At 35.2% G+C, this 115,343-nt stretch carries 108 protein-coding genes and 1 riboswitch (1 of these 109 running past the window's edge); of the genes, 17 read left to right on the forward strand and 91 right to left on the reverse strand.

The annotated features are described in order from the left end of the window. The coding region (locus F8162_RS08620; protein WP_151869329.1) for a Gly-Xaa-Xaa repeat protein at positions 1-813 on the forward strand (813 nt) is incomplete at its 5' end. A 79-nt stretch (positions 814-892) separates the two neighbouring features. Here the strand turns inward: F8162_RS08620 and hfq are convergent. Together hfq and miaA are read right to left on the reverse strand one after the other, a co-directional pair. Continuing rightward, positions 893-1,117: an RNA chaperone Hfq gene (hfq, locus tag F8162_RS08625; RefSeq protein WP_000813896.1), complete on the reverse strand. Its 225-nt coding sequence runs from the start codon at positions 1,115-1,117 to the stop codon at positions 893-895. A gap of 21 nt (positions 1,118-1,138) precedes the next feature. Next, positions 1,139-2,092 (reverse strand): tRNA (adenosine(37)-N6)-dimethylallyltransferase MiaA, encoded by a 954-nt coding sequence (gene miaA / locus F8162_RS08630; protein ID WP_151869330.1) that lies wholly within the window; start codon positions 2,090-2,092, stop codon positions 1,139-1,141. Positions 2,093-2,274: 182 nt separating this feature from the next. On the opposite strand from miaA, the gene F8162_RS08635 reads away from it, so the two are divergent. Then, positions 2,275-2,520: a hypothetical protein gene (locus F8162_RS08635; RefSeq protein ID WP_151632453.1), complete on the forward strand. Its 246-nt coding sequence runs from the start codon at positions 2,275-2,277 to the stop codon at positions 2,518-2,520. 62 nt (positions 2,521-2,582) lie between these two features. On the opposite strand, the gene entD is transcribed toward F8162_RS08635, so the two are convergent. The 8 genes from entD to gabP all read right to left on the reverse strand — a co-directional run bounded on the left by entD (position 2,583) and on the right by gabP (position 11,550). Next, complete coding sequence (entD, locus tag F8162_RS08640; protein ID WP_151632455.1) at positions 2,583-3,515, reverse strand: cell wall-binding protein EntD; 933 nt, start codon at positions 3,513-3,515, stop codon at positions 2,583-2,585. 347 nt (positions 3,516-3,862) lie between these two features. Then, the gene (locus F8162_RS08645) at positions 3,863-5,722 is read right to left on the reverse strand and encodes a PTS fructose transporter subunit IIABC (protein WP_151632457.1); all 1,860 of its coding nucleotides are present in this window, start codon (positions 5,720-5,722) and stop codon (positions 3,863-3,865) included. Positions 5,723-5,735: 13 nt separating this feature from the next. Further along, complete coding sequence (gene pfkB, locus F8162_RS08650; RefSeq protein ID WP_151632459.1) at positions 5,736-6,647, reverse strand: 1-phosphofructokinase; 912 nt, start codon at positions 6,645-6,647, stop codon at positions 5,736-5,738. Further along, positions 6,647-7,396 carry a DeoR/GlpR family DNA-binding transcription regulator gene (locus F8162_RS08655; RefSeq protein WP_151632461.1) on the reverse strand — a complete coding sequence of 250 codons (750 nt, stop codon included), beginning with the start codon at positions 7,394-7,396 and terminating at the stop codon, positions 6,647-6,649. Before F8162_RS08655 ends, pfkB begins: the two co-directional genes overlap by 1 nt. Before the next feature lie 158 nt (positions 7,397-7,554). Further along, positions 7,555-8,718 (reverse strand): iron-containing alcohol dehydrogenase, encoded by a 1,164-nt coding sequence (locus tag F8162_RS08660; protein WP_151632463.1) that lies wholly within the window; start codon positions 8,716-8,718, stop codon positions 7,555-7,557. 116 nt (positions 8,719-8,834) lie between these two features. Further along, positions 8,835-9,377 carry a DUF420 domain-containing protein gene (locus F8162_RS08665; RefSeq protein WP_000228316.1) on the reverse strand — a complete coding sequence of 181 codons (543 nt, stop codon included), beginning with the start codon at positions 9,375-9,377 and terminating at the stop codon, positions 8,835-8,837. A gap of 305 nt (positions 9,378-9,682) precedes the next feature. Then, on the reverse strand, positions 9,683-10,000 hold the full coding sequence (locus F8162_RS08670; RefSeq protein WP_142314335.1) for a hypothetical protein: 318 nt from the start codon (positions 9,998-10,000) through the stop codon (positions 9,683-9,685). A 155-nt stretch (positions 10,001-10,155) separates the two neighbouring features. After that, complete coding sequence (gene gabP, locus F8162_RS08675; RefSeq protein ID WP_151632465.1) at positions 10,156-11,550, reverse strand: GABA permease; 1,395 nt, start codon at positions 11,548-11,550, stop codon at positions 10,156-10,158. A gap of 270 nt (positions 11,551-11,820) precedes the next feature. Between gabP and F8162_RS08685 the strand changes: the two genes are divergently transcribed. After that, on the forward strand, positions 11,821-12,903 hold the full coding sequence (locus tag F8162_RS08685; protein ID WP_151632467.1) for a chitinase: 1,083 nt from the start codon (positions 11,821-11,823) through the stop codon (positions 12,901-12,903). Positions 12,904-12,957: 54 nt separating this feature from the next. On the opposite strand, the gene F8162_RS08690 is transcribed toward F8162_RS08685, so the two are convergent. Next, complete coding sequence (locus F8162_RS08690) at positions 12,958-14,169, reverse strand: amidohydrolase (RefSeq protein ID WP_151632469.1); 1,212 nt, start codon at positions 14,167-14,169, stop codon at positions 12,958-12,960. 110 nt (positions 14,170-14,279) lie between these two features. Next, positions 14,280-15,173, reverse strand: coding sequence for a metallophosphoesterase (locus F8162_RS08695; protein ID WP_151632471.1), 894 nt, complete (start codon positions 15,171-15,173; stop codon positions 14,280-14,282). Between the two features lie 195 nt (positions 15,174-15,368). Between F8162_RS08695 and F8162_RS08700 the strand changes: the two genes are divergently transcribed. Both F8162_RS08700 and F8162_RS08705 read left to right on the forward strand, forming a co-directional pair. Next, a complete protein-coding gene (locus F8162_RS08700) occupies positions 15,369-16,184 on the forward strand; it encodes a formate/nitrite transporter family protein (protein WP_151632473.1) in 816 nt (271 codons plus the stop codon). 142 nt (positions 16,185-16,326) lie between these two features. Further along, entirely contained in the window at positions 16,327-16,599 is a 273-nt protein-coding gene (locus F8162_RS08705) for an HU family DNA-binding protein (protein ID WP_001043902.1), read from the forward strand. 19 nt (positions 16,600-16,618) lie between these two features. On the opposite strand, the gene F8162_RS08710 is transcribed toward F8162_RS08705, so the two are convergent. From F8162_RS08710 to F8162_RS08755, 10 genes are all read right to left on the reverse strand, one after another. Then, positions 16,619-17,098 (reverse strand): GNAT family N-acetyltransferase, encoded by a 480-nt coding sequence (locus tag F8162_RS08710; protein ID WP_151632475.1) that lies wholly within the window; start codon positions 17,096-17,098, stop codon positions 16,619-16,621. 161 nt (positions 17,099-17,259) lie between these two features. Continuing rightward, entirely contained in the window at positions 17,260-19,680 is a 2,421-nt protein-coding gene (locus tag F8162_RS08715; protein WP_151632477.1) for a heavy metal translocating P-type ATPase, read from the reverse strand. Positions 19,681-19,775: 95 nt separating this feature from the next. Further along, a complete protein-coding gene (gene copZ, locus F8162_RS08720) occupies positions 19,776-19,982 on the reverse strand; it encodes a copper chaperone CopZ (RefSeq protein WP_151632479.1) in 207 nt (68 codons plus the stop codon). 203 nt (positions 19,983-20,185) lie between these two features. Continuing rightward, a complete protein-coding gene (locus tag F8162_RS08725; RefSeq protein ID WP_151632481.1) occupies positions 20,186-20,488 on the reverse strand; it encodes a metal-sensing transcriptional repressor in 303 nt (100 codons plus the stop codon). 289 nt (positions 20,489-20,777) lie between these two features. Continuing rightward, complete coding sequence (locus F8162_RS08730; RefSeq protein WP_151632483.1) at positions 20,778-21,005, reverse strand: hypothetical protein; 228 nt, start codon at positions 21,003-21,005, stop codon at positions 20,778-20,780. Between the two features lie 259 nt (positions 21,006-21,264). Then, positions 21,265-22,212 carry a cation diffusion facilitator family transporter gene (locus F8162_RS08735; protein WP_151632485.1) on the reverse strand — a complete coding sequence of 316 codons (948 nt, stop codon included), beginning with the start codon at positions 22,210-22,212 and terminating at the stop codon, positions 21,265-21,267. A 43-nt stretch (positions 22,213-22,255) separates the two neighbouring features. Further along, a complete protein-coding gene (locus F8162_RS08740) occupies positions 22,256-22,501 on the reverse strand; it encodes a ferredoxin (RefSeq protein ID WP_151632487.1) in 246 nt (81 codons plus the stop codon). A gap of 55 nt (positions 22,502-22,556) precedes the next feature. Then, positions 22,557-23,264, reverse strand: a complete 708-nt coding sequence (gene gpmA, locus F8162_RS08745) for a 2,3-diphosphoglycerate-dependent phosphoglycerate mutase (RefSeq protein WP_151632489.1) — start codon at positions 23,262-23,264, stop codon at positions 22,557-22,559. A gap of 66 nt (positions 23,265-23,330) precedes the next feature. Beyond that, entirely contained in the window at positions 23,331-23,705 is a 375-nt protein-coding gene (locus tag F8162_RS08750) for an ArsR/SmtB family transcription factor (RefSeq protein ID WP_151632491.1), read from the reverse strand. 187 nt (positions 23,706-23,892) lie between these two features. Then, the gene (locus tag F8162_RS08755) at positions 23,893-24,957 is read right to left on the reverse strand and encodes a helix-turn-helix transcriptional regulator (protein WP_151632493.1); all 1,065 of its coding nucleotides are present in this window, start codon (positions 24,955-24,957) and stop codon (positions 23,893-23,895) included. 92 nt (positions 24,958-25,049) lie between these two features. Between F8162_RS08755 and F8162_RS08760 the strand changes: the two genes are divergently transcribed. After that, complete coding sequence (locus F8162_RS08760; RefSeq protein ID WP_151632495.1) at positions 25,050-25,739, forward strand: class I SAM-dependent methyltransferase; 690 nt, start codon at positions 25,050-25,052, stop codon at positions 25,737-25,739. Between the two features lie 39 nt (positions 25,740-25,778). Here the strand turns inward: F8162_RS08760 and F8162_RS08765 are convergent, their stop codons facing one another. The 6 genes from F8162_RS08765 to F8162_RS08790 all read right to left on the reverse strand — a co-directional run bounded on the left by F8162_RS08765 (position 25,779) and on the right by F8162_RS08790 (position 31,521). Next, positions 25,779-26,597, reverse strand: a complete 819-nt coding sequence (locus F8162_RS08765; protein WP_151632497.1) for an alpha/beta hydrolase — start codon at positions 26,595-26,597, stop codon at positions 25,779-25,781. A gap of 16 nt (positions 26,598-26,613) precedes the next feature. Then, positions 26,614-27,435, reverse strand: a complete 822-nt coding sequence (locus tag F8162_RS08770) for an ABC transporter ATP-binding protein (RefSeq protein WP_151632499.1) — start codon at positions 27,433-27,435, stop codon at positions 26,614-26,616. 14 nt (positions 27,436-27,449) lie between these two features. After that, a complete protein-coding gene (locus F8162_RS08775) occupies positions 27,450-28,472 on the reverse strand; it encodes a FecCD family ABC transporter permease (RefSeq protein WP_151632501.1) in 1,023 nt (340 codons plus the stop codon). Then, complete coding sequence (locus F8162_RS08780) at positions 28,465-29,472, reverse strand: FecCD family ABC transporter permease (RefSeq protein ID WP_151632503.1); 1,008 nt, start codon at positions 29,470-29,472, stop codon at positions 28,465-28,467. Before F8162_RS08780 ends, F8162_RS08775 begins: the two co-directional genes overlap by 8 nt. Positions 29,473-29,499: 27 nt before the next feature. Next, the gene (locus tag F8162_RS08785; RefSeq protein WP_060631908.1) at positions 29,500-30,465 is read right to left on the reverse strand and encodes an iron-hydroxamate ABC transporter substrate-binding protein; all 966 of its coding nucleotides are present in this window, start codon (positions 30,463-30,465) and stop codon (positions 29,500-29,502) included. Positions 30,466-30,762: 297 nt separating this feature from the next. Next, complete coding sequence (locus F8162_RS08790; protein ID WP_151632505.1) at positions 30,763-31,521, reverse strand: exodeoxyribonuclease III; 759 nt, start codon at positions 31,519-31,521, stop codon at positions 30,763-30,765. A gap of 154 nt (positions 31,522-31,675) precedes the next feature. Here F8162_RS08790 and adaA point away from each other — a divergent pair, with 154 nt between their 5' ends. Genes adaA through F8162_RS08805 form a run of 3 tightly spaced genes read left to right on the forward strand, consistent with a single transcriptional unit; the run spans position 31,676 to position 33,691 of the window. Further along, the gene (gene adaA / locus F8162_RS08795) at positions 31,676-32,272 is read left to right on the forward strand and encodes a bifunctional transcriptional activator/DNA repair enzyme AdaA (protein WP_151632507.1); all 597 of its coding nucleotides are present in this window, start codon (positions 31,676-31,678) and stop codon (positions 32,270-32,272) included. After that, positions 32,253-32,783, forward strand: coding sequence for a methylated-DNA--[protein]-cysteine S-methyltransferase (locus F8162_RS08800; protein WP_151632509.1), 531 nt, complete (start codon positions 32,253-32,255; stop codon positions 32,781-32,783). Before adaA ends, F8162_RS08800 begins: the two co-directional genes overlap by 20 nt. After that, the gene (locus F8162_RS08805) at positions 32,780-33,691 is read left to right on the forward strand and encodes a DNA-3-methyladenine glycosylase family protein (RefSeq protein WP_151632512.1); all 912 of its coding nucleotides are present in this window, start codon (positions 32,780-32,782) and stop codon (positions 33,689-33,691) included. Before F8162_RS08800 ends, F8162_RS08805 begins: the two co-directional genes overlap by 4 nt. Before the next feature lie 37 nt (positions 33,692-33,728). On the opposite strand, the gene pepT is transcribed toward F8162_RS08805, so the two are convergent. Further along, on the reverse strand, positions 33,729-34,961 hold the full coding sequence (pepT, locus tag F8162_RS08810; protein ID WP_087958665.1) for a peptidase T: 1,233 nt from the start codon (positions 34,959-34,961) through the stop codon (positions 33,729-33,731). 193 nt (positions 34,962-35,154) lie between these two features. Here pepT and F8162_RS08815 point away from each other — a divergent pair, with 193 nt between their 5' ends. After that, complete coding sequence (locus F8162_RS08815; RefSeq protein WP_151632514.1) at positions 35,155-35,799, forward strand: YczE/YyaS/YitT family protein; 645 nt, start codon at positions 35,155-35,157, stop codon at positions 35,797-35,799. Positions 35,800-35,888: 89 nt separating this feature from the next. Here the strand turns inward: F8162_RS08815 and F8162_RS08820 are convergent, their stop codons facing one another. From F8162_RS08820 to F8162_RS08835, 4 genes are all read right to left on the reverse strand, one after another. Continuing rightward, the gene (locus tag F8162_RS08820; RefSeq protein ID WP_151632516.1) at positions 35,889-36,206 is read right to left on the reverse strand and encodes a hypothetical protein; all 318 of its coding nucleotides are present in this window, start codon (positions 36,204-36,206) and stop codon (positions 35,889-35,891) included. Between the two features lie 318 nt (positions 36,207-36,524). Continuing rightward, positions 36,525-37,100 carry a histidine phosphatase family protein gene (locus F8162_RS08825; RefSeq protein WP_151632518.1) on the reverse strand — a complete coding sequence of 192 codons (576 nt, stop codon included), beginning with the start codon at positions 37,098-37,100 and terminating at the stop codon, positions 36,525-36,527. Between the two features lie 30 nt (positions 37,101-37,130). After that, entirely contained in the window at positions 37,131-37,946 is an 816-nt protein-coding gene (locus F8162_RS08830) for an alpha/beta fold hydrolase (RefSeq protein WP_151632520.1), read from the reverse strand. Positions 37,947-38,155: 209 nt separating this feature from the next. Further along, a complete protein-coding gene (locus F8162_RS08835) occupies positions 38,156-38,545 on the reverse strand; it encodes a VOC family protein (RefSeq protein WP_151632522.1) in 390 nt (129 codons plus the stop codon). A 415-nt stretch (positions 38,546-38,960) separates the two neighbouring features. On the opposite strand from F8162_RS08835, the gene F8162_RS08840 reads away from it, so the two are divergent. Further along, on the forward strand, positions 38,961-41,681 hold the full coding sequence (locus F8162_RS08840; protein ID WP_151632525.1) for a bifunctional diguanylate cyclase/phosphodiesterase: 2,721 nt from the start codon (positions 38,961-38,963) through the stop codon (positions 41,679-41,681). A gap of 100 nt (positions 41,682-41,781) precedes the next feature. Here F8162_RS08840 and F8162_RS08845 read toward each other — a convergent pair whose 3' ends face one another. The 4 genes from F8162_RS08845 to F8162_RS08860 are packed head-to-tail and all read right to left on the reverse strand — an operon-like array spanning position 41,782 to position 45,135. Further along, the gene (locus F8162_RS08845) at positions 41,782-42,846 is read right to left on the reverse strand and encodes an undecaprenyldiphospho-muramoylpentapeptide beta-N-acetylglucosaminyltransferase (RefSeq protein ID WP_151632527.1); all 1,065 of its coding nucleotides are present in this window, start codon (positions 42,844-42,846) and stop codon (positions 41,782-41,784) included. A gap of 48 nt (positions 42,847-42,894) precedes the next feature. Beyond that, complete coding sequence (locus F8162_RS08850) at positions 42,895-43,215, reverse strand: DUF6572 domain-containing protein (protein WP_151632529.1); 321 nt, start codon at positions 43,213-43,215, stop codon at positions 42,895-42,897. Positions 43,216-43,240: 25 nt separating this feature from the next. Beyond that, positions 43,241-44,152 (reverse strand): NAD-dependent epimerase/dehydratase family protein, encoded by a 912-nt coding sequence (locus F8162_RS08855; protein WP_151632531.1) that lies wholly within the window; start codon positions 44,150-44,152, stop codon positions 43,241-43,243. Then, entirely contained in the window at positions 44,149-45,135 is a 987-nt protein-coding gene (locus F8162_RS08860; RefSeq protein ID WP_151632533.1) for a UDP-N-acetylglucosamine 4,6-dehydratase family protein, read from the reverse strand. Before F8162_RS08860 ends, F8162_RS08855 begins: the two co-directional genes overlap by 4 nt. Positions 45,136-45,445: 310 nt before the next feature. Between F8162_RS08860 and F8162_RS08865 the strand changes: the two genes are divergently transcribed. Both F8162_RS08865 and F8162_RS08870 read left to right on the forward strand, forming a co-directional pair. After that, a complete protein-coding gene (locus F8162_RS08865) occupies positions 45,446-46,624 on the forward strand; it encodes a DUF2515 domain-containing protein (protein ID WP_151632535.1) in 1,179 nt (392 codons plus the stop codon). Then, positions 46,530-47,000, forward strand: a complete 471-nt coding sequence (locus F8162_RS08870; RefSeq protein ID WP_225990153.1) for a CBO0543 family protein — start codon at positions 46,530-46,532, stop codon at positions 46,998-47,000. Before F8162_RS08865 ends, F8162_RS08870 begins: the two co-directional genes overlap by 95 nt. A 22-nt stretch (positions 47,001-47,022) precedes the next feature. Here the strand turns inward: F8162_RS08870 and F8162_RS08875 are convergent, their stop codons facing one another. The 8 genes from F8162_RS08875 to plcA all read right to left on the reverse strand — a co-directional run bounded on the left by F8162_RS08875 (position 47,023) and on the right by plcA (position 53,895). Continuing rightward, positions 47,023-47,448, reverse strand: coding sequence for a YfmQ family protein (locus F8162_RS08875; protein ID WP_151632537.1), 426 nt, complete (start codon positions 47,446-47,448; stop codon positions 47,023-47,025). Positions 47,449-47,469: 21 nt separating this feature from the next. Continuing rightward, on the reverse strand, positions 47,470-48,141 hold the full coding sequence (locus tag F8162_RS08880; protein ID WP_151632539.1) for an LrgB family protein: 672 nt from the start codon (positions 48,139-48,141) through the stop codon (positions 47,470-47,472). A 23-nt stretch (positions 48,142-48,164) separates the two neighbouring features. Next, complete coding sequence (locus F8162_RS08885) at positions 48,165-48,521, reverse strand: CidA/LrgA family holin-like protein (protein ID WP_151632541.1); 357 nt, start codon at positions 48,519-48,521, stop codon at positions 48,165-48,167. Positions 48,522-48,554: 33 nt separating this feature from the next. Then, entirely contained in the window at positions 48,555-49,988 is a 1,434-nt protein-coding gene (locus F8162_RS08890; RefSeq protein ID WP_151632548.1) for a PLP-dependent aminotransferase family protein, read from the reverse strand. Between the two features lie 173 nt (positions 49,989-50,161). Beyond that, complete coding sequence (locus F8162_RS08900; protein WP_151632550.1) at positions 50,162-50,353, reverse strand: hypothetical protein; 192 nt, start codon at positions 50,351-50,353, stop codon at positions 50,162-50,164. Between the two features lie 213 nt (positions 50,354-50,566). Continuing rightward, positions 50,567-51,274 carry a GntR family transcriptional regulator gene (locus tag F8162_RS08905; RefSeq protein WP_151632552.1) on the reverse strand — a complete coding sequence of 236 codons (708 nt, stop codon included), beginning with the start codon at positions 51,272-51,274 and terminating at the stop codon, positions 50,567-50,569. Positions 51,275-51,304: 30 nt separating this feature from the next. Then, positions 51,305-52,714: a glycoside hydrolase family 1 protein gene (locus F8162_RS08910; RefSeq protein ID WP_151632554.1), complete on the reverse strand. Its 1,410-nt coding sequence runs from the start codon at positions 52,712-52,714 to the stop codon at positions 51,305-51,307. 191 nt (positions 52,715-52,905) lie between these two features. Continuing rightward, the gene (gene plcA, locus F8162_RS08915; protein WP_151632556.1) at positions 52,906-53,895 is read right to left on the reverse strand and encodes a phosphatidylinositol diacylglycerol-lyase; all 990 of its coding nucleotides are present in this window, start codon (positions 53,893-53,895) and stop codon (positions 52,906-52,908) included. A gap of 334 nt (positions 53,896-54,229) precedes the next feature. Between plcA and F8162_RS08920 the strand changes: the two genes are divergently transcribed. From F8162_RS08920 to F8162_RS08935, 3 genes are all read left to right on the forward strand, one after another. After that, positions 54,230-55,027, forward strand: a complete 798-nt coding sequence (locus F8162_RS08920) for a cell wall hydrolase (protein WP_151632558.1) — start codon at positions 54,230-54,232, stop codon at positions 55,025-55,027. Positions 55,028-55,292: 265 nt separating this feature from the next. Beyond that, the gene (locus F8162_RS08925; RefSeq protein WP_151632560.1) at positions 55,293-56,630 is read left to right on the forward strand and encodes an NAD(P)/FAD-dependent oxidoreductase; all 1,338 of its coding nucleotides are present in this window, start codon (positions 55,293-55,295) and stop codon (positions 56,628-56,630) included. Positions 56,631-57,074: 444 nt separating this feature from the next. Then, a complete protein-coding gene (locus F8162_RS08935) occupies positions 57,075-58,994 on the forward strand; it encodes an LTA synthase family protein (protein WP_151632562.1) in 1,920 nt (639 codons plus the stop codon). 250 nt (positions 58,995-59,244) lie between these two features. Here the strand turns inward: F8162_RS08935 and F8162_RS08940 are convergent, their stop codons facing one another. After that, positions 59,245-62,028 (reverse strand): dynamin family protein, encoded by a 2,784-nt coding sequence (locus tag F8162_RS08940; RefSeq protein ID WP_151632564.1) that lies wholly within the window; start codon positions 62,026-62,028, stop codon positions 59,245-59,247. A gap of 558 nt (positions 62,029-62,586) precedes the next feature. On the opposite strand from F8162_RS08940, the gene F8162_RS08945 reads away from it, so the two are divergent. Next, positions 62,587-62,772 carry a hypothetical protein gene (locus tag F8162_RS08945; protein ID WP_151632566.1) on the forward strand — a complete coding sequence of 62 codons (186 nt, stop codon included), beginning with the start codon at positions 62,587-62,589 and terminating at the stop codon, positions 62,770-62,772. A 438-nt stretch (positions 62,773-63,210) separates the two neighbouring features. On the opposite strand, the gene F8162_RS08950 is transcribed toward F8162_RS08945, so the two are convergent. The 45 genes from F8162_RS08950 to infB all read right to left on the reverse strand — a co-directional run. Further along, positions 63,211-64,197: a choloylglycine hydrolase family protein gene (locus F8162_RS08950; RefSeq protein WP_151632568.1), complete on the reverse strand. Its 987-nt coding sequence runs from the start codon at positions 64,195-64,197 to the stop codon at positions 63,211-63,213. A gap of 243 nt (positions 64,198-64,440) precedes the next feature. After that, positions 64,441-66,384, reverse strand: a complete 1,944-nt coding sequence (gene mutL, locus F8162_RS08955) for a DNA mismatch repair endonuclease MutL (protein ID WP_151632570.1) — start codon at positions 66,382-66,384, stop codon at positions 64,441-64,443. A gap of 8 nt (positions 66,385-66,392) precedes the next feature. Next, positions 66,393-69,065 (reverse strand): DNA mismatch repair protein MutS, encoded by a 2,673-nt coding sequence (gene mutS, locus F8162_RS08960; RefSeq protein ID WP_151632572.1) that lies wholly within the window; start codon positions 69,063-69,065, stop codon positions 66,393-66,395. A gap of 181 nt (positions 69,066-69,246) precedes the next feature. After that, on the reverse strand, positions 69,247-69,789 hold the full coding sequence (gene cotE / locus F8162_RS08965; RefSeq protein ID WP_001288802.1) for an outer spore coat protein CotE: 543 nt from the start codon (positions 69,787-69,789) through the stop codon (positions 69,247-69,249). Positions 69,790-69,914: 125 nt separating this feature from the next. Further along, complete coding sequence (locus F8162_RS08970) at positions 69,915-70,346, reverse strand: RicAFT regulatory complex protein RicA family protein (protein ID WP_016086647.1); 432 nt, start codon at positions 70,344-70,346, stop codon at positions 69,915-69,917. 3 nt (positions 70,347-70,349) lie between these two features. After that, on the reverse strand, positions 70,350-71,879 hold the full coding sequence (gene miaB, locus F8162_RS08975; protein WP_151632574.1) for a tRNA (N6-isopentenyl adenosine(37)-C2)-methylthiotransferase MiaB: 1,530 nt from the start codon (positions 71,877-71,879) through the stop codon (positions 70,350-70,352). A gap of 429 nt (positions 71,880-72,308) precedes the next feature. Beyond that, positions 72,309-73,175, reverse strand: coding sequence for a 2-oxoacid:ferredoxin oxidoreductase subunit beta (locus F8162_RS08980; protein WP_000190158.1), 867 nt, complete (start codon positions 73,173-73,175; stop codon positions 72,309-72,311). After that, positions 73,162-74,919 (reverse strand): 2-oxoacid:acceptor oxidoreductase subunit alpha, encoded by a 1,758-nt coding sequence (locus F8162_RS08985; RefSeq protein WP_151632576.1) that lies wholly within the window; start codon positions 74,917-74,919, stop codon positions 73,162-73,164. Before F8162_RS08985 ends, F8162_RS08980 begins: the two co-directional genes overlap by 14 nt. A gap of 227 nt (positions 74,920-75,146) precedes the next feature. Then, positions 75,147-76,070: a dipeptidase gene (locus F8162_RS08990; protein WP_151632578.1), complete on the reverse strand. Its 924-nt coding sequence runs from the start codon at positions 76,068-76,070 to the stop codon at positions 75,147-75,149. Between the two features lie 58 nt (positions 76,071-76,128). After that, the gene (gene spoVS / locus F8162_RS08995) at positions 76,129-76,389 is read right to left on the reverse strand and encodes a stage V sporulation protein SpoVS (RefSeq protein ID WP_000404341.1); all 261 of its coding nucleotides are present in this window, start codon (positions 76,387-76,389) and stop codon (positions 76,129-76,131) included. A 149-nt stretch (positions 76,390-76,538) separates the two neighbouring features. Continuing rightward, a complete protein-coding gene (locus F8162_RS09000) occupies positions 76,539-77,333 on the reverse strand; it encodes a TIGR00282 family metallophosphoesterase (protein WP_001221093.1) in 795 nt (264 codons plus the stop codon). A gap of 154 nt (positions 77,334-77,487) precedes the next feature. After that, entirely contained in the window at positions 77,488-79,050 is a 1,563-nt protein-coding gene (rny, locus tag F8162_RS09005) for a ribonuclease Y (RefSeq protein WP_151632580.1), read from the reverse strand. 480 nt (positions 79,051-79,530) lie between these two features. Continuing rightward, positions 79,531-80,562, reverse strand: a complete 1,032-nt coding sequence (gene recA, locus F8162_RS09010; protein ID WP_063260397.1) for a recombinase RecA — start codon at positions 80,560-80,562, stop codon at positions 79,531-79,533. A 144-nt stretch (positions 80,563-80,706) separates the two neighbouring features. After that, positions 80,707-81,945 (reverse strand): competence/damage-inducible protein CinA, encoded by a 1,239-nt coding sequence (cinA, locus tag F8162_RS09015; protein WP_151632582.1) that lies wholly within the window; start codon positions 81,943-81,945, stop codon positions 80,707-80,709. A gap of 20 nt (positions 81,946-81,965) precedes the next feature. After that, the gene (pgsA, locus tag F8162_RS09020; RefSeq protein WP_151632584.1) at positions 81,966-82,544 is read right to left on the reverse strand and encodes a CDP-diacylglycerol--glycerol-3-phosphate 3-phosphatidyltransferase; all 579 of its coding nucleotides are present in this window, start codon (positions 82,542-82,544) and stop codon (positions 81,966-81,968) included. A gap of 63 nt (positions 82,545-82,607) precedes the next feature. After that, the gene (locus F8162_RS09025; protein ID WP_151632586.1) at positions 82,608-83,519 is read right to left on the reverse strand and encodes a helix-turn-helix domain-containing protein; all 912 of its coding nucleotides are present in this window, start codon (positions 83,517-83,519) and stop codon (positions 82,608-82,610) included. A gap of 21 nt (positions 83,520-83,540) precedes the next feature. After that, positions 83,541-84,326 carry a DUF3388 domain-containing protein gene (locus F8162_RS09030; protein WP_000574107.1) on the reverse strand — a complete coding sequence of 262 codons (786 nt, stop codon included), beginning with the start codon at positions 84,324-84,326 and terminating at the stop codon, positions 83,541-83,543. Between the two features lie 139 nt (positions 84,327-84,465). Beyond that, complete coding sequence (locus tag F8162_RS09035; RefSeq protein ID WP_000114455.1) at positions 84,466-84,714, reverse strand: DUF3243 domain-containing protein; 249 nt, start codon at positions 84,712-84,714, stop codon at positions 84,466-84,468. A 75-nt stretch (positions 84,715-84,789) separates the two neighbouring features. Beyond that, positions 84,790-85,503 carry an elongation factor P 5-aminopentanone reductase gene (gene ymfI / locus F8162_RS09040; RefSeq protein WP_151632588.1) on the reverse strand — a complete coding sequence of 238 codons (714 nt, stop codon included), beginning with the start codon at positions 85,501-85,503 and terminating at the stop codon, positions 84,790-84,792. A 103-nt stretch (positions 85,504-85,606) separates the two neighbouring features. Beyond that, on the reverse strand, positions 85,607-86,893 hold the full coding sequence (gene yfmH, locus F8162_RS09045; RefSeq protein WP_151632590.1) for an EF-P 5-aminopentanol modification-associated protein YfmH: 1,287 nt from the start codon (positions 86,891-86,893) through the stop codon (positions 85,607-85,609). Then, positions 86,894-88,168: an EF-P 5-aminopentanol modification-associated protein YfmF gene (gene yfmF / locus F8162_RS09050; protein ID WP_151632592.1), complete on the reverse strand. Its 1,275-nt coding sequence runs from the start codon at positions 88,166-88,168 to the stop codon at positions 86,894-86,896. It abuts the gene before it with no gap. A gap of 198 nt (positions 88,169-88,366) precedes the next feature. Further along, positions 88,367-89,326, reverse strand: a complete 960-nt coding sequence (locus F8162_RS09055) for an ABC transporter permease (RefSeq protein WP_151632594.1) — start codon at positions 89,324-89,326, stop codon at positions 88,367-88,369. After that, on the reverse strand, positions 89,327-90,385 hold the full coding sequence (locus F8162_RS09060; RefSeq protein ID WP_144614485.1) for an ABC transporter permease: 1,059 nt from the start codon (positions 90,383-90,385) through the stop codon (positions 89,327-89,329). Then, a complete protein-coding gene (locus F8162_RS09065) occupies positions 90,378-91,910 on the reverse strand; it encodes an ABC transporter ATP-binding protein (RefSeq protein WP_000456925.1) in 1,533 nt (510 codons plus the stop codon). The genes F8162_RS09060 and F8162_RS09065 overlap by 8 nt, the downstream gene beginning before the upstream one ends. A 118-nt stretch (positions 91,911-92,028) precedes the next feature. Continuing rightward, entirely contained in the window at positions 92,029-93,105 is a 1,077-nt protein-coding gene (locus tag F8162_RS09070) for a BMP family lipoprotein (protein ID WP_151632596.1), read from the reverse strand. 92 nt (positions 93,106-93,197) lie between these two features. After that, positions 93,198-93,923, reverse strand: coding sequence for a GntR family transcriptional regulator (locus F8162_RS09075; protein WP_151632598.1), 726 nt, complete (start codon positions 93,921-93,923; stop codon positions 93,198-93,200). A 232-nt stretch (positions 93,924-94,155) separates the two neighbouring features. Next, positions 94,156-94,257: riboswitch (purine riboswitch) on the reverse strand. Between the two features lie 203 nt (positions 94,258-94,460). After that, complete coding sequence (locus tag F8162_RS09085) at positions 94,461-96,845, reverse strand: DNA translocase FtsK (RefSeq protein ID WP_151632600.1); 2,385 nt, start codon at positions 96,843-96,845, stop codon at positions 94,461-94,463. A 210-nt stretch (positions 96,846-97,055) separates the two neighbouring features. Further along, entirely contained in the window at positions 97,056-97,259 is a 204-nt protein-coding gene (locus F8162_RS09090; protein WP_151632602.1) for a YlzJ-like family protein, read from the reverse strand. Beyond that, entirely contained in the window at positions 97,256-98,005 is a 750-nt protein-coding gene (gene tepA / locus F8162_RS09095) for a translocation-enhancing protein TepA (RefSeq protein WP_000139828.1), read from the reverse strand. The genes F8162_RS09090 and tepA overlap by 4 nt, the downstream gene beginning before the upstream one ends. A gap of 104 nt (positions 98,006-98,109) precedes the next feature. Continuing rightward, complete coding sequence (locus F8162_RS09100; protein ID WP_151632604.1) at positions 98,110-99,780, reverse strand: ribonuclease J; 1,671 nt, start codon at positions 99,778-99,780, stop codon at positions 98,110-98,112. A 759-nt stretch (positions 99,781-100,539) separates the two neighbouring features. After that, on the reverse strand, positions 100,540-101,418 hold the full coding sequence (gene dapA, locus F8162_RS09105; protein WP_000564777.1) for a 4-hydroxy-tetrahydrodipicolinate synthase: 879 nt from the start codon (positions 101,416-101,418) through the stop codon (positions 100,540-100,542). 11 nt (positions 101,419-101,429) lie between these two features. Continuing rightward, entirely contained in the window at positions 101,430-102,662 is a 1,233-nt protein-coding gene (dapG, locus tag F8162_RS09110; protein WP_151632606.1) for an aspartate kinase, read from the reverse strand. Between the two features lie 23 nt (positions 102,663-102,685). Next, positions 102,686-103,732: an aspartate-semialdehyde dehydrogenase gene (gene asd / locus F8162_RS09115; protein WP_000414854.1), complete on the reverse strand. Its 1,047-nt coding sequence runs from the start codon at positions 103,730-103,732 to the stop codon at positions 102,686-102,688. 150 nt (positions 103,733-103,882) lie between these two features. Continuing rightward, positions 103,883-104,482, reverse strand: a complete 600-nt coding sequence (gene dpaB / locus F8162_RS09120) for a dipicolinate synthase subunit B (RefSeq protein WP_151632608.1) — start codon at positions 104,480-104,482, stop codon at positions 103,883-103,885. Further along, positions 104,479-105,381, reverse strand: a complete 903-nt coding sequence (dpaA, locus tag F8162_RS09125; protein ID WP_000954740.1) for a dipicolinic acid synthetase subunit A — start codon at positions 105,379-105,381, stop codon at positions 104,479-104,481. Before dpaA ends, dpaB begins: the two co-directional genes overlap by 4 nt. 227 nt (positions 105,382-105,608) lie before the next feature. Next, positions 105,609-105,860 (reverse strand): YlmC/YmxH family sporulation protein, encoded by a 252-nt coding sequence (locus F8162_RS09130; protein ID WP_151632610.1) that lies wholly within the window; start codon positions 105,858-105,860, stop codon positions 105,609-105,611. A gap of 129 nt (positions 105,861-105,989) precedes the next feature. Further along, positions 105,990-107,231, reverse strand: coding sequence for a M16 family metallopeptidase (locus F8162_RS09135; protein ID WP_000593006.1), 1,242 nt, complete (start codon positions 107,229-107,231; stop codon positions 105,990-105,992). 86 nt (positions 107,232-107,317) lie between these two features. Then, positions 107,318-108,217: a polysaccharide deacetylase family protein gene (locus F8162_RS09140; RefSeq protein ID WP_151632612.1), complete on the reverse strand. Its 900-nt coding sequence runs from the start codon at positions 108,215-108,217 to the stop codon at positions 107,318-107,320. A 151-nt stretch (positions 108,218-108,368) separates the two neighbouring features. Continuing rightward, a complete protein-coding gene (pnp, locus tag F8162_RS09145; protein ID WP_046957398.1) occupies positions 108,369-110,507 on the reverse strand; it encodes a polyribonucleotide nucleotidyltransferase in 2,139 nt (712 codons plus the stop codon). 160 nt (positions 110,508-110,667) lie between these two features. Beyond that, positions 110,668-110,937, reverse strand: a complete 270-nt coding sequence (rpsO, locus tag F8162_RS09150) for a 30S ribosomal protein S15 (RefSeq protein ID WP_001229392.1) — start codon at positions 110,935-110,937, stop codon at positions 110,668-110,670. Positions 110,938-111,037: 100 nt separating this feature from the next. Continuing rightward, entirely contained in the window at positions 111,038-112,009 is a 972-nt protein-coding gene (ribF, locus tag F8162_RS09155) for a bifunctional riboflavin kinase/FAD synthetase (RefSeq protein ID WP_151632614.1), read from the reverse strand. A 43-nt stretch (positions 112,010-112,052) separates the two neighbouring features. After that, positions 112,053-112,976 (reverse strand): tRNA pseudouridine(55) synthase TruB, encoded by a 924-nt coding sequence (truB, locus tag F8162_RS09160; protein WP_151632616.1) that lies wholly within the window; start codon positions 112,974-112,976, stop codon positions 112,053-112,055. An 87-nt stretch (positions 112,977-113,063) separates the two neighbouring features. Then, complete coding sequence (rbfA, locus tag F8162_RS09165) at positions 113,064-113,420, reverse strand: 30S ribosome-binding factor RbfA (RefSeq protein ID WP_000776442.1); 357 nt, start codon at positions 113,418-113,420, stop codon at positions 113,064-113,066. Positions 113,421-113,435: 15 nt separating this feature from the next. Further along, on the reverse strand, positions 113,436-113,717 hold the full coding sequence (locus F8162_RS09170) for a DUF503 domain-containing protein (RefSeq protein WP_098068349.1): 282 nt from the start codon (positions 113,715-113,717) through the stop codon (positions 113,436-113,438). Further along, positions 113,714-115,343 carry the 3' portion of a translation initiation factor IF-2 gene (gene infB / locus F8162_RS09175; RefSeq protein ID WP_151632618.1) on the reverse strand. The gene runs 431 nt beyond the window's last position, so only the last 1,630 of its 2,061 coding nucleotides appear in the window; its start codon lies off the right edge, out of view; its stop codon occupies positions 113,714-113,716. Before infB ends, F8162_RS09170 begins: the two co-directional genes overlap by 4 nt.

Raw genomic sequence — 115,343 nt, forward strand, 5'->3', positions numbered from 1 at the left:
GCTACTGGGCCTCAAGGTGTTCAAGGTAACACGGGCGCGACTGGGCCTCAAGGTGTTCAAGGTAACACGGGCGCGACTGGGCCTCAAGGTGTTCAAGGTAACACGGGCGCTACTGGTGCGACTGGGCCTCAAGGTGTTCAAGGTAACACGGGTGCTACTGGCGCTACTGGGCCTCAAGGCGTTCAAGGTAACACGGGTGCTACCGGCGCTACTGGGCCTCAGGGCGTTCAAGGTAACACGGGTGCTACTGGCGCTACTGGGCCTCAGGGCGTTCAAGGTAACACGGGTGCTACTGGCGCTACTGGGCCTCAAGGTATTCAAGGTAACACAGGTGCTACTGGTGCCACTGGTATAGGAGTTACTGGCCCTACCGGACCTTCTGGTGGACCTACTGGACCTACCGGGCCTACTGGACCTAGCTTCCCTGTAGCAACAATTGTTGTTACAAACAACATTCAGCAAACAATACTCCAATTTAACAACTTCATTTTTAATACTGCAATTAACGTAAACAACATTATCTTCAATGGCACAGATACAGTTACTGTTATCAACGGAGGTATTTACGTCATTAGCGTATCGATCTCTACAACTGCACCAGGATGTGCACCACTCGGCGTAGGAATTTCAATAAATGGAGCAGTCGCAACTGATAACTTCTCTTCAAATCTAATAGGCGACTCACTTTCATTCACTACGATTGAAACATTAACTGCCGGCGCAAACATTTCTGTCCAACCTACCCTTAGCGAAATCACACTTCCTGCAACAGGAAACACTAACATTCGCCTTACTGTATTTAGAATCGCTTAAATTCACTATGTATTGTTTATGGCAAATAAAAAAAGAGCGAGAAATTCGCTCTTTTTTTGTTATGTACAATAATTCATTATTACTCTAATTCAATTGAAACATTTTTTTGTGGTACAAATGTAGAAATTGCATGTTTATAAATAAGCTGTTGCTTACCTTCTGTTTCCAGTAGGACTGTAAAATTATCAAATCCTTTAATTAATCCACGAAGCTGGAAACCATTTAATAAGTACAGCGTAACAAATGTATTTTCTTTACGGAGTTGATTTAAAAACTGATCTTGAATATTGATTGATTGCTTCATGTCGAATCCTCCTCTTTTTCTCTACTTACTATTATTCGACTTTAGTTGTAACTTTCCTTCTATGTATCGTAAAATTTCTGACGTTTTTTCACCGTCTGTAACATCAAACCATGTGACATCCATCTTATTACGGAACCACGTTAATTGACGCTTTGCATAACGACGTGAATTCGTCTTTAATTGTGATACCGCTTCTTCTAAAGAGACACGATCCTCAAAATAATCATATACCTCTTTATACCCAATCGCTTGAATAGATTGACAATCTCGTATCCCGCTATTATATAATCCTTCTACTTCTTCTAATAAACCTTGTTCCATCATTATATCAACTCGTAAGTTAATGCGATCGTATAGCATTTCTCGATCCATTGTCAAGCCAATCAAGGAAACATCGTATAATAACTCATTTTCTTGTTTTTCAAGTTGATCACTCATTTTTTCACCCGTCGTGTGGAAAATTTCTAACGCTCTAATGACACGGCGTACATTATTTACATGAATACGCTCAGCGCTTTCTGGATCTACTTCTTGTAACTTTTTATGTACATATTCCACACCACGTTCTACTGCTAACTTTTCCATTTGTTCTCGGTATGTAGTATCACCAGCATCATCCGTAAACTGATAATCGAATAAAACAGATTGTATATACAGTCCAGTTCCACCAACGATAATTGGCAATTTACCACGCTCTGTAATCTCTCGAATATGCTTACGAACACGTTCTTGAAATTCGGCAACAGAAAATGATTCTTCCGGATTTTTTATATCGACCATATAATGTGGAATTCCGTCCATCTCTTCTTTCGTCACCTTTGCAGTTCCAATATCCATCGTACGATAAATCTGCATGGAATCTCCACTTATAATTTCACCATTCAACGCTTTGGCAAGATCAATACTTAACTTCGTCTTCCCAACAGCAGTTGGTCCAATGATGACAGCAACTTTTTCACGTTGCATTTCTCCCATATCATTCAACTCTCTTTATGTGATGTACTCCATCTATTGATTATATCCAATATTACCAATTTTAACGGCATAATTGCAAGTTCTTTCATTCCGGTACATGAAATTATAAATAAAAAAAGAACATAGTTTGTCCAATTCCACATATACATGATTAAAAATACCTTCGAGAGGATGAGTTGACTATGAAACAATCCACCATCAATTTTTCATCTTTAACAAAAGACCTTATTTTAGCTACTGCTACAAAAGAACAAAATTGTTCACAAGAAGAATTATACTTCGCCTTAAATTGTTTGCTACGTTCTTTTCATTCTACTCTCCAAGAAACTACATTACTTCCAGAAAATGAAAATACAGAGTATATACAAAATCAATTTTGCAGTGCATATAAAATTATTACAGGTAAAACTATTTATCCTTTTCAATAATCCATAAAAGGCAGTTGCTTACACACTTTCCAGCAACCGCCTTTTATATTAATACATATACACTACTCTATAACTTTCACTTTTACAGATTTGCGCCCCCAGCTATTCGCACTACCATCTGAACCTACTAGAACATCAATACGATTTCCTTTAATCGCACCACCAGTATCTCCAGCAATCGCTTCTCCGTATCCTTCTACCCATACTTTTGACCCAAGTGGAATTACTTTAGGATCAACAGCAATTACTTTCATATTTGGATTTGCTGTTAAATCATGCCCCATTGCAGTTAATACACGACCACCATACGTACCATTCTCACTTGGATGCGCTGTATAAGCTGTCGCTTCTACTGTTATTTCACGTCCACCAGCAGGTGCACTTGTTTGAGTGGATTTCGCAACTTGTTTCGTAGTTGACTGCTGTTTTACCACAGGTTTATTTGATTCTACATTCTTAACAGACTCTTTGTTCTTAACTACTTTATTATTTTTAACCGGCGTATTTACTCTTACTGGTGCTTCTTCTTGCGTTACAACTTCTTTCTTTTCAATTACAGGTGCCGTCCCTGTTAAAAATGGCACGTGAACATATCCTGTTTTTCCATTGTAGTCAAATTGTAACCATTCATTTTGAACTTGATTTGTCGTTTCGATTACATCATTTTTATTCAGTTTACCAAGAATTTCAGAATCAGTATTCGCTCCAGCACGAACATTTAACACGCCCGCGGTTACATAATATGTACTTTTTGTAAATTCAGCACTTACAAACGCTTCTTTACCATTTAATTTAATTTTTGTCCATCCATTTTCTGTATTTACAACATCTAATGTATTTCCACTTAACATTTTACCTACAAGCTTTGACTCTACATTTGGGTTTTCTCTAACATTTAATACGTCTGTTGTTACAATCGTTTCTGCTTTCGCAGAACCTGCAAAAATCCCAAGACCAAAAACTGCTGCCGTTGCTATACCTAATAATTTTTTCATGAATAGCCTCCATTTGCTTTGTTTTCGTATTTTCATTATAGCAACAGATTTTTAGGATTTTTAGAAATCACACAATTACAAACCATTCGTAATACACGATTAATGAGTTGTAACATAAATTTCCATATTTATGAATTCCATTTCTAATAGAATCCCCAATAGTTTTCATATATTTTCCACATACAAGCCCAGAATTTTTTTCCAGAAAAAATTACAGTATTACTTTTTTGTTACAAAAAAATCATATTTCATTACATCTTTTACCAAAATTCATCATTCTCTAATTATTAACCTCCTTTTTTGTAATAAAAAAGAGCAGCTAATAAAAGCTACTCCCTTTACATGCATTATTTAACTTTCTTTTTCCAAATTCCCATCATAAGTGCAGAAATAACTGTACCTATTAATATCGAGAAAATATATAACACCGGTTTATTTACTAATGCGATAACAAACAATCCACCATGCGGTGCTGGTAATGTAATTTGGAATAACATAGATAATGCACCCGCAATACTTGAACCAACAACACAACTTACTATTACTCGAATCGGATCTGCAGCTGCAAATGGAATCGCACCTTCTGTAATAAACGACGCCCCCATAATATAATTTGTTAAACCAGATTTACGTTCTGCTTCAGTGAACTTTGATTTAAAGACGGTAGTTGCGAATGCAATCGCTAACGGCGGTACCATACCACCAGCCATAACTGCTGAGTGAACACCAAAGTTCCCTGCTGAGATTGCAGCGATACCAAATGTAAATGCTGCTTTATTAATTGGTCCCCCCATATCGATTGCCATCATACCACCTAAAATTAAACCTAATAATATAGCATTTGTACCACCTAAACTATTTAACCAACTCGTTAACATTTCGTTTAACGCAACTACAGGTGGATTAACTACTTTTAACATAATAACACCTGTAATTAATAACCCTAATACCGGGTAAATCAAGACTGGTTTAATACCTTCTAACTGCGCTGGTAAATTAGAAAATAACTTTTTCAAACCAACAACAACATATCCAGCTAAGAAACCAGCAATTAATCCACCTAAAAAGCCAGCATTTGCTTGTGCTGCTAAAAATCCAGCTACAACACCAGGCATAAAACCAGGTCGATCAGCAATAGAACTTGCAATAAATCCAGCTAAAATTGGTACAAGGAATAAAAAGGCTCCTTTTTCTCCACCGCCAATAGTCATTAATATTTCAGCAATAGGACCTTCCGCCTTAATTCCACCGAACATAAATGCTAATGCGATTAAAATTCCGCCACCAACAACGAATGGAAGCATATTACTTACACCGCTCATTAAGTGCTTATAAATTCCTAACCCTTTTTCTTTCTCTGTGCTTTCCGTCTTCCCATCTTCTTTTATTCCTTTAAAGATTGGTGCGTCTTGTTTTACAGCTCGATTAAGAAGTGTTTCCGTTTTTCTAATCCCATCAGCGACTGGCACTTGAATAACATGTTTTCCAGCAAAACGGTTCATTTCTACTTGTTTATCTGCGGCAACGATAATAGCTGTTGCTCGTTCAATATCCTCTTTCGTTAAACCGTTTTTTATACCTGTTGATCCATTCGTTTCAACTTTAATTACGATTCCTAGCTCTGCTGCTTTTGCTTTCAAGCTATCCGCTGCCATATACGTGTGAGCGATTCCAGTTGGACACGCGGTAACTGCTAATACGTACGGTTCATTTCCTTCTGGTTTTGCAACTTCAATCTCAGCTTCCTCTTTTTCATTCTCTTTTTCATCAAATAAACGAAGAAGGTCCTCTTCATCCTTTGCATCTAATAATTGCTTACGAAACCCTTCATCCATTAATAATGTAGAAAGACGAGACAACGTTTCTAAATGCGTATTATTCGCACCTTCGCTTGCAGCAATCATAAAGAATAAATGCGCAGGCTGTCCGTCAAGCGATTCATAGTTGATACCGCTTACACTTCTACCAAAACAAATCGCTGGTTGCTTAACAGCCTTTGTTTTCGCATGAGGTATTGCAATCCCTTCCCCTATTCCTGTCGTACTTTGTGACTCTCGCTTCAAAATAGCTTCTTTAAATTCCGCTTTACTACTTAAACGATTTGCGCCGTCTAATTTCTCAACTAATTCATCTATGACAGCTTCTTTATTTAAAGCTGTCAAATTCATAATAACTGTATCCCTTTTTAATAGTTCTGTAATTTTCATTTGTTACTTCCCCCTATCGCTTAGTTACAATTACTTGCGATAATAATTCTTCTACCTTTTTCTTTTCACATAAATCAGCTGAAAATGCTGTTGCACTCCCTGTTGCAACGCCATATTGAAATGCCTTTTCAATATCTCTCGTCTGTTCATATTTACCTACAAATCCTGCAACGAGAGAATCTCCGGCCCCAACCGAATTAATTACAACACCTTTTGGAACAGTTGCTTCATATATACCTTCTGCCGTAAATAATAAAGCCCCATCTCCAGCCATTGATACGATAACATGCTCTACACCTTGTTCAACTAATTTTCTTCCATACGGTAAAATATCTTCTACTGTTGAAATCTCTACTCCGAATAACTCTCCAATTTCATGATGATTAGGCTTTATTAAAAATGGCTTATTTTTAATTACATGCTGCAACGCACTTCCACTTGCATCTACTACTACGCGAATGCCTTTCTCAGCTCCGAACACTGCGATTGATTCATAAAAAGTAGGTGGGATAGACGCCGGTACACTTCCAGCTAGTACTACACAATCTCCCTGCCTCATACTTTCGATTTGTTTCATTAATTGTTCAAATTGTTCATTTGTCACATTAGGACCTTGCCCATTTAATTCTGTCTCTTCTTGCCCTTTTATTTTCACATTAATTCGGGAATCATCGTCTACTTGAACGAAGTTTGTTGTTACACCTTCCGCCTTTAATACATCTTTAATAAATCGACCGGTAAATCCACCAATAAATCCAAGCGCTATATTTTCTACACCTAAACGATGAAGAACGCGAGAAACGTTAATGCCTTTCCCTCCAGGAAATTTCATATCTTTCTCTGCTCGATTTACTGCGCCTAAATCGAAGGAATTAACTTGTACTACATAATCAATAGATGGGTTTAAAGTAACTGTATAGATCATTATTTATCAGCCTCAATTACATTGGTTTGTCTTTTATATTTTTCTAAATCAATTTCTAAATGGTTTGTAATAATATTCGCCTCTTCAACATTGGCAATTTTCGCAAACGCAACTTCTGAAAACTTACTTTCATCAATTAAGAAATATCCTTCATTCGCTAATGTTAATGCCATTTGTTTTAAAAGCGCCTCTTCTGGATCCGGTGTTGTAAAACCAAGTTGTTCATGCACACCATTCGCTCCTAAAAAACATTTATCAAAACGGTACTTCTGCATACTTTCCTGTGCCATAGCACCAATTAAAGCTTTCGTCCTACTCTTCATCATCCCGCCTAGTAAATACGCACGAATATTATTTTCAACTAAAGCTTCAATATGCATAAGTCCATTCGTAACGACTGTAACATCTTTATTTATTAAAAATGGGATCATTTCAAATGTTGTACTTCCTGCATCTAAATAAATACAATCACCTTGTTCAACTATGTTAGCCGCATACTTCGCAATTTGTTGTTTTATTTGAATGTTTTTGGATGATTTTTCAACCATCGTTGGCTCTTGTCCTTTTCCTGTTAAAACAGCCGCACCACCGTGAACTCTTTTTAATAACCTTTGTTTTTCCAATTGTGCTAAATCACGACGAATTGTTGATTCAGAGCTTTCTGTTCTTTCCACTAATTGCTGTAATTTAACAACCTTCTGCTCTTTTACAAGTTGCAATATCATTTGATGACGTTCAGGAGTTAACATTATATTCACCTCTTCTTTGATTACAGTATAATGAAAACGATCACAAAAATCAACCATAAACATTCACAAATAACCAAAAACAGTCACAAGCAGTTATAAACAACAAAAAAGAAACCCATTTGATATGACAATCAAATGGGTTTCTTCCCTCGATTCACTTATAAAGAAGCTTTATATATGCTTAAAACATCATCTTTATTTAATTTTTTAAAGTTACCAAATTCACCATAAGCCATCGCTTTATCCGCCATTAAATCAATTTCATTTTCTCCAATAGCGTAATCAGCTAGTGTTACCGGCGCCTCAATTGAAGTCCAAAATTGACGTAACGCCTCAATTCCTTCTAACGCAATTTCTCGATCAGTCTTCCCATCTGTTTCTACATCGAATACGCGAATAGCAAACTGTTTAAAACGACTTACATTTTCATCTACAACATGCTTCATCCAGTTCGGGAATAGAATTGCTAAACCGCCTCCATGTGGTATATCATGAACCGCAGAAACTGCGTGCTCAATATTGTGAGTTGCCCAGTCTCCTTTTACTCCCATCGCTAAAATACCGTTTAACGCCATAGTACCGCAATATAAAATGGTTTCTCTATGCTCATAATTTTCTAAATCACTTAAAAGCTTAGGAGCTGTTTCAATTACTGTTTTTAAAACAGATTCACAATAACGATCTTGTAGTTCTGTATTTGTTCCATGGTGGAAATATTGCTCTAATACATGCGACATAACATCTACCATACCGTAAATTGTTTGATCCCTCGGTACAGACGCAGTATGAACTGGATCTAAAATTGAAAACTGAGGGAAAGTAACCGGGCTACCCCATCCATATTTTTCATTCGTTTCCCAGTTTGTAATAACAGAACCAGCATTCATTTCAGATCCTGTTGCCGCAAGCGTAAGTACCGTACCAAATGGTAATGCCTCACTAGCAAATGCTTTTTTCGTTACAATATCCCACACATCTCCATCATACTTACTACCAGCAGCAATCGCCTTCGTACAGTCGATTACACTTCCTCCACCAACTGCTAAAATAAATTCAACACCATTCTCTTTACAAATTTGAATTCCTTTCTTTACAGTTGATACACGTGGATTCGGTTCAACACCTGTCAATTCAAATACTTCTGCATTTATGTCTTTTAAAACAGAAAGTACATTATCATAAATACCATTTCTTTTGATGCTGCCTCCTCCATATACGAGAAGAACTTTTTTACCGAACTGTGGAATTTCAGCTTTTAACTGTTCTAATTGACCTTTACCGAAAATAAGTTTCGTTGGATTACGAAATACAAAATTTTGCATATCCCTTTACCATCCCTTCTATATGAAAAGCAACTATACTTTTGTATAACATATTTTTTTCATTTCACAAAAATATTTGCCTAACAAAAAAATCCCAGCCTACAGGCTGAGATTTTTTATTGATAATAAGGTGAGATCATTAAGTAAACAATAACACCAGACAAACTTACATATAACCAAATCGGCATCGTCCAACGTACAATTTTACGATGACGTGTTAATTGATTTGTAAAACCAAATACAAGTGCAAACAATGCAAGCGGTACAATAATTGCTGCCAGAATAATATGTGTAATTAAAATGATGAAATACACATATTTAATGAATCCTTCTCCACCAAAATGTGTTGCCGGCGCCAAGTAATGATACGATAAATAAGAAACACAAAATAGCAACGTTGTTGTAAATGCTGCCAGGATGAAACCACGGTGCATTTTCACATTCTTCTTAATAATAGAGTATAAAGCTGCTAATAAGAATACGAACGTAAAGCTATTAAAAATTGCATTTAACATTGGTAAAATTGTTACATCAAAATGTACTTCTCCTTCATAGCCAACAGGTCCAAAGAACAAAAATAAAATAATCGCATTTACAATTACAGAAAGCGTTATCACAATAGGAGCATAGCTTTTCTGATTTGTTGATTGATCCACCAAAATGGTCACTCCCTCTTCCTTCAAATATGTATACGTAACCTCACTATTTTAACATACTATTCACAGTGTAAATGTGACAATAGTTTGACACAGTAAGACAGAGCAAAGAAAAAAATCCTTCTTAAGAAGGATTTTATCGCTTTATTATTTAAATAGCAATGTAATTAGTTTTTGTTGAAAAACGTATTGCTATATGCTTGAAAAATTTCAGACACTTGATATCCCATTAATGAAATTGCTGTTAATGAAAAGAAACCAATCATAAGAAATCGAAACCACATATAAATCTCCTCCTTGTATTTAGCTTAAAAAACGTTCGCTATATTACAAGTTGAGTGGCACTCTTCATCATCACTTTCCTTTTTCTTTACAATTGCAGTTATAAATCGAATCATAAAGAATATAACAAAAGGAAAATGTTCGTAATTCACATTGGCATAGTTTAGCAACGGCTCGCGCTGCACATCGAACGAGGATGAGAAGGAATAGAACATACCTTGCTCTTCCATATATACAATTACAATTTTCATACAAAACATTATTCCTAGAAACGAAACAATATCTTGCCATTCTGTCGTATATAACAGGTTATACAGCTCTAATACGTACTCTTCCATCGTCATCCCCCCCTTCCTTTTTTACCATTTTGCTCGCCTTCGTATAAAAAGTCAAGAAAAAAGTTTATATTCACTATGACAATAGTAATTACTTGTTTCTATGATTATATATGATTCTTTTATAGCAATGATTGGATGTAACTCTATTCTAGAACAAGAAATTAGAATCGAACAGATTCCTCATTCTTACTTTTAGGATTCAACACTGTACTATTCTTATTTCTAATAAAAATAAAATAAGAAATTATTATAAGAACAGTAACAAGCATCGTTAAAAGCGCCTGCGAACGTAAAGATTCGATTGCAAGCATGGCAACTAAAACTGCTATAATAGCGGCAATTGTAACATACGTTACATACGGGAAAAGCCACATTTTCACTTTCAAATTTTGTTGTTCTACTTTCCCCATTTTTTTACGCATCTTTAAATGTGAAACCGCTATAACGAGATAAACGAGTAACGCAATCCCGCCAGATGCATTCACTAAAAATAAAAAGACTTTATCTGGAGATATGTAACTAAAAACAACTCCAATATAAGCAAAGAACGTTCCAAATAATACTGCCCGAACTGGAACACCACTACTGTTCAATTTCAAAAATGCCTTTGGAGCATCTCCTCTTTCTGCCATCGAAAAAAGCATTCTTGAGTTCGTATATAAACCCGAATTTAAACATGAAAGTACGGCTGTTAAAACGATAAAATTCATAATTTGTGCTGCCGCTGGTATCCCTATATGTTCCAGTACCGCTACAAACGGACTTTTTAGTATGTTCGCTGAATTCCATGGAAGAAGTGTAACAACTACAGCAATCGATCCAATGAAAAATACGAGAATACGCCAAATCACACTATTTGTTGCTGTTTTGACTGCTTTTACAGGTTCGGCAGATTCACCAGCAGCTACTGCAACAATCTCTGATCCCATAAATGAAAATATAACGACGGTAATTCCAAGTAGCACCGAACTTATACCATTTGGCATAAATCCTCCTTGCCCTACTAAATTCGAAGTGCCAGGTGCTTCCGTTCCTGGTACAAATCCTAGAATAACCGCGAGTCCGAGACAAAGGAACAAAACAATACTTATTACTTTAATAAATGAAAACCAATATTCAAACTCTCCAAATGATTTCACTGAAAAAACATTTGTCAACGTTAATAAAATCGTTAATATTAGGCTTAATAACCAGAGTGGGATGTCTGGAATCCAGTATTGAATAATACCAGCACCTGCTGTAGCTTCTATCGCAATAACAATTACCCAGAAAAACCAATATAGCCACCCAATTGTATACCCCGCCCATGGACCAATTGCTTCTCTTGCATATGTTGCAAATGAACCACTTGTCGGATTAATAGCTGCCATTTCTCCTAGCATTCTCATAACGAAAATAACTAGAAGTCCTGCTAATGCATATGAAACGATAGAACCTGGTCCTGCTGAATGCACAACCGCACCACTTCCAACAAACAAACCAGCTCCTATTACCCCGCCAATTGAGATCATTGTAATATGGCGTATTTTGAGGTCTTTCTTAAGATTTTTATCCAACTCTTGTACATCCCCTTCCAAACGTAATTTTGAAATTTATGTAAGAGTATTATGCGAAAAACCTTGTCCTATACTTTAAAATATATCAAAATATTCTGAATTTTACAATCATAATGCAAGCTTCTAATGAAATTATTACATTAGGTTTAATATTTTTCCATATACAATTGTTGAGAAAATTATAGTCACCTTACAAAAGAATGAATTTTCAGATATCATTAAATAAACAAGATTATACATCTAGACAACTTTTTGTATAGGAGTGTTGATATGTTAAACAAGTTCAAATTCATTTGTTGTACTTTAGTAATTTTCTTACTGCTACCACTAGTCCCCTTTCAAGCACAAGCAGCAAACAATTTAGGATCAAAACTACTCGTTGGATACTGGCATAACTTCGATAACGGTACTGGCATTATTAAATTAAAAGACGTTTCACCAAAATGGGATGTAATCAACGTATCTTTCGGTGAAACTGGTGGTGATCGTTCCACTGTTGAATTTTCTCCTGTGTATGGTACAGATGCAGAATTCAAATCAGATATTGCTTACTTAAAAAGTAAAGGAAAAAAAATAGTTCTTTCAATAGGTGGACAAAATGGCGTCGTTTTACTTCCTGATAATACCGCTAAACAACGTTTTATTAATTCCATACAATCTCTAATCGATAAATACGGTTTTGATGGAATAGATATTGACCTTGAATCAGGAATTTACTTAAACGGAAATGACACTAATTTCAAAAACCCAACGACTCCTCAAATCGTAAATCTTATTTCAGCTATTCGGACAATCTCAGATCATTATGGTCCAAATTTTATATTAAGCATGGCTCCTGAAACAGCTTATGTTCAAGGTGGTTATAGTGCATACGGAAGCATCTGGGGTGCATATTTACCGATCATTTACGGAGTGAAAGACAAACTAACATATATTCACGTTCAACACTACAATGCTGGCAGCGGGATTGGAATGGACGGTAATAACTACAATCAAGGTACTGCAGACTACGAGGTCGCTATGGCAGATATGCTCTTACATGGTTTTCCTGTAGGCGGTAATGCAAATAACATTTTCCCACCTCTTCGTTCGGATCAAGTCATGATTGGACTTCCTGCAGCACCAGCAGCCGCTCCAAGTGGCGGATATATTTCTCCAACTGAAATGAAAAAAGCTTTAGATTATATCATTAAAGGAATTCCTTTCGGAGGAAAGTATAAGCTTTCAAATCAGAGTGGCTACCCTACATTCCGCGGCCTAATGTCTTGGTCTATTAATTGGGATGCAAAAAACAACTTTGAATTCTCTAATAACTATAGAACATATTTTGATGCTATCCCCTTGCAAAAATAATAAAAAATCAACAATAGGTCATATAACCTATTGTTGGTTTTTTATTTATGTAAATTACTTTTTCACTTCTACATGATGAAAAGATTCTTTTCCATCTCCTACATAACTATTTACAATACTTAAAAGTAATTTACCACCAATTAACATCGCTCGTTCATCAAAATCAAATTGAGGATGATGATGTGGATATGTTGCTCCTATTTCTTCATTACCCGCACCTGTGAAGAAAAATGCTCCTGGAACATGTTCTAGGTAGTATGCAAAATCTTCTCCACCCATAATAGGAGGCACCTCCATCACCCTTTCTTTGCCAAGATCGTGTTCCGCAACCGTCATAAAATGACGCGTTTCCTCTACATGATTTATTAATATTGGATAACCTCGTTTATATTGAATAGTAACTTTAGCATGAAGAGACTGACAAATCCCCTCAACAACTCGGCTAAATTCCTTCTCCATATATTCTCTCACTTCAGGATCTAACGTTCGAATGGTCCCTGTAAACGTAGCAGTATCCGCAATAATATTATCCGCTTGACCAGCATGGAATGTACCAACTGTTAATACCGCAGATTGAAGCGGATCTATTTTCCGACTCACTAAAAGTTGTAACTGATTAATTACTTGTGTTGCAACGATAATAGCATCAACAGTATGATGCGGCATACCACCGTGACCGCCTCGCCCTTGAATCTTTACTTCAAAAGTATCAGCTGCCGCCATCATTGCTCCAGCTTTCGCCCCAACTATTCCTAAAGGCATTTGAGAAGATATATGTGTTCCAAAAACAAGATCTACTCCTTCTAAACAACCATCCTCAATCATAGCAATTGCTCCGCCAGGCTCTTTCTCTTCTGCATGTTGATGTATAAGAACTATTTTGCCAGAAAGCTGTTCTCTATGGTCACTTAATATTTTGGCAACGCCTAAAAGTATTGCTGTATGTCCATCATGGCCACAAGCGTGCATTACGCCGGGGACCTTTGATTTATATGAAACTTGCTTTTCATCTTGAATAGGTAGTGCATCAAAATCAGCACGTAGCGCTATCGTCTTCCCAGGTTTTCCACCTTCAATTACGCCGATTACCCCTCTTCCTCCAACACCGGTTGTCACATCAATATGAAAAATTTTTAAGATTTCGGCTATTTTTTTCGGTGTTTCTATTTCTTGAAACGATAGCTCTGGATATTGATGAAAACCTCTTCGCCACGAAACCATTTCATTATATAAACTTTCCAAGTCTTTATGCCATGTTTCTATCATAGAAATTCCCCTTTCTTTTTTAACACTTTAAATAAAAGTTACACAATATTCTGTTTTCAATCAATAAAAAAAGAGAACTTTCTCTGAAAGTCCTACTACTCTAGAATATTCTAGTTACTATTTTGCTTTAACACAAACACTGAAAGTTCAGGTACACTCCAAAATCTAATAGGCATTCGTGTTGTCCCAATACCACGATTTACGTATAAATGTAACGGCTTATTCTCCCCTTCTAATTCATACATACCTTCCACATAGCTCTCAGCTAATTTTGTAGTAATTAATGGACCTATAAAAGGAATTTGAACTTGTCCTCCGTGACTATGACCTGACATTTGAAAATCCACTGGGTAACGAGCTACTTTGTCTACAACATCCGGCTCATGTACTAAGAGCATATTAAAATCTTGTTGCTTTATATGTTTTAAAGTTGCTTCTATTTTCGGCTTCCCTAATAAAAAATCATCTAAACCTGATATTGTAATATAATTGCCGTTTTCCGCTTTAATTTTCTGCACTTCATTTACTAACACAGAGAAACCAGCTTCCTCCATATACTTTTTATAAAATAAACTACCTCCCCCACCCCTATCATGATTCCCAAACACTGCATATTTCCCTAATGGCGCATGTATTTTCTGCAAAATGCTTTTCGCTTCTTCTCTTTCTTCCTTATACGATCCAAACTTATCTATTAAATCCCCTGTAAAAACTACTATATCTGGATGCAACGCATTCATCTTCTCTACCAAATTTTCTAGTTGTTTTAGTGTAAATTCTGGGCCTAAATGCACATCCGAGAATTGTAATATCTTCTTATTATTAAATTCTTTAGGAATTGTAGAAGCTTCTATTTCATTCCACGTAACTGTTACTAGTTTTCGTTCTATTTCTGTCGCATAGAAATACAAACTTATTGAAATCATTACTATACTTATGAAACTGATTATAAATATCTTGACGATTGATTTTTTTTGTTCTTTTTTTACATGATGCGTATTCATGTTCTCACCTCTAGAAGTACTTTAAAGCCTTATTGTTACATTAATGTGACAACATAAACAATGTTAGTTATATCCAATTCTACCCTACTCACTTTGACAAATTTATACAGAAGTCATAACATATTTTTATAATACATAGATTCTTAAAAATGTTTCATCTATTCATTTCAGCATTTTATTAAGGAGAGATTATTCATGTCTGTATTTACACCAGAAGAAATTACGGAACTTGTTGCTAATTCCGGAAGAAAAAAAGCTCATTTATCATTACTCCCTATGCTAATTCTCGGCTTTTTTGGTGGTGCTTTCATAGCGTTAGGGTATTTACTTGATATTCACGTTATTGGAACAATGCCAAAGTCTTGGGGATCATTTGCTAGTTTCCTAGGTGCCGCTGTATTCCCTATCGGCCTTATACTCGTTATTCTTGCAGGTGGTGAATTAGTGACTGGCAATATGATGACTGTTTCAATGGCGTGGCTTCACAAGAAAATCGACTTATTTCACTTCATTCGAAATTTAGTAATTGTTACGTTTAGCAACTTCATAGGTGCTATATTCGTTGCTTATTTTTTCGGTCATATCGTCGGATTAACAGAAGGCGCTTTTTTAGCGAAAACAGTTGCTATTGCGCAAGCTAAACTACAAGATACACCAATGCAAGCCTTCATTTCTGCTATCGGATGTAATTGGCTCGTTTGTTTAGCTGTTTGGCTTAGTATGGGAAGTAAAGAATTTATCGGAAAGATTCTCGGCATTTGGTTCCCAGTTATGACTTTTGTTGCGATTGGCTTCCAACACGTTGTAGCCAATATGTTTGTCATCCCAGCTGCAATTTTTGCTGGTCATTTAACTTGGGTTCAATACTTTCCAAACTTCATTTTCGTTTTCTTCGGAAACTTAGTAGGAGGTATGTTCTTTGTAGCATTACCTTATTTCATATCTTATAATAAGAAACTACCTTCCAATAAAGAGCACACCGAGTTAAAGAAAAAATCTGTATCCGCTTAAATGAACCTTCTATACAGTGTATCTAAAAAAATATTACAAATTTCATTTTTTTTACGAATATATGTGCGTACACTTGTTCTCGAATGTTTTATACGTTATAATAACAACTTAAATAGCATTATTTACATATGAGGTGAAAAACATGAACAAAACAGAATTAATCAAAAACGTAGCACAAAATGCTGAGATTTCTCAAAAAGAAGCTACTGTAGTTTTACAAACTGTAGTAGAATCAATCACTAACACTTTAGCTGCTGGTGAAAAAGTACAACTTATCGGATTCGGTACATTCGAAGTTCGCGAAAGAGCTGCTCGTACAGGCCGTAACCCACAAACTGGTGAAGAAATGCAAATCGCAGCTTCTAAAGTACCTGCTTTCAAAGCTGGTAAAGAACTAAAAGAAGCTGTAAAATAATGAAAAATAGCCTTCTCGTTTATGAGAGGGCTATTTTTTTCATTACATAATTAATAAAAATCTGACCATTATGCTGTTTCTTTTGTTCCCTTATGCAAATAAAACCGTTACTTTCAAAGAAAGGTTTTGCTGTAATACTCGCCTCTGTATATATCTCTCCATCCCCCAAGTTCACTGCTTCTTTTTCTAACTTCTGTAGTATGTATGAAGCTATCCTTTTCCCTTGATAATCTTTATGTGTAAATAAACGATTTACGTAATGATCATCATTATAATCGCCAAATCCCACTATCATACCGTTATGATCCGCTACATAACTAATATTCTCCTCTAAAGAATGTAACCAGCTTTCTCTATCTAGTCGCCCTGGTGCCCATGCCTGTAGCTGTAATACGTTATAATCTTTTGCATTAATTGTATGAACTGTTTCATAGAACAACTGCAATACTTGTTCTAAATCCTCTTTCTGGAATGTTCTAATTATAATATCCTTCAACATTTATGATTCTCCTTATCAAACTAACACTTAGCTTTTCCACTATCTACGATTCAATATCTCTACTCCATTATATCTTTTTATTTTTTATACGAACAAAAACAATGCTTATTCAAAGCATTGTTTTTGTAAAAAATCATATTCAATTACTTAATTAAAACTTTTTAAGATTTTAATTTCACCCTTTGTAATCGCAATGCATTTAATACGACCGATACAGAACTAAATGCCATCGCCGCTCCTGCAACCCAAGGTGCTAAGAAACCAAGCGCTGCAATCGGGATTCCTAAGCCGTTATAAGCTAGTGCCCAGAATAAATTTTGCTTAATATTTCTTATTGTCATCTTACTCATAAAGATTGCATCAGCAATACTATTTAAATCACCACGGATTAACGTAATATCTGCCGCTTCCATCGCTACATCCGTTCCTGTTCCAATTGCCATACCGATATCCGCCGTTGCAAGAGCAGGAGCATCATTTATTCCATCTCCAACCATTGCTACTTTCTTACCTTGCGCTTGCAGTTTTTTCACTTCTTCTGCTTTTCCTTCTGGTAATACTTCTGCAATTACGTGATCAATACCAACTTGCTTAGCAATTGCCTGAGCAGTTTGTGTATTATCTCCTGTAATCATAACAACGTCTAGACCCATTTTCTTAAGTCTTGCGATAGCTGCTTTTGAAGTATCTTTTACAGTATCTGCAACGGCCACTATACCAGCATATTCTCTATTGATTGCAATAAGCATTGCTGTTTTTCCTTCTCGTTCTAGCTCTTCCATCGATTTAGAAACTTCTTCAATATCAATATCGATTTTCTTCATTAATCGACGTGTACCAATTAATAATTGTCTCCCTTCTACGACTGATTCGATACCGAATCCAGGAATCGCTTCAAACGTTTCTGAACTTGGGATATCAATTTTCTTTTCTTTAATTCCTTCTACAATCGCTTCTGCAAGTGGGTGTTCAGAATTTCTTTCTGCCGCACCTACTAAGCGTAGTATTTCTTCTTCACGGAATCCATCTGCTACAATTACATCTGTTAACACAGGCTTCCCGTTTGTCACAGTACCTGTTTTATCTAAAATAACTGTATCTAATCGGTGTGTTGCTTCTAAATGCTCTCCACCTTTAAATAAAATACCATACTCAGCTGATCTTCCTGATCCAGCCATAATAGATGTAGGCGTTGCAAGGCCTAATGCACATGGACAAGCGATAACAAGTACAGCGATCATTTTCTCAAGTGCTCCGCCAAAATCACCAGGTGTAACAAATAGCATCCACACTGCAAATGTGATAATAGCAATCACAACTACAATCGGTACGAAAATACCTGAAATTTGATCTGCTACCCTTTGAATAGGAGCTTTTGAACCTTGGGCCTCTTCTACTACTTTAATAATTTGAGCTAATGCAGTATCTCTTCCTACCTTAGTCGCTTTAACTTTTAAAAACCCATTTTTATTTATTGTAGAACCGATTACTAGATCCCCAATTGTTTTATCAACTGGAATACTTTCACCTGTTAACATCGATTCATCTATTGCTGACTTTCCTTCTACAATTTCCCCATCTACTGGGATTTTTTCACCAGGCTTTACATAAACGATATCACCAGCTACCACTTCTTCGATTAAAATTTTTATTTCTGTTCCATCTCGTACAACAGTAGCGGTTTTCGCCTGTAATCCCATTAATTTTTTAATTGCTTCTGACGAGCGTCCCTTTGCTTTCGCCTCAAATAATTTACCTAAAATAATTAATGTAATAAGCACTGCACTCGTTTCAAAATACAAGTCTGTCATATGTTCCGAAGAACCAATCGACCTAATACTTAAATACACACTGTAGAAATACGCTGCAGACGTTCCAAGTGCCACGAGAACATCCATATTGGCGCTTTTATTTCGTAACGCTTTATAAGCCCCAACATAAAACTGCCCACCAATGATAAACTGAACTGGAGTTGCAAGAGCTAGCTGCACCCAAGGGTTCATAAGCATATCAGGTAAATAAATAAATGATGTAAATGAGAAATGACTTACCATTGCCCAAAGCAACGGGAATGATAAAATAAACGAAATGATAAATTTCTTCTTTTGTCGCTCAATTTCTTGTAAGCGATGATCAGTTGATCCATCTTGCTCATCTGATTTCACTTCTAATTTATATCCTAATTTCGTAATTGCACTCTTCATTTCATTTACATTAATTTCATCAGGATTAAAATCTACTGTAGCTGATTCCAAAGCGAAATTTACTGTCGCTCCGTTCACACCTTCTAACTTATTTAAACGCTTTTCTACTCTATTCGCACATGCTGCGCATGTCATCCCAGAAACAGTAAACTCAGCTTTATCACTGACAACTCCATATCCTAACGATTCAACTTTTTCCTTAAATTGTTGCGGATTTGTTTTTTGGGGATCATACATTATTTTTGTTTTTTCAAGTGCAAAATTTACATTTGCATCATGAACACCTTCTACTTTTTTTAGACCTTTTTCAATTCTATTTGCACATGCCGCACATGTCATTCCTGATATTTGAAGATTGGCCTCTTTCTGTTCATTCATGTCTCTCACCTCTATATACCCTCATAAGGTATAATTATTAACAAAATAAATCGTACTTCCTATAAAGTACGATTTATTTCCATATCTAAAAATAATTATTGAACATCGTACCCTTGATCTTCAATTACAGCAACGATATCTTTTAACGTTACAACTGGTGAGTCGATAGTAACTTCAACAGTACCTTCTGCTAATTGAACTTTCACTTGCTCAACACCGTTTAGTTCTTTCACACTGCTTTCAATAGAATTTACACAATGTCCACAAGACATACCTTCAACTTGTAATGTTAACTGTTCCATTTAAAATCCTCCTCTTGTTTCTTCATCGTTTGTTAATCACAATTACATCTTACCATACCCCCCTAAGGTAATCAATGGTTTTGTATCATGATTTTTCAATTATTTTCTAAAAGTTTATTTTACATACCCTTTTTCACACCAATACCCCGAAATCCTATATAAAGGTAAACAAAAAAACAAGCCAGTGACATACTAGCTTGTTTTTACGCTTTTGAAAAACGTTCAAATACTGTCATTAATTCTTCAATTGCTTCGTCACCATTGCCATCTTTAATAGCACCTGAAACACAATGACTTGTATGGTTTTTTAATACAACCATCCCTACTTTTTTCATCGCTGCATTAATCGCTGAAATTTGTACTAAAATATCCACGCAATAACGATCATTTTCAATCATATTTTGAATACCGCGGACTTGCCCTTCAATTCTCTTTAATCTATTTATAATTTGTTCTTTTTCTTTTTCTGATCTATGTGTTACTGCTTCATGCTCTTTATGATCCATATTATCACCTTCTTAAAGTTTCTCTTCATCCAATAAAACAATTGCTTTTACGAGTATACCAATTATAGCATTAAATATCTACGTATGATACCCCATAAGAGTATATTTACGCTTTATGCCTATTCTTAACAACTTATTAGCTTCTCAGCCTCAATTATCATGATACCCTTTCCTTTTTTCAAAAAAATAATAAGAGGGGGTTATCCATCCCCTCTTATTATTCATCCATAAATATAAAAGTCTCAATTTATACACGTATAAATTGAGACTTTTTTCTTCCTATATATAATTATTGCTGATCACATACTTTTTCATCATTCACTACTGCAGTTCCTTCCACGGTTACCGTATGAAAACAGTCATTTACACGAACTGTCACGACATTATCTTGCCGATCAATAACGTGATATTCATTAAAATTTTTATTTAGAGCACTGCGAATTTGTTCTCCTTCATAGATTGGAATGCCATGTGATAAAACCCAAATAAGCCCAGCGATAGCAAGAATAGTTTTCATACGATCTACCTCCTTGAGAATATAGTGAACTTTTAATCCGTGCTTTTTCAGCTCTACTAATCATGAATGGAATGAAACAAGCATTTTTGGAAATAAGTTCATTTCGTCTATTTTATGTTTATGCTAATTATGACCGAATTGTGACAACTTTTTGTCTCTTTAGACGAAAAGTTGAAACAAAACGTTCAAAAAGGACAATTCTACTTGCACAAACAAAAGGCTATGGAGAATTTCCCCATAGCCTTTTGTTTGCATTTGACTAGACAATCATTTCATTATGTTTAATATTAAGTGTTTCAATTTGAATTGTAGCATGTTCAATATGGAATTCTTGTTTTAACATATCAATAATATTTTGAAGTACTTCTTGATCATCTTGCTTTTTATCAATCATTACATGGACACTTAATGCATCTAATCCAGATGTAATCGTCCAAATATGAAGATCATGTAAATCACGTACACCTTCTACTCCTTTAATCGCTTGCTTCACTTTCTCTAGTTCAATTGCAACCGGTGTACCCTCCATAAGTATATGAATAGAATGTTTTGTTACTCCCCATGCGCTCTTTAAAATTAATAAAGCTACAACTACTGAAATAATTGGATCTGCAATATACCATGAGAATAATGACATAAGTGCACCAGCTACTAATGCTCCCACTGACCCTAAAGCATCCCCAAGAACATGTAAATACGCGCTACGTAAATTCACATTATTTTTCACGTCACCTTGTCTCATGAGCGCCCATGCACTAATTAAATTTGCTAGTAAACCAATTGATGCGATTAACATCATTGGACCACTTGCAACAGTTGGTGGTTCAAAAAAACGACCAATTGCTTCCCATACGATAAGCCCTGCTACAACAAATAACGTAATACCATTAATTAGTGCCGCTAAAATTTCAAAACGATAATATCCATACGTTTTTGTAGAAGTAACTGTTCTAGCGGCAAGCCCGATTGCAATTAAACTTAATAATAATGAACTTGTATCACTTAACATATGTCCTGAATCTGATAATAAAGCTAAACTATTTGTAACTAGCCCCCCGAAAAATTCAAGAAACATAATAGTTGCTGTAATTACTAAAGCTGTAATTAATCCTTTTCTATTCCCTTTTCTACTCTCCTCAAAATGATGATGTCCATGGGAATGCCCGTGAGTATGTCCATGATGTTGGTGACCGTGATGATGTCCCATATAAATGCCTCCTTTTAATTTTGTTTTGTTTTTCATAATCCCACTATTGAATTTTCACTTTATTTACAAATGGCTTTTTTCTTATCTGAATCGAACTTGTTGGACAGCTGTTACTTGCCGCCAACATTGCTTGCAAGAAAGTTTTTGGAATACCCATGATTCCTTGGTTGTTATCTAATACACCATATGATTTTCCGCTTCCATCTAATTGATATATATCAGGTGCTATAGAAGTACATAGTCCACATGCCTCACAATTCTTTTTATTTACAACCGTATAATGTAGCAATTTAACTCACCTCTGTTACAAACATACAATACATAGGTAGGGTATGTTGAAGTGTTTATTTTATACAAATTTCCCTATTTAAATAATAGTGGCTTATCGGTTTTAAATCTTTATCCAATTCATAAACCAAAGGTGTTCCTGTTAGAATGTTTACATTTTCTATATCTTCATCTGAAATTTGATCTAAATGTTTTACTAAAGCACGTATTGTATTGCCATGGGCTGCTATAATTACTTGTTTACCAGCTCTTACATTAGGAGCTATCTCTTCATTCCAATATGAAACAACTCGTTTCTCTGTATCTTCTAAATCTTCTGTAAGAGGAAACTCATACTCTTTTACATCTCTATATTTCGGATGTGCTGCTTCATATCTTTCGTCATTTTTGGTAAGTGCTGGTGGGCGTACATTTGTTGAACGTCTCCATAAAGTTACTTGTTCATCGCCATATTTTCTCGCTGTTTCTTCCTTATTTAATCCTTGAAGCGCACCGTAATGTCGCTCATTTAATTTCCATGTTTTATGAACAGGTATCCACATCAAATCCATTTCTTCGAGAGTAATCCATAAAGTACGCATCGCTCTTCTCAAAACAGATGTATATGCGATATCAAATGAGAAACCACTAGCTTTCAGCATTACTCCGGCTTCTCTTGCTTCTTCCAAACCTTTACTAGATAAATCAACATCCGTCCAACCTGTAAACCTATTTTCAACATTCCATTCACTTTGTCCGTGTCGTATTAAAACTAGCTTTACCATACTTATTATCTCCTCTCCTTTTAAAGTTGCATTTTCATAAAGAAGTATCTTTATGAAAATGCATAATTACATATCAAGATCTTTATTCTTCATTTCACTACTATGACTAAACGCTAATTCAATTAATCCATTTACGTGAGAGTCATCTAATGAATAAAAAACAAGTTTCCCCTCTTTACGCTTTTTCGCTAATCCTATCGTTTGTAATAGTCTTAAGTGATGTGAAGCTGTTGCAATACTACTATGAATAATACTTGCGACATCACGTACACAAAGCTCTTTTTCCGTATACAACGCATAAGCAATTTTCAAACGTGTTTCATCTGCAAGTGCTTTAAACATTTTCGCTACACTACTTATATTTTCTTTCTCTAACATGTCACTTGCATGTTTTACTTTTTGCTCATCATGATAACAAAGTTCGCAATGCTCTTCCTTCATTTGTAACACCTCTTATTCAAATATATATTTGATTATGTATGTATCATACCTTATAAACGAGAAACATTCAAATGTTTATTTGAATGTTTCTCGTTTATACTAAAAATCCCACTGATTATTAACCCGCAGCTACCAATCTTATGAGATTTCCGATTGTTAATACCGGATAAATCAAACCATTTTTCTTTTAGTATTCCTCCTGAGAAAAACAAAACTTTGTAAAGAGCTCCCATATAAGTTCGTTTCTACTGCATACTCCGACCTTTTCAAAAATTGACTTGAAATGATCCTGAACTGTATACGTAGAAATACACAATTCTTTTGCCACTTCTTTCGTTGACATCCCTCTAACAATTCCTACTATCACTTCTTTCTCTCTTTGAGACAAACAATAAGAATCTGCAAGAAGAGGAAAAACTTCTTCTGGCCGCGCACTTTCGAACAAAACCCTATATCCTGTATGACAACTACTGTAACCTTCTATCCTGCTCGCACGAATAACTAAAAATTGTCCACACGTTAAACTTATACAGACTGTTACTTCTTTATTAGCTTCATTCGCTTTTACTTTCGAACAAACTGCCCGTATCGGCCTCGGAATGTCATCCTCATTCAATTGCTCATATTTTCTAAAGTTTGATAACCATATGTACCCTGTTTCATCCCAATAATTTAGTCTAAGATTGTCATTTAATATAATCATGCCCATCCCTACTACTTCCATTTGTTCTTCTGAATGGATGATAAAAGATGTTCTTAAAGTATCTCCTGCCAATAAACCCACCTTCGATAAATACTTACATTCATCATGCTGAAAAGGTACGTTTGTATTATCTCGAAACAAACTTAAGTGTCCAAAACATTTTCCTTTACTCATACAAGCCACTCTTACTTCATCTATAAAACCGGCTGGTTTTAAAATATTTCGATACCTAGCGCTTTTTATCGGAGTATCATTTGTGACAATACGTATCGCACCAACATGTGGGGACTTTCGTGCTAAATCTTTAAATTTGTTGTAATCATCCTCTAAAAATTCATTCATAAATAACTGCGAATGCAGTTGTTCAATTCTTCGATCTGTATATGCACCGGTTGTTAAAAATGTGCGCTGGTCTATAGCGGCAAAACAGGAAGCATCAAAAGGAATTACCTTTTTTAAGATATTTAAAAATTCTTTTTGAAATTGTCTAATTGATCTCTCACTTTTCATCAACACTGTTATTTTTTTCGTTGCCTGTTCATAAATCATCTTGATTCCCCCCCAGATTTATGGGATTGTTTCCTCTAACCATTTCATTTCATAATAAAGTGAAACTTCATTGTAAAAGAGGAGGCTAAAATATGAGCTGGAATGATCGTACTGTACATACATATGAACAAACAATTCCGTTGAAAATCCCTGGATATTTTACCCTTTATGAAATGGTGAACCATTTTTTATTTACGACACTCCCTAAAGAAAATATGAATCCAAATTTACTAGTTATAGGTGCTGGTGGTGGACAAGAAATTCTCTCAATAGGTAAACAAAATAGCAACTTATCTTTTACAGGTGTTGATCCATCTAAAAGCATGCTACAGTTAGCTAAAAAAAGAATTAAAAACGAAGACTTGCGAAATCAAATTCACTTTGTACATGGAACTGTTCATTCATTATTAACCAATCCATTATTTGACGCCGCTACTTGTATGCTTGTTCTTCACTTCATCCCAACTATGAAGGAGAAAAAAGAGTTACTTAATGAAATTAGTAGTCGCTTAAAGCCTGGCGCTCCACTCTTTCTCTCTTCAATAAATGGTCTACCCCATACGAGTATGTTTTCTGTACAATTAAATGCTTGGCGCAACCATATGATGCAAAATCAAATTCCATTAGAAGATTGGAACCGATTTGAAAATTCCTTTGAAACGGAAATATTCCCTATTGCCGAAACGAATCTTCTAACTATTATGGAGGAATGTGGCTTTACTCACATCACTCGCTTTTTCAGTAGCTTTTTAATTGATGGATACGTTTCCTTTAAACAATAATGAAAAAAGGTAAGCAATTGCTTACCTTTTTTCCATCTTCTATACGTGACTAATAAATCTTAATCCTTTACTTAAAGATGTGGGCACAACTGATGCATGATTCTCCCCTTCAGCCTCATAAAACGTAAATCTAAACTGATCGTGTTTTACTTGGAGAAGGCGCTCTGACAATTCGTTTGCCCCTACAACCATATGCTCTCGTTCTAGTGACCCAACTGTAAGGAACACTCCCGTTTCAAACTTGGCACTATTTAATTCACTTATAAGGTTCTCTTCTTTTTCAAGCACAGATTGGTTATTCCACCAAATAGATGGACTACTTATAAAATAATTTTGAAAAGCATTTACGTTTGTAAATAGTATATGTAAAGCAAATAGACCACCTAGTGAATGCCCAAATAACGTTTGTTTTCCTTTATTAATCTCAAAATTCTTTTCAATCTGCGGCTTTAATTCTTCTTCAATAAAAGTAAAGAAATTATGTGCTCCTCCTGTTTTAGGCCACGGTTTACCGTCTGGTTTTAAAGGCGCATCTTTTGAAATTACGCTAGGCGTAAAATCATAGCACCTTTCTTCACCTGAAAACGCCCCTTCAATTGGATAACCAATACCTACTATAATGGCTGGTGAAACACCTGTTTTTTCTGCTCTAACTGATTGTATTTTAACCGCTTCATGGAATGTTTGAAAAAAGGCATTACCATCTAATACGTATATAACAGGATATCCTGACTCTGGTGCTGGTTGCCTCGGCTTTGAAATATGAATTTGATATTCCTTACCTTCTAATTTCGAATACATTTTCCACTTTTCTGTATTAGATGTTATAATCTGCTGTTTTTCAATAGTAATATTCATTTTATATTCCCCCCTTTTAACTTGTTACATATATTTCTACTTTTTCTTCTTGAGATACAACGCTATCGTAGCCGAAACAAACAGGAGACCCATTATACGGATCAATCATGACACGCGCATCAATATGAAATACTTCTTTTAACACTTCATTTGTAATGATTTCTTCTGGGATACCAGTTGTAACGATCTCCCCTTCCTTCATTGCAATAATTTCATCTGAAAACCTTGCTGCATGGTTAATATCATGTAGTACCATTACGACCGTACAATTATGTTCTTTATTTAACTTCTCCACAATTTGTAATACATCTAGTTGATGAGACATATCAAGGTATGTCGTTGGTTCATCTAGTAGTAATACTTCTGTCTCTTGTGCTAAAGCCATTGCTAACCATACCTTTTGCCTTTGACCACCTGATAAATTGGCAATTTGTCTCGTTCGAAATTCAGAAGTTTTCGTAATATCTAATGCCCAATCAATCATCTCTTTATCTTTTGAAGTTAACTTATTTACGTTATTTCGATGTGGATAGCGTCCATAAGAAATTAATTCTTCTACTTTAAGCTCTCCTGGCGCAATTGGAGTTTGCGGTAGTAAAGCTAACTGCTTCGCAATTTCTTTCGTTGGAATTGCATTTAAATCCTGTCCTTGTAAATATACTTTACCGCTCTTTTGCTTTAAAATTCTTCCCATTGTTTTTAACAATGTCGATTTACCGCACCCGTTTGGTCCTATAATTGTCGTTACTTTTCCTTCTTGTATTTCCACATTTAAATCGCGAAACACTGTAAGCTTTTCATAACTCGTTTCTAAATTTTTTGCACTTAAAATACTCACTTTTATTCCTCCTCTTACGCTTTCGCCTTATAAAGTAAATATAAGAAATACGGTACACCGACAATAGAAATGACGATTCCAACTGGTAACTCTACAGGTGTGAAGACTGTTTTTGCAATAAAGTCTGAAGCAATTACAAGGAACATTCCGATTACTCCGCACGTAGGAATGATATGCTTATGCTGAATACCAACTAGCCTTTTCGCTATATGCGGTGCCATTAGTCCAATGAAGCCTATACTTCCTGAAACAGCAACACATGCGCTCACAAGCCCGATACTACTTAGTAGTAAAATAGATTTCTCTCTTTCTACTGAAACACCTAAACTTGTAATACTCGTTTCTTCCAATTGAAATAAATCTAATAAATAGGCTTTCTTTTGTATAAGCGGAATTAATATGATAAGCCACGGCAACATAGCAACAATATACTTCCAGTTTGCGCTATATATGCTTCCAGACACCCAAACTGCAGCCATTTCGAAATCAGTTGACTTCATTTTGAGTGATAAGTACATAGAAAATGCCCCAAATCCTGATCCAATTGCAATCCCTGTTAATAAAAGACGCTGCGAATCTAACTTACCGTTTTTCCAAGAAAACAGATAAATGATGATAGCTGCACCTAATCCGCCAACTAAACCAAACATCGGCATCATCATAATAGAAACCCAGTCTGTGCTCTTTAATTGTCCTTGAAAGAAAAACATAAAGATGACGATTGCTGTTCCTGCCCCGGCATTTACTCCTAAAATACCTGGATCTGCCAATCCATTTCTCGTAATCCCTTGAATAACAGCACCTGCAACGCCTAGGCCTAATCCTACTAATCCAGCAATTACGATGCGCGGAAGACGAAACTCAAAAATAACTAAATCATGGTCTGGTACTGGATCTATTCTAAAGAGTGTTTTAAATACATCTTTAATCGTAATATCAAACGTACCATTCGTTAAACTAATATAAATAGCACATAGTATTAAAAATATAATAATCCCCATCGTCATTCCGAAACGTTGACTTGAACTTTTAAGCATGTCTCTCTCCTCCTCTTGTACGGATTAAATAAAGGAAGAAAGGAATTCCAATTAGGGAGGTAACGACTCCAATTGGTGTTTCAAATGGATAGTTTACAAATCTACTCAAAACGTCACATAATGCTAAGAAAACGCCACCAATAACGCCTGCACATGGCAAAATCCACTTATAATCTACCCCAATTATAAAGCGAGTAATGTGCGGAATAATTAAACCTACAAAACCTACTTTCCCGACTAAAGCAACTGCTGTCCCTGTTAAGAAAATAACTGATAAAATTGCCATCGCTTTAACTAGTTTTGTACGTTGCCCTAAATTAATAGAAACTTCTTCGCCTAAAGAAAGAATCGTAATAGATTTTGATATTAACAGTGCTAAAATTATTCCAATTATCCCAAACGGTATCGTAATTTTAATGATATTAGGGTCCACTTGGTCTAACTTTGCATTAAACCAAAAACTAACATTTTGAGAAATTTGAAAATATGAAGCCATCGCGGCCGATACACTGCTTAAAAATGTTCCGATAACTGTTCCGATAATCGCTAACCTAACTGGCGATAAGCCATTTTGAAGGAGCGAACCAAAACCAAACACGATACCGGCTCCTAGTGCAGAACCAAGCATTGAACATATAACCATACCAATCGATGACATTCCCGGAAGAAAAATCATACAAAGTGTAATAACAAAGGCTGCCCCATCCGTCACACCCATAATAGAAGGGGATGCAAGATAGTTTCTTGTCATCCCCTGCATAAGTGCTCCTGATATGGCTAGAAATGCTCCGACTAAAAGAGCTGCAACTACCCTTGGTAAACGTGAAGTAATAATAATATTATGATTTACATCGCTTGAATCAAAATGAAATAATGCGTTCCACACTGTTTCAGCATCAATACTTTTGGCCCCATACAAAATAGAAAGTATAACTGTAAATAAGATGAGTATGGGTGCTATACATAATATAGTCACTGGTACTGCATTTGTTTTCTGCATATCATTCAACGCACCTTACTTATTGTATTATTTAGATAAATTTTTCACTGCTTCTTTTAAGAATGCTGTTTTACTCCAAGCTGTACCACCTTGTGCCATTGGGTCTACAACGTTTACAAATACTTTCTTTTCTTTCGCAGCATTCATACTTTGCCAAATTGGATTTTTTTCAATTTCTTCTAGCACTTTCGGGTTTTTATTTTCAGTTGTCTCATATTGTAAGAAAATATAATCTGGGTTAAGCTCAGCAAGTTTTTCAAATGAAATTTTCTCTTGTGCTTTTACAGTTTTAAGTTGCTCTGGAGCAGTTAATCCAAGATCTTTATAAATTACAGGATTGAAGTATACTCCTTCTGGATATAGGAATAATTCGTTTGCTCTAAGTCTGATTACAAGAACTTTTTTGTCTTTTAACTTATCCCCTAGTTTTGCTTTTGCTTTTTCAGCATCTGCATTGTAATCTTTAATAATTTTTTCTGCTTTATCTTTTTTACCAGTTAATTCTCCCATTAACTTTAAGTTATCTTCCCAATTTGTTGAAACGTGTGATACCGGGAATGTAGGAGCTACTTTTGTAAACTTTTCAGCTGTTTCTGCTGGGAATTTCGTACTTGATGTAATAACATCTGGTTTTAATTGAAGTAATGTTTCAAAATTCGGCTCCATTTTCTCACCAACAGATTTTGCACCTTCTAAATCTTTTTCAAGATACTTTGGTAATTTACCCCCAACAGTAATGGCACCTACTGGTTTAATTCCAAGTACTGCCGCATCTTCCATTGACTCTAAACTAGCTGTTGCAATTTTATCTACTTTTGCTGGTACTGTATATTCTTTACCTAAATATGTAATTTTTCGTTTTTCGTCTTTTTTCGTTTCCGTAGCTTTTGTCTGTTGCTTTTGCTCTCCTGAAGTCTTATCCGCACTATTACATGCTGCTAATCCTACACTTAAAACTGTAACCATCCCTAATGTAAATAACTTCTTATTCATCTTTATATATCTCCTCTCGAATTTTCAAACAATATTCTTAATAAAATTTAACTATATGAAAATTGTCTTACATATATATTTCATTAGATTAATAATTCTATCCAGAACTCATTCTCGTTCACTTCCCCTAAGCTATAATTCTTTTACACCTCATCCATTGATAACCTCTTTCACTGATAATGATTATCGTTACTAAGTATATATTTAATATGCAATTATTTCAAGAAAGATTTGAAAAATTTTAACAAACTGAGAAAAAAAGAAGTATCCGCCCATTTCCAGGAATATACTTCTTTTTTAGGAATTTATATGTAATTCAACTGGGCAATGATCTGATCCCATCACTTCACTATTAATTTTCGCCTCTGTTATCTTGTCTTTCATTCTTTCGGAAACAACAAAATAATCTAAACGCCATCCAATATTTTTCGCTCTCGCTCCCATACGATACGACCACCATGAGTATGCACCTTCCTGATCAGGATAAAGATAACGATATGTATCAATAAACCCTTCTTCTAAAATACGTGTAAATTTCTCTCGTTCCTCATCAGAGAATCCAGGGTTTTTACGATTACTTTTTGGATTTTTCAAATCGATTTCTTTATGAGCAACGTTTAAATCACCGCAAAAAACAACTGGTTTCTTCTCATCTAACCGCTTAATATACGCCCGGAAATCGTCTTCCCATTTCATTCTGTAATCTAAACGCTCTAATCCTCGTTTTGAATTCGGTGTATATAACGTTATCATGTAAAAATCTTCGAACTCTAAAGTAATAACTCGTCCTTCTTGATCATGCTCTTCAATGTCTAAACCGTATGTAACAGAAAGCGGTTCTTTTTTCGTGAAAATAGCCGTTCCGGAATAGCCTTTTTTCACGGCATAATTCCAGTATGTATAATATCTCTCTAAGTTTAAATCAATTTGTCCATCTTGTAATTTAATCTCTTGTAAACAAAATATATCAGCATTTGATTCCTCGAGATATTCTAAAAATCCACCTTTCGCGATAACTGCACGTAAACCATTTACATTCCATGAAATTAACTTCATTTATAGCCCTCCTCTTGATGTTTATTTCCAAATTTCATGCTATCACAAAATAGAAAAACAATCATATTTTCACCTTTGTAATCTTGCTCTTACATTTGTGAATACATACATACGCACTTTATTCAGGTTATACTAATTTCAGAGGTGATGTTCTTTGCACAATGAAGGAATTACATTAACAAATGAGCATTGGCAAGCAATTATTCAGAATGATTCTTCCTATGATAGCAAATTCTTTTATGCCGTGAAATCAACCGGAATCTTTTGTAGACCGTCATGCAAATCAAGAATACCGAATAGAAACAATGTACGAATTTTTCATCATGCAGAGCAAGCATTAAGTGAAAACTTTCGCCCGTGCAAACGTTGTAAGCCAAATGGACTAACTTTACCTAATGAAGAATGGGTAGAACAAATTAAAGATTATATAGAAAAGCACTTTAACGAATTATTAACTCTCGACATACTTGCGGAAATGTGCCATGGTAGCCCCTTTCATTTACAACGCACTTTCAAAAAAATGACAGGAATAAGTCCAATAGAATATATACAACAGTTTAGGATTGTTAAAGCGGCAGAACACCTTTTACAAACAAATCAATCCATTAAAGAAATTAGTACTGCTGTCGGGATAGAAAACCCCGAGTATTTTGCAACTTTATTTAAAAAGAAAACCGGCTTTACTCCTACTGAGTATCGAAAAAAGAACGAAATGAAAGAGGGATACAATAATGAATTCCTACAAAAATAATTATATATATTGGACGCTACTTACACATGAAAATTGGCAGTTTCATATTGCTGCAACTGAAAATGGACTATGTTTCATTGGATCTCAAGGTGAAAACATTGAAGAACTAAATATATGGGCTAGAAAAAAATTGCCACAACATATATTGACCTGTAATCCCGATTATCTACAAACATATACGAAAGAAATTATTGAGTATTTAGAAAGTAGGCGAGAAACTTTTACATTCCCTATCGATGCTTACGGAACTATATTTCAATTATCTGTTTGGAATACGGTACGTGAAATTCCTTATGGAAAGACATATTCTTATTCAGAAATTGCCGAAACAATACAAAAACCTACTGCGGTACGTGCTGTTGCTACCGCTATTGCTGCCAACCCTCTTCTCATTACAATTCCTTGTCATCGTGTTATTGGAAAGAATGGGAAACTAACTGGTTTTAGAGGTGGATTAGAAATGAAAAAAGAGTTGCTTACATTAGAAAAGTCGCAGGTAGAATGCATATGACAGCAGAATATACTAGCACATTAACTTTAGCAGTTCCAACAGAATTTATTTTCCAAGAGAATTTACGCTATCTATCACGTTCTAACAATGAATGTATGTTCCACATTGAAGATAACAAAATTTATAAAGTTATCCCTGTTAAGGGCGTAAATCCTTTAGTTGAAATTAGTATGAATACGGATGGATATATTCAAATACGTTTTTTAGAAGAATTATATACATCTGAAGAGTCGATACACGAAGCTGTAGCTAACTATGTGAAAGAGTGGTTTGATTTAACTACTGATTTAGCTCCCTTTTATACATTAGCTAAACATGATGTACTTCTTCAAAGGCCAATTGAACAATATTATGGGCTTCGTACTTTAGGTATTCCAGACTTATTTGAGGCACTTTCCTGGGGAATTATCGGTCAGCAAATTAATCTCACATATGCTTATACGCTAAAAAGACGATTAGTCGAACACTTTGGAAGTTATGTAGAGTGGAACGATAGAAAACATTGGATATTCCCTTCTCCTGAAACAATTGCACATTTACACGTAGACGATCTCAAAAAATTAAAAATGACGACTAGAAAATGTGAATATTTAATCGGTATTGCAAAGCTTATTACAGAAGGAAAACTATCAAAAGAATCTTTACTGCAAATACAAGATGTGAAACAAGCTGAAAAACAATTAACCGCTATACATGGTATAGGACCGTGGACTGCCAACTATGTTTTAATGCGCTGTTTACGCTTTCCTTCCGCCTTTCCAATTGACGATGTTGGCTTGCACAATGCAATTAAATATATAACAGGTTCCGAAAGTAAACCGACTAAACAGGAAATAAAAGATTTTGCGGCAAATTGGATTAACTGGGAGTCTTACGCAACTTTTTATTTGTGGCGAGTATTATATTAAAAAACCAAGTAGCACGTTTGCACTACTTGGTTCTTTTTTAAGCTTGTTCTTCGAATCGTCTTGCAATCTCTATAATAACTTGAACAGCTTTCTCCATAACATCTACCGAAACATACTCAAATTTACCGTGATAGTTTTCACCACCTGTGAAAATATTCGGCGTTGGTAATCCCATATACGATAATTGTGACCCATCTGTTCCACCACGAATCGGATGAATGTTTGGTTCGATATTTAAGCTTTTCATAGCTTCATATGCAATATCAACAATTTCTCTCACTGGTTCGATTTTTTCAAGCATGTTGTAGTATTGATCATTCATTTCTAAAACGACTGCATCTTGTCCATACTTCTCTTGCATTTGCTTCACAATATTTTCAACGTTATGTTTACGCGCTTCAAAATTTTCACGATCAAAATCTCGAATAATATAATATGCTTTATTTTGCTCAACATCACCATTTAAAGAAAGTAAATGATAGAATCCTTCATAACCCTCTGTATATTCTGGTGCCTCTTCCACCGGTAAATAGCTATTAAACTCCATCGCAAGTTTAGTTGCGTTACGCATTTTATTTTTCGCTGTTCCAGGATGTGTATTCGTTCCATTAAACGTTAACTTAGCGCCTGCAGCATTAAAGCTTTCATACTCTAAACCACCTAATGGACCTCCATCCATCGTATAAGCACATGATGCACCAAATGCTTCTACATCAAAATGCGCTGGCCCACGGCCAATTTCTTCATCCGGCGTAAATGCCACTCTAATTTTCCCATGCTTAATTTGCGGATTATGTATTAAATAGTTCATTGCCACCATAATTTCTGTAAGACCAGCCTTATCATCTGCTCCTAGAAGTGTCGTACCATCCGTTGTAATAATGGTATGCCCTTTATATGATGGTAACTCTGGGAACTGTTCTGGCGTTAACACAACATTTAGCTCCTCATTTAACGTAATTGCATTGCCATCAAAATTTTCATGAATTTGTGGTTTTACGTTTTTCCCTGTAAAATCTGTTGCCGTATCTAAATGTGCTAAAAAGCCAATTACAGGAACATCCTTATCTGTATTAGCAGGAAGTGTTGCCATTACATAACCGTTATCATCCATCGTCACTTCTGTTAACCCAATTTCTTTTAGCTCTTCCACTAATAACTTACCAAACTCAATTTGTCCAGGTGTTGTTGGTACTGTATGACTTTCTTCATTTGATTGTGTATCAATCTTTACATATCTCGTAAATCTTTCAATAAGTTCTTGTTTCAAACTCGTTCACTCCCTTTTACGTTTCTCTTTCTATTATAATCCTTAAAACGAAATATTTTAACTTTTTTGACTGCGAATATATATTTCATTTGTATTTTAGAAATTATAAATAACAGCTAAAAAGTCGTAATATTTGTACATTAAGACTCTTACATGTAATATACATAATTATAAAATATGGGAGGTATTAAAGATGAGGCTAACTCTCTTTCGCTATTTTCTTTTTTTCTTAGGATTAATTTTTTTCGGCCTTGGAAATGCTCTTGCAGTCAAAGTTAAATTTCTCGGTTTACATCCTTGGGAAGTTTTAAACATGGCTCTCTACCAACGGTTTGGATGGACCATTGGTACGTGGAGTGTCATATGTGGATTATGTCTCGTTCTCATTTCTTTACTAGTAGATCGAAAATATATAAATGTGGGTACATTTTTAAACGCACTACTTATCGGTCCCATTATGGACTTTTTCTTACAATCAAATATCCTTCCAAATGCTAGTGATTATTTATGGATAAACTTACTCATTTTATTTGCTGGTATTGCAATTACAGGTATTGGGGGAGGAATGTACGTTGCGGCTGGGATTGGTGCTGGACCTCGCGATGGATTCATGCTTACTATTTCCGACAAAACAGGACTGTCTATTAGCCGTGCTAGAATTATAGTAGAATGTGTTGTACTAGTTATTGGATTTATACTAGGAGGTCCTGTTTTCATCGTAACTTTTCTGTACACCTTTATTCAAAGTCCAATCTTTCAGCAATCATTTAAGATGTTTCAAACACTTTTACATACTTTACATAGCAAAAACAAAGAGCAAATTAATGAAAATTTATAAAACATCACTTAATACAAATAAATTCACCCTATTTACGATTCTCACCGCAAATAGGGTGTTTTTTTCATCTCACAATTTAAGAATATATACTACTCATTCACAATAAAAGTATATACATCGTTATAAATACAACCATTTACCCTAATAACGTACTTCCCAGCTTTACTAAAACGAATTGTGTATTTATTTAGCTGAATTGCTTCTTTATCTCCAGAAAGAACATCAATGCTTCTGCCACTTAATACATATAATTCATTTAGATTCATCGATACATCAATTGTATTGAAATTCTCCTCTTTCACTTGCTGTGCTTCCGCAGCACTTACACTTGGTTCTAAAAACAGTAGTCCACTTAATCCAATCGTCCCCGCTAAAGCAACTCCCGCAAACTTTTTAATCTTTTTCATCACAATGTCCTCCTTATAAATTTTGTGTAAAGGTGATTTCCCCCTCTACACCACAAAGCCTATATGTAATGAAATGAAAAGTAAACGGGGACCGTAAGACAAAATTTTACATGTTTTTCTCCAATTGAATAGAAATCCAACGTTTGGAGTTTTGTCATATTTAAAATAGTTTCTCTAAGCCCACTTCTATTTATATTATTCAGAATTTGTATAATTACTTATTGATTTAAGATTCTAAAAATAGTTGATAAAGATTCTTTATAAAAAAAAGAGTATGTTTTTAAAATATCCATTAAAACATACTCCGTATATGCAATTTCATTCTCCTGTCCATAACCTCTCTACGTTTATTAATTGTTCCCCGTTACATTCTAGCTTGTATACATCAGGCTTCGATGTATGTATAAGAAATTCAAACCCGTATTGCTTATCAAAATAATTCATCATTAAAGTCATTACAAGCCCATGCGTACCAATTACAATTTTTTGCCCTTGGAAATCCATTAATATTTCCTTTAACACTTTCACTACCCTTACCTGACAATCCTTATATGACTCTCCTTCTGTTAGTGCAAAATCTGGATCAGAGAACATCTTCTTTACAAGTGGATACACCTCTTTATCTGATATAATCTGATCCTCATTTGAAAACATACACTCTTTGAGATTTTCATATACTACTATTTCTTTTTCATAGAAATCAGCTGCTTTTTCTATCGTTAACATAGCCCTCTTATACGGACTTGAAATGAAAGTATCAATTCCCTCTGTTTTCAATAGTTCAATTACTCTATGAGCATCTAAACTTCCCTTCTCAGTTAACCCACGCGTTCTTTCATTTCCTTCTAATTTTGGTGATTCCCCATGCCTAACCATATAAATATATGTACTCATACTTCCTCCTTGAAAATATTCATTCGTCTTTTATAAACTTTGCTGATTTGTTCGTCTAATCCATTCTCCTACTAAACTCTCGAATAATTCAGGTTGTTCAATTTGCAAATTATGCCCTGCCATATCTAACACTGCTAATGTCGCTCTTGGATAATCATCAGTAATTCCTATAATATCTTGATAACCTACTGATATATCTTGTCTTCCAGCTAATAAAAGAACGAGTTTCTTATATGTCTTATGATGAAAATTCATAGTAAGAGAATAATTCTGTTGCAACCTTTCAATAAATTCATAATTAGCAATATCTAGTCCCGGCTTAATCTCCTCTTTAAATCTCGTATATGTATACTCATTCGCGACTACTGCTAACTCGCAAAACTCTTCTTTATCAGTGGAAGTTAGTGTATTTAAAAACTCCTTATCTTGTACAATTACCTGTTTATTCGGGCGAGTCCTTTTTTCTTGCTCCGCTACAACAACAGGGCATACTAATAGTAATCCATTAACTCGTTCAAACAGCTTTGTAAGTATACCTCTAGCTAAATATCCACCATAAGATTCTCCTACTAATAAAAAGTTTTTCGCTGGAATGATTTCTTCAATACATGCAATTAACAGTTCTAACATATGATCTGAACTATTTATCCAATCTGGAGCATTCGATTTCCCCATGCCAGGTAAATCAATATATATTCTTTGGTAACCTTTATATTTTTGAAATACTGATTCCATGCACCTCTGCATTAACCTATGATCAGGAGCACAACCATGTATAATAATGACTGGTTTTCCTTCGCCAATGATTTCATAATATATTTCTGCATCCTTAATCCTGCATATCATAAAAAAAGCCCCCTAGTTTTCTCTTCATCTTTACAGACAACCCTCTCAAACCAATAGGAATACACGTTCTTATTTTATAACTTTTCAGAATATAATTTCAAATTTTATTTTTCGGATTTTAAACAAAAAAGCCTTCCATGAGTATATCCCCTCAAAAGAAAGCTCTTTTACATATTTCCCCCTACTTGAACTTCAAGCTTCATTACACATTATTCCTCTAATTTCATCAACACAATTCTCCAGCCATCTGGATCCTCTATCGTTATCCCCTTGTCTTTCCAGTATGGGTTTTCAGGTTCGACCTCATCATATCCCAATGCATGCAGCCTTTTGCTCACCTTTTTCATTTCACTATCTTCACACATATAAAATACGAGTAAATTATCTTTTGTCGGAGCTGGACATGGGCTCCCATCTATATGTCTTGTAAATTCTAAATGATACTCTTCATCTGGGAGTCCAAACATGACCCCATCATAGCCTTCATGATCGTAGAATTCACCTATACGTTTTAAGCCTAATCCTTTTTCATAGAATTCTATAACCTTTTCAAATCGATCAGTTGGACGTGCTATTCGAAACTTCACCCAATTCTTCATGCTCTGCCTCCCATACTAAAAATTTTATACATGCTTACGCATTATTGTATATACGTAACATCTTTTTGAAATCCCTCATTAGTATGAGAATAGGTGCATACTAAAGTTTAGTTCATACTAAAAGTTATTTACATAAAACGGAATCTGTTATCTTTATGCAATTATGCATATTCACTTACAAACCACTAAAAAACCTTTAAACTTCAAAGGATGACTAAATATACACTTTCCATTTGAAATCTTGATGAAGTACATATTATTAAAAACAATACTTTTTCAATTTTAAGAAGTATTACACTCTTTAACACTTTCCTTATAAACATGATTTTTACAAGGAAATCTGATACAATTCTTAAGTAATATTATTATGTATAGATATTACGAATATAGTGCATAATTAAAGAAGGTGATTTTATTGAAATTAAATAAAAATTTACAACTATGTATATTAATCGCAACATTGATATGCTATTCAATCTATTTTATGTTTTTCTATCTGTTCCCTACTCAATTTTCAAATTCGGATGTACGCTTCGCTTCACTTATCGTTGAAGCCATTACATTTGTATCACTCATTTACTCTATATATTCTAAAAAAGTTAGTTCAAATCCGTTTTGGATATGTATCACAATAGCAATCGGTAGCTTTTTATTAGGGAAAATAGTATATACATATCAAGATAGCTTCTTCGAAATTCCAATACATCAATTTACTATTTCTGATGTATTTTACATGTTTTTTCTACTCTTCTGTCTTATCGCTTTCTGCTATAAAATTTTAAAAGAATGTGATAAATGGGAAAAAGCGTTCTTTATTTGTGATATATGCATCGTACTTACTTCCATATTCACATTGGAGTGGTATTTATTTAATCAACCAAATTTAAATATATTCTCTCTTTCACTAGGAGATGTTTTCCTTTCATTTCTATATCCAATTGCAGATTTATTATTTCTTCTACTAGGTGTTAGTCTTTTTTTCCGTCCAACAATTTTTAATTCCAAACGGAAAATTTACATCTTTATTTTTGTATTAATAAGTTCTGCAACTTTTAACTATATTTATTTTTACTTAAATAATCATTTATCAACTGAAACGATAACATTATTACGTCTTTTATATAGAATACCTATATTATTTATTGCAATAGCTGGATCTATTTCAGAAGATCATAATAGCCATAAAAATTATTTCATTGTTAACCCTATAATAGGAAAAAAGGCTTTAGTTGTATTTCCCTATCTTGCTGTTGCAATACTAATCGGCTTTACATTAAAAGAACAAACAGCATCTGCAACTCTCATTACAGGAAATTGTATTACTTTTATTTTCGTACTCATTCGTCATTCTATTGTACGTATGCAAAACAATTCCCTAACAAAACGTTTACAGGCATTTAATGCTCAACTAGAAGAAAAAGTTACTTTACGAACTTCTGATTTAGTTTATAAATCAGAGGCTCTATCTCAGAAACAACAAAAATTCAAATCACTATATGAATATCATCCTGATCCTATTTTTACAATTGATTTAAATGGAATCTTCTTAAATGTAAATAAAGCTGGGAGTATGTTACTGGGAGCACCAACGAATGAGTTACTCGGTGAAACTTGTTTTTCGATTATTTTAGAAGAAGATAAACATAAACTAGCATCTGCATTAGAAAAAGTGAAACAACAAGAATCGGCATCCTTACAACTTAGTTCTCAATATAAAGATGGCTTTACTTATTTTTTATACGTTACCATCATTCCTATTATGATAGACGGACAAATTTCAGGAAGCTATATTATGGTGAAGGATATTACTGCACTAAAAAAACAGCAAGAAGAAATAAAATATTTAGCATTCCATGATACTGTAACGAAAATTGGAAACCGTGCCTTTTTCCATAAGAAATTAAAAAGAGTTATAAAAAATGCTAAAACAACAGACAGTGAGTTCGCATTATTATACTTAGATTTAGATCGCTTTAAAGCAATTAACGATACACTTGGACATTCGGCAGGAGATTACATATTAGAAGAAGTAGCAAAGCGATTCCAATCATGTCTTCCATCACATACTCATCTGTCAAGAATTGGTGGCGATGAATTTACAATCTTAATTGAAAACTATACTGACGAAGATTCCTTATTCCAATTATGTAACCAGTTATTTGAATGCATAGAAAAACCGTTTATCATATATGAGCATACATTAACTTTATCACTGAGTATTGGCATTGCTATTTATCCATATTCTGGAATAGATATCAAAACACTATTAAAAAACGCTAATATTGCCATGTATGATGCGAAAGCAAAAGAACTTAACTCTGTCACTATTTATGACGATGTAATTGCTAAAAAAATTGAAAGACGATTACGATTAGAAAAAGATTTACCAAACGCAATACAAAATGAAGAATTGTTCCTTTTATATCAACCTCAAGTTGATAGCGATTCTAACAAAATTATCGGTGCTGAAGCTTTAATCAGGTGGAATCATCCCGAATTAGGCGTTATTTCTCCATATGAATTTATTCCGATTGCTGAAGAAACACTACAAATTATTCCAATAGGAAAGTGGACATTACAGCAAGCCTGTGAGCAAATGAAACGTTGGCACACACTCGGATATTCTCATTTAAAAATTGGTGTAAACTTATCTGCTAAAGAATTTGAACAAGAAGATTTTGTAAAGTCTATTTCTTCTACTTTGGCAACTACAGGCTTACCAGCCAGTTCTCTCGATCTTGAATTAACAGAACGAATTGCAATGATGGATGAGCGAGAAACATTGATAAAACTGCGCACACTAAAGGGTTTAGGAGTTCACATTTCAATCGACGACTTTGGTACAGGTTATTCTTCACTAGCGTATTTACCTTTATATCCAATAGATACGTTAAAAATCCCAAGAGAATTTATTACAATGTCTGAAACGTGTGAAGATGGAATGGAAATTATTAAAACGATTATCACATTAGCACATACATTAGAAATGTCTGTCATTGCTGAAGGTGTAGAAACGAAAGAACACGTGCATTTCCTTCAAAAAAATAAATGTCAGTTTATTCAAGGTTACTATTACAGCAAACCTATTCATACTAATGTATTTACTGAGCTATTAGAAAGTGGGATTCAACCATAATACATAGCTAATCGGGATAAGTAATAATGAATTTGAACAACTATAATAAAAAGGAAAGAAGATACCTTCTTTCCTTTTGTTTTTTCCATTTAAATTTCTACTACTTCACCACTTCATTTATTATATCTATTAATTGATGAATCCCTTCATCATTTGTTTTCGTATAGCCATTCATGTTTTGAATATATCTCTCCTTATTTGTATACAACTTATTTACTGCATGTATGAATGCATTCGTACTTACTTTGTCTTGGAGTATAACTTCTGCATATCCTTGTCGAGAAAAATATTCAGCATTTAAAACTTGATCTCCCCTACTAGAACTGTTAGTTAACGGGATAAGCAACATCGGTTTCTTCAAGAATAGTAATTCGGAAATAGCCGTAGAACCCGCTCTCGAAACTACAACACTCGCCATATTTAGTATATGCGGCAACTCTTCCCCTATATATTCAAATTGTATATAGCCTTCCATGCCAATAGATGAATCCACCTTCCCCTTACCGCATATATGAACAATATTAAAATTTAATAGTAATGTTTCCAAACTTCCCCTTACCATATCATTTATCCATTGAGCACCTTGACTGCCCCCCATAATTAACAATACTGGTTTATCATGCTGAAATTTACAATAGCTTCTTCCCCGCAATACATTGCCCCTCTCAATTTCTTCCCTTACAATTGGTCCTACATAAACTTTTTTCTCATTACTTACATTTTCTCCGGTCTGAGGAAATGTTGTGCAAAGTTTTGTAGTAAAAGGTAATGCTATTTTATTTGCTAATCCTAACGTACTGTCTGGTTCACGTATTATTACGGGTACTTTATTCATCCACGCTCCTATTACTACAGGAACGGAAACAAATCCTCCTGCCGAAAAAATAACATCTGGTTTTATTCGTTTCATTAATTTATAACTTTGTATGCAACCTTTTATTATTTTAAAAGGATCTTTAAAGTTCTCCCAATCCCAATATCTCCTAAGCTTCCCTGTTGAAATACTATTATACTTAACACTTTGAACTAATAATTTTTCAATTCCATTTTGAGATCCAATATATTCAACTCCCCACCCATTTTCCATAAATTTAGGAATCAATACCATATTAATCATTACGTGTCCGGCTGTACCGCCCCCAGTAAAGAGAATCTTTTTATTCATAGTTTTTATCCACCTTTATCATTAAAAATCTTTTTTTATACTTATCTATTAAACGTAAGTAAACTTACTATTATTTATATAAACATTTAACTCAAATCCTATATCTTGCAAAAAGTCATAAATGAGATCATAAAAATCATTTCCATACTCACTACATTCATACTGAGCTAAGACTTGGATTACAAACCTAGTCCCTGTATCCATTACCATATTTCCCCTATCACCCTTTTTCCCTTCCACATAAGCACGACATTTATTTATCGCCTCATAGAGGCGCAAAACATGCTCTTCTTCATTTTTCCAGTCCAGCATATCAACAATTAAAAGAACTAGCGTATTTTGATTATCTATTGTTTTATAGTCATTCATATATTTCTTACACCCTTTTTATTTTTCATTGAATGCAAATATCACTACACTTCACATACTCAAGTACATCTTTTAATGATTGATGAAATTGAATTTCTGGGATCCACCCTAACCTTCTTATATCCTCTATTACTAAACTCTCATTTGAGTCGCTCCCACTTTTCTCTGTTTCATCTATAAAAAAATTCAATCGTGTTAATTCTTTATATTGTTCTAGTACATCTAATAAAGATCGTTTCACTCCTGAACCAATATTATATTGTTTTCCATTTATCCCATCTCGTAATAACACATGATACGCTTTAACCGCATCACGTACATCTAAAAAATCCCTACTATCTTTTAAACTGTTTACTTCAATAACGGCTTTACTTCTACCTGATTCTATATCTATCATTTTTTTTGCGAGAATCGAACAAATGCCATTTGATATTCCTGGACCAATTAAATTCGTGGGCTTTGCAATGATAATATTTGAATTCATTAATTCACTCCACGCCTCTGCAATAATGACTTGCATCGTTTTACTTAAACTATATGGATTTGAAATTTTTATATTGCTCATACAATCTGCTTGCAAAGCAGATCCTATAACCAATGTTCTACAATGAGGTGCTTCTTGCTTAATTGCTTCTAATAAATATAATGTCCCTATTACATTAACCTCTACATATTCAAGAGCAGCTGTCCAAGACTCTATGACCGAATTCCTTCCTGCTAAATGCAATACATAATCTGGCTTTATTTGTTTCATTACCCTCATTACTTCGCTCTTATTAGTTAAATTACAAGTAATACCATTCCCAATACTTTCTCTATGTGCACGATTTTGAAACATAGGAATTACATGAAAGCCCTGCTCTAAAAAATATTGGCAAGCATGGCGTCCTGTGAAACCATTTGCACCAGTTATTAAAAGGTTCGCATTTTTTTTCATCGTAAAAACCCTCCTTTTAATAACATTTGTTTCACCTCATGTTTTGTAAGCAAGTCTTGTTGAGAACTAAAACTCTTCACATCCACTAGCGGATAACTAGCATAATATTCTTGTAGCCCTTCTATAGGAATAGTCGGTAGTACCACAAAATAATTTTGATCAAAACTTATACTTGTTTTACTCTCTACCTCAGATAAAAGCATTTCACTTAATTTTTCCCCTGGTCTTATCCCTACTTCTTTTACCTTCACGTTTTCCTTTTTCGAATCTTCAATTAACACTTCTGCTAAATCTGTTATTTTACATGCCGGCATTTTCATAACAAAGATTTCTCCACCTCTCCCCTGATATAAGGCTTTAAATAACAATCCAACAGCATCTTCAATCGTTAAGAAAAATCTAGTCATATTTGCATCGGTAATCCCTACTTGTGAAGATTTTTTGATTTGTTTTTTAAAAAGTGGTACCACGCTTCCGCTCGTCCCCAAAACATTTCCACCACGAATACAAATGAATTTTGTTTTCTTCGTTTGCCTATTCGCATGAACCATTAACTTCTCACCAATTGCTTTTGTCATCCCATACGTATTTGATGGGTCAGCTGCTTTATCCGTTGAAACATATATAACTTTCTCAACTTGCATCTGTATAGATGCTTCAATTACATTTTGCGTACCATGTATATTGGTTTTTATAGCTTCATAAGGATAATACTCACATACTGGAACATGTTTTAAAGCTGCAAGATGGAATACATAATGTACACCTTGGCAAGCATATACTAGTTGATCTTTATCACGAATATCTCCAATAATAAATTTTAATCTATCATCATTTATAAACTGTTGCTGCATTTCAAACTGAATCGTTTCATTTCTTGAAAAAATCCTAATTTCTTTCGGTGATTTTTCTAATAGTTGTTTTATAAGTTCATGTCCCCACGAACCTGTACCACCAGTAATTAAAATTATTTTATTTAGCATTTCTTTTCCTCCTACCACACATTTCAATTAAAATTGTTTTTATAAAATGTATTGAATTATTTTCAATTGATTTAAATCATAATCATCGTTTGTTACATTTAATTGACAAAAATAAAAAACAGAAACTATTAAACATAGTTTCTGTTTTTTATTTCACCTTACAACAGTAAGATTTTTTATACTTTTTGCATGATAACTAAATTCTTGTAAAAAAACACCGCTCATTTATTTCTTATACTCGTAATAAAATAAATAGAATGATTCATAGCCAGTAATCATGTTTAATTTTATGAAAAAGGGAGGTAATGGAATGTACCGAAGTAATTCAAATCATACATATAACGGACCTTCCCAAACCCTGCCTCTCTCCCTATTCGATGTGAAAAATGAATTGAAACAAAAAAGCAAACTTATTCATTCTGGCACGATGTATAAATTAACGAAAGAAGAGCAACTCATCATCAACAACATAAAAATACAAACAGAACAGCTAAATAAAAATAATGTGACAAGAACACGCGCATACTACCAATTTTACATTCAATATCCAGAAATACATTGGGCACTACTTGGGCATATGGTATCACGTAACGGCGGTTGGAATATGACTGATTTGAAGGGCGATTTATATACGAAAATTTTATCAGAAAAAGATCAAATCACATTTTTTTCTTTTTTAGAAAGAGGGAATTGGCTTATTTTCCAAGATGTATATCCTCAATTCCTGCTTTATGAACAAAGTGTAAAAAGAGCACAAAAGCTATTTCACCTTCTCCCTCACCTAAATGTTTCTACATTTATGGAAACGATGTGGAACGATTTTTGGAAAACAGGTAACAAAAAAACATTAGCCCTTGCAACTATTGTTAATGAACAAAACTACTTAGAAAAAAGAGTGATTCAAAATATACATTTTAAAAAGACTGTACTTAATAGTATTGGATTTAAACTCTTTGATTTCTTTCAGTTTAATCATATCCTTTTCCCATTCTACGAAAATGATAAGAAACACAAAGTATTACTATTTGGTGATACAATGAAACATTTTACTTCCTTACACGAACGAATCTTAATTGGAAAAAGGTTATATTCATTATTATTTCGAGACACACATGTTTTATCTCAAATAATAAGCTGGGCCCAGCACCATCCACATACAGGGTCAAGGAAAGATTACTGGCCTCATTTATTTTCAAGTGTCAATGAATCTTTTTCCCGTGAATTTTATAAACGTCGAATAAAGAAATGCCAGTTGCGTAGTGGCGCTTATCGTATATACAGTCCTGCACTCATCTATGCATGGCGAGATATGAAGCATGTAGAAGTTGACAGTGAAGATTGGTTTACGGACTGGCAAGTTGTAAATTACTTAGTAGATAAGGAGGAAAATATAAATGGACAAATTACAGAAGACTACTGTAAAACGCTCGAAAAAATTGAACTTGCCATTCTTGCAAAGAAAAACGTCCTCCTTCGAGAAGAAGAATAACCTTTTCGCATTAGTTATTACAATCTTATTCTCTTCTATTATTGGAACTTGCTTAGATGCTTTCTTTGTTGCGAAACAAATATATTCTTTCCCAGTTAGGCCATTCTCCTCCATATTTTCAGTTAACATCGGCTTTACTTTTTTTGTACTACCAATTTCAACAACGATGTTCATACAAATTTCAAAAACATTATCTGCAGTTTCTAGAATTCTATTTATTATTTCAATTGGTATTTGCGCTAGCATTTTTGAGCAGGTTGCTGAAAGATTTGGTTTATTTATTCATAGTGTAGATTGGAGTCATACATATTCTTTATTTGGCTATATGATTTTCTTTTCTTTTATTTGGAAACTATATCATTTCATACAAAAATAAAGAGACCATTATAGATCTCTTCTTAAGCATAATCTTTAGTTATTGCTAATGGTGCAAGATTTTGAAGGCTTTTTGAACGTAAACGGTAGGCAACGATTTTCTTCTTATATTGCTTAATTACATCCACATGTTCCTCGTGGCTATATAGAGAAAATCGAATCTCTTTATTCCCTTTCTTCGTGTTAATAACGATCGGTGTTCCTTCCCCTTGTGGCGCGAAATAATGTTTATCTAAAAATAAAGCCTCATTAAATTCATGAATAACTTGTAGTTTCATTTCTCCCTCTATATTCTTGCCATCTATCGATATAGAGGTATTCTCTTCCTCAAGTTTTTGATGTAATTCAAATCTACTAATAATTGATTCTACAACAGAAGTTGGCATACTAGAAACGATTACTTTAAGAGCGCCAAAAATAAATAAGGTAACTATAAACCATGTTGTCATTTTTATCATCACCATTTCATTTTAAAATATAAATTTCGTTCCATAAGGTATAAATATACTAATGAGTATTCCAGTTACAATCATCGTTACCGAACCGATTGTCGCCTCTTTCTCGCCTTCTTTCACGAGACGGCTCACACCGATAATATGTGATGCGCATCCCATCCCCACTCCTTTTCCAATCGCACTTGTTATATGGAAAAACTTAAGTACTGTCGGTCCGATCATAGCACCTGTTATTCCTGCAACAACTACAAAACTAGAAGTCATGGATGGAATACCCCCAATTTGATCCGCTAATGATATGGCGATAGGCATCGTCGCTAATTGCGGCAGTGTCGTTACTATGAGTTCCTTATCTATATTTAACATCCCGCCAATCACTACATTCATACTCGTTAAAGCCACCATACCTACTGCTACCCCGATAAGTATCGACAAGAAGTTTTTCATAAGTATGTTTCGCTCTTTAAATAAAGGGATTGCTAACGCCACAATTGCAGGACTCAATAAACTGGAAAGAATATCTCCTCCATTTTCTCGATACTCATGATGCGAAATACCTAAAATGAAAAATAAGCAAATCATACTTGCTGTAACTGTTAACACCGGTAACGTAAAGGGAAACGGGAATTTTTTATATAACTTTGTCGCCAATACATACATTACTACAGTAATAATAATTAAGAACATTTGCACATTGCACCTTGTCGATTTTATTTTTTTGATGTTACTAATAATTGACTTATATACCCTGAAACAACCAATGTTACTACCGTGCTTACAATTACTAAAAGGAATATAATACTCCCCTTACTGAAAAGAAAAGACCCGTATTCCATCAAACCTGTTGTCGAAGGAATTAAAAATAACGGTAAAAATATGATTAACTTTTCCGCACCAACTTCAAACCACTTTAATGGTAAAATACGAGTAGAAAGGAGTAGAAACAGCATTAACATCCCTATTAAACTTCCTGGCATCGATAAATGGAATACGCCTTGAATCCACGTACCAACTAAGCTAAATACATATAGCACGCCTACTTGAAGTAAAAGCGTCACGTACTTCATTTCTTTCCCTCATTTCAATATTACGCATCACTATTATGAAATCTCATGTAACGTTTCCGCAAACCTCGTCATTCCTAGGTGAATTTGTTCGGCATTTACTCTCCCAAAAGTAAAACGAATATATTCACTATTAGTACCTAAAACACTTCCCGGGACAAACGCTACACCATTTCGTATAGATTCGCCTAACAAATGATATTCATCAAACGTTCCTTGCACTTTGCACCATAAATGTATTCCACCCTCTGGAACAAAAAATTCAACCTGGTCCCCTAATATTTCTTCAAGCTTTCTAATTAACACATCTCTTCTTTCTTTCAATTGTCTACGGAGTATTGTAATATGTGCATGAAAATCTTCTGATTCTAAAAACTGATTTGCCACCCACTGCGTAAATACACTATGCCCAAAATCAACTTGCTGCTTCGCATCCGCTAAACGTTCTATTACACGCGTAGGACCAATTACCCAGCCAATACGTAAGCCTGATGCAACAATTTTTGATAATGAACTTATATAAAGAACATTACCGTTTTGATCCATTGATTTTAATGTTGGATTCACTTCTCCATTAAATGACGTTAAACTATACGGATCATCTTCTACAATAGGAATCCCAAATTCAGAAGACAGTTCCAATATCTTTTTACGTCTTGCTAATGAAAGCACAGTTCCGGTTGGATTTTGATAATCTGGATTCAAAAACACCATGCGAATACGATGTTTTTTATGCAAATCAATTAAATCATTTGGATTCATTCCATGCTGATCCACAGGTAAATGGAATATTTTTAGGCCAGCAGATTTAAACATCGGCAATGAAAAACAATAAGAAGGGTCCTCAATTGCAATCGCATCTCCTGGTTTTAATAAGCATTGAACGATAAGATTAAGTGCCTGTTGTGCGCCAGATGTAATAAGGATAGAATTCGAATCTGCTTCAATTTGTTTATATTGCTGAACATGTGCTGCAATTGTTTTTCTCAACATTTCATTTCCAAGTGGATGGTCATAACCGAGGTTTTCCATAAATGTTTTCTCTGACAAAATCGTTCGGAATCTATCACTCGGAATTAATTCTGGTGACAATTCACCACTCGCTAAATTAATTAAGTCGTCTTTTTGTGTTTCCGTTCTAATTTGTTGAACGAGTGGTACATTAGGTAAGAACGATCCATCCTCAACGTACCTACCCCAGTTCGGTATTCGTTTATGTGAAACACCCCATATGTCTGTATTCACCCTTGTCCCGCTTCCTTTTTGGCGTTCTACTACTCCAAGTGATTTTAATTCTTCATATGCAGCTACTATCGTACTTCGGTTCACCTGTAACTCTTTTGCTAACATACGCTCAGAAGGTAACTTACTGTCAGAAGGAAACTCACCTGAAGAAATACCCCTTTCAATATAATCCGCTATTTGTTTATATACAGGCGTCTTATCTGCACGATTTGGTTTCCATTCCACCTTGTTGCCCCCTCTCAAAACGAACTATCCCTTATTTAAGTAATAATAGTATGAATCAGTCACATTTTCTTATCCTTAAATGGATATATCCAAAACGGTTCTTCCTCTAACTATTCAACTGTTTCTTGCATACCTTCTTCATACACAATGTTAACCTTTTTCTTTCAAAACTATTAAATCACTACTGCATACCAAGTTACCCCAACAAGTAGTACGAAAAGAAGAAGAATATAAATAGTTGATAAGTTTTTCACATTTCTCTTTGTAGATTCCCCGTAATTCTCCTCCACATTTCGTGCAACTAGCACGGTCCCAAACAGCGATCCAATTACAATAATAACCACTAGTGAAATTGCAAAAATCATTGTATTTTCACCTCTCTAAAGACAAGCTATTTTAATAAAGAAACTCCTCTTTAAAACGTTAATAACATACTACCTTTCTTCTCTTATCATAATGGATGTTCGCAAAAAACGGACCAACCACTTTCGTGTTTTTTTACTCATCCACTTTGAAAATAAAAAGCAACTGATCCGTTATGATCAGTTGCTTTTTAGCAAAGTTAATTATATTCATTTTCACTTGAAATTGATCCGATTTAAAAGTTTAGTCTTTTCATAATGAAACATCGATTGAGATAATTCGAAAATTGTCCCGTTTACAAGACAAACTGTATTTTCAATAAGAAGCGCCGGATCACCTTCATTTATTTCTAGAAGCTTTGCATTTTCTTTATTTACTTTTTCACAACTAATTACCTTATCGGCAAAACCTATGTTTAATCGTAAATCTTCAATAAAATAACTGTATACAGAGCTTAATGCTATTTCTTCATTCAAATATGGAATAATATCCTTTTTGAAATAACTTACTTCAATAGAGAATGGTTTTCCATCTACAATTCTTAAACGCTTCAAAAAATATATCCTAGTTCCAGCTTCACATTGCATCCGCTTTGCGATTTCTTCGTCCGCACCTATTACTTCAAGTTCTAACACTTTCGTTTCAATATTTTGCGAAACGAGATTTTTCGTTAATCCACGCAAACTTCCTAAATTAATATAATCTGTTACAGAAGTTTCGCGTAAAAACATGCCACTGCCTTGCACTTGAAAAATATAACCTCTATTCACAAGCTGACTAATTACTTTACGTATCGTATTACGGCTTACTTCAAATCGATTCATTAACGCTTCTTCTGTAGGCAGTTTTTTCGTTTCATTAAAAAGCCCGTCTCGAATGTTTTGCTCTAACACATCTGCAATTTGTTTATACTTTGCACTCATACACTGTCTCCTAAAATACTCTTTTATCTGTTATAACTCTTCTCCTCTCGTTTCGATCACATGTTTATACCAATGAAACGAAAGTTTCTTCTTACGTTTTAAGTTATCATTATGATCGACAAAAATAAAGCCATATTGCTTTTTGTATCCATTTAACCAACTTAAAAGGTCAATCACTGACCATGCATAATAACCTTTTAAATTGATTCCCTCTTCAATTGCACGCTTTATTACTTTTAAATGCTCTTCAATAAATTTAATTCTCGGAACATCTACAATTTCTCCGTCAATGATTGGATCTTCATCACCAAGTCCATTTTCCGTTACATACATCTTTATGTCACCGTAACGATCTTTCAACATGTGTAATCCATCTAAGAAACCTTCGGGAGATATTTCCCATCCCCATTTCGTATATGTTTTATCATCCATTTTAACTGTTCGATAAAAACCATCAAAAGAAGGATTACCTGGAGCAAGTGTTGAGTTTTCTCGAGAATGCTCCCCGTCATTTATATCCATATCGTATCTTTCTACTCGTATTGGTTGATAATAATTTAAGCCAATAAAATCATTCTTTTCAGCATTTTGTTTAATGATTTCTAATTCTTCAACCGTCCAATTAGGAGTCCATCCTTTTTTCTTTAATTGTTGTACAACATAAGACGGATACTCACCTTTTAAAACTGGATCATAATACCAATACGTTTCATATTCATTCGCATGCCTTGCTGCCAGTATATTTTCTTTTTGACCATCCATACTATAAGCAGGTAAGAAAACATGTGTAATCCCAATTTCCCCATATTGTTTCAGCTGCTTGTACACCGCAACTGTTTTCGCATGTGCATAAAATACATAATGCGTCGCTTGAAAATACTTTGGAACATCATTTTGTATCCCTGGTGGATGTGCTCCTTTTAAATAACCTAATCCACAAAACATTACTGTCTCATTAAAAGTAATCCAATGTTTAACTCTATCACCAAATGCCTTAAAACAAATTTCTGCGTATTTTACGAAAGCTTCTGCTGTTCGTTTATTCGTCCATCCACCATCTTTTTCCAACGGTAATGGTAAATCCCAATGATATAAAGTGACAAATGGTACAATCCCGTATTTTAAACATTCATCAATTAATTTGTTATAAAATTCGATTCCTTTTTCATTTACCTCTCCATCTCCAGTCGGCAATATTCTCGCCCAAGAAATAGAAAAACGATACGATTCTAACCCCATCTCAGCCATTAAGCGAACATCTTCTTTATATTGGTGATAATGATCAACAGCTACATCACCATTTGTTCCATTGTATGTTTTGCCAGGAATTTTGGAAAACTCATCCCAATTCGTAACACCTTTTCCATCCTCATTCCATGCACCTTCTACTTGATAAGAAGCTGAAGCAGCTCCGAATAAAAAATCATGTGGAAACTTCATGTTATATACCTCCATTTCATTACAACAAATCAAATTTATATATACGTATAAAATTTATAGGTACAAATTTTATATGTATGATTATATCGTATATTTTTATTTTTTTCTATCATGAAAGTATGATATCTAATGTTGGATTTTGGAAAACAAAAAGAAGCGACGTATTTTATCGCTTCTTACTCTCATCATTTTTATTCTTTTATAAGTGACTTATTCGCTCTTATAACTTCTTGATACAACAATGGTGACCAATTTTCATTTATATAGTCTTGAATGATCCACCCTACTCTTGTAGGATTCTTTTGTTTTATATGGTTTGCAATTTCAGGGTTTATATAAGAGGCGTAGTAATATGGACTATTCCATGCTGTACCACCAGAAGACAAGCTTGTAAAATTAATATATAGATGATTTAAATCCTCACTATTGTTCATCGTTTCATGTATCGTATCTTTAATAGATTTTATCTTTTCATCATAGCCCACTTTATATTTATCTTGTACTGTTACATTTATATTTTGATTTACAGTTGTCGTAAACGTCTCATTATCTGGCCAATAAAAATTATTATATCCTCCAGATTCATTACTACCATCATATCTTTTTAGTAGTACAATTTTCCCACGAGCATCTCCAAGTTTTATATTTCCCTCTGTTTTTAAAAAGATAGGATCAACAAAATAACTTTTTTCAAATGTATTACTAAAGGAACCCTCTGCTCCTTTCATATCCTCATACTCTTTTTTTAAAGACATAATAATCGTTTCACTTGGGTTATCTTTTAAAAATTTTTTCGCTTCGTTTATGAATTCATGCAGTGTTACATAAAGATATAATGGTCCATGATGAAGGACTATCGTATTATCATCTGTTAAACGTCCTCTTATATCAAAAATACGAGCTCCATGATCCATTTGGTAACGAAAATCATATTCTTGCGTCATTCCCCATACTTGCTTTATTGGATTTTGTAATTTGAACGTCCCGCTATCATGTGTTCCTGGAATTGAAATTCGTGCTAATGGGATATTATCAGGTATAGGTTGCATCCACTTTGACCAAATTTCAAGCTCATTAACAGGGCTAGCTGCAACGACTCGCTTATCATGTAAAGCAAATACAAATGTGATAAATATCATACTACATATGAATAATTTCAAAATAAAATTATTATTGCTCACTATTATTCCTCCTTTTTCTGTTTTATATCAAACTTATTGAATATAATATAATCTAGTTCATAAAAAATAAATAACATTTCATCATTATGAAATATTGCATAGAAGTAAAGTTAAAAAATCATTCACATATATTAAATTAGCAAAATTCAAAGGAACTTCAATGTATTTTCGTATGCAATATTTCATATTCGGACTCTACACTAAATAAATAAGAAACTTATAATGATTATTTATTTTATATGTGCTAATATACTTACATTAAAATATTACATATAGACATTCTGAACTACATTACTTAATCGTTTCACCTTAATTTTTTCTAGGAGGATTTACAATGAAATTATTAAAAATAAAACATATAATACCTTTATCTGCAGCTGCAATTACATTCGTATGTAATCAAGGCACAGCTGAAGCATCTACCATTCATACAGTAAAAAAGAATGATACACTTTGGGGCATTAGTAAACAATATGGAGTTTCCATACAATCCATTAAACAGGCTAATAATAAAGGAAACGATCAAACTTTTATTGGTGAGCAGTTACATATTCCGTGGTCCACGAACTCAAATGAAATCACCGTTCGTCAAAACGCCAGACCTGCGAACATTTCTGGACAAATTATTTATCAAGTACAACAGGGAGATTCATTAGAAACGATAGCAAAGCGTTACAATGTTACCGTTCAATCTATAAAACAAATTAACAATAAAATTGGAAACAACCTTTATACAGGACAACATTTAAAAATTAACTCAAGCATTTCAGAAAAAGAAAAAGACTTAATGGCACGCTTAGTTACCGCTGAAGCAGGTGGCGAATCCTATAAAGGTAAAGTAGCTGTAGCAAAAGTTATACTAAATCGTGTAAACGCAAAAGGTTTTCCAAATACAATAACCGGTGTTATTTATGAACCTATTAAACACGGCTATGCCTTTACTCCTGTTACAGATGGAAGAATTAATCATCCTGCAAGCCCAGAAGCAAAAATGGCAGTAGAAGAGGCTATCTCCACAAAGGGAATACATTCTGACTGGCTTTATTTCTATAATCCGAAAACATCAACAGACAAATGGATTACGACACGTCAAACAGTAGCAGTAATCGGTAACCACGTCTTCGCTAAATAACATTTGAAATCATTAACAGACCTCTTCACTTAAAAGGTCTGTTTTTTTATATGTAAGAATTTATTTATCATATGACATAGTGATCTTTGAAAACTATTTCTTCTTTTAAATAAAGACATTTGTATTTACTCCATCACTCCGAAAAATTAAAGAAGCATCAAGTTCAAAAACTCCCTCTTTATTAATAAAAGCTATTTCTTAACTTCATAATATTGTTATACACTAGAGAAATAAAAACAAACTATTCGTTAGCAGGTGAAAGAATATGTATGATGTTACAATTATCGGTGCTGGAGTAAGTAGCATTTTTATGGCTTATTCACTAGCTAAAAGTAACAAAAAGGTTTTAATTCTTGATAAAGGTAAAGCACTAGAAGATCGCCATTGTCCTTTAGACGAAGGAAAAGCATGTACTTGTACTACATGTGATAAATATTTCGGATTTGGCGGTTTAGGAAAATCTGAAGGAAAATTTAATTATACAAACGGATTTGGCGGAGAACTTGAGCAAAAAGTCGGTAAAGAGGGCTTTATACAACTCATGACTGAAGTAGATGAAATTCTATGTCAGTTCGGAGGAAATTCTGTTTCGAAATATTCTACAGAAAATCTAACTCTCAATAAAAGAGCTGAAGCGTGTGGTTTACAAATGCTAACAACAGAAGTACGGCATCTTGGTACTACCCTTTCAAGCAACATTTTTCAGCGGCTCTACGAATTTTTACTTACGAAAATAAATATACAATTTCATATAGATGTACATCATATTATGAAACAGAAAGATCATTTTACAATAGAGACAACTGAAGGAACGATTCAATCTAAGCAACTAGTATTTGCAACTGGGCGTTCCGGAGCTGATTGGTTAAAAGAAATGTGCACTTCTCTCAATATTTCTCAAGAACAAACTCGTGTAGATTTAGGTATTCGAGTAGAGATGAAAGAACACCAATTACGCTCTATATTAAAAGATACATTTGAGACAAAACTTTCTTATGAGCATGAACACTTCACTGCAACTACGTACTGTATGAATCCAAAGGGACGTATTATTAGAAAGTACGAAGAAGGTTTAGTTATGCCTGACGGTCAAAATTTTCGAGAGAAAGGAACTGGCACACCTAACTTAAATTTCACTTTATTTATTCCGCGCTATTTTTCAACTCTCAAAGAAGCAAATGTATACGCAAGTTCAATTATAAAAAACATTAACCAAGGACGAGATCGGATTGTTATACAGCGCTTAGAGGACTTACTAAATAAACAGCCTACAACAGCGAATGACATGAAACATAACCGTATACAACCTACACTAAAAGGAGATTATGGAGATTTGAATACAGAAATCTCTCCATTATATATTGAAGGACTTAAAGAATTTTTATTACGATTAGAACAATTCATCCAGGAACCGATCGATACAGATACTTTATTATATGGAATTGACGGAAAGTTCTATGCTCCTACGATAAAAATCAATAACCATTTTGAAACAAGTGTAAATGGGCTATTTTTAGTTGGGGATTGTTCCGGCGTCACTCATTCCTTATCTCAAGCTGCTGCAAGTGGGTTGTATGTTGGAAAATATTTATCTCATATTTAATTTCCTTCATTACGATTGCAAGCAAATATTTTAAATTCCATAGTAATAGCTTACTATTCTCCCGCAAAGGATCGCGGTTTTATGAGATACATATTTAACAAAACCATATATGTGCAACTATTGACATTCAATTCTAACAAATTGAATGTCAATAGTTTTAAAAGCCTCTATTCATTTCCACTTTCATTTGTTCGATATTTTGTAACATCATCATAGTGTTTAATATGTTAGGATGTCTATAAGTATTTTTTACTACAACTATGACTTTTTCTATTCTATTTCAAAAAATAGATTTACACTTTAAAATTCCCCATTGTACGTATATGAATACTTCATATTATTACCATTAGTAAAACATAAGCTAAATGGCTCATTATACTCTAATAGTTATAAAAACATAATATGTAATACAGGTTAAATAAAATGTATAAAGAAGGTGTAAAAATGAAAAATAAAATCAATTTACAAATGCAAAATATAAGCTTCGTTTTAATAATTGCTTTAGCAGTATGGTTAAAAACATATCTTATCACAAGATTTAGTTTTGATTTAAAAATTGAGTCTTCTACACAAGAGCTTATTTTATTTATTAGCCCTCTTGCTACATCATTAGCTTTTGTCGGATTAGCATTATTTGCAACCGGTGAAAAGCGAAATTATATAGCGCTATGTATTAATTTCTTATTAACAATCGTACTCGTTGGAAATGTAATGTTCTATGATTTTTATAGCGATTTCGTTACGTTACCAGTACTTGGGCAAACATCAAACTTCGGTCAATTAGGCGGCAGTATTATAGAAATATTGAACTATAAAATTATACTCGCTTTCGTAGACATTATTTTCTTCTTTATTTTGTTAAAGAAGAAGGCACTAGTCTTCCAAACAGGACGTGTAACTCATCCGGCACGCTTCGTATATTTTCTCTTAACGATTGGAATATTTTTTGCAAATCTACATCTTGCAGAAAAAGAACGACCTGAACTATTAACGAGATCATTCGACCGAGTCATGCTTGTTAAAAATTTAGGACTATACACTCATCAAGTATATGATTTAACACTACAAGTAAAAGCCGAATCACAAAAAGCACTTGCAGATAGTAGTAAATTACAAGAAACTGAAAACTACGTAAAGGCAAACCAAAGTGAGCCAAATCCTAACATGTTTGGTGCAGCGAAAAGAAAAAACGTAATTGTTGTCACTCTTGAATCCCTGCAAACCTTCTTAATAGGCGCATCAGTTAACGGTCAAGAAGTTACACCATTCTTGAATGAATTTATAAATGAAAGCTATTACTTCGATAACTTTTTCCACCAAACTGGGCAAGGAAAAACATCCGATTCTGAATTTCTAATCGATACTTCGTTGTATCCATTAAATCGAGGAGCTGTATTTTTCACGCACGGTAACAATGATTATACTGCGACTCCAGAAATTTTACGTCAGCAAGGTTATTTCACTTCTGTATTCCATGCGAATAATGCAACATTTTGGAATCGCAATATCATGTACTCTGCTCTCGGTTATGATCGTTACTATAACGAACTTGATTACAAAATTACGCCCGAAACAAATTTAAATTGGGGATTAAAAGATATCGAATACTTTGATCAATCAGTAGATATATTAAAAACTGTTGACCAACCATTTTACGCTCGTTTCCTTACTTTAACGAACCATTATCCATTTACGTATGATGAAGATACAAAATTCATTGAACCATATAACTCTGGTAATGGCGTATTTGATCGTTATATCGTAACAGCACGTTACTTAGACGAATCCATTAAAAAATTTATTGAGCGTTTAAAAGCCGAGGGAATGTATGATGATTCTATTATTGTGTTATACGGTGATCATTATGGTATTTCTGAAAAACATAATCGTGCAATGGCACAGTTTTTAGAAAAAGATCAAATAACAGAATTTGATACTTTAAATTTACAACGCACACCTTTATATATTCATATGCCTGGTCAAACAGAAGGTCAAACGATTTCAAAGCCTACGGGACAAATCGATATGAAACCTACTATTCTAAATTTACTTGGGATTGATACTACGAACGATATTCGTTTTGGCCATGATATGTTTTCAGATGAATATACCGGTTTTGTCGTTTTACGTGATGGTAGCTTTATTACAGACAAGTATGCATACACAAACAATACTTTCTATGACCGCATAACAGGTGAAATTGTAGATTTACCAAAAAAAGAAGCACAAGCACTCATTAACCGTGCACAAAATGAATTACGGATGTCTGACAAAATCATCGAAGGCGATTTATTACGTTTCTCAGAAAGTAATAAAATGAAAACTGGCGAAGTACAAACTAAAATTAAAGAGACTGAAAAATAATGTAAATATGAAAAGGGAGCAACTCATTACAGTTGCTCCCTTTTACTCTCTTATAACATATGATGCAATGTCATATAAAGTGAAACTTTAATCAGTGGGGGTTTTCTTCATCCCCCACTGATTATTAGTTGAACCAATCGGACTTTAATGGGCAGTTGATCCCCCACCTAACTTCTTTGCTTTCGCTGAATTTTGAGGTGGGGGTCTTACTGCCCATTAAAGTGGGATAAAAACCTCATATATTTTACTTTTATTCTACGCTTGCTTCTAAAGTTACATCTGTATAGGTATGATCATCACCTATATTTAAAATTACTTCACATTGACGTAATCTCAATTCAAAGAGCATGATAGAATCATGGTAGACTTCAGGATTTGATTTCATTTTATGTAACATCTCTTGTTTTTCTTGTATTTCTAAATGAGTGTGTTCTACAGCTTGTTTCAAGGAGTTAAATGGATTCCTAAAGAATATATGAATATCCCTCTCTTGCGTGTTTTCAAATAGCTCAAATTGCAAGAAAAATTTCTTCATAATAGAAGCTGTTACCTCGGTATAATCTTCATTTTCTACATACTGTTTATATTTGTTATATAGCATACCTTTGTTTTTAGGAAGAACTCCAAATAATTTACCGGCACTTTTCAGTAAAAATTGTGCTGGCGTAAATCGACGTAAAATATTTACTTCATCCATTTGTATTCTAGTCGTCATTCTATCCGTATCTCTGCGCCAATCATCAAGCACTTTAAAATCACATGCTAACTGTATTCGATTTTCTCCAAATAAAGAATTAAGTCCTTCACTAAGTTCTTCTAGGTATGATTGACTTTGAAGGAGCTCATTATTAGAAGTTGCAATCCAATTTTGCATAGAAAGAGCAAGTTTAGGTAATACCGTTTGTTCTAAGTATTTATGCACCCTCTCATTCATTGCTTTATTTAGTTCCGTATCCATGTGCCCGAAATCGCTTTCTTCACTAATTAAATCCGAACAACTCTGTAATATCTTCGGAATATTTTCAGTAAGATCGTTCGTAATTTCCCTTTTCATTGTGCGATATGACTGTGTAATGATATGAATTTTTTCCTTCTCAAAAGCAGTAAGATTATTAATGCTACCGTTTAGTTTCACTAGCATATCTTCATTCCAATTAATCGCATCCACTAAATTATTTTCTTTCTCAACGCGTTTATCCAACAGATATGTAATTGTTTTTCGAATGAAAAACAATAGCTTTTCAGTACGTTCTGCATCGATATTTTTATGATTAAAGTTAAAATGAATAAACTCATTTAACTCATTTAATTGGTGATTACTTGTATATAACGAAGAGTAAGGGGAAATTCTCGCTTGCGGGAAATATGTGTTTATTCTCGCTTGCGTATCATATAATACTCTTTTCACTTCTGCTTCACTGTAAATATTATCGATTTTATTTAATAAGAAATGAATTTGTAAATTTGGTGTATGTTCTTGAATGCTTAATAGAATGTCACGTTCTTTGTCAGTAAAAGGTGAATCCGCATTCAATACGAATAGTAATTCGTCTACAGAATTTAAATATTCAAATATTTCATCCCTAGCATCGTTATTCCTATTAAAGCCAGGTGTAACTACAAATGTAAGTTTATTTTCACTTAAAAATCTGCATGGTAATTTAAATTCGACACATGCTCTATCTCTATATGTTTGATGGTGTTGAGACATCATATTATGGTAATCAGAGATATCTTCCGTTGTTGTAATTGCAGAGTCTGTTATGGCGTTAATTTCTGTATGAGCATCATTTTTTAAAACTACTACATTTGAAGTTGATTTTTCTACTATATTTTCTCCTAATATAGAATTAATAAATGTAGTTTTTCCGTTCCCTGAAGTTCCCGTTACTAAAATGCGATTTGTGCTTAAATCTGCGAGCTCGCCAACTAACCATCTAAATCGGTGACCCATTTCTATATTATGCTTTTGTGCCCACTGTGTAATAGATTCAAAAAGATGTAAACTATACTCTAAGCCATTCACATGATTAATGGAGTATAACAACAGGTTTTCAGCATGTTTTATATTTGCTGAATCTATTTTAGAAGGGAAAATCTCATCCCACGCCAATACAGCTGCTGATGGAAATACAGCATAAGATGGATTGACTACCTTTAACCAATTTGTTAACAAGTTTGGAATAATATCGTGCAATTGTTTAAGCATATATTGACCTTGAATTAATTCAAAGTACGTTCCTTCGTAAAGAGAAGAAATTTTGTCCCATATATCGGACGAATGTATTTCAATATGTAAGAAAAATTCATTTATTGTGTTAAGCCATAATAAGTAATTTTGTTCATTTTTATAACTATTCCAAAGTGATGAAACAATTTGTGTAAATTGCACTTGATCTACATTATTTAACGTAACTAATACTTCGTAAAAATAATCTGGTGAAATATGTCTAGTAAATCCTTTATCGATATATCCTTTTAAAACCTCAAACCACGGATAAGATTCTGTTCGAATTAACTCATTTACAGCAAGCTCTACTGCACTATCAAAATCTTGCTGCTCCTCATAAAAGGAACGGGCAATTTTTGTGACATTTGGATAATCCGGATTTAAAGAAACTGCTTCTTTAATAACAGCAAAAGCTGAGTCAAAATTATTTTGCTCTATGTAAAGAGAAAGTAATTGTAGTCTAATTTCGGTCATCAATATTATATTATCAGTAGCAATAGAAGTATAAACATTTTCAGCAACTGGTAATTGATTAAGCTCGAAATAAGCATCCGCAATATTTTTTTGTGCCCATGGTGCTAATTCATTACTAACTTTCTCCCATTTAAAAATAGCTGCTTCAAAATCTTGATGGCGATAATAAAATTCACCTTGTGCAAAACGAATGTAAGATCCATCAGAAATCTCATTTCTTTCTTCGTTTACATAAGCTTCTCCAAGTACGTCAAGAGCTGGTTTTGTTTCATTCTCCATTAGGAATGTTTCATAATACATCTTTTTTATTAATTGTTTTTCTACTCTCATCTTTTCCCCCACTATATCTTGAAAATACATTTTTAAGATATGTCAATACTTTTTGTATGTATGCTTTTTATCTTAACAAAGAATATCTTTTGGAAAATTTCATTTTCCTTTCATTTTTCAAGTTAGATTGAATTTTTATGAGAAAAGTTTCAGTTTTTTTTCAATTCCCTTTCAGTTATGCAACAGCATTAAATGTTCCTAATAACCTAATAACACTATAATCTCCTGCATTATATTATCAGGAAAAACCTATATAAATTACATTATAAAAACAATCTATAACGAATATATATACACCCCTAACTTCACTGACAAACAAAAAAACACATAATCGTTGTTAGATGACCTATATACCAATACATCACAATAACTAAAAAACAACAATACTACTCAACAGCTATTCATACACTATCTTTCTCAAATTATTTTCCTTTAAAATATTTCAGTAGTTATGTAATTAAATTGTTCTAACCTATATAAATAACTAGTCCAAAAAAATTCTATATGCATATCATGTTATAGTAAAGAATTCAGGAAATCCTAAAAGGAGGCATTTTCATGTTTGAAGATAAACCTAAAATAAACTACCCATATGAATTTACTGAAACTACAACAATTCCGCTAAAAAATCCCATCAATAAAAACTTCAAAAACGGCTCTGGTACACATACTTTCCCAATAAAAAAACACTATAAAGAACAGGTGTTATATACGGAAAAAATTAATAATAATAAAAATAAATAACCTTATAGACCCTTATAACAATTAATCAAATAAGAATCTATATTAGACTTTGCATAGTTATAGGTAATATATAAATCTTTCTTATACAACTCGTGTACTTTTAAAAAGTGCTGATATACGGCGCTTTTTTATACATAGATAATAGAAGAACAAAAAAGGTATGGATATTTTCCACACCTTTTTTGTTCTTTACTATTCATAAATAAAGTACATCCATGTTTATTTTACCTAGTAGCACTTTAATGGACCTCCTAGAAGTCATTGGATTGAATTTATATAATAACCTTGAATATTTTGCGTCTATTTTTTCTTAAGGGATATTTATTCGGGTTACTTATTAGATTATCAATTATATCCCTTCCGCCCCCTACTTTTTATAAGCCATTATTGCTCTATTATACATATTTAAAAATTTACCAAACGTTGTTTCAAAGCAACTTAGTTTTCATAAAATATTTTTTGTTTCCGCTGAAACGGATAGGCTTTAATCTCATCTGTATCTAAATTTTCATGAAATAAATGAATGGCTATAATTTGTCTACAATCGTAAGTATGATAATAATATGTTCCGGACTCCATACACATTACGCTTGTATAAATGGTATTATCTAATGCACCTTCTTCTGTTATTACTCCACCTTTAGGAACCTCGCAATTTGATAAAATATGAAATAGGGCCGATACTCCCTCTTCTTCACTATCTATACCTTGAATGTTTTGTTTACCATATGCTGCCCGCACAAATCTTGATGGCGGGGTGAAATCCCCTGGAAGTCCCATTGAGCCTGACCCCTGACCAAAAGCACTTAATGGTAAGTTACTCCACTCAGTTGGCGCGAATGGCTGCGATTTAAGGCCAATATATTGTCTTAAATTTTGCAAATGCCAATTAAAATCCGGACTATTCGTCATCACTCCTAGTGGGTTATCATATAATTTTAATCCTTCACTTGTCGGCTCCAGTACAATGCAATCTCCCCATTTATCCGCTAAAATCCAATGTAGTGGTGGCGTAAGTCCTAAATCCGGTAATGGTATATCCAAAAAGGTAAGGCTATCTACAGATTTCTTTAACTCTTTGACAGAATTGAATTGTGTCAGACTCCAAGTTACAAAATCAAATGGAGCCAAATTCGTTTTGTTGTCATCTATGCTTTGACTATAAGTAGCGAATCCTGGAAAATAGAGTGTTGCACATGTCATACCTGCTTCATTTACTCCGTCCGCCATAATAATCCTTCCTTGATGATTAATCCCCATTCCGACCGTAGCATGTTTCGTATTAATGATTTCACCAGTTATATTATTCCACTGGTAATGTCGAGGAATGATTATTACTTCTTGATTCATATCTAATGTGAAGTCCATCGTTCTTGCAAAAAGGTGCTGACCGTTTTTTGTCTGTAATGTCAAACTAGTACACATAAAGTACACCCCATTTTATGGTTTTATCTACACTTTACATAATTCTAATAAATCTGTAAATTAAAAACCTCTTTCTTACAAAAAATTGAGAAAGCACATATATATTACAAATAGGTTATCTCTAGTTTATAGTTGCAAAAGAATTATATGAAAAAGGAGCGACTTGTTACTATCGCTCCTTTTTATTTCTCTCTATATTTTATTAAAATAACCAGAGACCATTTTTCTCTATGAACAGTATCCCTACATAACCCTCTTAAACATCTTCTCAAGCTCATAAGTAGAATGATGCACAAGAATTGGTCTTCCGTGCGGGCATGTGTATGGATTTGTTGTTGTACGTAGTTCTTCCAGTAAAGCAAATATTTGATCGTTCGTTAAATATTGATTCGCTTTAATCGATGCTTTACAGCTCATCATGATAGCTGCTTCTTCACGTAACTTTTTAATATCAACTTTTTTTAGTTTGACGACTTGTTCCATCATTTCGTCGATAATTTCTGTTTCTTGCCCTTTCGGGAACCACGTTGGATGTGAGCGGACAATAAAGGATTGATGACCGAATTGCTCCAAGAATAGTCCAACTTTTTTCAGTTCTTCTAGTTGCTCTTCGACACGTAAAAATTCAGTAAGAGATAGGTCAATACGGTATGGCACAAGTAGTTCTTGTACTTCTTGCGCTACCCTTCCTACTTTATCCCGGAAGTATTCATAATTAATACGTTCCTGCGCTGCATGCTGGTCAATCATATATAAGCCTTTATCATTTTGAGCAAAAATATATGTTCCATGCATTTGTCCAATTGGATAAAGTGGTGGTAAGTCATTACCGTTCATCTCAATCTCTTCTATTTCTTGAACTTCTTCTTCCAATTCCTCTAATTCAAAGTCTTCATCGTTACTGTTCCACGATTTCTCTTTTTGAATTGGTTCTTCCATTATCGGTTTAGTAGATGGCTGCCAACTTTGTTCTTCTCGTACGAGCGACTGTGGTGGTTGCCATTCTTGTTTCGGCGGTTGCCACAGTTGTGCTGGCTGTTTCACAGCCAGTGGTTCTTCTTGTTTTTCATCCATACCTGTCGGTAAAATAATGTCTGGCATAGATGGCTCTTTCGGCTTCGCATGCTCAAACTGGAATTGTTCTTGCACACTTTCATCTTTTTCTTTTTTCTTCGTTGTTACACCCGCATCTGGGATGAGCTGTATTTTTTTAAATGCTGCTTGCAATGTTTCTTCGATAAGCTTTAGCAATTCTTGCTCTTTACTAAAACGAACTTCTAATTTCGCTGGATGTACGTTAACGTCAACAAGCATTGGATCCATTTCAATTGATAAGAAGCCGATTGGGTATCGTCCAACTGGCAATAATGTATGGTATCCTTGCTGAATGGCTTTCATTAATACGAAATTTCGAACGTAACGACCATTTACGATCGTTGACATATAATTACGAGATGCTCTCGTTACTTCTGGTAATGTTACATAACCTTTAATTGTGAAATCTAAAGATTCAGCTTCAATTGGAACAAGCTTCTTCGCAACTTGAATGCTATAAATCGATGCAAGTACTTGTCTCACATCACCATTTCCAGATGTATGAAGTAATTTCTTTTCATTATGAAACAACTTTAACGATACTTCTGGATGTGACATTGCAATACGATACACGATATCTGTAATATTCCCAAGCTCTGTATGAATGGTTTTCATATATTTAAGACGCGCTGGTGTATTAAAGAATAAGTTTTGTACTGTAATATCTGTTCCTTTTCGGCTCGCTGTTTTCTCCTGCTTTATAATGTCTCCACCTTTAATCATAAGGTGCGTACCAGGCGCATCACCTGTGCTAGTGATTAATTTTAATTCACTAACTGAGGCAATACTCGGCAATGCCTCACCGCGGAAACCGAGTGTTCTTATGCGGAACAGATCGTTTTCATCTTTAATTTTACTCGTTGCATGTCGTTCAAAAGCGACGATACAATCTTCTTCTGCAATGCCATCTCCATTATCAATGATGCGAATTTTTGATAAACCAGCTTCTTCTAAGTGGATTTCAATAGATGTACTATTCGCATCGATAGAATTTTCCACAAGTTCTTTTACGACTGAGGCAGGGCGCTCTACTACTTCCCCTGCCGCAATTAAGTTAGAGAGTTGATCATCGAGTTTGCGAATTTTCCCCATCTACTTACTCATCCTTTCTTTAACTTTTTCTGCAAGCGATACAGTTCGTTCATCGCCTCTAAAGGTGTCATATCCAGTAAATCAATTTTTTTAATTTGCGCAAGTACTGCCGTTTCTTTTGCATCTAGAACTGACTTGTCTTGTTTTTTCGAAGACTGTTCTCCACCAAAGAATGATAATTGCGATTCTTCCTCAGTCTCTACTTTCGTCTCTTGTATTTCTGCTGGTTCTTCTTTTACAACAGATGGTTCTGGAGCCACTTCTTGTACTTTCACTTCTGTACGCTTTGGAATAATAATTTCTTCTTGTCCTTCTAGTTGCGCTAACACTTCTTTCGCACGAGCGATTAAGCTATCTGGAAGCTCCGCAAGTTGCGCAACGTGAATTCCGTAACTTTTATCAGCTGCTCCATCTTGAATTTTATGAAGGAATACTACTTTTCCGTTCTCTTCAATAGCTGAAACATGTACATTCTTCAATTGCCCTAAACTTTCTTCTAGTACCGTCAATTCATGATAATGCGTAGAGAATAACGTTTTCGCACCAATTTGGTCATGAATATGTTCAATGATTGCTTGTGCAAGTGCCATACCATCATACGTAGATGTACCGCGTCCAATTTCATCGAATAAAATTAAACTTCTTTCTGATGCATTTGCAATTGCATTTTTCGCTTCTAACATTTCGACCATAAATGTACTTTGACCCGAAATTAAATCATCCGCTGCACCAATTCTCGTAAAGATTTGATCGAATACAGGTAATACCGCTTCTGTTGCTGGTACGAAACAACCGATTTGCGACATAACAGTTACAAGTGCTAATTGTCTCATATACGTACTTTTACCAGACATGTTCGGTCCTGTAATTAAAAAGACATCCATCTTCTCCGGCATAATACAATCATTCGGTACATACAATTTCCCGTTCAATACTTTTTCAACGACAGGATGACGACCATCTTTAATAAAGATTTCGCGCTTCGTTGTTAAAACAGGTTTTACAAACTGTTCTTCTTCACTAACTGTCGCAAAACTTTGCAGTACGTCTAGTTCACTAATTACTTTCGCTAAATGCTGTAATTTCGGAATGAATACTTTGACTTCTTCGCGAAGTGCTGTAAATAAATCGTATTCTAATTGTACAATTTTTTCTTCTGCTTCTAAGATTAATGTTTCTTTTTCTTTTAATTCATCTGTTATGAAACGTTCAGCATTCGCAAGCGTTTGTTTTCGCTCATAGCGCCCTTCTGGAAGTGCTGCAAGATTCGCCTTCGTCACTTCAATGTAGTAGCCGAAAATACGGTTGTACCCGATTTTTAACGATTTAACTCCTGTAATATCGCGCTCTCGTTTTTCAAGCTCAGCAATCCACGTTTTCCCGTTTTTACTAACGTAACGATATTGATCAAGCTTGTCATTATAACCGTCTTTAATAATATCTCCATCTTTAATAGAAAGCGGTGGGTTTTCTTGAATACTTCTTCCTAGTAATTCAGTTAAGCTCTCACATGGATCCGCACCTTGAATTAACCTTGCTGCATAAGCATTATCTAACAGACTAATCGCTTCTAAAATAGCTGGTACTTGAAGTAAAGATCGTCTTAACTGTAATAAGTCCCGTGCATTTACATTACCAAATGCAACTTTCCCTGCTAAACGTTCTAAATCATATACTTCTTTTAATTTTTCTTTTAAATCTTCACGTAAGAAGTAATCATTTACAAATGTTTCAACCATTTCTAAACGCTCTTCTACTTTTTCTTTTTGGATCAGTGGACGTTCCATCCACTGTTTTAACATACGACCACCCATAGCTGTTTTCGTTTTATCTAATAGCCATAATAATGATCCTGTTTTTTCTTTCGTTCGCAGTGTTTCTGTCAGCTCTAAATTTCGCTTTGAATGCACATCAATTTTCATAAATTGATTCGTATAATAAATTTCCACTGGTTGTAAATGGTCTAACGAACGTTTTTGCGTTCTTATCACATAGTTAAATAAGCGTCCAACCGCTTTAATTAACTTTGCTTGCGAAACGTTTTTCACAAGATGTTCTAACCCTTCCGGAATCGTTGTTGCATCTTCATACGAAATCGTCATTTTTAATGTTGCGGTTAATTTATTTAATTCATCTTTTGAAAATGTAGAATCTACAACAATTTCTTTTGAACCAGTTGCATACACTTCTAATAAAATATCTTCTACTGAACCTGTTAACAACGTTACTGTATTTTGTCCAGTCGTTAGATCATTACAAGCTAAAGCATACGATCCATCTTCAAAATGTGTTAATGCTGCTAAGAAGTTATTTTCTTTCTCATCAATAGTACGCCCTTCCATCATCGTTCCTGGCGTAATTAGTTGTACGACTTCACGGCGCACTACACCTTTAGCTGTTTTTGGATCTTCCACTTGCTCACAAACAGCTACTTTATATCCTTTTTCAACAAGTTGTTCAATATAATTTTTAGCTGCATGATGCGGTACACCGCACATCGGTATACGATCACTACTACCACCATCTCGGCTCGTTAATGTAATTTCAAGTTCATGAGCTGCTTTAACCGCATCTTCAAAGAACATTTCATAAAAATCACCTAATCGGAAAAATAAAAAGGCATCTTGATAGTCTGCCTTAACCTTTAAATATTGCTGTATCATAGGGGTATATTGCGTCATACTTTTCCTCCATAATTCTTACATAGTAATCAATTTTCATATATGTCACATTTCACGGACATCCATATCTCCTATTTCAGGAGTCTTTCCTCATTATAGCACATTTCATAAGGAATCATGTTCATTCAAGCATCACTTATGTAAAGTAAAAAGCTAGGAAGAACTTCTCCCTAGCTTTCTATTACTCTTCTTCTGCATCTACGATAAAGTTCGGATCTAATTCTTCAAACTCATCATCATCGACTTGGAAATCCTCGTCTGATTCTACGCAACCTTCAGGATTTACACTTACACAAATTTTCGTTTCCCCAACTACTTCTGTTACAAATTCACGTTCTACAGTTACAACAATTTTATTACCATTTGGTGATACAAGAGCTTCTAAACAATTTGGTGGCTGAATGACACGAGCAATAATTTCTAAATCATCACCAGAAAAGTTTTTATCACGATACCCAATACTCACTTCATCAGTGTAGTTCACACGCTCTGTTACAACTTCTGTCTTTGTATTACCATCAAATGAATACCAAGTGTTCACATCATAGAAACCTTCAATTTCCACATGCTTTCCATTCTTTCTTGCTTCGTACGAGTGGTTAATTACCCAGCACCCTAAAATACTTGTTGGCTCATTATTCGATTCACATGTATGCGTTGACTTTGTATACTTACGTCCTTTTCCAACCACTGCTTTTGTAATAATCTCTCTAAATTCGGACATTCGTAACCCTCCTCAATCACTATTCAATTAATCATATGCGTGACAATAGCGGAATGTGTCATTCTTTTTTCGAGAAGAACTTACGTTTAACCCACTAAAAAAAGAGATGTCAATTCGACATCTCTTTAACAACCACAATTTCCTTTTTTACTTTCTACCGCTGCGCCCGTTTCACCCTTCAATACATCGCCATTAGTTGAAATTAATATTTCATCTGTTACGTTGTTAGAAATCGTACTTGCAACTAGCTGTAGTAAGTCATTTACATATGTTTGTGAAGATTTAAATTCTTGCACAACTGGGATACTATCCAACTTATCTTGTAATGCATCAATTTCAGCTTCTACTTTTTTCAAAGCTTCCCATTTCCCGTAATGCTGCAAGTTTACTGCTTGTTTTTGCAGTGCTTTAATTTCATCAATTGCGCGCTTTACATTTTCATTTTTATGAATTTGTGCCTCTGCTTTCTTAAAGAAATCAACTTCTTCTGTTTCAGAAATCATTTTTGCTAATTCTTTCGCTTGTTCAACAATTTCATCTTTCGAATATGCTTTCATCTATTATTCCACCTCAATCGGCTCTTCAACTAATTCCCCGTTAAGAGACCAAGTTTTTGCTTCCGTTACTTTTACTTTCACAAGCTGACCAATTAAAGATTTTGAAGCGACGAAGTTTACAAGTTTATTCGTACGAGTATAACCTGCGAGTACTTCTGGATTATTTTTACTTTCCCCATCAACTAACACTTCTACAATTTGACCTTTGTAACGATTATTGTTTTCAATTGCCAACGTATTTACTAGTGTATTTAAGCGTTGAAGACGTTCTTTTTTCACTTCCATCGGTACATTATCTTTCATTTTTGCAGCTGGTGTACCTTCGCGCGGAGAATAAATAAAGGTAAAGGCAGTATCAAATCCGACTTCACGATATAACGACATCGTTTCTTCAAATTGCTCATCTGTTTCATTTGGGAAACCAACGATAATATCAGTTGTGAATACTGCATTTGGAATTGCTTCTTTAATTTTTCTTACAAGTTCTAAATAATGCTCACGTGAATATTTACGCGCCATAATTTTTAACATATCTGTGCTTCCAGATTGAACTGGTAAGTGAATATGTTCTACTAAGTTTCCACCTTTTCCAAGCACTTCAATTAAGTGATCATCGAAATCACGTGGATGGCTCGTTGTAAAACGAATACGGGCAATATCAACTTTACGGAGTTCGTCCATTAAATCGCCAAGTCCGTATTCAAAATCTTCAAAGTCTTTACCATATGCATTTACGTTCTGGCCAAGTAATGTAATTTCTTTATAACCATTCGCAGCTAAATGGCGAATCTCTTGGATAATATCTTCTGGACGTCTGCTTCGCTCTTTTCCACGTGTATACGGCACGATACAATATGTACAGAACTTATCACAGCCATACATAATATTTACCCAAGCTTTAATATCACCACGGCGTACTTTCGGAAGGTTTTCAATTACATCCCCTTCTTTTGACCAAACTTCAACTACCGTCTCCTTCGAGAACATTGCATCTTTTAGAATATACGGCAATCTATGAATATTATGCGTTCCAAACACCATATCTACATGCTGATTTTTTTGCATAATTTTATTTACAACAGATTCTTCTTGAGACATACAACCACATACACCAATTAAAAGGTCCGGATTTCTTCTTTTTAATGACTTTAAATGACCTAGTTCACCGAACACTTTATTTTCAGCATTTTCACGAATTGCACAAGTATTTAATAAAACTACATCTGCATCTTCAGTTGAAAAGGTTGGCTCATATCCAAGTGCGGTGAAAATACCCGCCATTACTTCCGTATCATGCTCATTCATTTGACAACCATATGTACGAATATAGAACTTTCTTCCTGTACCAAAATTACGAAATTCTTTAGGTAAGCCAAAATCCCGTTCAATTTTAACTTCTTCTTTCCCTCGTTTTTTCGCGTCTTTTAAGGAAGGTGGTTGGTATACACTTTCAAAGTATTTACTATAATCTTTCTCTTCTTTTTTCGTAGAGGAATTTGCTTGTTGACTTGCTAATCGTTGTTGCTCGTTCATCGGTAATCTCCTTTCACCCTTAACTATACACACTCTATAGTCCATTTTAATGCGCTTTGACTCACCTCAAAAATGGTTAGATAGCTTGAGAGATAACTTGTCCTTTGAAACTTGAGTAATCAATCTAATCATTCATAAAAATGAAGTCTTCCCCACACAAATAGACATTCCCTTTTCATACTTCTTTTTGTCCTATCCAAAAGCATATTGCTTTATCCCTATAAACATTACCATAGTATGAAGCGTTGCGCCAATTTTAACAAGAAAGAGGCTCTGTCTGATCTTACATTTCATCAGCAATGAACTCTCCATTTTCATACAACGATTTATATATTATTTTACCATTCTGAATTTTCTAAGTAAATAAAACTACCATATATTTTTTACTCATAAAAAAAGGTTACCAAATGGCAACCTCCTCTTCTTATATTACATAAATTCAGCAACAAGTTCATCAAACATTTTCTGATCCATATTTAAATCAGCTTGCACTAAAGGCTTCTCACTATAACCTTTTACAAGTTCTTGGTATGAAGGTTGCGCTGTATTTTGATATATTAAACCTGTTACTAATCCGTTATTTTCCATTAACGTTTGCATAGCCATCATGCGATTAGATGGATCATATCCCTCTACTGTACTTAGTTTTGTTAAATTCTCTTTAAACCAATCGTAAGTATTTACTTTATTGTAAGTAACACATGGGCTGTATACGTTAATTAATGAAAATCCTTTATGGTTAATACCAGCTTCAATAATTTGTGTTAATTCTTTTAAATCACTTGAAAAGCTTTGCGCCACAAATGTCGCACCAGCTGTTAAAGCCATTTCCATAACATTTAGTGACGGTTCAATTGAACCTTGTGGTGTGCTTTTCGTTTTAAATCCAGCTTCACTACGCGGTGAAGTTTGCCCTTTTGTTAATCCGTAAATTTGGTTATCCATTACGATGTACGTAATGTCGATGTTACGACGAATAGAATGGATTGTATGTCCCATACCAATCGCAAATCCATCACCGTCACCACCTGATGCGATAACTGTTAAATCACGATTTGCCATTTTCACACCTTGTGCAATTGGAAGGGCACGACCATGAATACTATGCACACCATATGAATTAATATAACCTGAAATACGACCTGAACAGCCGATACCGGAGATAACAGCAAGTTCATCTGGATTTAAGCCAACGTTAGCTGCCGCACGTTGAATTGCAGCTTGCACCGAGAAGTCTCCGCAACCTGGGCACCAGTTTGGTTTTACACTGTTACGAAAGTCCTTAAATGTTGCCATTTAATACAACCCCTTTTTTGCATTCGTTGTAAATCTCTTTCGGCAAGAATGGGTTCCCATCATATTTTAAAAGATTAGAAATTTTCTCACCGTTACCAAGATTCATTTTCATAATGTTAGCAAGCTGACCTGTCGCATTGTTTTCTACCACTACAACACGCTTCGCATTTTTCACAAGTGGATCGATTTCAGCTGTTGGGAACGGGTGAATTAAACGCACATGAGCATGGTTTACTTTCATACCCTCTTGTTCTAAGCGCTCCATTGCTTCTTCGATCGCACCACGAGTTGAGTTAAATCCAACAAGCAATACGTCCGCTTCTTCATGCTTAACATTTTTATAGACAGGGGTATTAAACTTCAAGTTCTCCATTTTACGGAAACGTTTGTCCATTTGATCTTTACGGTTTATTGCTGATTCAGATGGTTTACCAGTTTCATCATGTTCTACACCTGTAACATGGTGAACACCATTTTTCATACCAGGTAAAACACGCGGTGAAACGCCATCTTCTGTTACTTCATAACGCTTGAAGTATGCTTTATTTTCACGTTCTGGTAATTCCGCTTCTAAATCAAGCTTACCGCGACGAATTTCCACTCTATCTAACGTAAGCGGTTCTACAGTTTGTTTTCCTAAAGAAAGCTGTAAATCCGTTAAGAAAATAACAGGTACTTGATATTCTTCAGCTAGGTTAAATGCTTCTACAATATCATAGAAAGCTTCTTCAACTGTACTTGGCGCCATTACGATTTTTGGAATCTCACCGTGCGTACCGTAAATCATCGCCATTAAATCCGACTGCTCTTGTTTCGTTGGTAATCCTGTACTTGGACCACCACGTTGTGTATCAACAATGACTAATGGTGTTTCTGTAATACCCGCTAAACCAATCGCTTCCATCATTAAAGATAGACCCGGACCAGCAGATGCAGTTAATGTACGAACACCAGCATAGTTTGCACCGATTGCCATTGTACAAGCTGCGATTTCATCCTCAGTTTGGATTACTGTCCCACCAACTTTTGGCAATTTTTTAATTAAGTATTCCATAATTTCAGATGCAGGTGTTATTGGATATGCAGACATAAAGCGAGCACCACCAGCTACCGCACCAAATGCGATTGCATCGTTTCCAATCATAAACATGCGTTTCTTACCATCAGCTTTTTCAAGCTGCATCATGTTCACTTTCTCACCTAGCAACTCTTTCATATATTGAGAGCCACGTTTAATTGCGTCCATATTCTTTTGAACGACTTGTTCTCCTTTACGACCAAAGATCTCTTCAACAACATCTAAATAAGCTGTTTCATCTAATCCTAATACCGCACTTGATGCCCCAACAGCAACCATGTTTTTCATTAATGATGTGCCTAATTCTGAAGCAATATCTGTAAACGGTATCACATATAGATTTACATCTGTATTGTCAGGAATTGTTGGATTAAACTTCGCGTCCGCAACTACAATTCCGCCTGGACGTAGTTCGTGGAAGTTAAAGTCAATTGTTTCTTGATCAAAAGCAATTAAAATATCTAAATCATCTGAGATCGCGCGTACTTCTGTTGTACTTACACGAATTTTATTATTTGTATGGCCGCCTTTAATACGTGATGAGAAGTGGCGGTAACCGTATAGGTAATATCCTAATCGGTTTAATGCAATACAGAAGATTTCTCCTGTACTTTCAATTCCTTCACCTTGTTGGCCTCCAACTTTCCATGAAAGTTGACTAATCATCTCCTACACCCCTTTTGGCTGCATTCATTGTAGTGTATTTTTTTACAGTAATAGTTTAGCATTTTTTATACAAATAAACTACAACGGACGCAAATTATGCCTCTTCTGATTTCCCTGAATCTTTAGTATAAAGCTATTTTGTTTTTCATTCTAGTATTAGGTCTTAAAAAAAGCAATAATATCAAATGAATTTATTCTGATTTTTCTGTATTTTCAAACCGAAAATCTTAAAAGCTTATATGTTCAACAAAATTATCATATAAAAATCGCTCTACAGTAGATGCAGCATAGTGTTTACAAAGCTCATTAATTACATTTTCATACTCTCCATACGCTGATACATTTACAACTGTTTCTAATATCCCATCAAAATCCGAACCAAACCCTACATTGTTCTCTCCACCTAATGAACAGATATATTCGATGTGTTTTACTATATCTGCTATATTCGCTTGTTTTTCACTCGTTAGAAACTGTGGTACAAAAGTAACACCGATCATGCTATTTCGCTTTATAAGAGCCCTAAGTTGTTCATCGTTTAAATTACGTGGGTGCTGACAAAGTTTCGTACAATTTGAATGGGAAGCAATAGGATTTTTTGCAATTTCTATCACATCCCAAAAGCTTCTTTCATTCAGATGAGACACATCAGTCCATACATGTAACTCATTAAGTTCTTGTACAACATATTTACCAAAGGTCGTTAAACCCGCCCCACGTGTCTCTAGCGCACCATCAGCTAATAAATTGGCATAATTCCATGTTAGTCCAAAAGAACGTACTCCTAGGCGATAAAACAACCGTAATTTCATTGTATCTTTTCCAATTGCTTCGCATCCTTCTAGTGTTAATATCGCTCCAATCTCGTCCTGTTTTAACATGTTAATATCATCTTTTGTCTGAATAAACTTCACACCCGGTAATGATAAAATTTCATTGTAAAAAATATCTATCATTTGTAATGCCGCTTCAAATCGTTTTTCATATAGCACCGTTTCTGGCACATATATAGCAAAGCATTGTATACTTCCTTTTCTTTTCTTTAACTGTTCAAATGTAATATGTAATTGCGGATCGTTTTTAAAATCCTTTTTCCCCTGTGCATTCCATATCTGAAAGAGTACATCACAATGAGCATCAAAAATTTTCATTTCCATTCCTCCATTATAAAAACAACCTGTTTGCATACTGCAAACAGGTTGTTTAAACTTAACGAGGTTCTACAATTAATTTTATTGCTGTACGCTCTTCCCCATCAATCATAATATCCGTAAACGCTGGGATACAAATCAGGTCCAAACCACTAGGCGCTACAAATCCTCTTGCAATTGCTACTGCCTTTACCGCTTGGTTCAATGCACCTGCACCAATGGCTTGAATTTCTGCTGTTCCGCGTTCGCGAATAACACCTGCAAGTGCACCAGCTACAGAATTAGGGACCGACGTTGCTTTAACTTTTAATATTTCCATTCCGCGTTTCCTCCTCGTTTCTATAAAAAGTATTAGCAATTATTTCACTTTAACTTATATTCACGAGGAATGACGCGTATTCCTGCTAAATTTCTGTAATTTTTCTAAAAAATTAAAAAATAATAACTTTTCTAAAATCTATCCAGGAATTACTCAAAAAATGGCTGATCATCATTAATTAAGATACGCTGAATTTTCTTAGCTTTTCCTGTATTAGGATCCACATCAACTAACACTGCACTTAATTGTGTTCTACCACTTGTCACTTCAAATCGTACTGGTAAGTTTGTTAAAAACTTCTTCAATACCGCTTCTCGATCCATACCTAAAATCCCATCGTAAGGTCCTGTCATACCAACATCTGTGATATATGCGGTTCCGCTTGGTAAAATACGATTATCTGCTGTAGGAACATGTGTATGTGTACCCACTACTGCTGTAGCACGACCATCTACATACCAACCTAACGCTTGTTTTTCACTTGTAGTTTCCGCATGAAAATCAATAAAGATAATATTCGTACGTTTTTTTGCAATGTTAATTAATTCATCCACTTTACGGAATGGGCAATCAATCGGAGGAAGGAATGTACGTCCTTGTAAGTTAATAACTGCAACTTCTGTTCCATTACAGTTCACAAAGATAAGTCCTTTTCCTGGAGTTCCTTCTGGGAAGTTAGCTGGTCTTGCAAGATATTTTGCGTCATCAATAAATTCAAATACTTCACGGTTATCCCAAGCGTGGTTTCCAAGTGTAACCGCTTGTGCCCCGCATTCTAAAAAGTTTCGATATATTTTTTCCGTAATTCCACGTCCACCTGCTGCATTTTCTCCATTAATAATGGTTACTGTAGGTGTATATTTCTTTTTTAATGCCGGTACGTATTGTTGAATCATACCTCTACCAGGAGATCCTACTACATCCCCAACAAATAATATTCTCATATGTCTTACCCTTCCTATGTACTACATTTTTTATTACTAAAGCTTCAAGTGATTCCCTTACAATATATGTATTATAAGTTTGTTTCACTTGTATACTAATTCCCTTTATTTTAACCAATTCCAACACAAAAAAATAAAGTGGTGTTTCACCACTTTATTTTGCGTATTCCACTGCACGTGTTTCACGAATAACAGTTACTTTAATATGTCCTGGATAATCCAGTTCATTCTCAATACGTTTTCGAATATCACGAGCTAAACGATGAGCTTCTAAATCATCAATTGTATCTGGTTTTACCAGAATACGAACTTCTCGTCCTGCTTGAATTGCGAAAGATTTTTCTACGCCTTCATAAGACTCTGAAATCTCTTCTAACTTTTCAAGACGACGAATATAGTTCTCAAGAGTTTCACTACGAGCTCCAGGTCTTGCAGCTGATAATGCATCTGCTGCTGCAACTAAAACTGCAATGATAGAAGTTGGTTCTGTGTCCCCATGGTGAGATGCAATACTGTTTATAACTACAGGATGCTCTTTATATTTCGTTGCGAGTTCAACACCAATTTCAACGTGGCTACCTTCTACTTCATGGTCAATCGCTTTACCGATATCATGTAATAGACCAGCACGTCTCGCTAGTTTTTCGTCCTCACCAAGCTCTGCTGCCATAAGTCCAGTTAAATATGCAACTTCCATAGAGTGTTTTAAGACGTTTTGTCCGTAACTTGTACGGTATTTTAAACGACCTAAAATCTTAATTAAATCTGGATGTAATCCGTGAACACCCACTTCAAACGTTGTTTGCTCTCCGACTTCGCGAATATACTCGTCCACTTCACGTCTTGATTTTTCGACCATCTCTTCAATACGCGCTGGGTGAATACGTCCGTCCTGTACTAGTTTATCAAGAGCGATACGAGCTGTTTCACGACGAATTGGGTCGAATCCAGAAAGGATAACCGCTTCTGGTGTATCATCGATAATTAGGTCAATACCTGTTAACGTTTCTAACGTACGAATATTTCGACCTTCACGTCCGATAATACGTCCCTTCATTTCGTCATTTGGAAGATTTACAACCGAAACGGTCGTTTCAGCAACATGATCAGCTGCACATCTTTGCATTGCAAGAGATAAAATCTCTTTTGCTTTCTTATCCGCTTCTTCTTTCGCACGAACTTCACTTTCTTTTACCATTACGGCAATTTCATGAGAAACTTCACTTTCTACTTTACCAAGAATAATTGCTTTCGCTTGTTCGCGTGTCAGATTGGAAATGCGCTCTAATTCTGTTTGTTGCTTTTGAACTAACTCTCCCACTTTGCTTTCCAACTCTTCAATCTGTTGTTGTTTCGCTACAAGAGAATCCTCTTTCTTTTCTAACTGTAGCTCGCGTTTATCGAGCGTTTCGTCTTTACGATCAAGGTTCTCTTCTTTTTGCATTAAACGATTTTCTTGTTTTTGTAATTCGCTTCTACGGTCACGAATTTCTAATTCAGCTTCTGTACGAAGTGTATGAATTTCATCCTTTGCTTCTAAAAGCGCTTCTTTCTTAAGTGCTTCAGCCTCACGATTCGCTTCGTCTAGAATACGTTTCGCTTCATTAGCTGCACCATTAATCTTCGCTTCAGCAATAGACTTTCGAACAAAAAAGCCAACAACTGCACCGACTGTTGCAAGCAAAATGGAGATGAGTATCCAAACTGTACTACTCATGATTTCACCTCCCCTTGCTATGAATGAAAAAAGACTGTCGGCATGTACATTGAATACCAACATACAGCAAAGACCGTCGTCCCGCTTTTTAAGGGACTTTCTTCATTTCACAATTAAAATGTCATATTATTATTTCGGCAAGATTTAAGTCTTACTCCGAATATTACTTCTCTTCTTGAGAAGAGTGTTTCGTATATAAGAAAAAATATACATTCTCATTGTATCTATCGCAATTTTCATTGTCAAGCGTTGTCTACTTTTACTTTCTTTACCTTCAGCCCTAATTCATATATGAATTTAAAAAGCAGACAGCATATTATCCTGGAAAACCTTAGTAAATTCCAGTTTATTCATATAAAACATGCATATATTCCTCTTTATACATAGCCTTTTATGCAGATTAAATATTTTCTCTCCAACGATATACAACGCTTTCATAATAATTAAAAATAAAAGACACGGGACCGTGTCTTTTATTTTTTAATCTTGAAGATTTGAATCTTCCGTGTCTTCCACACCAGAGTCTTCACCAATTCCGTGATGATCACGAACAAAGAAGGCAATTTCCTCTCTTAAATCCGTATTCTCTTTTAAGAATTGCTTCGAATTTTCACGACCTTGTCCTAAACGCTCTTCATTATAAGAGTACCAAGCACCACTCTTTTGAACGATATCAAGTTCAGAAGCCATATCTAAGATTTCACCTTCTCTTGAAATACCTTCTCCGTACATAATATCAACTTCAGCAACACGGAATGGTGGTGCTACTTTATTCTTAACTACTTTTACTTTCGTTTTATTACCAACGATGTCGTTACCTTGCTTTAATTGCTCCGCACGACGTACTTCAAGACGAACTGTTGAATAGAATTTCAACGCACGACCACCTGGAGTTGTTTCTGGGTTCCCGAACATAACCCCAACTTTTTCACGAATTTGGTTAATAAAGATTGCGATTGTTTTTGATTTATTGATTGCACCTGACAGTTTACGAAGTGCTTGAGACATTAAACGAGCTTGTAAACCTACGTGTGAGTCACCCATGTCTCCTTCGATCTCAGCTTTCGGTACAAGAGCTGCTACAGAGTCAATTACGATAATATCAACCGCACCACTTCGTACAAGTGCTTCTGCGATTTCTAGTCCTTGCTCCCCTGTATCAGGTTGTGATAATAGTAATTCATCTATGTTAACGCCTAATTTTTGTGCATATACAGGATCCATTGCATGCTCCGCATCAATAAACGCTGCTTGTCCACCTTGACGCTGTACTTCAGCGATTGCGTGTAATGAAACTGTAGTTTTACCTGAACTTTCTGGTCCATAAATTTCGATAATACGGCCACGTGGGTATCCGCCTACCCCTAGTGCCACATCAAGTGCTAAAGAACCACTTGAAATTGTAGAAACTCTACGCTCCGCTTGTTCTCCTAATTTCATAATTGAACCTTTACCGAATTGCTTCTCTATTTGTTTTAACGCCATATCTAACGCTGCTTGACGATCACTCATTCAAAATTCCTCCTTAACTGAATTGCTAATCTTATTATACCTATTTTCAATTCAATTTGCCAACAAAAATCGAACATTTATTCGATTTTTTTATTTTCCATTAAACAAAACTGTATTTAAGTATTAAAAAAAGCTAGAAGAGACTTATATCTCTTCTAGCTTTTTATACAAATGATAAAATCCACATTTCACCGAACGTTCCCTAATTTGTTGACGACTTCCACTTAAATGAAGAGGAAAGACTGCAGTTGGTTCATCCTTAATCGCCAATCCAACGAATACTGTTCCCGGCTCTTTATGTTCCGAAGCATCCGGTCCTGCTACCCCAGTGAAACTAATTCCGATATCCGCGTTTAATAAGCCCTTAACATTTTCAGCAAGATAACGAGCACATTCTTTACTAACTGCACCATCAGTAGACAACACTTCCACAGGTACATGTAAAACATGTTGCTTCACATCATTATGATAACAAATGACACCGCCTTTAAATACTGAAGACACACCAGCATTTTCTGTCACTTGATTGCCGAAGAGACCACCGGTTAAACTTTCTGCACACGCTAAAGTTAATCCTTTTTTCTTCAATAACTCTATCGCCTTATCATGCAGAAACTCTTGATCATACCCGTAGAAAAATTCTCCTACTCTTTCTAAAATCAAATCTTCCGTATACTGAATGAGTTTCGCCGCTTCATCAGCATTTTGATGTTTAGCAGTTAAACGTAGTGTCACTTCTCCATCATTTGCAAGGGGGGCGATTGTCGGGTTCGTTTGTCCATCAATTAAATCTTGAACTTTCACTTCTAATTGAGATTCCCCAATCCCGAAAAAGCGAAGCACACGTGAATAAATGTTTTCTCCTTTTGTAAAGTTACGTAAAAAAGGCTCTACATAACTTACATACATCGGCTTCATCTCTTTCGGTGGTCCTGGTAATAAAATATAAACTTTTCCGTTCTTATTTAACCCCATACCAGGCGCCATGCCGTGATCATTTGCAAATACAGTTGCTCCATTCAAAACGAGCGCTTGCTTTTTATTATTCTCTGTGAACTCGCGACCTGTACGCTTAAAGTAATCGCTTATCGATGCTAATGCCTTTTTGTCATACACAAGCTCTTCACCCAAACTAGAAGATATCGTTTCTTTCGTCAAATCATCTTTTGTCGGGCCTAATCCACCTGTGAAAATAAGTATGTCAGCACGTTCTTCCGCAACTTCAATCGCCTGCTGTAATCGCTTGTTATTATCTCCAACTACAGTATGGTAGTACACATTAATTCCGATTGAAGCTAACTTTTCAGATAAAAACTGGGCATTTGTATTCGCAATTTGTCCAAGTAATAATTCAGTTCCAACCGCAATAATTTCAGCATTCATCCCAATTCCCCCATAAACTTCTATTTTGAGTTTACAAAAGCAGCTCTATTTTTCCAGAAATAATCCCACCCTGAAATAACAGTAAAGATTAATGCAATCCATATAAAGATATCAGCAACTGGGATATGGATTAAATTTAAAGGTACATCGTGTAATAAATACGCCGCAATTGCAATAATTTGTGTCCACGTCTTAATTTTCCCTAACTGATTTGCTGCCACTACTTCTCCCGTTCCAGCAAGTACAAGGCGTAAACCAGTTACTGCAAACTCACGACTGATAATTACAATAACGATCCAAGCAGGTACGTATTGCATCTCAACTAACGTGATAAGTGCTGCTGAAACAAGTAATTTATCAGCTAACGGATCAAGGAACTTTCCTAAATTCGTTACAAGATTATACTTTCTTGCGTAGTATCCATCAATCCAATCTGTAGCCGAAGCAATAATAAAGATAAGTGCCCCAACTAAATGTTGAATTGGTAAATCAACATCACCAATTGTGTATGAGCCCCAATCAAATGGTGCTAACATAATTACCATAAAAATTGGAATTAAGAAGATTCTAGATATTGTAATTTTATTTGGTAAATTCACAGCTATTCCTCCATCATATCAAAAACATTTGTTCATTGAAAAAAGTCATCGAAGCGATGACTGTTATTGTGCAGGTTGCTCTATCCCTTGGTTTTTTATCACCAATCTTTGGTGAAGTTCTTTTCCAGTATCCAATGGGTAAGCGACCACTTGGCCATTCAGTTTAACTTCAACATTCGTTGCATTCCCAATATTAAGTCGCACTTCTTTTACTGTTGATACATCATGTTTTTCTACTTGACCCTCTTGTACTGTAGTGTTTAGAATCACATTCCCCGCATCATCTTTAACATCTACATAACTCGCACCTTTACTCGATATTTCCAGTTCTAATGTTTTATTATTATGAATTTCCAAAGTAGATACTATACCAGTTGTTCCAACTACTTTCACTTCTTCTTTTCCAGTTGGCTGTGCTGGTTGTTCCTCTTTCTTTGGCTCTTCTTTCTTTGGCTCTTCTTTTTTCGGCTCTTCCGCTTTCACTTCATCTTTCTTCGTATCTAACGGAGAGTTTTCTGCTTTTTTAACTTCAATTTTCTCACTTTGAGCATTCGGAACTTTCTCATCACCTTTTCCAGTTAACACTTGGAAAACAAACCAAATTACCACTCCAAATGCAATTACTAACAGCGCAACTAAAATTTTCGGCATGTGATCTGCAATTGGCCATGATGAAGATTTTTGCATTGTTTCTTGCGTTTTTTGTCCTGTTGATACTTGTGGAACGTCGCGTTTTTCAGATTGTGGTATCGTACTCTGATATTCTACAAGCAGTTCCTCTCCATTTAAGCCAACCGCATCTGCGTATTGTTTAATGAATGCACGCGCATAAAAAGCTCCTGGCAATACATCATAATTGCCTTCCTCAATCGCTACTAAATGGCGTTTTTGAATTTTTGTAATCTCATGCAGCTGATCCATAGACAAGCCTTTCGTTCCTCTTGCTTCTTTCAGCTTTTGTCCTAATTCTGTCACTACTAACACCTCAATATTTCTTTAAAAGTCAAACATAGAGAAATTATTTTGCGTACCTTGCTCAATTTCATCTACTAAATTATATTGAATTTCTTCGTCATAATCGTTACGTAACTCGATAATATAATCAAAATCATCCAATGTGTATTCTGACTGGCTCACAAATACATCAGGATGTTCCACAACTTTCGTTGCAGGCAATCTCATAATTTCACGAACAAGCTGCCAATGCCTTTCGTTAGCACGCTTTGTTGACACGATTCCATCTAAGATGAAAATATTGTCGTCGCTATACTCGTCTTCAATCAATTGACTACGAACCGTTTGCTTAATAAGAGTAGATGATACAAATAACCATCTTTTATTTGCACAAACACTTGCGGCAACAATGGATTCTGTTTTTCCGACACGAGGCATTCCTCGTATCCCGATTAGTTTATGACCTTCTTTTTTCATTATTTCAGCCATAAAGTCTACAAGTAACCCTAATTCATCACGCACAAACCGAAATGTCTTCTTATCATCTGCATCTCGTTGTATGTACCTACCATGTCTAACCGCTAGCTTATCTCTTAGCTTTGGGGGACGATATTTCGTTACCGTTATGTTATCCATCGTATTTAAAATTGATTCAAGTCTAGAGATTTGCTCTTGATTATCGCACATAAGGAGTAATCCACGTCGTGCGTTATCTACACCATTAATTGTGACAATATTAATGCCGAGCATACCGATTAACGAAGAAACGTCACCAAGCAAGCCAGGTCGGTTTTTATGTATTTCATATTCAAAATACCATTCAATCATCCAAGATCACTCCCCTTGCTTACTTTACACCTACGTACTATATTATATGATTTCACCTTAATAGGGAAGCTAAATGTATAATCTAACCCGCGTTATTATTATACAAAAAAAATAGAGAGGAGAATCTCCTCTCTATTTTTTACTTATGCTGTACGAACTTCACCATTAAGTTTGCGATTGTATGTTGCTCTTGTTCATCAGCAACTTTCCAAAGCTCAGACAATAATTTCTCTTGATCGTTGCGCGCTTCTACTTCATTTGCTAAATAATCTCCAACACGAAATGCCATATCTGATACAGCACCACCATCAAGACCTTTTCCTGATGCCTGTTCTAAACGTTCTCCTAAAAAGCTCTTCCATTGATCAAAATTATCTAAAACTGACATGTTTAAGCACCTCACTACTTAGTAATAGAATCATGCTTAATTTGTACAGTTTTTCATTTTTTATGTAAGAAATTTTTAGCAATGCCAACCACCATTTACTCCGATAATTTGTCCAGTTATGTAAGATGCACCTGGTGATACGAGGAATGACACTGTTTTTGCTACTTCTTCTGGTAATCCCAACCTGCCTAACGGAATCTCTTCAGCAATTTCATTCTTATCCTCTTCTGAAAATACATGTAACATTTCCGTTTCAATTGCACCTGGTGCCACCGCGTTAACCCTTAATCCACTTAATGAAACTTCTTTTGCTAAAGCTTTCACATATGAATTTTGTGCACCTTTTACCATCGAGTAAAGCACTTCACATGATGCACCAATTTGGCCCCATATAGACGAAACAAGTACAATATTACCGCTTCTCCGCTGAATCATAGATGGCAATGCCATTGATAATAGTTTATAGATGCTCTTTACTTGAAGTTCTACCATATAATCCAATTCATCGTTCGTTACATCTGTTACGAGTCCAAATATACTCTTCCCAGCTGCATATACGATAACATCAAGAGGCTGTTCAACTTGTCCCCACAATTGCTCTGCTCCATCAGCAGAAGCCAAATTGGCTTGAACGGGAATCACTTCACCCCATTCTTTCTGCAACTCATTCACTTTCTCTTCACCGTTATTATAATGAACATATACTGTATATCCATCTTGAATTAATTGTTTTGAAATAGCAGAGCCAATCCCTCCGCTCCCTCCAGTTACTAATGCATACTTTTTCATAAATTCCCTCTCTTATCTCTACAAACTCATTTTCATACAACTAAATAATACCCTCATCTTATCATTTCTCTACGATAAGATGAGGGTATTATTATAAAACCTTTTATTTCTTCGGTAAAACCTGACAAACGCTCATTCTTTCTTCTGATAATAATGTTTTCGCTACTTCTTGTAAATCTTGAACAGTTAACCCTTCTAACACCGTTAATGCTTCAAACAGGCTCGATTCATTAAATGCGTATCGTGTAAACTGATTTGCAATATATTCAGGTGAATTCAAGGAGCGTAAAAAGCCACCTATTTTCTTTTTCTTTACTCGTTCTAATGCCGCCTCATCTAATTGATCATAATTTGTGTTTAATAAAATACCTTTCAAACGCCCTTCCAGCTCATCAGGTTGCTTCGTATCGCCGCCAACCATTGCAAAACCGAAGTTATTCTCTTCCGTATAATCATACGAGAACGAATCATCAATAAGCCCTTCATTATATAAAGATTCGTAATGAACGGAGCTTTTCCCAAATAAATAATCTAAAAGTAGCGTAAGCGCAATTTCTTGTTTTAAAAGGGCTTCCCCTTTTTCTTTTAAATTTGTCGCTTTAATACCAACTAAACATTTAGGTGTTTGTACAGGCATTGAAATAATTTTCTTCTTTTCATTTACCTCATCTGGCTCTTCTTCAAATGAACGTACAATTTCTGGCTGATTTTTATAATCTTTTTCCGCTTGATTTTCGCGTACTAAATCCATTGTTTTCTCTGGATCAATTGCGCCCACAACAAATAGTAACATATTGCTCGGATGATAAAACGTTTCATAACATTCATATAATAGGTCTTTCGTAATTTTACTAATAGACTCGATTGTCCCTGCAATATCAATTTTAATTGGGTGCTTTACAAACAAGCTATCAATTAATCCAAAGTATAAGCGCCAATCTGGATTATCTTGGTACATTTGAATTTCTTGTCCGATAATCCCCTTCTCTTTCTCAACTGTTTTTTCAGAAAAGTAAGGTTCTTGTACGAAGTTTAACAATGTATTTAAATTTTGTTCTACATTTGATGTACATGAAAAAAGGTAAGCTGTTCTTGTGAAAGATGTGAAAGCATTTGCCGATGCTCCTTGTTTACTAAACAGTTGGAAAGCATCATGATCTTCTTTTTCAAATAATTTATGCTCAAGAAAATGAGCAATTCCATCAGGCACACGAATCATTTCTTCTTTACCTAGTGGTACGAATGTATTATCCATAGAACCATATTTTGTCGTAAACGTTGCAAACGTTTTATTAAATCCTTGCTTCGGTAAAATATATACATCTAATCCATTAGGAAGTTTTTCATAATAGAGCGTCTCTTTTAATTGCTCATAAACAATTTTCTCCATTTATTCTCCCTCCGTTCCTTGTAAAAAGTAAATTGTATCTAGTTCAATATTTTTAGCAACTTTCACAATCTCTTCTTTCGTCACACTTTCAATGCCTGTAAGCCATTCTTCAACCGGACGCGTACGGTCTGAAATAATGCCATGATACAGCATTTCCACAAATCCGCGTGGTGTATCAATCGCCTCTAATATTTGATTTTGAATAACACTTTTCGTTTGATGCATCTCTTCTTCAGAAAAATCACCATTTTGCATCGCTAACATTTGTTCTTTAATAATCTCAACAGCTTTTTCATAATTTTCCGCTTCGATTCCTGACATGACAAACAATAAGCCTTTATGACTTTCAAAGCGGGATGCCGCATAGTACGCTAAACTATTTTTTTCACGAACGTTCACGAATAACTTCGAATGAGAAAATCCTCCAAACAGTCCATTGAACAATTGCAATGCAAAATAATCTTCGTCTTTATACGTAATAAACGTTCGATAACCGATGTGTAATTTACTTTGTTTTAATTCTTGTTTTTCAACAACTTCTTTTTCTTCATTATTTCTCTTATGAAGAAGTACATTTCTTTCCCTTGCAGGACGTGCCGAAATAGAAAAATACTTACTTACAAGATCCACTGCGTTTTCTGAAATATCACCAATAATGTATAGATCCATTTCATCTTCCGCTAACACTTTTTGATAATATTGATACAAACTTTCATTTGTAATAGAAGAAACACTCTCTTTTTTCCCATTTGCACTTAAACGATACGGTTCTACTTTGCACATTTCTTCAATTAAACGCTCGTTTGCATAGCGCATTTTATCATCATACGTAGCTTCAATTCTTTGCAAGAGCGCTCTCTTTTCACTTTCTACGATAGAAGGTAGAAAACCGTTCCCCTCTGTTGCTGGATGTAAAACGATATCCGATAACATAGAAAGCGCTTTTTCAAATAACGGTGGTGCATCATGTAAATATACTTCATTTGCAATGTCTACATAAATAGAGATAACATGGTCTTCTCCTTTTTTACTTACATCCACTGCCAAAGAAGATCCGTATAATTCTTCTAAATATTGACGAAGACGAATTACAGAAGGAAGCTTTTCTGTCGCACTTTGCAATACGTATGGCAATAGGGCACGCTCTGTCACCGTCTCCTCATTTAAAGGTGCCTTAAAACGAAATACAAAAGTATTTGTTTTATATTTATCAGTTGGAATAATATGTACTCGCAAACCACCTAATTCATGTAACTGTTGTTCCATTAGTTTCATTTATAGCCCTCCTTTACGTATGTAGGAATATTCCTCTTCAATATACAGTTTTTAGAAATGAAAAATCAACTTTTCTTCCTCACTATACTTACATTAGGCTCTTTCTAAAAACTTTCATTTGTAAGGAACATAGTAAAATTCCGTATTAAATATAGTCTATGTAAAAAAGCCCGCACTAATGTGCGAGCTTTTTTATACTTATCGTTTTCCTTTTTCATATGGCGTTCCTAACGCTTTCGGGGCTTCAGAACGACCTACAAAACCAACAAGCGCTAATATTGTGAATACATACGGTAATATCGTTAATAAAACACTCGGAATTTGATCTAATACAGGAATTGTTCCACCTGTTACACTTAACGATTGTGCAAAACCAAAGAATAACGCTGCACCTAATGCACCTAGTGGATTCCACTTCCCAAAGATCATAGCAGCTAATGCTAAGAAACCTTGTCCAGTAATAGTTGCCCCTGAGAAGTTATTAGAAATTGACATTGCAAAAATTGCTCCACCAATTCCAGCAAACACACCTGATATACAAACACCAATATAGCGCATTTTATATACGTTAATCCCCATCGTATCAGCTGCCATTGGATGCTCACCAACCGCACGAAGACGAAGACCAAACGGTGTTTTATAAATAACATACCAAACAACGAATGCTAAAATAATAGCAATATACGACGTTATCGGTACGTTAGAGAAGAATATTTTTCCTAAAACCGGAATATCCGAAAGGCCTGGAATATCAATCTTTTCAATACGGTACTGAATAAAGTCAGTCTGTCCTTTATCAAAAATCTTCTTAATTGCAAATACCGTTAATCCAAGAGCTAAGAAGTTAATCGCTACACCACTTACAACTTGATCCGCTCGGAATGTAATAGATGCTACCGCATGAAGTAATGCAAATAACCCACTACCAATTGCCGCAAATAATAACGCAATCCACGGAGTCATCGTTCCCCAAGTATCACCCATTAATAAGTTTGTAACAACTCCAATAAATGCACCAAATAGCATTAGTCCTTCTAATCCGATATTTACAACACCCGATCGTTCACTAAATACACCACCTAGTGCTGTAAAAATTATAGGTGCTGATGTATATAACGTACCCGTCACAAGAATGGCTAATATATCCAAAAAGCTCATTTATTTCCCCTCCTTGCTCATGCGTGTAAGCGCCCATCTTAACACATAACTACATGCAACAAAGAAGATGATACATGCAATAATCACATTAATAAGCTCTGATGGTACATCTGCCTCAAAGTTCATTTGAGGGGAAGCACTTTTCAAACCACCAAATAATAAAGCTGAAAGGATAATACCAAACGGATTATTCCCTCCAAGTAAGGCTACGGCAATCCCGTCGAATCCTACTCCTGTAAACGAAGACATCGCCGTCATACTTTGGAATGTCCCTAACCCTTCCATCGCTCCACCAATCCCCGCAAATGCACCAGCAATTGTCATAGAGAATACTACATTGCGAGAAACTTTCATACCAGCATATTTGGAAGCATGTTGATTAAATCCTACCGACTTTAATTCATAACCTAAAGTTGTTCGATCTAATAAGAACCACATTAAAATAGCGATTAAAATTGCTACAACAATTCCCCAGTGAAGGCGCGAACCGTCAGTGATGGTAGCAAGCCAGTCTGAAGATAATGACGCACTCTCTTTGATGTCGTACGTTTTATCATTACCTTCGTGCAAGAAACGCTTAATAATGTCATATGTTACGTATAACGCAATATAGTTCATCATAATTGTTACAATAACTTCATTAACTTGAAATTTCCCCTTTAAATATCCAGGGATGAAACCCCAAATTCCACCTACCAATGCTGCAAATAAAATTGATAACGGAATGTGAAGAACAGCTGGTAGCGAAACTGCATAACCGAACCAAACTGCCGCAAGCCAACCAACTAGTAATTGACCCTCTACCCCGATATTAAATAAACCTGTACGAAATGCAAATGCCACTGATAAGCCGGCAAGAATAAGCGGTATCATTGTACGAAGCGTTTCACCGATTGCACTTGGACTACCGAACATCCCTGTCCAAAGTGCACTATAACCAACTATTGGATCATAGCCACTTACTAGCATTACAATTGCTCCGACAAGTAAGCCGAAAATAACGGATAGTACTGGGACTAAAATATTTATCGTTCGTTCTGTTAAAAGTTTTTTAGCCATTTGTACCCACCTGCTCCTTCTTTGTTCCTCCAGCCATTAACAATCCAAGCTGTTGTTCATTCGTTTCTTTCGCATCAACAATTGCTACGATTTTCCCTTCATAAATAACAGCAATTCGGTCACTAACATTTAAGATTTCATCTAACTCTAGAGATAAAAGTAATACACCTTTTCCTTTATCCCTTTGCTCTATTAATCTCTTATGAATAAATTCAATTGCTCCTACATCTAAACCACGTGTTGGCTGTGCCGCGATTAATAAATCTGGATCACGGTCTACTTCACGTGCAATAATTGCCTTTTGTTGATTTCCCCCAGATAAAGCACGTGCTAACGTTTGCTCACTAGGTGTACGTACATCAAACTGTTCAATAAGTGCCTTTGCTTTTTCTGTAATTTTACTAAAATTTAAAATCCCTTTCTTTGAAAACGGATTTTTATAGTACGTTTGCAGAACTATATTATCTCTAACAGAAAAATCAAGAACGAGGCCGTGTTTATGACGATCTTCTGGAATATGACCAATTCCTTCTTCTGTTATCCTTCTAACAGGCCAATTTGTTATTTCTTTTCCTTTAATTGCAATAGAACCTGACTCAACTTTTCGTAAACCAGTAATTGCTTCTATCAATTCACTTTGTCCGTTTCCATCAATCCCTGCAATTCCAACAATTTCCCCCGCACGAACAGTTAAGTCAAGGCCTTTTACAGCAGGTAGTTGACGTGCATCGTGAACAACAAGGTTTGCAATTGAAAGTACCTCTTCTTTTGGCTTCGCGTCTATTTTTTCTGTTTTAAAATTCACTTGACGTCCGACCATTAATTCTGCAAGTTTATTTTCATCCGTATTTGCAACGTCAACCGTTCCAATCCCTTTTCCTTTACGAATAATCGTACAACGATCGCAAACTTCCATAATTTCTTTCAACTTATGTGTAATAAGAACAATAGATTTCCCTTCTTGTACAAGCTTTTTCATAATTTGAATGAGCTCATGAATTTCTTGCGGTGTTAACACAGCTGTCGGTTCATCAAATATTAAAATTTCTGCCCCTCGGTAAAGTGTTTTTAAAATCTCAACACGCTGCTGCATACCAACTGAAATATCCTGTATTTTCGCATATGGATCTACAGCTAATCCGTATTGTTCAGACAGTTTTTGAATTTCTTTAGCAGCTTCCTCAACAGCAATTTTCCCTTTTTTCTTCGGTTCATTTCCGAGAATAATATTCTCCGTAACTGTAAAATTATGAACAAGCATAAAGTGCTGATGAACCATTCCAATACCAAGGTCATTTGCCACATTCGGATTGGTAATGTTTACAGACTTTCCTTTAATTTTAATTTCACCTTGTTCTGGTTGATACAAACCAAATAGTACATTCATCAATGTGGATTTCCCTGCACCATTTTCTCCAAGTAAAGCATGTATTTCTCCTTGCTTTACTTGCAGCGTAATATCATCATTCGCTACAATGCCTGGGAATACTTTCGTAATGTTATTCATCTCAATTACGTATTCCATTGTGTTCCTCCTTTTAACAGGGAACATTCCCCTATTACACTATTAACTTATTAAGCAATTTGGAAGTTTTATACATACAAAGGTTAGTTCTATGAACTAACCTTTGCTATTTCTCTATTTATTTTTTTAGAGAAGCTTCATATTCTTTATACTCTTTATCTGTAGCTGGTACTTTAATTTCACCATCTGTAATTTTCTTTTCAAACTCTTCTACTTTTGTTAAAATTTCAGGGTTAACTTTTTTCACGTTGTCAGTTGTTGTTGCAATACCAACACCGTCATCTTTTAAGCCAAACGCTTCTACTTTACCGCCTTTTAATTTACCATCTTTCGCTTCTTGTGCTACTTTTTCAACAGCGATATCTACACGTTTTACCATTGAAGTTAATGTTACGTTTTCAGGCATACCTTCTTGGTTTTGGTCACGGTCAACACCGATTACCCAAACATTTTCACCTTTTTTCTTACGGTTTTTCGCTTCAGTGAACACACCGTTACCTGTACCACCAGCAGCATGATAAATTACATCTACACCTTGACCATACATTGCTGATGCAAGAACTGTACCTTTTTCAGGTTTATCAAATGCTTCCGCATATTCAGATACGATTTCAATGTTTGGATTTACTGCCTTTGCACCAGCTTTAAATCCATTTTCGAATTTACTAATTAAATCACTCTTCATTCCACCAACAAATCCTACTTTATTCGATTTTGTTGACATAGCCGCTACCGCACCTACCAGGAATGATCCTTCATGATCTTTAAATGTAATACTTGTTACGTTCGGTGCTTCTACAACAGTATCAACGATTGCGAATTGTTGTTTTGGAGATTCTTTTGCAACTTCTTTAATTGCACCTTCTAATTTATAACCGATTCCGAAAGATAAATCATACTTATCTTTTGAAAATTTCTTTAAGTTCGGAATATAATCTGCTTCTTTTTCAGACTGTAGGTAACGATAATTTGTTTTTTCCTTTAATCCATTATCTTTACCAAACTTTTTCAAACCTTCCCAAGAAGATTGGTTGAATGATTTATCATCAACGCCCCCAACATCCGTTACCATACCAACTTTGAATTCTTTATCTTCTTTCTTGTCACTGCTCGCCTTATCCGAGTTACCACATGCACCTAAAACCGTGCTTGCTGCTAATGTTAATGATAATAAAAGACCTGTTTTTTTCTTCATACTAGAAACCCCTCCTGAAATTATATATATATCTTTATTCTTACGCTGCTGTCCCTAACTTCTTGCTGTCACCTCCCTAAAATGGAACTTACCTACATACGTTTTCTTAATACGTGGAAGCTAAACTTATCAGCTCTAAAGTAATTGAGAGAATATAAGATTGGCTCATCATTTTGATCATAGTGCATTTGTTTTAAAACTAGCAGTGCCGTTTCCGGTTCACATTCTAAAATCGGTGAGACTTTTGGATGATAGCCAATTGGCTCAATGTGAGCAACTGCGTATGTGATACGTTTGTGCGTATTGTTATGTATCACTGTAAGCAATGATTCTTCGTTGTATCCCGATAAATCTGGCAAGATTTCTTTTGCAAGTTTATCGATACAATATACAACAGGTTCCCCATCTGCTGTACGCACACGCTCAATCATTACGGCATTAAAACCATCTTCACTATTAAACTTCTCTTTTTCTTCTTCTGTTAAACTTGTTGTAGATGATGATAAAAAGATAGTTCCTGGTGTTTTCCCCACACTAGAAATCATATCTGTAATACTAGAAAGTTGTTCAATCCCAGAAGAAAATAACGGCTTAGCATTTACAAATGTCCCTACACCATGTCTACGAATGACAACATTTTCTTCTTCTAAAATACGCAGCGCTTCCCTTAAAGTCGCCCTACTTACACCAAGTTCTTTCGCTAAATCAAACTCTGATGGTAACTTCTGTCTTTCTTTGTAAGCTCCATCTTTAATTTTTTCTTTAATGTGATCAATCACCCGTAAATATAAGTGACGACTATCGGATTTTACTGACATAAGACTCCCCCGCATTTCAATTATTCGACCTCTGATGTAAGACTTCTTTTCTCTTTTTTCAACTTACAACATAATAAAATTACTAAATACTAAAAATAAGCATAATTGTCGAATAAATATTAATAATTTTTTAAGATGAAATTTTCACTCTTTACTGCATAAAAAAAACTTTGCACCATAAACATTCCTCATTTCGAGAAAAAGTTCGGCACAAAGATCTCTTACATCCTTTGTTACACACTTTTCCCCTCATAGTCCAGCAATTCATGGTTGCCGGGTAGAAACTTATGGACCTTATCTCCAAGATTATATGAGGCAGTGATTCTTTTCGAAGTAATCTTACCACTTGCTCCCATACGTGTCAACAAAATTTAACATTTTTCTACATTAAATATCGAACATTCATTAAAAACGTAATCAAAGTATTCGTATTCTAAAGAATCGCTTTAAATGTAAGCCCTTTCTTTATCGCTGAATATAGTATATAACAAAACTAGCATATAAAAAAGCCTAATTGTAAAAACAATTAGGCTTTTTTTATGAACTTTTTTCTTGTACATCATTAATGAGCACTTCTCGTGGTTTACTACCTTCATACGGACCTACTACACCATTCATTTCCATTGCATCAATTAAACGGGCAGCTCGCGTATAACCTACTCTAAACCTACGTTGCAACATAGAAACAGATGCTGTTTGCATTTCCACTACGAGCTGAACTGCTTCATCATATAATTCATCTTCTACTTCCTGCTTCGTATCAGGAACATCTTGTGGAATCATATCTTCTTGATATTGCGCTTTTTGCTGACCAATAACATACTCTACAACTCTCTCAACTTCATCATCGGATAAAAATGCACCTTGTACACGTACAGGCTTCGATGCACCAATTGGTATAAACAGCATATCTCCACGACCTAGTAGTTTCTCTGCACCACCGCCATCAAGAATTGTACGAGAATCTGTTTGAGAAGATACAGCGAATGCAATACGTGATGGAATATTCGCTTTAATAACCCCCGTAATGACATCAACGGATGGACGCTGCGTTGCGATAATTAAATGAATACCAGCCGCACGAGCCATTTGTGCCAGACGCATAATCGCATCCTCTACATCCGATGAAGCGACCATCATTAAATCTGCTAACTCGTCCACAATTACGACAATATAAGGTAATTCCGGTTGTTTCGCTTCTGATTGACTATTATGCTCTTTTATATAGTCATTATATCCTTCAATATTTCGCGTGCCACTATGAGCAAACAACTCATAACGGCGTTCCATTTCACTCACAACTTTTTTCAATGCTTGTGATGCCTTTTTCGGATCGGTTACAACTGGTGTTAATAAATGAGGCACACCGTTATATACATTTAATTCTACCATTTTCGGATCGATCATCATTAATTTTACTTCATGTGGCTTTGCACGCATTAAAATACTAACAATAATACCGTTAATACATACACTTTTTCCGCTACCCGTCGCACCGGCCACTAGTAAATGGGGCATTTTATTTAAACGGGCTAATACAGCTTCACCTGTAATATCTCGTCCAAGACCAATTAACAACTTCTCTTCAGGGTGATTATTAGCTTTAGAATCAAGAACTTCTCTAAGCGTTACCATAGAGACTTCTGAGTTTGGAACTTCAATTCCTACAGCTGATTTCCCGGGAATAGGTGCTTCAATACGAATGTCTTTCGCAGCTAAAGCAAGTGCTAAATCATCACTTAAACTGACGATTTTGCTTACCTTTACTCCCATATCAGGATACACTTCATATTTTGTAACTGCAGGACCTCTATGTACTTTTGTTACTTTCGCTTTCACTCCAAAGCTTTGGAAAGTACGTTCTAATTTACGAGCATTCTCATAAATTTCCGCATTTTCATTTGTAACTTGCTTATTCTTTGGAAATTTCAATATATCAAGTGCGGGAAGCTTGTAATCTTTATTTTCTACATTTGAAAATTGCATTGGCGGGGCACTTGTTTCCGCCTCTAAAGATTCTACAATCTTTTCTCCACGCTTTTTCTTAGATTCTTCAACAGGCGGAACCTCTTCAATAGACGGTGAAGTTATCAACTCTACTTCCTGTTCTTCGCTAATTCGTTTATTCTCTTCTTCATTTACAGGATAATTCTCAGTAAAGTTCGAAATAATTGGAGGATCAATTGATATTTCTTCCATCGGCTCAACAACTTCTTCTTGTTCCACAGCACGTTCGCGCCTCGTACTTCTTGTTGTTTTTTTCTTTTCTGTTTGTTCAGCCGTTCTTTTGGATCTCCAATCTTTATAATCCCCTTGCATTACTTCAAATTGACTTCTAAGGATTCTTCCTACAGGGGCAAGCACTTCCCCAATATGCTTATTTGTTATACAAAGTATGCCAAGAATCACTAAAATAATACCAATGATATAAGCTCCTACTTCGTCAAATAAGAAGTAACATGTCGCGAACATAAGCGCTCCAAACATACCACCACCTAAATGAACGCTATCTGGACCCTTTTTCATTTCAAGAAAGAAGTTATCTTTCGTACTCACAATAACAGACGTATTTTGCACTGCTCCATCTTTCGTAAGAAGGTTAAATAATGTAATATGACTAAACATTAATATCGCCAATACTATTAAATAAAAACCGATTAACCGTTTATTTAAAAGGTTCGGCCATCCACGTTTGATAACGAACGAAACCGATAAAGCTATTACACCTAACACACCAATTATGTACCACTCACCAAAGAAGAAGCGAAAAAATAACACAAACGATTTCCCTACAACGCCTAGCTGTAAAATCGTAATGATTGAAAGTGCAAAAAGAGTTAAACCGACGATTTCATAATACAAAGTTGGCTTTATCGTGCGTCTTGCTTTTGCCTTCGTCCCTCTTTGCTTTTGTTTTGCCATTTCTTCACCTCGTGTTCTACATGTAAGTAGGGCTTCTTAAAAAGCTCTACTTATATGTCTGTTTTCTCTATTTTTTCAGGTCTTATCTCTTCTATTTTTACACTTCTTGTAAATTGTTAAATAAACAGAAGAAAGCAGCCCTATCATGGCTGCTCAACCGTCTTGTTTTTTATATTATACCATAGCTTCTAAACAAAATCCTTCTTTTTGCTAAAAGGTTATTTTCTGGCCCGGCTCAAACTCTAAGTAGTGTAACGGATCCGTACTTAACACACGTACAATCGAATAATACCCTTGTTCTTCTTCTGAAACCATTAATTCAACACCATTTATATTTACAACTTTTTGGCTTTCACATTGCGAATAATCAGCTGGATATACAAGTTGCTCTGGCATAATTGTGTATAAAATCATTGTAACATTGTCCCTTCTGCACTATCATCCATGCGAGCATCTATTAATTCATTCAGTTTTCGAATCGCATTCCCAATACCACCGACATCATCTATAAGACCATATTTCACTGCATCGCCACCAATTACATTCGTCCCAATATCTCGCGTCAAATTCCCTTTCGCAAACATAAGTTCTTTAAAACGATCTTCGGTTACTTTCGAATGTTTCGTCACAAATCGAATGACTCTTTCTTGCATTTTATCTAAATACTCAAATGTTTGCGGCACACCTATAACAAGACCTGTTAGACGAATGGGATGAATTGTCATCGTCGCAGTTTCCGCAATAAATGAATAATCCGTAGAGACGGCAATTGGTACACCGATAGAATGCCCTCCGCCCAGAACAAGAGATACTGTTGGTTTCGAAAGCGAAGCTACCATCTCAGAAATTGCTAATCCTGCTTCAACGTCACCTCCGACCGTGTTTAATATTAAAAGCAAACCTTCAATTTTCGGATTTTGTTCTATCGCAACAATTTGCGGAATAATATGCTCATATTTTGTTGTTTTATTTTGCGGCGGCAACTGAACATGACCTTCTACCTGCCCAATGATTGTTAAACAATGAATACTCGATTCATTCATTTGTGGTACATTCGTTTGTCCTAGCTGTTGAATTTTTTCCACTATCGAAGCTTCTTTCCCAGTTTCTTTCGGCTCAGCCTCTTTCCCTTCATTTGTATAACGATCACGTTCTGTCATATCGCATCCCCTTTCACTCGTATATCACTATTATTTCTTAAGTTATAAATTTCATTCGATAGAGTTTAAAAAGAAAAAAAGATCACCCGTAAAGGTGATCTTTTTTAAACTTCCATAATAATCGGTAAAATCATAGGTTTTCTCTTTGTCTCTTCGTACAAGAACTGTCCTAATAATTCACGAATATTTTGTTTTAACATAGACCATTCAATTGAATATTCTTTAATTGATTGCTCAACAATCATACGTACAATCTCTGTAGAGCGGTCAATTAATGCTTCTGATTCACGTACATACACAAAACCACGTGAAATGATTTCTGGACCAGAAACAATTTTCTTTTCATCCTTACCAAGTGTTACAACAACTACTAATATTCCATCTTGAGATAACATTTTTCTATCTCGAAGAACGATATTACCAACGTCACCTACACCTAATCCATCAATTAATACATTGCCCGCTTGCACTTTACCAACTAAGTTCGCTTCATCTTCACCAAAACCAATTACATCGCCTTTTTCTACGATAAAGATATTTTCTCTTGCAATACCTACATCTTCAGCTAAGTATGCATGTGCTTTTTGCATACGGAACTCACCATGTACGGGTACAAAATATTTCGGTTTCATTAAATTTAACATTAATTTTAATTCTTCTTGGCTACCGTGACCTGAAACGTGAACTTTTCTTTCACCGTAATAAACAACTTCAGCTCCCGCTCTAAATAACAAGTCGATAATTTTTGATACAGATATTTCATTACCCGGAATTGGAGAAGCCGCAATAATAACCGTATCACCTTTACGAATTGAAATTTGTTTATGAGCTTGCTTCGCCATTCTAGAAAGGGCCGCCATCGGTTCACCTTGGCTACCTGTCGTTAAAATAGCTACCTTTTTCTCTGGGAAATTGTCTACTTCTTGTAGTGAAATAACCATACCTTCTGGAACATCTAAATAACCAAGACGTCTTGCGATATCTACTACTTTCACCATACTACGTCCTACAACCGCTACTTTTCGTCCTGTTTCAGCAGCTGCATCAAATACTTGTTGAATACGATGTACATTCGATGCAAATGAAGCAACGATAATACGTCCTTCTGCGCCGTAGAACACTTTAGAAATTTCTACACCAACTTCTTTTTCAGAACCTGTATAGCCTGGACGCTCAGCATTTGTACTATCAGATAATAAGCATAGTACGCCTTCATTTCCGATTTGAGCCATTTTCCCAAGATCTGCTCCACTATTTCCAATTGGAGTTTGATCGAATTTAAAGTCTCCTGTATATACAATCGCACCTTTTGATGTATGGAAACAAACACCAACAGAATCTGGAATACTATGTGTCGTTCCAAAGAATGACACCGTTGTAGTATTAAACTCTACTGTTGAATTTGAATCGATTGTTTTTAAGTCTACACGGCCTAACATACCCGCTTCGCCAAGTTTTTCTTGTATAAGTCCTACTGTTAATTTCGTTGCATACACTGGAATAGATAATTTACGAAGTACGTAAACAATACCACCAATATGATCTTCATGACCGTGAGTAATAAATAAACCTTTTACTCGCTCTTGGTTTTCCACTAAATATGTAATATCAGGAATAACGATATCAATTCCAAACATTTCATCTCCTGGGAACATTAACCCTGCATCTACAATAAAGATTTCAGAATCAATTTCAACACAGTACATGTTTTTCCCGATTTCACCTACTCCACCAAGAGCAAATACTTTAACAGACTCATTCTCTTTTCTCTTCATGTTGTTGCCTGGTTTAAAAATCTTTCAAACACTGATTTCACTAAAATTGCAGAGACACCAGGGGAAACTCTACAACCACCATATATTCACCGTCCAAGACGAATGTCCTTACCGTTATGCGATATCATGTCCTTGTTTATTTTTTAAACCAGGTTTCACCTCTCTTTCATTATATAAATCAAATATCTTATTCGATATGATATGAAAATGTAATCAAATTATAATTTTTACCAATTTTGCTAAGCATACCCGTACTAAGCTACTTAGCCATATTATACCTGATACAAGAAATAGAACACAAGTTAAATCGTGCGAAAGAGAAAGTAAAAGAACGGAATTACAACAAAAGTATCGAATGTATTTCCTGTATATTTGCTTCAATTTTGTACTCCATATTATTTTGACGAAATCACCATAAATAAGCTAACTTCATTTCATAATATGGATTTTCAAAACATATTTTTCTAGAATCGAACAAAAACACTTATAAAATGAAGCTTTTTTTATGAATCCCGTCACATTTGAGACAATCCCTTTAAAAAACAGAATCGATAGTTTATTACGTTTATACAAATGTTTATCCTATAATAACTATGTTTTTTGATTCATTTAAAGGTGTACAATTATTTTCTTATACATGCTGCAATACATAATGAAGAAGTGATTAAACAAACGGAGTAATATGGTAGGTGAGAAAAGAAGGGTAAAGATTTTCATACCAATAAAAAATGACCTAGTTCTACACTAGGTCATTTTTTATTAACGAGGGATAGATTGCATAACAGATTGTAACGTTACTCTTTCTTCTTCTGTTAATGGAAGAAGTGGTAAACGTACAGAACCTACATCTAACCCAACCATTTGTAACGCTGTTTTTACTGGCGTTGGGCTTGGCGCCATAAATAATGAATCCGTTACTCTTACAAGTAATTGATGTAATTTTTGCGCCTTTTTAAATTCTCCTGCTTGGAATGCTGCAATCATTTCTTGCATTTCATTTCCGATCACATGAGATGCTACAGAAACGATACCTTTCGCTCCAACTGCCATAGCTGGTAACGTTAAACCATCATCACCGCTGTATACCGCAAAGTCGTCCGCTGTTTTTTCAATGATTTCTGTCATTGTTAACACATCGCCGCCTGCATCTTTAATCGCAACAATGTTTTCTATTTCTGATAAACGAACAACTGTATCAACGGAGATTTGTACAATAGATCGTCCTGGAACGTTATATAGCATAACCGGAAGCGGCGTGCTTTCAGCAATTGCTTTAAAATGCTGATACATTCCTTCTTGACTCGGTTTGTTATAATACGGTGCTACTAGCATTACTGCATCAACACCAACTTCTGTTGCCTTTTTCGTTAAGTCAATAGAAGCATGCGTATTATTGCTACCTGTTCCAGCGATTACGGGCACCCTTTTATCGACAACAGATACGACATGGCGATATAACGCTACTTTTTCTTCTGAAGTTAATGTAGGAGATTCTCCTGTCGTTCCTCCTACCACGATTGCTGTTGTACCGTTATCTATTAAATAATTTACCAATTTCGTTGTCTTTGCAAAATCGATATTTCCGTTTTTATCAAACGGAGTTACCATCGCGGTTGCAATTGTCCCAAAATCTATCATGGTCTCACTCCTTATTGTTCCAGTTGCTTTTCTTTTGAAAGCTCAAACGCACTATGTAATGCATTTACAGCCTCCACTAAATCAGTTTCTTTTACAAGAACCCAAATTGTCGTATGGCTATCTGCCGATTGCAAAATTTGAATACCTTTTTCAGCTAAAGCTGTAACGATTTTCGCAGTAACCCCTGGGTATCCTGCCATTCCAGCTCCTACAATAGATACTTTTGCACAATGCTCTGTCACAATTGGCTCATATCCAAGGTTTTTTAATAATTCAACTGCACGACTTGATACACTATCACTCACCGTATAAGCTACCCCAGTAGGTGAAATGTTAATTAAATCGACACTGATTCCTTCATTCGCCATTTCTTTAAACACATGCTGTTGTAAATCATATGCTGTTTCTTTTGCAAGCACTTTAATTTGCGTCACATTTGATACATGAGCGATACCTGTAACAGGACGTTCTTCTACATCACGGCCTTTTGTCGCACCGTCCGATGCTGAAATAAGCGTACCTTCACTATCAGAATACGTAGAACGTACACGAAGTGGTACTTTGGCATGCATCGCAATTTCAACTGCACGTGGATGAACGACTTTTGCACCTTGATATGCCATGTTACAAATTTCATTGTATGTTACCGTTTGAAGATGACGTGCATCTTTTACAATGCGAGGATCCGCAGTCATAACACCTTCTACATCTGTAAAGATATCAATAAATTCAGCATGAAGCGCAACACCTAATGCAGAAGCTGAAGTATCGCTACCTCCGCGCCCAAGTGTTGTCGTATCACCTTTTTTCGTTTGTCCTTGGAATCCTGTAACGACGATTACATCTACATTTTCTAATTCTTCATGTACACGATCGCAATTCATTTCAATAATCTTAGCATTCGTAAAATCCTCATTTGTTACAAAACCAGCTTGTGCACCATTTATTGCCGCTGCTTTTATACCGTTCTCATTTAACATGTTAGAGAAGACGATTGCTGAGATTAATTCTCCGCATGATAATAATAAATCTTGCTCACGATTAGAAATGCGAGATTCCTCTTGATTTACAAGACTTAACAAAGTATCAGTTGCATATGGTTCACCTTTACGGCCCATAGCAGATACGACAGTAACTACTTTATAACCCGCATCTAGCGATTTTTTTATATGATGGAGCGCGTGCTTACGTCCATTTTCATCACGTACAGACGTGCCACCAAATTTTTGAACAATAATTTTCATATTTTGCACCTTCTCTTAGCCGTTTACACTAATTGTAATTTTACTAAGCGCTCTGCAATTTGAACAGAATTCCATGCAGCGCCTTTTAATAAGTTATCAGATACGACCCAAAGATGGAATCCTTTATCGTTATTTAAATCTTTACGGATTCTTCCAACGAATACTTCGTTTTTACCTACTGCAGTAGCTGGCATTGGATATAACTGCTCTTCTGGATTATCTTGCAGAACGATACCTTCCGCATTTGCAAGTAAGCTCTTGAATTCTTCTACTGTTACGCCTTCTTTTTCTACTTCGATGTAAACAGACTCTGAGTGACCTGATACAACTGGTAAACGTACACATGTTGCCGCTACTTCTAACTCAGGCATATGCATAATTTTTTTCGTTTCATTAATCATTTTCATTTCTTCAAACGTAAATCCATTATCTTGGAATTTATCAATCTGTGGAATCGCGTTGAAAGCAATTTGGAAATGTTTCTTATCACCTGATACAGGTAAAACATTTGCCTTCACTTCTTCACCATTTAAGATTGCTTGTGATTGTTCATGAAGTTCTTCAATCGCTGCCGCACCAGCACCTGATACAGCTTGATATGTGGAAACGATTACTCGTTTTAAACCATATTGCTGACGAACTGGCTCAAGAGCTACTACCATTTGAATTGTAGAACAGTTTGGATTTGCAATAATACCATTATGTTCTTTTAAGTCGTTTTCATTTACTTCAGGTACAACAAGTGGCACGTTTTCTGTCATACGGAATGCACTTGTATTATCAACAACAATCGCACCGCGCTTTGCTGCTTCTGGCGCTAATTGTTTTGATACAGATCCACCAGCACTAAATAGTGCGATATCTACTCCTTCAAAACTTTCAGGAGTTGCCTCTTGAACTGTAAATTCTTCGCCTTTAAATACAAGTTTCTTACCTGCAGATCGTTTAGATGAAAGTAACGTTAACTTCCCGATTGGAAATTCTCGTTTCTCTAAAGTATTTAACATTTGTTCACCAACTGCGCCGGTTGCTCCAACTACAGCGACATGAAAAGTTTTTTGCTTTTCCATCACTATGCCCCTTTCTAGATACCAATCCTTCTATAACTTAGAATCAGAAGGAGTATAGAATACCCCTTCTAATCTTAATAACGTTAATTTTATCATATTCTACAGTAAGAATGATGGTTTCATCAAAAATTGTCCGTTTTTTTTCGTTTTTTAATTCATATATCTGAATTTTTCTACGACAACCGGTTGCAATTGCTTTCCTTGCAACGCTTCTAATACTGTATCTTCAAGCAGCTCCATGCGAGCTACCATTGAGTTCGGTTTTTTCTCTGGTGCATCTTGACCGAATGGGACGAAGTAGATATTTTTTGTTGCCATTAGGCGCATGAGATTTACTCCATTAAGCCCCAAAGCATCATTCGTCGAAACAGCCAATACGACAGGCTTGCCATTTCTTAGCGTCGCTTTCGCTGCCATTAGTACTGGAGAGTCTGTCATTGCATTTGCAAATTTACTCATTGAATTTCCTGTTAGTGGTGCAACTACCATACAATCTAGTGGGATTTTAGGTCCTAGTGGTTCTGCGCCAACAATTGAATTAATTGCTTTAAAGCCTGTTACTTCTTCAATCTTTTTAATCCACTCTGCTCCTTCTCCAAATCTCGTATTTGTTGATTGAACAGTGTAAGAAACAACGGGGCGTACTTCTGCTCCCTCAGCAATTAACTTTTCTAAATGAGGCATTACTTCTTCGTACGTACAATGTGAGCCAGTAAAACCAAACCCTATTCTTTTCCCTTTTAAATTCATTCCCCATTCTCCTTTCTTGCGATTACGTCTTCTGCCAGTAACTGCGAAAGAACATTCGCTAAAATTTGTCCTGCTGTTTTTGGAGCAACAATACCTGGTAACCCAGGTGCTAACAGTGCTTTGACTCCTCTTTTTTCCGCATATCTAAAGTCGGTACCGCCTGGTTTAGAAGCTAAATCAATTACTAACGTATGAGCTGGCATTTTTGAAATGACATTCGCTGTCACGACGAGATGCGGAATTGTATTAATAACAATATCGATATTTCCTACTTCCTTCTCAATGTTCTGCATATGAAAAGGAGAAAACATCATTTCTGTAATACGTGCAATATGTTCCGATCGCCTTGCTCCAACTTTGACATGGGCTCCTAATGATTGAAATGCTCTGGCAACACTCATCCCTGTTCTACCAAATCCTAAAACCATTACATTAGAACCATGAATCGTATAGTCGGTATGTTGAATTACCATCATTAATGTACCTTCTACAGTTGGAATAGAATTGTAGATTGCCACATCATCACGATCAAATAATTTAACAAGTTTGCGGTTTGTAGTAGATACGAGATTTTCCAAGTAAGGCGTACCAATACCTGAATATATAGTAAAGTGTTCTGGTGTATTTTCAATTTGTTCTTTCGTTATAGAAACTTTTTCGTTTGAAAAAATAGTATCTACTTCTCCCTTGGCATTTGTACCTGCAACTGGCAAAATAATTGCATCTACAGAAGTGAAATCTAAATTTTGTATACTTTCTTTTGCTGCCCCTGTGAAGCCATGATCTAACTGATCAAACCCTATCAATGAAAGTTTCGCATCCAATTCAACTAGCTTGCGAATTACTTCTAGCTGTCTTGCATCTCCTCCTATGACAGCAATATGCATCTCAGTCAACATTCCCTAATTCACCTTCTTTTTCTGTCATTTATAAGAAAAGTGCCTACTTTTTCTTTTTCCTCCACATCATATGTAATGTACGAGTTTTAGGTGATTGAAAAACAAAAAGCACGTATGATTTATCCAGCTCTTTGTATGCAGTAAGACCCCCAACTCAAAATCTCAATTAATATAAACTAATACTCAGAAGGGCATGAACAAAAAAAGATGACCAAAATGGCCATCTTTCACTTCGAATTTGAACGATCCGTAATATCACAAAGGATCATATCATGCCCCACTTTTTTAATTTGGCTCCACCCTACTCTTATTTCTTGTGGTTCCTTTTTAAAACCTCCCCATTTCCCAGCAGGTATGATAAGAACCTGTATTTGCCCATCCTTCTCATCAATCTCTAAATCCACATGACCTAAAACCCCCATTTTTTCGGCTCTTTCTAAATTTACAATCTCTTTACCACTTAATTCGCTTAAACGCATACACTCTCCCCCTACCGAATTATAAATTTAAGTTATCCATAATTAGTACCTATTCTGTATATCCCCAAAAAATAACCGTATCTCATTTAAAAGAGATACGGTTATTTTTACATACTTCATATAAAGCAATTATAGTTTTATTCCTTTTGGAAGTTTTCCATCTGGACTAATTAATGCTGCAGAGAATTCATCTGTAAACATGTTACGAATTAACTCATCAACATTTTCTTTTGTTACAGTGTTTACACTTTCAATAATCTCATCAAGTGAACGATGCTTACGAAGTAGCAATTCATTTTTACCATTACGGCTCATACGGCTATTTGTACTTTCTAAACTTAACATTAAGTTTCCTTTTAATTGCTCTTTACTATTAATAAGCTCTTTTTCTGTAATACCTGTATTTTTCAATGTTTCTAATGTTTCCTGCATTGTTTCATACAGTGTATCTAATTGTTGGCTACCTGTTCCACCATACAGCGTTAACATACCTGTATCTTCATAAGAAGAATGGTAAGAAAATACTGAATAGGCTAACCCGCGTTGCTCACGTACTTCTTGGAATAAACGGCTACTCATACTACCGCCTAAAACGTTATTTAATACGATTAAGTTATAAATATCTTCGTGTCCCATTTGTAAGCCTTTATATCCTAAACATAAATGAGCTTGTTCTGTTTCCTTTTTACGTGCTACCTTATTAAAATGGAAAATTGGGCTATGTACTTGTTCACGGTTTGTTGTTCCTTCATAACTACCGAAGTATTGCTCTACCGTTTGTAAGAAGGCTTCATCAATATTTCCTGCAACTGAAACAACTACATTTTCAGGTGTGTAATGATCCTTGATATATTGGCGTAGCGTATCACCTGTAAACGTATCAAGCGTTTCTTCTGTCCCTAAAATAGGATATCCAAGCGGATGCGTTTCATATGTTGCTTTCGTTAACATATCATGCACAATATCATCTGGAGCATCTTCGTACATTTTAATTTCTTCACATACGACATTCTTCTCTTTTTTCAGTTCTTCCTCATCAAATGTTGAATTAAAGAACATATCTGCTAATACATCTAAAGCATATTTAGCATGCTCATCTAGCACTTTTGCATAGTAACAAGTGTATTCTTTTGAAGTAAAAGCATTCACTTGCCCACCAATGCTATCAAATGATTCTGCAATTTCGCGTGCACTACGTGTTTCCGTCCCTTTAAAGAACATATGCTCTAAAAAGTGGGAAACCCCGTTATTTTTTTCATTTTCATTTCTTGATCCCGCATGGATCCAAATACCAATCGCAACCGATCTTACAGTTGGTATATTCTCCATAACGATTCTTACACCATTTTTACAAGTATATTTTTTAATCAAAAACTTTCCTCCTACTGCCAGTTTCTCTAAATAAGTGCTATTATTTAATGATAACAAGTTTAAGGATGAATGTCATGCAAATGTATTTAATCCACACGTTTTTCATCCAGTAATTCTGTTATATTCCCTACTTTATATCCTTGTTCCTTCAATTTTGTAATCATTGTATCTAATGCTTCTGCTGTAGATGAAGTTGGATGCATTAATACGATAGCACCTGGATGTATTTTTCTCATTACTCTCTGCAACAGTACATCTGGATCAGGTCGCTTCCAATCAATTGTATCTACAGTCCACATAATTGTTCCCATTTGGAAATCATCTGCAATGTTCACGACTTCATCCCGAAAACTTCCACTTGGCGGAGCAAACCATCTCACCTTTTGATTCGTAGCTGCTTCGATCATTCGATTTGTTTTTTGTAACTGATCTCGTATTTCATCAGACGATAGCGTTTTCATATTAGGGTGGGTATACGAATGATTTCCGACTTCTTGATTTGCATCGACAATCATTTTTGCAAATCGCAAATTTTCTTTCACCCAGCGTCCTTCTAAAAAGAAAGTCGCCTTCACATCATGTTTTTTCAATATTTCTAATATACGCGGCAAATACTCGTTTCCCCACGCCACATTTATTGTTAATCCCACCATCTTTTTATTTGGATGCCCCCTATAAATTGGAGCTGGTGATAAATCTTTTAAGTGGACACTTGGTGATACTTCCTTGAATTCAAGATGTTTTTGATCAAATTTCTTTAGTTTCTTCATATTACCATAGGATGCTTCCATATCAACTTGTCTTCCATTATATCCCGGTGTCGCTTTCCATATTTTATCAATCATCGCATTTTGAGGTGCAATCTCATATTGTTTTGCATGTTTTTGAATTTCTTCATACAAGTTATCCTGTGCAAAAACGGAATAAGAGCCTACACTGACATATAAAAAGAATATACATATGTATGCCAATATACGAGCTTTCATATAAACCCTCCCATTAACTATATAAAAACCTTTTTTCTTCTTATCTTTGTTAATTTGAGCGTTATAATGAAAACTATACCTATACTGACATAAAAATATATATAAATCATATTTTTACATAACAAAAAAAGCCAGTTTAACTGGCTTTTACTTATTGCTGCTCTTGTTTGTTTTCTTCTTTAGCAGCTTCTTTTTCTTGCTCTTCTTTTAGCAATACTTTTCTAGATAGGTTCACACGACCTTGCTTGTCAATCTCGATAACTTTAACTGTAATTACATCACCGATTTTCACAACGTCTTCTACTTTACCTACACGCTCAAGTGCAAGTTCAGAAATGTGAACTAATCCATCTTTACCGCTGAATAATTCAACGAAAGCACCGAATTTCTCAACACGTTTCACTTTTCCTTCGTAGATTTCACCTACTTGTACTTCGCGAACGATATCTTCGATAATTTTCTTAGCTTTATCATTCATTTCTTGATTTATTGAAGAAATAAATACTGTACCATCTTGCTCGATGTCAATTTTAACGCCAGTTTCTTCAATAATTTTATTGATTTGCTTACCGCTTGGTCCAATAACGTCACGGATTTTATCTGGGTTAATTGTCATTGTAATAATCTTTGGAGCGTAAGCTGATAATTCAGTACGTGGCTCTGCAATAACAGATAACATATGATTTAGAATGTGCACACGACCAACTTTCGCTTGTTGTAATGCCTCTTCTAAAATTTCACGAGATAGACCATCGATTTTAATGTCCATTTGCAGTGCAGTTACACCTTTTGCTGTACCCGCTACTTTAAAGTCCATATCGCCTAAATGATCTTCCATACCTTGAATATCAGATAAAATTGTGTAATGCTCACCAGTTTTAACTAGACCCATTGCAATACCTGCAACTGGAGCTTTAAGTGGAACACCAGCATCCATCATTGCTAAAGTACTACCACAAATACTTGCTTGTGAAGTAGAACCATTTGATTCTAAAACTTCAGATACAAGACGTACTGTATATGGGAAATCTTTTTCAGATGGAATTACAGGCTCAAGAGCACGTTCTCCTAGTGCACCGTGACCAATTTCACGACGACCTGGTCCACGCATCGGTCTTGTTTCACCAACACTAAATGATGGGAAATTGTAATGGTGCATAAAGCGTTTCGATTCTTCTACACCAAGACCATCTAAAATTTGCACATCGCCTAATGCACCTAATGTACAAATACTTAATGCTTGTGTTTGTCCACGTGTGAATAAACCAGAACCGTGTGTACGAGATAAAATGCCAACCTCTGATGCTAATGGACGGATTTCGTCACCTTTACGGCCATCTGGGCGGATTTTTTCAACTGTAATAAGACGACGTACTTCTTCTTTTACAATTTTATATAAAATCTCACTTACTTGTCCTAATGTATCAGCGTCAGCTTCCTGCGCTTCGTAATGCTCAATTACACGCTTTTTCACTTCGTTAATTGCATCTTCACGTGCGTGTTTCTCATGTACTTGAATTGCAGAATGCATATCCTTCTCAGACATTTCACGTACAGCTTGATTAAGATCAGCGTCAACTTCATAAAGTTTCACTTCTGATTTCTCTTTACCTACAGCTTGTACAATCTCTTCTTGGAATGCAATTAGACGTTTAATTTCGTCATGTCCAAACATAATTGCTTCTAACATTGTTTCTTCAGGCACTTGATCTGCTCCTGCTTCAACCATGTTGATTGCATCTTTCGTACCAGCCACAACAAGGTGAATATCACTTTGTTCTTGCTGTTCTACTGTTGGGTTAATAACGAATTCACCGTTAATACGACCAACTGTTGCACCCGCGATTGGGCCTTCAAATGGAATATCTGAAATCGATAACGCTAATGAAGAACCAAGCATAGCTGCCATTTCAGAAGAACAATCTTGATCAACACTCATTACTATGCTGACAACTTGTACTTCGTTACGGAAACCATCTGCGAAAAGTGGACGAATTGGTCGGTCGATTAAACGACTTGCCAAAATCGCTTTTTCACTTGGGCGACCTTCACGTTTAATGAAACCGCCAGGAATTTTTCCGACTGCATATAAACGCTCTTCATAGTTTACTGTAAGTGGGAAGAAATCTACATTTTTTGGTTCTTTTGATGCAGTTGCTGTAGATAGAACCGCTGTATCGCCATATCTTACTAATACTGCTCCGTTCGCTTGCTTCGCAAGCTGACTTGTTTCAACTGTTAGCTGACGACCAGCTAAATCTATCGAGAAGACTTGCTTTTCTTGACTCATTTAAGTACCCCTCTCAATTTAAAGTATTCAATTCTTCTATGTAAATGGATAGTATATCACAATATTCTACCTCTAGTATTACCGAAAATGAAGTAAGCTATAAAGGGTAGAAGATATATTTTTACCTAACAAAAAAGCGGGAATATTCCCGCTTCTTTGACTATCGACGTAAGCCAAGCTTTGTGATTAATTCACGGTAACGTGTGATATCGCTATTACGAAGGTAAGTTAGTAAGTTACGACGTTTACCAACCATCTTTAATAGACCACGACGTGAATGATGATCTTTCTTGTGAGTACGTAAGTGCTCGTTTAGAGTGTTAATTTGCTCCGTTAGGACAGCAATTTGAACCTCTGGAGAACCAGTATCAGTCTCATGAGTTCTAAATTGTGCAATGATTTCATTTTTACGCTCTTGTGTTAAAGCCATCCTATTTCACCTCCTATTAATTAAACCCCCAATTACCTAGCAAGCGTCGGTGAGTCGCAATGCCAAGCAATGGTTGTCATAAAGTACATAACATAGAATACTACTTTTCATTTGAAAAAGCAAGTATATTCTTTTCGTTCGCAAAATATTCTTGTGCTGTTTTCTTATCTTTTGCAATTTGTTCAACTAATTCATCGATGCCATTGAATTTTTTCTCTTCTCTTATACGTATATGCCACTCTACTGTAACATTTTGATCATATATGTCTTTGTTAAATTCAAATAAGTGCACTTCAATAGATAATTGACGCTCATCTTCTTTAAAAGTTGGTTTATATCCAATATTACATACACCATCGTACCATTCATCGTGAACTTTTAATCTCACTGCATAAACACCTACAGGTGGTAATAGATACTCATCGCTTAAACCTACATTAGCTGTAGGAAAACCAATTTGACGTCCACGCTTATCACCGTGTACAACCGTTCCCCCTACTGTATATGCTCTACCTAAAATAGATGGAATTTGTTCCATTTCGCCATTCCGAATTAACTTTCGTAATGCTGTAGAACTTACTTTCTCTTCTTGAAATTCAACTTTTTCAATCACAGTCTGTGTAAACTCCCCTCTTGCATGAAATGGTAAAGTCTCCATCTTTCCTTTTCCTAAACGTCCATATGAATAATCAAACCCTGCTACTACATGCTTTACATTTAAACCAATAACATAATCATCTACAAATTGTTGTGGCAATAAGCCTGCAAACGATTCATCAAATTTAATAACATATAATATATCGATCCCTAAGTTTTCGACTATTTTTTCTTTATCACACATTGGTGTAATGTACTCCGCATGCGCTTCCTTTTTTCCTAAAACAACAGATGGGTGCGGATAAAATGTCATAACTGCACTTTTATATCCCCGTTCATCCGCTATTTGTTTCGCAGTTCGAATCACACATTGATGTCCTAAATGAATGCCATCAAAAAATCCTAATGCCATTACAGTAGGTGGTAATTCTAATTTATTTTGTTCATGTGGATGAGTTAAATGAATAAGTTTCACGCTTGAATTCACCTTTTTCTGTAATAATCCTTCCAATAATTCATTATAGCTTTAGTTCTTGATTATTCACAAGTACTTTCATCGGCTTTAGCATACCAGGGTGTTTTGGATGGTGCTCATAAATTGCAAGGCAGCGATTATTTTTATCAAACACTGTTATAAATGGCGCCGTTATTTGCAATTCATTTTTTAAGAACATACCATTCTTTATTTTCTCTGCTTGCTTTTCATCTACAACCATTTTCGGGAACTTACTTAATGCTTCATCAATTGAAATGAAGATAGACTCTACTGTTCCATTTTGCACGTTTTCTTCAATTTCTTCAAATGATATGCAATCTTCTAATAAAAATTCACCAGAAGCTGTTCTTACAAGGTGAGACATATGTGATGGAAAACCAAGTTTTTCACCAATCATTACTGCTAACGTTCTTACATATGTCCCTTTACTACACGTTACACGGAAACGGAATGAAATATTTTGCCCCTCAAACACTTCACGGTCATCTAATAATACAAATTCATGAATTGTAATTGTACGAACTGGACGTTCAACTTCTTGTCCCGCTCTTGCATATTCATATAATTTTTTTCCATTAACTTTTACAGCTGAAAACATCGGAGGCATCTGTTCAATCGTACCAGTTAATGCAGCAAGAGCTCCTTCTACTTCCTTACGAGTAATAACACGATCAACATTTTTCGTTTCAACAACTTCACCAGAAGCATCTTCAGTTGTTGTTGAAAATCCAAGTGTTACTTCACCTTCATATGTTTTCGTCTCACTTGTTAAAAATTGTGCAATCTTCGTTGCTCGTCCCACACAAATAGGTAATACTCCTGTTACATCTGGATCTAATGTTCCTGTATGACCAATTCGTTTCTCACGCAATATCTTTCTTAATTTAAATACACAATCATGTGATGTCATGCCTTTTGGTTTATGTAATAATACTACACCTTCCATATATGTTCACCTCATCATAATTCTTTCATAAGTAATTATCCAAAATTTATTTTGCATTGAAAAAATGGATAGACAAATGTCTATCCATTATTCTTCACGTTTACCGTCTTTATTAATTTGATGTAAAAGTGTATCAATTCGATGACCATATCCGATAGACTCATCAAACTCAAAGGAAATTTCCGGCGTTTTACGAAGACGAATACGTTGGCCAATTTCTGAACGAATGAAGCCTTTTGCCTTCGCTAAACCTTTTAATGTATTTTCTTTCTGCTCTTCATCACCTAAAACAGAAATATATACTGTAGCAATTTGTAAATCTCCACTCACTTGTACATCTGTTACTGTAACAAATCCAACACGTGGATCTTTAATTTTACGACTGATGATGTCGCCTAATTCTTTTTTCATTTGCTCGCCTACACGGTTTGCACGTAATTTCATAACTCTTCACCTCATTCAATACCATTCCAATTGTGTTATTGTACGTTCAATTTCAGGAAATGAATCGATGTACTCGAGTACACGATTCATTTCTTTTTCACAAATAACACGATTAGAGGATACAGAAACAATTGCAATTTCTGTACGTTGCCATACATCTTGATGCCCTACTTCTGAAACAGCTACGTTAAAACGCTGCTTCACACGAGTTAGCACCCGTTGCAAAATTGCTCGTTTCTCTTTTAAAGAATGCACATCGTAAATCATACACTCGAATGAGAGTGAAGCGATAATCATCGCTTCACTTCTTCCATAATGTACGCTTCAATGATGTCCCCTTCTTTAAGATCATTATATCTCTCAATTGTAATACCACACTCATAGTTTTGTGCAACTTCTTTTACGTCGTCTTTGAAACGTTTTAACGTATCAAGTTGTCCTTCGAAAATTACTATGCCATCACGGATAATACGCACGCCACTATCACGTGTGATTTTACCGTCTATTACGTAACAACCTGCGATTGTTCCAACTTTTGTTACTTTGAATGTTTGGCGTACTTCGGCTTGACCGATTACTTTTTCTTCGAATTCTGGATCCAGCATACCTTGCATTGCTGATTCGATTTCTTCGATTACTTTATAGATAATACGGTGTAAACGAACATCAACATTCTCTAATTCAGCTGTACGCTTCGCATTCACATCAGGGCGTACGTTAAATCCAATTACAATTGCATTAGATGCAGAAGCTAAAATAACATCAGATTCTGTAATCGCACCTACGCCTGTATGGATAATTTTCACTTTTACGCCTTCAACATCAATTTTACGAAGTGATGCTGCCATTGCTTCTACAGAACCTTGTACGTCTGCTTTCACAATTAAGTTAATTTCTTTTACATCGCCTTCTTGGATTTGTTGGAATAAATCTTCAAGGCTTAATTTAGATTTTTCACCACGTTGAGCAAGTAACGCTTCTTGTGCACGTGATTCACCGATTTGACGAGCTTTCTTCTCATCAGCGAATGCCATGAAACGATCTCCCGCTTGTGGTACTTCGTTCAAACCTGTAATTTCAACAGGAGTTGATGGACCAGCAACTTTTACACGACGACCAATATCACTTACCATTGCACGAACACGTCCGAATGAAGTACCAACAACGATTGGATCTCCAACTCGAAGTGTACCGTTTTGAACAAGTAATGTCGCGATAGTTCCTTTACCTTTATCAAGCTGTGCTTCGATTACAGTACCAGTTGCATAGCGGTTTGGATTTGCTTTATATTCTTCTACTTCACTTACAAGAAGTATCATTTCTAGTAAGTTGTCAATTCCTTCACCTTGAATTGCAGAAATTGGTACGAAAATTGTATCTCCGCCCCAAGCTTCTGGAACTAATTCATATTCTGTTAACTCTTGCATTACACGATCAGGGTTTGCCGCTGGTTTATCCATTTTATTCACAGCTACAATAATTGGTACTCCAGCTGCTTTCGCATGGCTAATTGCTTCAACTGTTTGTGGCATAACACCGTCATCAGCTGCAACAACAAGAATTGTAATATCCGTTACTTGTGCACCACGAGCACGCATTGTTGTAAATGCCGCGTGACCTGGTGTATCTAAGAACGTAATTTTCTTATCATTTACATCAACTTGGTATGCACCGATATGCTGAGTAATTCCACCAGCTTCGCCAGCAGTTACTTTTGAATTACGAATAGAGTCAAGTAAAGTTGTTTTACCATGGTCAACGTGCCCCATAATTGTAACTACAGCTGGACGCTCTTTTAAGTTCTCTTCATCATCTTGCTCATCGATGAATGTTTCAAATTCAGTTTCACTTACAACTACTTCTTCTTCTACTTCAATACCATAATCAGTAGCAATTAACTCAATTGTATCTTTATCTAAGTCT

The sequence above is a fragment of the Bacillus sp. CH140a_4T genome (assembly GCF_008923725.1).
Lineage (GTDB): Bacteria > Bacillota > Bacilli > Bacillales > Bacillaceae_G > Bacillus_A.

Excerpts from the sequence above, each read along its gene's own strand:
- hfq (WP_000813896.1), bottom strand. The coding sequence starts at position 1,117 with ATGAAGCAATCAATCAATATTCAAGATCAGTTTTTAAATCAACTCCGT.
- miaA (WP_151869330.1), bottom strand. The coding sequence starts at position 2,092 with ATGGGAGAAATGCAACGTGAAAAAGTTGCTGTCATCATTGGACCAACT.
- F8162_RS08635 (WP_151632453.1), top strand. The coding sequence starts at position 2,275 with ATGAAACAATCCACCATCAATTTTTCATCTTTAACAAAAGACCTTATT.
- entD (WP_151632455.1), bottom strand. The coding sequence starts at position 3,515 with ATGAAAAAATTATTAGGTATAGCAACGGCAGCAGTTTTTGGTCTTGGG.
- F8162_RS08645 (WP_151632457.1), bottom strand. The coding sequence starts at position 5,722 with ATGAAAATTACAGAACTATTAAAAAGGGATACAGTTATTATGAATTTG.
- pfkB (WP_151632459.1), bottom strand. The coding sequence starts at position 6,647 with ATGATCTATACAGTTACTTTAAACCCATCTATTGATTATGTAGTACAA.
- F8162_RS08655 (WP_151632461.1), bottom strand. The coding sequence starts at position 7,396 with ATGTTAACTCCTGAACGTCATCAAATGATATTGCAACTTGTAAAAGAG.
- F8162_RS08660 (WP_151632463.1), bottom strand. The coding sequence starts at position 8,718 with ATGCAAAATTTTGTATTTCGTAATCCAACGAAACTTATTTTCGGTAAA.
- F8162_RS08670 (WP_142314335.1), bottom strand. The coding sequence starts at position 10,000 with ATGACGATGGAAGAGTACGTATTAGAGCTGTATAACCTGTTATATACG.
- F8162_RS08685 (WP_151632467.1), top strand. The coding sequence starts at position 11,821 with ATGTTAAACAAGTTCAAATTCATTTGTTGTACTTTAGTAATTTTCTTA.
- F8162_RS08690 (WP_151632469.1), bottom strand. The coding sequence starts at position 14,169 with ATGATAGAAACATGGCATAAAGACTTGGAAAGTTTATATAATGAAATG.
- F8162_RS08695 (WP_151632471.1), bottom strand. The coding sequence starts at position 15,173 with ATGAATACGCATCATGTAAAAAAAGAACAAAAAAAATCAATCGTCAAG.
- F8162_RS08700 (WP_151632473.1), top strand. The coding sequence starts at position 15,369 with ATGTCTGTATTTACACCAGAAGAAATTACGGAACTTGTTGCTAATTCC.
- F8162_RS08705 (WP_001043902.1), top strand. The coding sequence starts at position 16,327 with ATGAACAAAACAGAATTAATCAAAAACGTAGCACAAAATGCTGAGATT.
- F8162_RS08710 (WP_151632475.1), bottom strand. The coding sequence starts at position 17,098 with ATGTTGAAGGATATTATAATTAGAACATTCCAGAAAGAGGATTTAGAA.
- F8162_RS08715 (WP_151632477.1), bottom strand. The coding sequence starts at position 19,680 with ATGAATGAACAGAAAGAGGCCAATCTTCAAATATCAGGAATGACATGT.
- copZ (WP_151632479.1), bottom strand. The coding sequence starts at position 19,982 with ATGGAACAGTTAACATTACAAGTTGAAGGTATGTCTTGTGGACATTGT.
- F8162_RS08725 (WP_151632481.1), bottom strand. The coding sequence starts at position 20,488 with ATGGATCATAAAGAGCATGAAGCAGTAACACATAGATCAGAAAAAGAA.
- F8162_RS08730 (WP_151632483.1), bottom strand. The coding sequence starts at position 21,005 with ATGAAAACTATTCTTGCTATCGCTGGGCTTATTTGGGTTTTATCACAT.
- F8162_RS08735 (WP_151632485.1), bottom strand. The coding sequence starts at position 22,212 with ATGGGACATCATCACGGTCACCAACATCATGGACATACTCACGGGCAT.
- gpmA (WP_151632489.1), bottom strand. The coding sequence starts at position 23,264 with ATGGTAAAGCTAGTTTTAATACGACACGGACAAAGTGAATGGAATGTT.
- F8162_RS08750 (WP_151632491.1), bottom strand. The coding sequence starts at position 23,705 with ATGAAGGAAGAGCATTGCGAACTTTGTTATCATGATGAGCAAAAAGTA.
- F8162_RS08755 (WP_151632493.1), bottom strand. The coding sequence starts at position 24,957 with ATGATTTATGAACAGGCAACGAAAAAAATAACAGTGTTGATGAAAAGT.
- F8162_RS08760 (WP_151632495.1), top strand. The coding sequence starts at position 25,050 with ATGAGCTGGAATGATCGTACTGTACATACATATGAACAAACAATTCCG.
- F8162_RS08765 (WP_151632497.1), bottom strand. The coding sequence starts at position 26,597 with ATGAATATTACTATTGAAAAACAGCAGATTATAACATCTAATACAGAA.
- F8162_RS08775 (WP_151632501.1), bottom strand. The coding sequence starts at position 28,472 with ATGCTTAAAAGTTCAAGTCAACGTTTCGGAATGACGATGGGGATTATT.
- F8162_RS08780 (WP_151632503.1), bottom strand. The coding sequence starts at position 29,472 with ATGCAGAAAACAAATGCAGTACCAGTGACTATATTATGTATAGCACCC.
- F8162_RS08785 (WP_060631908.1), bottom strand. The coding sequence starts at position 30,465 with ATGAATAAGAAGTTATTTACATTAGGGATGGTTACAGTTTTAAGTGTA.
- F8162_RS08790 (WP_151632505.1), bottom strand. The coding sequence starts at position 31,521 with ATGAAGTTAATTTCATGGAATGTAAATGGTTTACGTGCAGTTATCGCG.
- F8162_RS08800 (WP_151632509.1), top strand. The coding sequence starts at position 32,253 with ATGAATTCCTACAAAAATAATTATATATATTGGACGCTACTTACACAT.
- F8162_RS08805 (WP_151632512.1), top strand. The coding sequence starts at position 32,780 with ATGACAGCAGAATATACTAGCACATTAACTTTAGCAGTTCCAACAGAA.
- F8162_RS08815 (WP_151632514.1), top strand. The coding sequence starts at position 35,155 with ATGAGGCTAACTCTCTTTCGCTATTTTCTTTTTTTCTTAGGATTAATT.
- F8162_RS08820 (WP_151632516.1), bottom strand. The coding sequence starts at position 36,206 with ATGAAAAAGATTAAAAAGTTTGCGGGAGTTGCTTTAGCGGGGACGATT.
- F8162_RS08825 (WP_151632518.1), bottom strand. The coding sequence starts at position 37,100 with ATGAGTACATATATTTATATGGTTAGGCATGGGGAATCACCAAAATTA.
- F8162_RS08830 (WP_151632520.1), bottom strand. The coding sequence starts at position 37,946 with ATGATATGCAGGATTAAGGATGCAGAAATATATTATGAAATCATTGGC.
- F8162_RS08835 (WP_151632522.1), bottom strand. The coding sequence starts at position 38,545 with ATGAAGAATTGGGTGAAGTTTCGAATAGCACGTCCAACTGATCGATTT.
- F8162_RS08845 (WP_151632527.1), bottom strand. The coding sequence starts at position 42,846 with ATGAATAAAAAGATTCTCTTTACTGGGGGCGGTACAGCCGGACACGTA.
- F8162_RS08850 (WP_151632529.1), bottom strand. The coding sequence starts at position 43,215 with ATGAATGACTATAAAACAATAGATAATCAAAATACGCTAGTTCTTTTA.
- F8162_RS08855 (WP_151632531.1), bottom strand. The coding sequence starts at position 44,152 with ATGAAAAAAAATGCGAACCTTTTAATAACTGGTGCAAATGGTTTCACA.
- F8162_RS08860 (WP_151632533.1), bottom strand. The coding sequence starts at position 45,135 with ATGCTAAATAAAATAATTTTAATTACTGGTGGTACAGGTTCGTGGGGA.
- F8162_RS08865 (WP_151632535.1), top strand. The coding sequence starts at position 45,446 with ATGTACCGAAGTAATTCAAATCATACATATAACGGACCTTCCCAAACC.
- F8162_RS08870 (WP_225990153.1), top strand. The coding sequence starts at position 46,530 with ATGGACAAATTACAGAAGACTACTGTAAAACGCTCGAAAAAATTGAAC.
- F8162_RS08875 (WP_151632537.1), bottom strand. The coding sequence starts at position 47,448 with ATGACAACATGGTTTATAGTTACCTTATTTATTTTTGGCGCTCTTAAA.
- F8162_RS08880 (WP_151632539.1), bottom strand. The coding sequence starts at position 48,141 with ATGTTCTTAATTATTATTACTGTAGTAATGTATGTATTGGCGACAAAG.
- F8162_RS08885 (WP_151632541.1), bottom strand. The coding sequence starts at position 48,521 with ATGAAGTACGTGACGCTTTTACTTCAAGTAGGCGTGCTATATGTATTT.
- F8162_RS08900 (WP_151632550.1), bottom strand. The coding sequence starts at position 50,353 with ATGATTTTTGCAATTTCACTAGTGGTTATTATTGTAATTGGATCGCTG.
- F8162_RS08905 (WP_151632552.1), bottom strand. The coding sequence starts at position 51,274 with ATGAGTGCAAAGTATAAACAAATTGCAGATGTGTTAGAGCAAAACATT.
- F8162_RS08910 (WP_151632554.1), bottom strand. The coding sequence starts at position 52,714 with ATGAAGTTTCCACATGATTTTTTATTCGGAGCTGCTTCAGCTTCTTAT.
- F8162_RS08920 (WP_151632558.1), top strand. The coding sequence starts at position 54,230 with ATGAAATTATTAAAAATAAAACATATAATACCTTTATCTGCAGCTGCA.
- F8162_RS08925 (WP_151632560.1), top strand. The coding sequence starts at position 55,293 with ATGTATGATGTTACAATTATCGGTGCTGGAGTAAGTAGCATTTTTATG.
- F8162_RS08935 (WP_151632562.1), top strand. The coding sequence starts at position 57,075 with ATGAAAAATAAAATCAATTTACAAATGCAAAATATAAGCTTCGTTTTA.
- F8162_RS08940 (WP_151632564.1), bottom strand. The coding sequence starts at position 62,028 with ATGAGAGTAGAAAAACAATTAATAAAAAAGATGTATTATGAAACATTC.
- F8162_RS08945 (WP_151632566.1), top strand. The coding sequence starts at position 62,587 with ATGTTTGAAGATAAACCTAAAATAAACTACCCATATGAATTTACTGAA.
- F8162_RS08950 (WP_151632568.1), bottom strand. The coding sequence starts at position 64,197 with ATGTGTACTAGTTTGACATTACAGACAAAAAACGGTCAGCACCTTTTT.
- mutL (WP_151632570.1), bottom strand. The coding sequence starts at position 66,384 with ATGGGGAAAATTCGCAAACTCGATGATCAACTCTCTAACTTAATTGCG.
- mutS (WP_151632572.1), bottom strand. The coding sequence starts at position 69,065 with ATGACGCAATATACCCCTATGATACAGCAATATTTAAAGGTTAAGGCA.
- cotE (WP_001288802.1), bottom strand. The coding sequence starts at position 69,789 with ATGTCCGAATTTAGAGAGATTATTACAAAAGCAGTGGTTGGAAAAGGA.
- F8162_RS08970 (WP_016086647.1), bottom strand. The coding sequence starts at position 70,346 with ATGAAAGCATATTCGAAAGATGAAATTGTTGAACAAGCGAAAGAATTA.
- miaB (WP_151632574.1), bottom strand. The coding sequence starts at position 71,879 with ATGAACGAGCAACAACGATTAGCAAGTCAACAAGCAAATTCCTCTACG.
- F8162_RS08980 (WP_000190158.1), bottom strand. The coding sequence starts at position 73,175 with ATGGCAACATTTAAGGACTTTCGTAACAGTGTAAAACCAAACTGGTGC.
- F8162_RS08985 (WP_151632576.1), bottom strand. The coding sequence starts at position 74,919 with ATGATTAGTCAACTTTCATGGAAAGTTGGAGGCCAACAAGGTGAAGGA.
- F8162_RS08990 (WP_151632578.1), bottom strand. The coding sequence starts at position 76,070 with ATGAAAATTTTTGATGCTCATTGTGATGTACTCTTTCAGATATGGAAT.
- spoVS (WP_000404341.1), bottom strand. The coding sequence starts at position 76,389 with ATGGAAATATTAAAAGTTAAAGCAACGTCGGTCCCTAATTCTGTAGCT.
- F8162_RS09000 (WP_001221093.1), bottom strand. The coding sequence starts at position 77,333 with ATGAGAATATTATTTGTTGGGGATGTAGTAGGATCTCCTGGTAGAGGT.
- rny (WP_151632580.1), bottom strand. The coding sequence starts at position 79,050 with ATGAGTAGTACAGTTTGGATACTCATCTCCATTTTGCTTGCAACAGTC.
- recA (WP_063260397.1), bottom strand. The coding sequence starts at position 80,562 with ATGAGTGATCGTCAAGCAGCGTTAGATATGGCGTTAAAACAAATAGAG.
- cinA (WP_151632582.1), bottom strand. The coding sequence starts at position 81,945 with ATGAATGCTGAAATTATTGCGGTTGGAACTGAATTATTACTTGGACAA.
- F8162_RS09030 (WP_000574107.1), bottom strand. The coding sequence starts at position 84,326 with ATGATTGAATGGTATTTTGAATATGAAATACATAAAAACCGACCTGGC.
- F8162_RS09035 (WP_000114455.1), bottom strand. The coding sequence starts at position 84,714 with ATGTCAGTTTTAGATAATTTTGATCAATGGAAGAGCTTTTTAGGAGAA.
- ymfI (WP_151632588.1), bottom strand. The coding sequence starts at position 85,503 with ATGAAAAAGTATGCATTAGTAACTGGAGGGAGCGGAGGGATTGGCTCT.
- yfmH (WP_151632590.1), bottom strand. The coding sequence starts at position 86,893 with ATGGAGAAAATTGTTTATGAGCAATTAAAAGAGACGCTCTATTATGAA.
- yfmF (WP_151632592.1), bottom strand. The coding sequence starts at position 88,168 with ATGAAACTAATGGAACAACAGTTACATGAATTAGGTGGTTTGCGAGTA.
- F8162_RS09055 (WP_151632594.1), bottom strand. The coding sequence starts at position 89,326 with ATGAGCTTTTTGGATATATTAGCCATTCTTGTGACGGGTACGTTATAT.
- F8162_RS09060 (WP_144614485.1), bottom strand. The coding sequence starts at position 90,385 with ATGGCTAAAAAACTTTTAACAGAACGAACGATAAATATTTTAGTCCCA.
- F8162_RS09065 (WP_000456925.1), bottom strand. The coding sequence starts at position 91,910 with ATGGAATACGTAATTGAGATGAATAACATTACGAAAGTATTCCCAGGC.
- F8162_RS09070 (WP_151632596.1), bottom strand. The coding sequence starts at position 93,105 with ATGAAGAAAAAAACAGGTCTTTTATTATCATTAACATTAGCAGCAAGC.
- F8162_RS09075 (WP_151632598.1), bottom strand. The coding sequence starts at position 93,923 with ATGTCAGTAAAATCCGATAGTCGTCACTTATATTTACGGGTGATTGAT.
- F8162_RS09085 (WP_151632600.1), bottom strand. The coding sequence starts at position 96,845 with ATGGCAAAACAAAAGCAAAGAGGGACGAAGGCAAAAGCAAGACGCACG.
- F8162_RS09090 (WP_151632602.1), bottom strand. The coding sequence starts at position 97,259 with ATGATTTTATACACAATTATGCCAGAGCAACTTGTATATCCAGCTGAT.
- tepA (WP_000139828.1), bottom strand. The coding sequence starts at position 98,005 with ATGACAGAACGTGATCGTTATACAAATGAAGGGAAAGAGGCTGAGCCG.
- F8162_RS09100 (WP_151632604.1), bottom strand. The coding sequence starts at position 99,780 with ATGAAGAGAAAAGAGAATGAGTCTGTTAAAGTATTTGCTCTTGGTGGA.
- dapA (WP_000564777.1), bottom strand. The coding sequence starts at position 101,418 with ATGATAGATTTTGGGACAATTGCAACCGCGATGGTAACTCCGTTTGAT.
- dapG (WP_151632606.1), bottom strand. The coding sequence starts at position 102,662 with ATGAAAATTATTGTTCAAAAATTTGGTGGCACGTCTGTACGTGATGAA.
- asd (WP_000414854.1), bottom strand. The coding sequence starts at position 103,732 with ATGGAAAAGCAAAAAACTTTTCATGTCGCTGTAGTTGGAGCAACCGGC.
- dpaB (WP_151632608.1), bottom strand. The coding sequence starts at position 104,482 with ATGAATTTAAAAGGGAAAAGAATAGGGTTTGGTTTTACTGGCTCACAT.
- dpaA (WP_000954740.1), bottom strand. The coding sequence starts at position 105,381 with ATGTTGACTGAGATGCATATTGCTGTCATAGGAGGAGATGCAAGACAG.
- F8162_RS09130 (WP_151632610.1), bottom strand. The coding sequence starts at position 105,860 with ATGCGTTTAAGCGAATTAAGTGGTAAAGAGATTGTAAATTTAGAAAGA.
- F8162_RS09140 (WP_151632612.1), bottom strand. The coding sequence starts at position 108,217 with ATGAAAGCTCGTATATTGGCATACATATGTATATTCTTTTTATATGTC.
- pnp (WP_046957398.1), bottom strand. The coding sequence starts at position 110,507 with ATGAGTCAAGAAAAGCAAGTCTTCTCGATAGATTTAGCTGGTCGTCAG.
- rpsO (WP_001229392.1), bottom strand. The coding sequence starts at position 110,937 with ATGGCTTTAACACAAGAGCGTAAAAATGAAATCATTGCACAATTTAGA.
- truB (WP_151632616.1), bottom strand. The coding sequence starts at position 112,976 with ATGGAAGGTGTAGTATTATTACATAAACCAAAAGGCATGACATCACAT.
- rbfA (WP_000776442.1), bottom strand. The coding sequence starts at position 113,420 with ATGAAATTACGTGCAAACCGTGTAGGCGAGCAAATGAAAAAAGAATTA.
- F8162_RS09170 (WP_098068349.1), bottom strand. The coding sequence starts at position 113,717 with ATGATTATCGCTTCACTCTCATTCGAGTGTATGATTTACGATGTGCAT.